The sequence below is a fragment of the Flavobacterium ichthyis genome, assembly GCF_009915155.1.
In the GTDB taxonomy this organism is placed as follows: domain Bacteria; phylum Bacteroidota; class Bacteroidia; order Flavobacteriales; family Flavobacteriaceae; genus Flavobacterium; species Flavobacterium ichthyis.
Genome location: NZ_JAABLM010000014.1, coordinates 1 through 81637, shown reverse-complemented (window position 1 = coordinate 81637; position 81637 = coordinate 1). Strand labels below are relative to the sequence as shown.

The following is an 81637-nucleotide window of genomic DNA, read 5'->3' as shown; positions in this document are numbered from 1 at the left end:
TCATGTTTATTTGGTTTTTAAATGTTCCGGTAACAAACGTGGTAGAATTTCAAATATAATAATTTTTGGATAATGTTAACAATTTCTGCGTAATATTTTAGTCTAGTCAAAGCCATAGCTTCCTTATGGATACTTTATGTTTTATCCCACTTTGTTAAAATCGTTAACATTTCACAAATCTCTTTATTTTTTCTCGTCAAAAGGAAATTAAAAAACCTAACAGGTTTTGGAAGCCTATTAGGAGAAAACCTAAAACTTTGAAACTTGAAACAAAATTTCACCATTTTAGGCATTTAAGAACATTGGTGTATTTCTCGCAAACGTTTGTAAAACTTTAAAAATCAAAAACTTGTGACTGCGTTAGCGATTGAAGCGGCATCCTTTTGTGAAGCGACAGCGGAACAAAAGATACAGCGAAAAGCGCGACCCAATTTTTGCAGGATTTTTCTGGTTTGCAGTTGGGTTGAAAATTGGGGAACGCCCAAAAAATTTATACTGCAAAAAATTCTTCGAGCTCACGTAAAGTTTCCTGGCTGGTTTGGATGTCTTTTACGACTTCGCCTTTGTGAAGCGCCACGATGCGGTTAGAAACTTCTACGGTATGCATGAGGTCGTGGCTGGAAACTAAGATGGTGATGTTAGGATCGTCTGCCAATTCTTTGATGATTTTTTTGAGGCGAAATTGTGTCGTGGGATCTAAATTAGCAAAGGGTTCGTCTAAAACAATTAATTCGGGATTGCCGATTAAGGTGGCGATGATGCCTACTTTTTTCTGGTTTCCTTTTGAGAAATCGCGAATGTATTTTTTGCTGTTGAGCACTTCGCTGTTAAAAAATTCGGTGTGTTTAGCCAAAAGCGCGTCAACATCGGCTTTGTTTTGCCCGCGCAAATCGCCAATGAAATAAAAATATTCTTCGGGCGTGAGGTAACCGATGAGGAAACTTTCGTCGAGAAATGCAGCGGTTAGAGGTTTCCATTCTTCAGTTAGGTTTACCTGGAAATTATGATTTTTGATGTAACCAGTTGTTGGCTGAATTAAATCGAGCAGCAGGCTGAAAAAAGTGGTTTTCCCGGCTCCGTTGTTTCCAACTAAGCCAAAACTTTCGCCTTTTTTGATTTCTAAGTTATTGATATTTAATACGGTAACACCGTTATATGTTTTTTTGAGTTGTGAAACTTGTATCATGGTGTGTTGATTTTGGTTTATGATTTTTGTTTGTAAGCTTCGAGGGTTGAATATTTTTCGTTTTTATAAATTTTTTCGATGGCATTGAAAGCGGCATTTTTAAAAGCCAATCCGCACAATCCTACTACGGCAATGATGGCAAGTGCCATATTTTGGTCGAGCAATTTACTTCCGATCCAATAAATCAGCATTGGGACTACTAATTGTGGAATAGAAATTAGAAGTGTTTTCACATTGTAGGCTTTTTTATCGCCAAAAGCACCTTTGGTAGAAGCTAAATCAATTGGCGTTTTGGTAAAAGCACCGCCCAAAAGCACCAGCAATGAATTGATTCCGATGTTGTAAATCGCACCAACCACAATCATCAAATAAATATGCAGACCAAAATATAAATAAAACGAAGCGATAATTGCCGTAACAATTGTAGCCAAAACCATCATGGACCATTTGGCTTCGAGGTATTGTTTATACGGAATATTTTGTGTCATCATCAACGGGTAATAAGCACTGTCCCAACTCGGAACAAATTGCCCAAAAGTGATTAAAAATCCACCCGAAACAAAAACGGCGGCAAACATTTTCATACCCGAATTATCGTAGGCTTCAAACGCTCCGGTGAAAAAAAGCAACCCGTAAAATAGGAACAAAACGCTCATGAAAATTGTGGTTTTGCTGCGTTTGTTGCGTTTAATCATCCGAATATCGTTTTTGATAAATGAACCGATGGCGCCAAAACGATCGAGCCAAGTGAAATTTTCGGTTTTGGCAATGTCGTGTTTGACCGAAAGTCCGGCATCGAGGAAAAGATTTTTCTTGAAATAATTAAAGGTGATTTTATACAGCAAAAGCAACACCAAAAATGGCAACAAAAACAAATAACTGCTGTTGTACATTTCCTGAAAAAACGGACCTGTGTAAACCGTAATGTCAAATAGATTGTAATATTGGGTTAAACCCAAAATAATGACAAGCCCAATGAACACCGAAAATAATTTGTCTTGATTGGTTAATAAAATATTCAGGAAATTATTGATGTAGAAAAAACAAATCAGGGCAATGTTATAAAAAATCACTTGCAACGGACTGTAACCTTTGACCATCAAGGTGATGGAAAACGGAATAAAAAAGAAGGCGTGAATCCAGTTAAAAAACGAAAACATAGTTTTTCCCAAGGAAAAATTAACAATCGTGGCATCTTTAATGGGTAAAACCAAAAGCGGCCGAATGTTGAGCACCGGAATTTTCTGTAGCAAAAGCCTGAAAATTAAATCTATAATGAAATAATAAATCAGGAATTTATTGACAATTAACAACGGATCCGGGAAATAATCTTTAAGCCCAAAATATGCCAAAACACCTAATGCTGCAAAAACGACACAGAAATAAATGACACCAAAAATCATCAATATTCGGAGCGCTAAATTTTTAGCAAAACTCGACGACCGCGAAAAAGCTTTCCATTCGAGCCATAAAAATTGTTTAATCATCTTTTTAGGGTTAGAGGTTAGTTAATTTTTTGTTTCAGGTGCAAAGTTTCAGGTTTCAGGTTTAAAAAATCTTTCAATCTTTCAATCTTCAACCTTTAAATCTTTTAGTCTTTTAATCATATATCTGATGTTATGAGTAATCAAAATACTACAAATGTTACAACTATTTAGCAATTTTATATTCAGGATAAGTTTCTTCGAGGTATTTTTCGGATAAATTTGGAATAACAAAAACCATTACATACCCTAATAAAAAGAACAAGGAAACCATCGTTACTCCTATCGAAATTCCTAAATTAGTTTGGAAAAAAGCCTCCGGAACGTGTAATAAAAGTTGCATCGGCAAAGTGAAAAAAAATAGCCAATCGCCATAATGAAACACAATTTCTTCGAAAAGCCATTTCTTGTCGCTTTTTTGGCTTGCGCCAAATTTTCTCTTGTTACTTTGAATTTTGACTATCATACAAACCGTCATCGCCAATGCCGAAGCAACTAAAATTTCCTGTACGAAACTAATTTGTTTGAACAAAAAAATCAGTCCGACGATTGTGGCCAACGTCAACATAATTTTCGGGAACGAAAAAAACTCTTTAAAATGTTGCCAGACAACTTGGTTATATTTTTTGGAAAGCGCACTTCTTCGCGATTCTACCACATCCATAAACCCAAAAATGCCAAATTTTTTAAATTCTTTTTGCAAGGCTTCTTCAAACGATAATTTTGGATTTTCTTTCCATTCTTCTTCAATGGCATTGGAAAGATGATCGACTAATTCGGTTTGTAAATCGTAGTGCTCTACAAAATGTTCGCGGGTGAAGCGGTAGAGGCTTTGAATTTGCTCGTCTGATAATTTCATGTTTACAAATTAATTACTCGGTTTTGGAACTGCTTGTGCTTAAAGAAACTATAAATTGCGATTGGAAAATAAGTAATAACCATTGCCTTAAAAATTACTATTGGCGTAATTCCTAAAACATGAAAATACATTATATCAAAACATAAAAACATTATTGCCATTTTATAGATTCGCTTAAACTCATAAGAAAAACTCGTTTGATAATTTATTCTAGAGATTGAATAACGAAGAACAGATAAAATTATAAGTAAAATTATACTTATTGCTAAGAGCAGGTTTCTTAAACTTTCTGATTTAAATTCATTCATGAAATGAAATTGTAATATTAAAAGTCCGATAATTATAGGAAGAGTTATACTGTTGTAAATCATATAACGCTTTTTAATTCCATCTAAAACAATAGAAGAAAAACTACGTTTATTGCTAATCCAAATACTACTTTTTAAAAGTAAACTTGGCTCCCATTTTTTTAATACTTTTGGCAAAGCATCTTCAAAACTGGTATTTTGTTTTTCACATAAATCTTCTGTTTGCGATGCTATATGATCTTTGATCTCTAGTTTAAAATCTAAAAAGTCGAGCTTTCGTTGTTCAAGATATCGATCTATTAAATCTAAATTTTCTGTTGTTGCCTTCATCTTAATAACTCAATTTAGGATTCACAATAGTTCGCATATTCTTGATAAATTCTTCCAATTCCGCCAATCGGTTTACGGTTTCTTTGTTTCCTTTTTCGGTAAGTTTATAATATTTTCGAAGGCGATTATCTACTTTTTCCACTTCAACTTCCAATATTCCATCTGCTTCCAATTTATGCAAAGCCGGATACAAAGCACCTTCGGTAATGTTCAATTCGCCTTTGGTAATTTCTTTTACCTTCTGGGTAATTTCATAACCATACATTCTGCCTTTTTCTTCTAAAAGCCTCATTATAATGGTGTTGAGACTTCCTTTATACAATTGTGAGTTTTTCATAATTTGAAATTTGAAATACAAATATACATAAGTTTCTTATACATCAAAATCTTATGTATCAATTTTATGCGTTATTTACCAAAATTGCTTTGTGGATTATGTATTTTTGCAGAAAATATTTTGCATGTCATCATTTTACAAATTAGCTATAAAAGAAGTTCGACGTGAAACCAAAGATGCCGTTTCAGTTTTGTTTAATGTTCCCGATGAGTTTCGGGATTTCTACAAATTCACAGCCGGACAATACATCAATTTAAAATTAACGCTCGACGGAAACGAAATTCGCCGTGCTTATTCCATTTGTTCTTCGCCCGAAAGTGGTGAGCTGAGAATTGCCATTAAAGCCGTATCAAACGGGGCTTTTTCTACTTTTTCTAACAAAAGTTTGAAAGCCGGCGATGTTCTCGAAGTGGGAACTCCCGAAGGAAAATTTATTTTTGAACCCGATGTAAACCGAACCAAAAATTACGCGGCTTTTGCAGCCGGAAGTGGGATAACTCCTGTGATGGCCATTTTAAAAACGGTTTTAGAAGCCGAGCCCAACAGTACTTTTGTGCTGGTTTACGGAAATAAATCGCCGGAAGAAACCATTTTCCACAACGAATTACACGATTTACAGCTAAAATATACCGGAAGATTTTTCTTATACTACGTATTCAGTCAGGTTCGTGCCGAAAATGCTTTATTTGGACGAATCGAAAAATCTGTGGTAAACTTTGTTTTTAAAAATAAACACGCCGGAACCGAATTTGACAAATTTTACCTTTGTGGTCCGGAAGACATGATTAACACTGTGAATCAGGTGCTTTTAGAAAATAACATCAAGGAAAAACATATTAAGTTTGAACTTTTTTCTACTTCGGCAAAAGAGAAAAAAATTGACGAAAATCTTGACGGACATACCAAAGTGACCGTGATGGTGGACGACGAAGAAACCACCTTTGACATGTCGCAAAAAATGACGCTTCTAGATGCCGCGCTAAAACAAGGCGTTGACGCTCCGTATTCTTGCCAAGGCGGAATTTGCAGCAGTTGTATTGCAAGAATCGTTTCGGGAACAGCAGAAATGAAGAAAAATTCCATTTTAACCGATAGAGAAATCGCCGAAGGTTTGACCCTAACTTGCCAAGCACATCCCACTTCTTCAGAAATTTACATCGATTATGATGATGTGTAGATAGTTATCTATTTGCTGTTTTTAAAATCTGAATTACCGCAAGATTACGAATTAAAAATTCAGTGGAACTTGTGGTAATTTTTTTAAATTTCCGTTATTTTCTCCACCACCTCTTCCACCTTTATACTTCTCATTGCATCCTCATAACCATCGATAATTTTGTTTCCATAAACTGAAGTAGGTAGTTTTGGAAATTTTTCTAAATCTGGAATTAAAGAATTTTTTAAAGGTTGATTGAATGGTGTGAAACCCGCAAATGGATGTGTCGCGCCCCAAAGTGTGATGACTTTTACCCCTAACATTGCAGCAATGTGGCCATTTCCGGAATCCATGGAAATCATGACATTGAGGTTTGAAATGAGTTGTAATTCTTGCTGAAATTTAATTTTTCCTGCCAAATTAATCACGTTTTCTTTTCCGGAAGCAAATTGGTTTAAGATTTCGATTTCTTTGTTTCCGCCTCCAAAAAGAAAAATTTTGTTCTGCTCATTTTCGGCTAAAGTATCAATGACTTTTTGCATTAAATCTTGTGGATAAACTTTAGATTCATATTGTGCAAATGGCGCAATGCCAATCCATTTTTTATCTTCTTTTTTTCCAGCAATAACAATAATTTCTTCTGACAAAATTGCTTTATCTGGGAATTCCGGATTTGATAAATTTATATTAAAACCTAACCGCTTAAAAGTTTCAACATGTCGCTCCACCATTGGTTTTACGGGTTTGAAAATTTTGTTTTCAGGTCGCGTCAAAGCTTTTTTTTCAGCACGACCTTTGTCAACCGCAGCTGTTTTTTTTCCGCTTAACACAAAAAGATTCCGAACCACTTTAGAACGCAAAACGTTGTGCAAATCTGCGAAAGCGTCGGGTTTTAATTTTTTTAAATCAGAAAAAAGCCGAAGTAATCCGAAAAATCCTTTGTGGCGTTTTTGAAGATCAACTGCAAAGAAATTTACATTCGGAATTCCGTTGAAAAATGGTTTAAAAAACGGTCGGGAAACTATGGTGATTTTTACAGAGGGAAATTGTTTTACAAAAGCCCGAATTACTGGAACAGTCATGGCTACATCGCCCATTGCGGAAAGTCGAAAAACGATTATGTGGTTTATTTTTTGAGACAAATTGAGATAGATTAAAATATAAAAACCTAACAAGTTTTGAAAACCTGTTAGGTTTATTAATTGATTTATCTAAATGCTTACTTCCTATTCTGATACAAAACCGGATTTAATTCCTCGTCATTATACATTTTCATTTGTTTGTAAACCTTCATGTATTTGTCTCCGTTTTCAATATCGGTCAATAAATCATCGATAGCACTGGTAAGATCTTTGCGTTGTTCGAGCAAAATATTAAGTTTCACTTGGCAATTGCTAATGTGTTCTTTGGAAGCGTCTTTTCGGGTAGCTTCTTCATTCATGTGGTAAATTTTTAGAGCCAAAATTGACAATCTGTCAAAAGCCCAAGCCGGACTTTCAGAATTGATTTTTGCATTGTCTTTCACTTTCACGTCGGCATATTTTTTTAAGAAAAAACTGTCAATAAATTCCACCATATCGGTTCGTTCTTGGTTAGAAGCGTCAATTTTTCTTTTCAATGTTAATGCCGCAACAGGATCGATATTCGGGTCACGAATAATATCTTCATAATGCCATTGAACGGTATCAATCCAGTTCTTTAGGTATAACAAATGTTCGAATTGATCCTTCGGATACGGATTTTCGATAGGTTGATCCACACTATCGTATTTGTGATAATCCAAAATGCTTTGCTCAAAAACAGAATAAGCCAGTTGTGAAAACATATTTCTTTTAAATTAGATTACAAATATAGTTTTTCTAACTTTATCGCCGAAATTTGATTTCAGATTTCAGATTTCAGATTTCAGATTTCAAAACCTTGAACCCAAAACCTATTACCTTACAACGTACAAATATGCAGATTCATTATTTATCGAACGAAAACAGTGTTCTTAATCACTTTTTAGGACAAATCAGAAACATTCATGTACAAAAAGACAGCATGCGTTTCCGCCGAAATATCGAACGAATTGGCGAGGTAATGGCTTACGAATTAAGTAAAAATTTGCATTATAAAAACATAGAAATCCAAACACCTCTTGGGATAAAAAAAACCACACAAATCGAAGATAATCTGGTTTTATGTTCGATTTTAAGAGCAGGTTTGCCGCTACATTTGGGTTTTTTAAATTATTTTGACGATGCCGAAAACGGTTTTGTTTCTGCCTATCGCCATCATTACAACAACGATGATGCTTTTGAAATTAAAGTAGAATATCAAGCCGTTCCCGAAATTGAAAATAAAAATCTGTTGTTAATCGATCCAATGTTAGCCACCGGACAATCAATGGTAGCGGTTTTCAATCAATTATTAAAAAAAGGAGCGCCAAAACAAATTCACATTGCCGTGGTAATTGCAGTTCCCGAAGGAATTGATTATCTCCAAAAAAATCTGCCGGACAACGTGCATCTTTGGGTGGCAACGCTTGACGAAAAACTTAATGAAAAAAATTATATTGTTCCTGGACTTGGAGATGCTGGCGATTTGGCATACGGCAATAAATTATAATTGAGAAAAAAAAGTGAGCAAACTACAGCCTACAATAAAATAGACAATGGTTTCCTTTAACCACGAAATTTGCATGGCTTCCACGTGATTCGTGGCTAAAATGGCCAATGGTGCAAAGGTGTAAATGAGCAAACTGTTACTTTTTTCAGCAGAAATTAAAAACACAATCACACCTAAAAAAAACATCACAATAATTTTTTTGTATGAAGATTGCATGTTTAGCGGTTTGTTGGTAACCGTTAGCGCTTGTGTGATGAAGAAGAAAAGTCCGCAAACCACGTAAAGTGACAAGGCAAAATTTTGAAAATTATTGGTAAAATAATTAAAGTTAAAATCAATTTTAGCACTGTCAATCACGGTTTCGATTAAACTTTGGTCAAAAATAAATGCATACAAAAGCCCAATTACGACCACGGCAAAAAACGCAATGAACGGCAAAACCCAATTTCGATAATCGCGGGAAACGTGAAAAATAATCGATACGAATACAATTAGAATAAAAAATATACTCCAAAAATGGAACAATGCCGCAATGAAAATCCACAACGAAGCATCGAATATTTTTTCTTTTGGCGTAAGCAAAGATTGTAAAGAAATTAACCTTCGCATGGCCAATAGGATGAAAAAATTAGACAAAATCAAGTCAGTATTGCCTAATGTAGTGGGAAAAAGTATTAAAAACGAAAAGAAAAATAAAAAAGCGTAACTGTTGTCTTTACTCAAATTATTTTTTTTGGTGATAAAATTGATGATGAACAACGAACCCGTCAAAAGCAGCAACAGTCCAGTTTTAACCAAGATATCATTGACAGAGACGAAACTTCCGGGTAACTTTTGAAGGTGCAAAAAATAGCAAATCACCAACAAAGCTGAAAGTAAAATGTAATTTACCGGACGTGATTTACCAAAAACGCTTGTTATCATAAGGATATTTTATATTTTTGCAAATGTAAGCATACAACTGGTTTTAATGGTTAACTTTTTGTAGCCGTGATAAATTTAAAACAAAGAAAAAAATATGAAATCATTTTTTGAAGGAATTGAATATTTGTTTGTAGAAATTCTTTTCGCACCACTCGATTGGTTAAGAAGACTTGAGTTAGAAAGCTGGTGGGCTGCCAATACATTGAACTGGATTTTCATGATTATTTGTGCAGTGGCAACGGTTTATTGGATCAAGCAATTGCGTTTGCACAAAGAAAATAACGACGAATATCAAGATACAACTGCACATTCTTTCTTGAAATAATTTTTTTTAGAAAGATTCCCATTTGCAAAAAATCCGGAACTGAAAAATTCAATTCCGGATTTTTTATGTTTTAAATTTGAAAAAAAATTATAGATCGAACCCAATGTCACGACGGAAATAAACGTCTTCAAATTTTATTTTTTCGATATTCGCATACGATTTTTTCAAAGCATCTTGAAAATTTTCGCCGTAAGAAGTAATGGCCAAAACTCTTCCGCCGTTAGTAACCACGCTGTTTTCCTGCATTTTCGTTCCGGCATGAAATACAATTGAATCTGCCACATTTTCCAATCCGGAAATGATTTTTCCTTTTTGGTAATCTTCTGGATAACCTCCGGAAACCATCATTACTGTTGTTGCTGAACGAGTGTCAATTTCAAGGTCAATTTCGTTTAATTTTTCATTGGCGACTGCCTCAAAAAGTGCTATTAAATCGCTCTTAATTCTTGGCATCACGACCTCAGTTTCCGGATCGCCCATTCTTACATTATATTCAATCACCATAGGTTGATTGCCCACTTTTATCAATCCGATAAAAATAAATCCTTTGTATAAAATATTGTCGCGTTGTAAACCTTCAACCGTAGGTTTTACAATTTCTTGCTCAATTTTTTGCATCAAATTTTCATCGGCAAACGGAACTGGAGAAATGGCTCCCATACCTCCAGTATTTAAACCAGTATTGTTTTCTCCAATTCTTTTATAATCTTTGGCTGTAGGTAAAATCTTATAATTTTTTCCATCGGTTAACACAAAAACGGAGAGTTCGATGCCGTCTAAAAATTCTTCAATTACCACTTTTGAACTTGCTTGACCAAATTTTTCATTGACCAACATATTTTGAAGTTCAGTTTTGGCTTCGATTAAATCGTTTAAAATCAAAACGCCTTTTCCAGCTGCCAAACCATCGGCTTTTAAAACATAAGGTGGAGATAATTGTTCTAAAAATAGAAAACCTTCTTCCAGATTTTCTTTGGTAAAACTGCCATAAGCTGCGGTTGGGATATTATTTTTTATCAAAAATTCTTTAGCAAATTCTTTACTTCCTTCCAATTTTGCGCCTTGTTTTGAAGGTCCAATTACCGGAACATTTTTCAATTGATCATCCGAAGCAAAAAAATCAAAAATGCCTTCAACCAGCGGATCTTCTGGACCCACGACCAGCATTTGGATGTTCTCTTGAATTACAAATTTTTTAACCTGCTCAAAATCAAGTGGATTCAAGTTTATATTTTGTGCTATTTTTTGTGTTCCGGCATTTCCAGGAGCCACGAAAAGTGAAGTACAGTTCGGACTTTGCAACATTTTCCACGCCAAAGCATGTTCGCGACCGCCAGAACCAAGCAATAATATTTTCATTTTGTTGTGTTGTTGTTTAATTCTGCCAAAATTAATTGCTTTTGAAGATAAAAAATAATTAATTTACCAAAAACTATCAACTTTTGCATGCCGTGAAATTATTTGATTTTTCGCTGAAGGTAAACGGCTTTCCAATTGATGAAGCCAAGGACGAATTTGGGAAAATTTTACAAATTCCGGAAACTGGTTTTTTTCAGCATTTGGAACAAAAAAAACAGGAAATTGTTGATTTTCATATCCATAACAACAATTTTTATAAGAATTTAATTGGAAATGATCAAAAGATTTCTTGGCAAGATTTACCGGTTTTAACCAAAAAAGAACTGCAAATTCCGCTTCGTCAAAGACTATCTAAAGGTTATAACGAGAAAAATATTTTTGTGAATAAAACTTCGGGTTCAAGTGGTGATCCGTTTATTTTTGCCAAAGACAAGTATTGTCATGCTTTGACTTGGGCTTCCAATATTTACCGATTTGGTTGGTACGGAATTGATTTTAATCATTCATTTCAGGCTCGTTTTTACGGCATTCCGCTGGATTTTATTGGAAACAAAAAAGAGCGTGTTAAAGATTTTTTGAGTCATCGGTATCGTTTTCCGATTTTTGATTTAAGCGATGAAATTTTGGAAGGTTTTTTACAAAAATTTAAAACCAAAAAATTCGATTACCTCAACGGCTACACCAGTTCTATCGTATTATTTGCTAAGTATTTACACCAAAAAAATATTGTTTTAAAAACAGTTTGTCCCACTTTAAAAGTTTGCATCGTTACTTCCGAAATGCTTTTTGAAAATGATAAAATTTTAATGGAAAAGCAATTTGGCATTCCAGTTGTCAATGAATATGGTGCTTCGGAATTGGATTTAATTGCCTTTGAATACCCTGATGGAGATTGGCAAATAAACGCCGAAACACTTTTTGTAGAAATTTTAGACGACAATAATATTCCGGTGAAAAATGGTATTGAAGGAAAAATTGTGATTACTTCGCTCTACAACAAAGCCCATCCTTTTATCCGATACGAAATTGGCGATCGTGGTATTTTAGACGAAAAAAGTACCCCGAAAAAGCCTATTTTGAAAAAATTATTGGGCAGAACTAATGATTTTGCGGTGCTTCCAAGTGGGAAAAAATCGCCGGGATTAACGTTTTATTATATTACAAAATCCATTATTGAAGACGACGGAAACGTAAAAGAATTTGTCATCAAGCAAACTGAAATCGACCGCTTTTTGGTAGAATATGTGAGTAAAATTTCGCTTACGCAAAATCAAGAAATGCAAATTATGAAAGCGGTGGACACCTATTTAGAACCAGGCTTAATATTTGACTTTGTCAGAAAAGACGTGCTTTCAAGAACCAACAGAGGAAAATTAAAACAGTTTGAATCTTTGCTAAAACCTTAATTTATGCGCGAAAATGTAATCCTTACAGAAGAAACGATTTCCGAAAAAATTTACTTTATCCGAAATCAAAAAGTGATATTAGACAGAGATTTAGCCTCACTTTACGGAATTGAAACGAGAGTTTTGAAACAAGCCGTTCGAAGAAATATCGAGCGTTTTCCGGAGGATTTTATGTTTGAAATTACCGAAACAGAAAATAACTTTTTAAGATCACAAATTGTGACCTTAAAGAAAGGAAGGGGTCAACATCAAAAATATTTACCAATGGCGTTTACCGAACATGGCGTGTTGATGTTATCGAGTGTTTTGAACAGCGATAAAGCCATTCAGACGAATATTTCAATCATGAGAATTTTTGCAAAAGTGCGGCAAATGTTGCTTGACACTACCGAAATTCGATTGGATATTGCTCAAATTCAAAAGAAATTAGAGAATCAAGACAAAAATATTGAGTTGGTTTTCAGTTATTTGGACGAACTTACTGAGAAAGACGAAAAAGTTAAACCCCGAAATAAAATTGGTTATAAAAAGTGATTTTTATTAAAAAAAAACTACGTTTTCTCAATGTATTTTGCCTTTAAGAAAAAATGCACAAACAAAAATCCCATCATACAAAAAACGCTTTCTACTGCAGATAATTTGTGGAAATGCCTGTAAACATTATAGTTGTGCTTAAGCAAATTAATTTTTGAGGATGAAACTGAACTTTTGCGTACGCGATAACTTGCCAAAACTTCGGGTACAGGTTGAGCAATTTTTATTTTTTTTAAAATGACGAGCCACATCATCCAGTCTTGTCTTTTTCTAAAACGACTGATGGCTATTTTACCAAAAAAATCTACGCTGTAAATTCCGGTAAGATTTCCTATATGATTGCGCCAAAAAAGTTGCCGAAATGTAAGTATTTGTGGTGCTTTGACAATTTTATTTAAGTTTGTGCCTTGGTCATTGATACAATTGTAAAAGGAAAACGTAAAAGGCAAATTGTTTTTTTGTAAAAAGTTAATTTGCTTCGACAATTTTTCGGGAAGCCATAAATCATCGGCATCGAGGAATGCGATAAAATTACCTTTGGCTAAATCTACCGCTTTTTGACGGGCAATTCCGGCTCCAGAGTTTTCTTTTAATTGAAAACATTTGATTCGAGAATCTTCGAGAAATTTACTGATTTCTGCCACCGTTTCGTCCGTTGAAAAATCATCTACAATGATCATTTCCCAGTTTTGATAGGTTTGATTTTGAACGGATTGAATGGTTTCGGCAATAAATTGTGCAGAATTGAAGGCTGGAGTAACAATGGAAACCAACGGCGTTTTCATGATTAATAGGCTTTTTCCTCGCCACGAAGTGCATTAAAAACCGTAAGAAAAACGATTTTTATGTCTAATAGGAGTGACCAGTTTTCGAGGTAAAAAATATCAAATTTTACGCGATAAATGATGTCTTTTTCAGTTTCTACTTCTCCACGAAAACCTTTGGTTTGGGCTAATCCAGTAATTCCAGGTTTTATGAAATGACGTACCATAAATTTGTCGATTCGACGGGCATACATTTCGGTATGGCTTACCATGTGAGGTCTTGGTCCTACAACTGACATATCACCTAAAAGCACATTAAAAAATTGCGGCAGTTCATCAATACTGGTTTTTCTGATGAATTTTCCTACTTTGGTGATTCTGGGATCATTTTTTGAAACCTGATGGAGATCGGCAATTTTGTTCAAATGCATGGATCTAAATTTAAAGCAGTAAAATTCTTGATAATTAAGACCGTTTCTTTTTTGTTTAAAAAATACTGGACCACGAGACTCGAGTTTAATGAGAATTGCCATAATTGGCGTAAGCCAAGATAAAAGTCCGAGGATTATGACCAGGGAAAATAATATATCGAACACGCGTTTTACAACCATATTAGCGGTTTGGTCCAGGGGAATATTTCTTAGGGAAATAATGGGAATATAATCATAATAATCAAAAGTGTAATTCCGAGCCATAATTTCTTTATCGTCCGGAATGAATTTCAAAATTTTAAGATTGTTATCGGTAAAATCCACAAAATTAGTCACTTCGGTATTAGAAACATTTGAAAGCGAGCAATAGATTTCATCAATTTTATTGTTTAATACGAAATTAAAACACTCTTCTATTTGCTCTTTTTTATTTTTTGTTAATGTAAATGTGTGTTCTAATTTATAGCCATAATCTGGATTTTCGTTAAAAAAATCTCGTAGTTGGTCCACTCTTTTTCCATGTCCAACGATGACTACTTTTCTAAAATTTCCACCAAAAACAACCCTGAATCTCCTTAATGCGAAATAGACGAAAAATTTAGCTAAAGCGATGATTATCAATGATAGTGTAACAAATTGAATCATCAATGATGGTTCGGAAAATTTCAGAAAAAATCCTATAAAAGCGAAGTTTACGAGCAGGAAAAAGAGATATTGCTTGATGATTAAGCCTAAAATATCAATGATTTTTGTATACCGATATACTTCGTAGAAACCAATGTTCCAAGAAATAACCAGCCAAGAAATGGTGATAAAAAGGTGGTATGTAAAAAAACTGAGCGATTCGGGCAATAGGAAATACGCCAAGATGTTGATGATGATCAAATCTAAGGTGTAAGAAAATGGCCTGATGTAGCCAGAGTATCGTCCGGTTTTTTTTCGCATTTAAAAAATAAATTTAGAAAAATCTTTGTGTTCTTCTTTCATCAATTCTTCGGACGACAATGATTTAAAATATTCGTACGTTATTTTCATTCCTTCACTGCGTGAAACTTTTGGTCCCCAACCGAGGATTTCTTTGGCTTTCGTAATGTCGGGTTGACGTTGTAAAGGATCATTTATAGGTAAAGGATGGTATACTACTTTTTGCTGGGTTCCAGTTAATTTAATGATTTCTTCGGCAAAATCTGAAATAGTGATTTCGTCTGGGTTTCCAATATTTACTGGCAACACGTATTCCGAATGTAAAAGCCTGAAAATTCCTTCCACTTGATCATCTACGTAACAAAAGGATCTTGTTTGCGAACCATCGCCAAAGATAGTTAAATCTTCGCCACGCAAAGCTTGCCCTATAAATGCTGGAATTACACGTCCGTCGTTGAGTCTCATTCTTGGACCGTAAGTGTTAAAAATTCTTACGATTCTTGTTTCTACTCCATGAAAAGTATGATAGGCCATGGTAATGGATTCTTGGAAACGTTTGGCTTCGTCATAAACACCTCTCGGACCGATGGTGTTTACGTTTCCGTAATATTCTTCGGTTTGTGGATGTATTAATGGATCCCCATAAACTTCAGATGTGGAAGCGATTAAAATTCTTGCATTTTTTACCCGAGCCAATCCTAATAAATTATGTGTTCCTAACGAACCAACTTTTAAGGTTTGGATAGGAATTTTTAAATAATCGATAGGGCTTGCTGGAGACGCAAAGTGTAAAATATAGTCGAGTTTACCCGGAATGTGGACAAATTTTGTAATGTCGTGGTGGTAAAATTCGAAATTTTCGAGTTTGAAAAGGTGTTCGATATTTTTTAAATCGCCAGTAATGAGATTGTCCATGCCTATTACATGGTAACCTTCGGCAATGAAACGATCGCAGAGGTGTGAACCAAGAAATCCGGCTGCTCCGGTGATGAGAATCTTTTTAGTCATGGGTTACTTTTGGTTGTATGGAATGATATGTATTTAGTAAACAGTAAAAAACAATAAAAAATGTTGCTCCTCTTTGCCTCCATAAGAATGACTCTGTTATAAAAAGCGTGAGCATTAAAATTGCAAATGCAATATGAATAAAATCTTTGGTTTTTACAGCATTTTTAATGTTAATAATCAAGATGAACATCAACAATATAAATCCTATAATGCCAAGTTCGGCAAAATTTTGAACATATTGATTGTGAAAATTAAACGAGCCATATCCGGGATAAAGGTTATATTGTTTTTCTTTAGCTTGAAGTTTTGTTTTTGAGGCGTTTAATCCAAATCCTTTCCAGAAGATAGGTTCTTCTTTTAAAAATTCCGTAAACATTCTAAACTGATAAACTCTGAAAGAAGTTCCTGGCAAGAAATCATTGTAGGTAAAATGCTCGTTGTTCCAGGCTTCATAGATACTAATGTTATTTACTCCAGTTGTATTAGTAGTGTTTACATTGTGGGAAAGACTTTTAGATGAGTTACTTCTAAATTCAATTAAAAACCGTTCTTTAATTTTTCCTATTGATAATATCGCTCCGAGAAGCAGCAAGATGATGGTTAAATTCCTCAATCTTAACTTATTGCCAATGTTGGAGAAGAAAAAAATATTTATGAGAAGTAAAATGATAAATACGATTATAATGTTCTTTGAGGAAAGTAGCATTATGAATACAAACATTAAGATGCTTGCGACTATATCTTTTTGGGTACGATTTTTTTTTGTAAAAAAATAGAAGAATGCGAGTGCTACAAAAACTGATACGTGTATGGCATTGAGTAATCGCGGTACTAAGCCGGTATCTGTTTCATTGTTAGGTCCGTGGTAAAAAAATACTGTGGTTTCGCCGGTAGTAAAATAACGTACGAATGCTCTAATTATATAATAGATTACAAAAAGTAAAATGGTATAACTGTAATATTTTACAATTGTATCTTTTTGATTGACTGTAAATCTAGGAATAATTGCAAAAGCAAGTGGTATTAAAACGAAAGCGATTTCTTTGGGAATTGCTTTAAGTGTTTCTTGAGTATCGATTGACCAAAAATAGGACAAACCCATCCAGATAAAAAGAAGCATTGGTAAAATTAATACCAATGAAAAATTAGGCTTTGTTTTGTTAACAAAAAGAAATGCTGATAAAAAAAAGAGTACTAAAAAAACATTGTTTAGCGCTAACGAAATAGGAATAGAAACCACCAATGCCAAGAACGGTAGAAACGATGCGTGTTTCTTTGAGTTATCCTTGAAATCATTTATGGGATTGGTAAAAAAATTGTAAATATTGCTCATTTATTTTTTGCCAGTTAAATTTTTTCTCGATTGCTTGGAAGTTGTTTTCTACGAGTTGCAAGTTATCAATTTTTTTAGTTTCGTTTAAGATTTTTTGAACCTCAAATTTATTAGAAAAATAAATACCGTTTTCTTGTAAAATCCCTTGGTTAAATTCATTTAAATGAGCTGCGATTAACGCTTTTGATGCCATTGCTTCTAACAATGAAGGGTTGGTCCCGCCCACGGTATGTCCGTGAAAATAAATATTTGAAAAATATCTTAAATTATTAAGGTCTTCAAGATTATAGATAGCGCCTAAAAATCTTATGTTAGTATATGTTTTAAATTTATTTTTTAAATAAATTCCGTGCTTTGTATTGTAATTTCCAATTACTAAAATGGGTGATTTATTGTCCGAAAGCACCACGCCATCTAATACCATTTCAAAATTATTTTCTGGTTCAAAACGCGCCATAATCATGTTAAACTGGTGAGCCTCTACCTGATATTTTTTTAGGATTTCAGGATTTGGGTTGTTAAAATTATCGGCTCCGTAAGCGATGTATTTACTGTCAACTTGGTATTTGCTTTTTAAATAATTCTGAATGCCAATGGAATCCGAGATTAAATAATGACTGCTTTTAACGGCTAATTTTTCGGCAAATTTTAGTAAATTTTGTATTAAAGGTGAATATTTGGTTCTTTTCCATTCTAAGCCATCCATGTTGGTAATGATGGTTGATTTTTTCTTTGGGAGTAACCAATGCCAAACCGAATTACTCGTGTAACCTAGTTGTAAGATAATATCAAAATTTCTTTTTCGAGAATCAAGAATACAATTGAGATCGTAAATAAATTGACCAGCGGTTCCTATTTTATGTTCCGGATCATATTTAAAAATAATCTTTACGCCTTTGTAAACCGGGTTTTGATAAGGGTGGTTGTGAGAGTTATAAACGTAGACATCATGTCCTTTTTCGGCTAAAAAAACAGCAAAAAAGTCTGCAAATTGCTCAAAGCCTCCATAATGGTTGGGGATGCCTCGTGTTCCTAAAATTGCTATTTTCATTAAACCTGTTTATCTTTGAGATGCCAAAAGTAACGATTTTTAAGAAAATATTAAGTAATGAGTTCTTAAGAATTTTGACAAATTTACCGTCTGTTTTTTTTTCAAATTTTAAAAATGAAAAACTATAGTTAGACTATTTATCGCTATTTTTGTTTTATAAAATTTTGAAAACATGATTAATTTTGATGCTCTAGAAAATAATCTGGATAATTTAAGAAACGAATATTTATCAGCACAACCGTTTCCGCATTTAATTATCGATAATTTTTGTGATTTAGAGAAGTTAGAAAGGGCTTATGAAAGCATTCCGGAACTTAACAATAAAAGCCGTGATTATGCTTTTGCCAATAATAAATTTGAAAAATCTAATTATAGAGAGCTTTCATCAGAACTTTTAGAATTATACAACGACCTTGCTTCTGAGAGATTCAACAAAATTCTTTGTCATATCACTGCAAAAAAAATTTTTGTAGATCCAAAAAATCACGGTGGAGGTCTTCATCAAGGGAAGAAAAACAGTTTTTTAGACATGCATTTGGATTTTAATTATCATCCCATTAATAAAAACTGGTATCGAGAACTTAACTTGCTTTTGTACCTAAACAAAGACTGGAAACCGGAATACAAAGGCGGTTTAATTGTAAAAGATTTGCGTACGAATGAGGAAAAGGAATTGGATGTACCGTTCAACCGACTTATTATTCAGCAATGTGCTCCTTACACACTTCATGGTTATAATATGACAAATTTCCCAGAAGGAAGATTTAGAACCTCAATCGCAACTTATGCTTATCAAGTTCACGAACATTTGATCGAAACGCCTCGTACAACGGATTGGTTCCCAAATAAAGATGCTTCATTTATGAAAAAATTATTGGCCAAAAATTATAACTTTTTGGTACAAACCAAAAACAAATTTTTTGGAAGCGGAACTGCTAAAAATCAATAATGTTTAGATGAAATACGTTCTTGTTATCAATCAATCAGCTGAATTGTATGGTGCTGACAAAGCTATTTTGGAGTTAATTGAAAATTTTCCAAATGGATATACGCCAATAGTGGTTTTGCACGAAGACGGCCCTTTAAAATTGGTTTTACAAGAAATGGGGATTGAGGTAATTCACTCTTCGGTAATAAAAATTAAACGTGGAATTTTTAATTTTTCGTATCTTTTACAGTTACCTTTTGAAATTATTGGTTCGTTATACCGCATCCGAAAATCTTTAAAAGGAAAAGAAATTGCGCTCGTGCATTCAAATGCGATTTCTGTATTTATAGGGGCTTTTTATTCTTTTGTGTTTCGAAAAAAACATCTTTGGCACGTACACGAGATTATCGAAAACCCAGAGATTGCAGCGAAAGCCTACCCAAAGATTGTTGCGTTTTTTTCCAATTTAATGGTTTTTAACTCTCAAGCGTCTTATAATCAATTTTATAAATACAACAAAAAAATAGCCAACCGTTCAGTTGTAATTCACAACGGTCAAAATAGGAATGTACCGCCAACAAATGAAGAAGTGTTAAGAGAAATTCGCTCAACATACTTCAAGGCTACCTCATCTCAAACAGTTATTGGATTAGTAGGAAGAATCAGTCGTTTAAAGGGACAACAAGTTTTGTTAGGTGCCTTTCAATTTCTGGTGAAAAAATATGACAACGTGAAACTCGTTTACATTGGTTCTGCTCCAAAGGGACAATCACATTATCTTACGGCTTTAGAAGAAAAAATTGTTGAAAATAATCTAGAAAACGATGTAGAAATCATTGATTTTCAGGAACAAATCTGGCCATTTTATGATGCATTAGACATTGTTGTAGTACCTTCTACCGAACCGGAATCATTCGGACTGGTTGCAACAGAGGCTATGCTTTCTAACAAACCTGTAGTGGCTTCGGATTTGGGTGGTTTAAAAGAAATTATTGTTCACGAAAAAACCGGATATTTATTTGAACCAGGGAACGTAAATGAATTGTTTTTGGCTTTGGAAAAATTAGTTCTGTCAGAAGATTTAAGGGTTAAGATGGGATTGAGTGGAAATTTAAGGGTAAGAAATAATTTTACCGCAAACGCTTATGCTACCAAGTTTAAAAACGCTTATGATGGATTAACTTCCACCAAATGAGCCTGATTTCTTTCTATTTTTAGCAACGCTTCACGATAACAAATTAGCAACCCAATTACAATAGATTTTGTGTCTAATTTTAGATATAATCCCATAAACACCCAATTGGATACTATGAGAAATAAACTGCTTCCGATTAAGAGTCGATTGATGTTTTCTATTTCTTGAAAGTTTGTTTTTTTCTGCTTTGCAACCAGATAAATTGAGAAAATTAAGAACAAAACTCCAATTAAACCTGATTTTAAAAAAACGGTAAAAAAACCATTGTGAAGTATCGGAATGTATTGTACAATACTCCCGTCTGTTGTATAAATTTCCTGTCCCAAATTTACCCTTGAGCCAAGTCCTTGTCCAAAAATAACAGCTCCTGCTCCATCTCTAAATACTTGCTTGGTGGTAATTATATTTTCATAGGAACGATAGTTATCATTAAAATCTTTCCAATCACTGCTGTTCACTCGCGTTTTAAATGCTTCTATTGGCGCATTTTTTATTTTATATAAAAATGCTTCCATTCCTTTACCGGTTCTGGAAGGATTGGTATTATAAATCACAGCGTAACCCATTAATACAAAAATAGTTGTCACCGCCATAAAACTCACTGATTTTTTGGTGATTTTAAAATAACCCTTCATTGCCATATACAAAATAATAAATTGTATGAAATTGGTACGAGAAAGGTATAAAAACGAAGAAAATGCCAGTAAAATCCCCATGATTATTAAATTTTTCTTGGAAATTGTGTGGGTAAATTTGTTCGCAAATACCACCAAAATCAGAGCATAAATTTCATAATCACTAAAGTAGCCTCCATATTCCCTTAATAAATTCACTGAAACACTTCTAAATTGAATAAAAGTATTAAGCACTAAGGCAATATGAATTGCTGCAATCAATGTTCCAGTACCAACTAAGGTTGAAAAAACATAATTTGGAAATTTTTTATAGAATTGATAACCCAGTAATAGACCAATTATAGGTTTGAGCAAATAGGACAAATCTCTAAAAAAATTATAACTGCCTTCATCTTGAAAAAAATACACCACAAAGGCAATCAGTAAGATTGCCACATAACAACTTGTTAACTTTATGATATCCACGGAATATCGATTAGCAACTGTGAGAAATAATGCTAAAAACCAAATTCCAAACGTAAGTTCGTAATTGTTTAAAAAAGGAATTGCCACACATAGGAAGAAAACAATTTGGTTGAAAGATTTAACTGTGATTGTTTTCATTCTTAATTTGATGCTTGTTGTTCAATACTGAGTGTGTAAAATATCCTACAATAAAAAAGATTTCAGCGATTATAAGTGACGAAATTATGCCATAAAGTTCGAACGATTTTATCGAAATTAAAATCAATGTGATATTGAGGATTGTCGCAAAAATAGCAATTTTTATATAATTCTTGTTGTTGTTTGTTGCAAACATTAACTGCTCTAAAGACAAAGTGATTGGAATAAGCAACGAGATGAAGAGCGACATCCGGAAAATAGGTTTTAAATTTTGCACCGAAATTTCAGATAGATTAAAAAACTGTAAAATTTCTGAAGCAAATATGAAAATGAAAAATAACAGGAATGAAATGACAGCAACGTTAGCAACTGCGTATTTTTTCCAAAAATTTAAGGCGTCTTTAATATTTATGGAAAATTTATAGCAGAGTTTCGGATAAAAAAACCTTAAAAACATTTGAGTGAAGGTTCTAAAAAGCGTTAGAACCTGTTCCATAATCTTATATTGTCCGGCGACATTAAATCCTAAAAAATACCCTGTTAACAATAGCGGCGAAAGTTGCCTTGCGGAGAGAAAAAGTTGGGAAATACAAAAAGAAAAATCGCTTCTTAAAATTAGTTTGATTCTGGTGGAATTTGGATAAGAAATTTGAAATTTATTTTTCCTACTTACCCAAACCAATCCAATCACGTTATAAACAAATGCACTTGCTCCTAAAAAAAAATTCACCAAAGTATAGTCGTCTTGTTCTGTTACCAAAACAAAAACTAAGAACATATAAGTTGTTTTGGATGCGATGTTGAGAATGCTAATCAGTAGAAAATTTTCTATTCCCTGGAGAAACCATACCGGATTAAATACTTGTGCAAATACAATTGTGATACTCAAAAAAAACAAAGTCGATTCTTGCCGAAGAAACGGAAAAAAAATGATAAGCGGCACAGATGTGACCACCACTACACAAAAAAGTAATAATTTGATAAAAATAGTTGTCCCTAATAACTCTTGAAGCTTGGCGGGCTCAAACCGATTTTCTGCTACTTGCTTAGTGCCTTTTATTTCAAATGCATAGTCAACAATTAAAATCAAGAACAACGACATCGCAAAGCCCAATCCAATTTTTCCAAAGCCCGATTCGCCACAAACCGATATAACAAGTGGCGCCACAATTAGCGGAATTAGTAAGTTAAAAGCCTGACCTACGCCATAGATAAAAAAATTTTGTTTGTTTTTATCTTTAGAAAGTAAATAAAGCTTGTTCATTATCATCCTTCAGAAATGTTATATCCAAAAATGAATTAACACTGGTTTTGGTGTTTCTTCATAAATTCCTTTGACATAATATTTATACTCAGGAACAAATCCTGTAATGATATCAATGATTTCTTTAGGATTATTTTGGGTATGATATGTTGTGATGGCTATTTTCGGCTTGTTTCGTTTAATTGTATTTTCGGCCCCACGCAACATCTCTTCTTCAAATCCTTCGATGTCAGCTTTTAAATAAGTAATTTTTTGATTATCAGAAAAAATACTATCAATCTTGTGGATTTCTACGGAGTTTGTTTGAGGAGTAGCTTCGTTAGAAATCATGCCTTCTAAAGAATTTTCATCAAACGAAATCACACCATCTTCATTTCCCACAGCATAGTTATAAATTGTGGTTTTTTTAGGATAATTTTGAAATGTTTTGGAAAGCGTTTTTACGAACGACGCACTTGGCTCAATCATAAAAATATGTTGGCATTTATCTATAACCGTTAACGGCATCAATCCTTCTGCGGTTCCAATGTCTAAAATAATTTCACCTTGGCTAACCTCTGTATGTTGTTTTTGATAAAAGTGCCAGTCGGTTTGGTCGAAAGTTTCCGCTACCACTTGGTCAAGCCTGTCAATGGAAAATATTCCCGGCCAAAATAATTTTCCAGAATGGTTTTTAAAGGTTATTTGATAATCTTCGTTGTCTTTTTCGATTGATTGGATAAATTTCGCCGCTATTTTGTTGACCCTCGGCTTTTTTAGAAACGTTATCATTTCTTTGAGAGAAACGTTATTTCTATTAATGAACAGCCAAAAAAATAATATTTTTATTCTTCGCATTGTATATATTTTTCACAATAGCATTTGCTTTTAATGCAAGTCCTAAAACTATTAAAAAACCATAAACTAACCTAAATTAGTTTATGGTTTTTTATAAGACTCGTAAAATGTTTTTTTACTTTGACAATTTTACCAATTGCTCGTTAAATACGCCATTTGAGAAAAACATCGGATCGTATGCGCCATTTTCTTGAACGATTGGCGTAATTAAACTTGTTGCTTTATCAAATTTTACAAACTTTTCGTCAGGAATAAAATAATTTGTAAAATCAGCACCCTTAACATCAAAAGTTTTGTCTTTAAAGGCAACTCGGAAATTGTTTACCAAGATCCCAGGTTGTGTTTTGTTTTGCCCAAAATCAAATCTAATTTGTGTAGGAAATACATCTTCCGGCAACGTAAAGATTACATCTTGAGCATTAGTACCTCCTTTAATTCCTGACCAAACAGAATTTACTTCTTCAAAAGGAGTTTCCGGGTTATTATCTTCTTTAAAAAAGATTTGAAAATCATCGTTTTGTTGCACTACGGCATTTAATGTAAAAGTGTAAACGTTCGGTTTTTCCGCTGTCTTTTCGGCAGCATCTTTACCTTCGTTCTTACATGATAAAATAGTCGTTACAAGCAGCAACGTTACTAAAACCTTGATTGATTTCATTTTTTGTTAAGATTTTTTTTGTTTTTTTTTTGGCCAAATTTATAAATTAAATTCTAATTGTCAATTCTTTTTAAACTAATAAAATATAATTTGACATTTCGGTCTAAATCACCTCTTGACAAATCATTATCGAAAGTGATTGAAATGGCTTTGGGTAACGTATCGAGTACCTCAAAAATATAAGATTTATACTTTTCAGAATTTTTTTCACTTAAAAAATCCTGACCTATAATTTTGTCGCCATATCTCACTACGATGTGGGCATTTTCACCATCGAGTGGGATTTCTGGCAAACTGTTTCCTTGCAAATCAAACTGATACTTTCCAGGTAACAATTTTATTTTTTTGGTCGAAGTAGTTTCGTTATTGAACATATATAAATTTCCTTGATCATCGAGAACTTTAGGATGTAAACTACCTAACTTTAGGTGTTCACCTGTTCCGGAAAGTGGGGCATTTTTAGGAATATAATGTCTGGCCCAACAATCGTGTTTTTCTATTTTTTGGTCTAAAATATAATTTTCATCTAAAAAGGCTTGGTCTTCAACTGAAACACTGTAAGGTCTTTGGTTGCCGTCAAAAAACCAAAATGCCTCTATTTCAACGGTATTGTTCCGCACCATATTAATGTAATCTTCTAATTTTCGCTCCGTTAATAATGTGTAACTTGGCGTATTTTTGAATAAAATATTGGAAGTGAAACCGTAGGTGGCATAGATTGGGTCGTTATCCACATTTTTTTTACTTATTTCTTTCGCTAAACTCTGCCATTCGGCCTTGTAAATTGTGGTGTAATATTCTCTTTCATAGATATAGAATAAGGAATAAACAACTAATGCGATTACCACAACGATTCGTAAAACTTTAGGTTTGAAAAGAGCAATGCAATACGAAAGCGTTAGGATAAACATTGCTAAACTTCCAATAAAATATCGGTTTAAGATTATCGAAATTCCAGCATAAGATTTCACAATTATAACGCCAATATTAAATACAATCCAAAAAGAAACTAAAGATAGCGCTATAATTTTTAATTTTTTAGTAGGCGTTTCTTTGTCTTTCTTAATTTTAAAAATTAATAGAATAATAAAAACAGGCACAGAAATAAGGAACAAATAAAACGAGATTTTAATACTTCCTAAAAGCTCGAAAAATGCTTGTTGTATCGTTGCCAAACTTGCTTCTGGAATCCAAAAAGATTTAATTTGGGAGACTTTTGCGATTATTTGATAAACGGGTATAAAAATTAATATAGAAATAATTCCGGCGAAGAGAAGTTGCCTGAAAATAATTTTTTTTTCTTTAGAAATAAGCAGAAAAACAAATAATGTACTGTAAATTACTGCAATATTTAAAGAACCCATTGGGTGTGCATTCGGGATCAATCCAGTGGCAATACCAACCCATATAGCATTTTTAAAACTTGGATTTTTTACATATTTCACCAGCCTAAACGAAGCCAATAATATCAAAAAAACCATAAACGCATACGGTCTTCCTTCTTGTGAGTGATAGATGTGAAAGAAATTTACGGTCATTAATACGGCCGCGATTTGTCCAGTTGTTTTATTTAAAAGTTCTTTAGCAAATAAATAAATCGTAAGCACAGACGCTACTCCAAAAACAGCGGAAAAAATTCTTGCCACTATAATTGAATGTCCAAAAAGGGAACTTAAAAACTTTAAACTTAGAAAATACAAATGAGGAAATCCTTCTCTGGTTAAAATCAATTCATGTGTTTGAGAAAAAGATAATTCAGGATCAGAAACCTGCAATGTACTTAACTCATCCAACCATGGCTCTTGTAGTCCGATGCTGAAAAAACGTAAAAATGCTGCAATCAATAAAACTGCGATAATAAAGAAATTTTTCTTTATAAAGTTTGCAATTACCATTTGTAGAAGTTGATATTAATTTATGTTAGGGTGTTGATTACATCCTTCGCATTTAGATCAAAATGCATTGGTAATCTTAGTAATCTATCGGAATACAAGTCACTCTGCCGTAAAATTCTCCCATCATGTTTTTCTAAATAAAACGGACTTTTGTGTAAACTCAAATAGTGAAAAACGGCCATGATGTTGTTGGCTTTTAACTTTTCAATGATTTGTGTTCTTTGTTCCAAATTTTGGCAAACCAAATAAAACATGTGTGCGTTATTGGTGGCATAATCCGGAATTTGGGGCAATTCAATTTCATTCTTTTTTGCCCAATCTTTTAATTGTAAATAATATTTTTCCCAATGTGATTTTCGCTTGGTTTGTATGGCTTCTAAATTTTCTAATTGTGCCCATAAAAACGCTGCAATAATTTCTGAAGGAAGGAATGAACTTCCAATATCAACCCAGCCGTATTTGTCCACTTCGCCTCTAAAAAACGACGACCTATTGGTTCCTTTTTCCCAAATTATTTCAGCTCTTTGGATAAATTGATCATCATTAATGGCTAACATTCCACCTTCTCCCGAAATAATATTTTTAGTTTCATGAAAAGAAAATGCAGCCAGATGTCCTATTGATCCCAATGCTCTTTTAACACCGTCTCTCCCGGTAAAATAGCTATCGATGGCTTGAGCAGCATCTTCTACTACAAACAAATTATATTTTTTGGCCAAATCCATAATCACGTCCATATTACAGGCAACTCCTGCATAATGAACCGGTACGATTGCTTTTGTTTTAGAAGTAATTAACGATTCAATTTTATTTTCATCAAGGTTAGGATGGTCTTCTCGTGAATCTGCAAAAATTATTTTAGCACCTCTTAACACAAACGCATTTGGAGTAGAAACAAATGTATAAGAAGGCATTATGACTTCGTCTCCAGGTTGAATGTTGATTAAAATTGCCGCCATTTCGAGCGCATCCGTACAAGAAGTTGTCAACAAAGATTTTTTAAACCCAAATTTCTCTTCAAAAAAAGTTTGACATAATTTAGTATACTTCCCGTTACCAGAAATTTTTCCGGATTTTACAGCGTCTTCAATATATAAGGTTTCTTTTCCCGAAAGATAAGGTTTATTAAATGGTATCATTTTCCAGTAATGTTTAATGCGAGTTTGGTTTTTTATCGAGTATCCTTGCTTGGTGTAAAAATGGCAAGCCTGATGATTTGACAATTGAGTTGGTATTATAAGTTGCTTGACATTCTTTTCAATAAGCATTTGTTCCAAATGTATTAATAATTTGGCGCCAATTTTATTTCCTTGAAATTCTGCATCCACGGCGATTAGTCCAACAGTTGCACTAGTTTCTTGGATTTTGTAGGTTACAAATCCTTTGGGTTTTTGGTCTTCAAAGAAAATTAAAATGCCGTCTGCAAATTTTTTATTGATAGAATTATCAATCCAAGCTTGGTATAATTTTGTAAAATGCTGCTTTGCAAATTTCGTATCTAACAAAAATCGGCTGTTTTTACCGCTTTCATAAGCCAATAAGTACAATTGCTCTTCGCTGACATTGACTTCTTCAAAACTAAAAATGGGTTCTTGAGAAGTAAATGCTGGTACCAAATTTTTAACGAATGTCACTTTAGTTTCGGAAAAGGTATTTTTAAAACCCGCTAATTCAATATTTACTTCTTCGTTAGAAATCAAATAAATTAAATCATAATCCGAAAAATCCGTCGATTCCAAAGGTTGCTCGTATTTTATTTCTCCCACTTTTAAATGAAAAAAGTCAGAGTCCCACTGAAGCGTTTTAATCATATAATTTCGTCGATTATGTACACAGGTCTATTTTTAGTTTGGTCAAATATTTTGCCAACATAAATTCCCGTAACTCCTATTGTGGTGATGATAATTCCTGATAGAAACCAAATGGAAACTATGATTGATGTAAATCCTAAAACCGCAATTTCGTTGTGTAAGGCTTGGTAAACGTAAAATATTCCCGTGCAAAACGACAAGAACGAAATAATCATTCCAAATTTTACAAATAATTTCAAAGGTTTATTTGAAAAAGAGATGATGGTGTTAAATGCCAAGCTCATTAATTTGGCAAAGCTGTAACTTGAGCTTCCTGATGCTCTTGCTGCGTGTTCTACGATAACGGAGGTAGATCTATATCCTACAAAGTCAGCAAACAGTGGGAAAAATTTTATGTAATCTTGTACTTTTAGTATTGAATCTATTACTTTTTTATGATAAATTCCAAAATTAGCAATCTCATTATCATACTTTGTATCGGTAAAAAACCCATACACTTTTGAAAAAATTTTAGAAGAAAGTTTTTTAAAGAAATTGTCTTCTCTGTTTTTTCTTCTGGCTTGGACTATTTCGTATCCTTCTTGGGCCTTTTGGTATAACTTAATAATTTCTTTAGGTTGGTCCTGTAAATCACAGTCCATCACTACTACCCATTCTCCTTTTGCTTGACTTAAACCAGCCATTATCGCTGGATGTTGTCCAAAATTTCTGCTTAATCTTACGCTTTTCACTTTATCATTACGCTGGGAAATGGCTTTCATTTTTTGCCAAGAATTATCAGCACTTCTATCGTCCACTAAAATGATTTCGTAGGTAACACTAAGCGTATTGAGTGTTTTTTCAATTTCAAAAACTAATTGATCTACAAAGTTTTCTGCTTTGTAAATGGGGCTAACGATTGATATTACGGGATAGATGTTCACTCTATTTATATCAAGATTAAAACCATTAATGTGATAAAGTAATTTGGCTAAATTTTTGGCTGTTTTTTATTGCTTAAATCAACAATTATTTTGGCTATTATAAAGCCAAATATAAAAATAAAAGGAAAGATAAATTTATTGCCGCTTTTCTTTTTAATATTTGATATAATACTTACATCCTTGACAATCTTTTGAAAATTAACCAATTCGATTCTTCTTGCTCCTTGCTCGTTTATTAAGTTATCTTTTGTCTTTAATATCTCGTTTAATTGTGTGTTTTCGTTGTAATACACTAAATTTCCGCCTTTCGATGATTTATTCGTTTCATCAGAAAAACTTTGCAATATAGAGTTGATTTGATTTAGAGTTTGCTCATTAAAAGCTATTTTCAACTTAACATTTTGAATAATATTTTCCTGAATCACCTTATAATATGCATTATCGTTAAAGCTATTCAGTAACGGATTTATGACAGCTTCATCGGTTGCCAATCCTTTTGTGGAAAAGGTAATTCTGTGATAGGCATAATTTTTACTGGTAACGTCGTCTTGTATCACTTTTTCAATACTTCCATCTTCCGACATTAATTTCAATAATTCAAAATTTTCCTCACTACCCTTCACAAAATTATAAGGATCCACAATGGGTTCAATTTTAAATTTTGCTAATCTTTTGGGATGTTTAAATCCTAAGCTTTTAAGAAACAAAGTGTCTCCATTATTAATTTTAGAGTTCAGCAGTTCTATTTTTCCATACAAATAATCAGTACTCCCAAAATTTGGCGTCACCACAATTTCATGCTTATACCCGTTATTCTTTTTATCCATATACCATCCAAGTCCTGCTCCTAAAATGAATAGGAGAATAAACACAACGATATATCGTTTTACGAAAAAAATAAACTTAATACTAAGTTGATAAATATTATTAAAAAAGCCACCTATTTTTTGGGATACTTGCGCTAAATCAATTTCTTGATCCGGAATGTTTTGGGGAGCGTTTGAACTCATGGAAATTTAAAATTATACGTTAAATATTTGTTCTAAAATTTTTATGGTAATTAAATAGGTAGGCTTCACACCTGTGGTTCCTAAACCTCCTGAAGCCAATGTACTTCCGGTTTCCAGCGGATTATCCGAAGCGTAATATGCATAACGAACTTTTACATCCGGATGAATACTTTTTCTAATTTTTGAAGCCGATTGAATGGCCTTTTGGTAATAAGCACCTTCCATTTCCAAGCCTATTACTGCCCAAGTCGATTCGTGGAAAAATTTCAACAAATCTTTATTTTGCAATGAAGTTCCTAAAACCGTAACCATTGGACCCGCATAAACCGGAATGTCATTTCCTTCAAACATTGGTGCCGTCAGCTCGTTCTTAAACGGATAATTATCTCCCGTTCCTTCATTGATATGTGCCGAAGGAATCATAATATCACCCTTTCCTCCTTCTAAAATTCCGGCTTTTCCCATAATGGAAACCGATTCTACATTCAGGAAATATTTTTGTTTTTCGTCTTTAAATGGTTTTAACAATTCGTCAATGGTTTCGTAAGCTTGCTCACCAAAGGCGTAATCCATAACAATAATTACTGGTTTTTTATTGCCCGGTTTTGCAGTTGGAAAAGCTGATTTTGCCCAATCAATTTTTTCAGTATCAAATATCTGAACATCTATATTAGTCCCTGAAGTATCCGGCAATGAAATCATGCCGCTTTTCAGCGCTACTTCTTCCACCTTGTTGCGCAATTCATTTGCTCCAGGTTTACTTAATTCTTCAAAAATAAAAAAATCACTCTTATCTTTAAATTTATTTTTTAAAACCGAAGTGGCAAAAATCGAATTCATCACACTATGCATGTTCGCACTGATAATATGAATCGGTCGTTCAATTAAATTATGGTCTTTCAGCACTTTTTTAATATCGTTTGCCCAAATTTCGCCATGAATGTGATGGCCTAATCTTTCGCGCAAAATAGGACTAAAAGTAATCGTTCTTTTGTTGTTAAAAATGACTTCTTCGATAGCCAATTTTCCTAACCAATATACCACATGTAAAAAACGATCCGGTTTTTCAGCGGTTCCAAAACTCGGATAAATATCTAAAATTTCTTCAAAAGAACGACCTAAAATATTGGAAGCATGAGAAATAGCAATTTCTTTCTCAATTTGCGTCAGTTTTTTATTTTGAACGACAATTTGTTCCAATTTTTCCCAGTCACGGGTAAACTCTTTAGTATTTTCATCAAGTAAAACGCTGTCTTTAATTTTATGTGATTCGATAAAAATAAAAGTCAAATGCGTCAAAATATCGTAAATGTCCGAACGTCCACGTGTGATTTCCACATTCATTTGTTCGGCATCAATGCGGTAACAATTTCTTCTTCTTTTTGGAGGAACAATCGCGGTAAAATGTGATTTTGAATATCCTTCATCTGAAGTTAAATTGATAAACCGACATTCTTCAATTCCCACAGGTAAACGTTCAATTACATATAAAAGTCCGTTTAATTCTACCTTATCTTCTGCAATCGAACCGTAAATTTCCGGACGAAGTTGCAAAAGCGATTCGCGCAAAGTATCACCCGAAACTCCCATTGGCTTATAAAAACCACGGTTAAAAAGGTGACGCATGGTAATGTATAATTTCTCAATTGCTGCAGAAGATTCTTGGGCTCGCGAACGCGATATATTTCTTATTTCTCTCATTCTTGTATTTTTTTCTAACCGCCAAAGGTAATGGTTTTTATTTTATCCTTAATATTATGAATAGTTTAAGGTTGCAAGTCGAAAGTTTAAGGTTTGATCTTTAAGATTGTTGTCGGAAGTCAATATGAAAAATTTAAATTAACTTCAACCCAACTTTAAACTTTAAACTTTAAACATTGAACTTTTGACCTAAACTAAATCCTCCAAATCAAGAATATCTCCCGTGCAATTCCAAAAACATTTTTCAGTCCCAATTTAGAACCCGAAACATCTTTCCAGTTTTGAATGGGAACTTCTATTGCGTGATGTAAAAGATTGTGTCTTTTTAAACGAATAAAAATTTCCACATCAAATAGCCACTTGGTTTTAAACGGTTTTTCGAAAGCAATTCGAGCTGTATTTTGGTTAAAAATTTTTGCCCCACATTGCGTATCGTAAATATCTAATTGGTGTTTAAAATTAATGATTGTTGTAATGATTCTCCCGAAAAAATGACGATATGATTTGCGTTCAATTCCAGAATTTAAAGTGAGAATTCGTGAGGCAAAAGCCAATTGAATTTCTGGTTTTTTTATTTGTTCCAAAAGCAATTCAAATTGCGTAATTGGTGTTGAAAAATCGGCATCAAAATAACCAATAAATCTGTATTGTTTTGCCAAAATTTGCTGAACCGCCTGAAAAACCGCATTGGCTTTGCCCCTATTTTTTTCTAAAGAAATCACAAAACAACGCTCCGGATTTTGGCTGGAAATGTTTTGCAAAATCGGCAAAGTTTGATCTGTACTTCCATCATTTACCAAAAAAATATCAACATCAGAAATTTTAAAAAATTCCGCAATTAAGCCAGAATTCAATCGGTTTTCTTCGTTGTAACACGGGATAATGATGGCCGTTTCTTGCATCAATTTGTTAATTTTAAAGTAACCGAAGGTTCTAAAACTGTTTTCGATTTGGCGTTCGGGTTCAATTCTTCGGGTGTTTGTTTGATCCATTTTCCGCCCGTGAAACTAAACAAAAAATCTTTTTCCACCGCATTGTACAAAACAAATGGTTGGTAATGAATTTTGGTTTTTTCGGTTCCTCGATTGGCATCTTTTATGACGGTTTCGAGTTTATTTTTTTCGATTAATAATTTTTCAAACATTACAAAAACGCCATTTTTCGGCATTTCAAGATGATAATCGGTTAAATCTGCTTCGGTACGATGAACACCTTTTTTGAGCGTGATGATGTAATTTTTGTCGAGCAATTCTTCACCCGGAAAACCATTTTCATCCACGGCAAAAAGTTGTAATCTCAGGGTGGCACCTTCAATTTTATTATCGGTAATAATGGTGGCGCTTTTAATCCAGCGGGTTTTGCTGTAATTTTCTTCGTAAGCAAAAAATTTCGCGTCGCGTTTCGGACCGTTATCATAGGTTTGCGCCAAAGCTTTTCGGTAGCCACCAATTTCCTGTTCGCGGCTATTTTTTCTATTGGTAATTAAAACTTCGCCAATATTAACGGCTTCGGCTTGCAACATCACGGTTTTGGCTTCGGCGGAAGGCACAATTTTCGTCTGAAAACCCAACGCCGAAAAAACCAGATTTTTATTTTCTTGAACCGAAATCATAAAAGTTCCGTTTTCTTCAGAATTGGTTCCGATGTTTTCGTCTTCGACATAAATGTTAACGTACGGAATCGGTTGGTTAAATTCGTCCACAACGGTTCCGCGAATTTGCGATTGGCAAAGAGAAAATTGCAATAAAAACAATATGATGGTGGTAGTTTTCATATTTATTATTTAGAAAAAATTTTATCGGCAATGCTTCTGTCGTTGCTCAAACGCGGCAGTTTATTTTGACCGCCCAATTTCCCGATGGATTTCATATAGTCCTGAAAACCATTTTGTTGCACTACGGAAATTTTTAATTTTTGCAAAACATTTCCTGCAATTAAATCGTCGTAATATACATTTTGTTTCCGCATGGCAAGGTCAATTTTTTCGGCGAAAGCCAAAATATTTTCAGGCTCGTGACCAAATTCAATAAACCATTCATGATATGGCAAACCTTCGGTTGGGTTGATTTGTGGCGCAACCGTAAATTCGTTTACCGTTACGTTCGAGTCTTGCATGGCTTCTTTTAAAGCTTCTTCAACTTCTTTACCAATCACGTGTTCGCCAAATGCAGAAATGTAATGTTTTATCCTTCCGGAAACAATAATTTCGTAAGGTTTTAAATTGGTAAACTGAATGGTATCGCCAATGTTATAGCCCCAAAGTCCGGCATTGGTAGAAATAATCAACACATAATTTACGCCAATTTCTACCTCACCAATAGTATATCTTTTTGCATTTTTATCAGAAAATTCTGATGCTTTGATAAATTCATAAAAAATTCCCGAATCCAAAAGCAGCAACATTCCTTTGTGGTTTGGATTTTCAAAATTTCGGGATTGATAGGCAAAAAATCCTTCGGATGCCGGAAAAAGTTCGATAGAATCTACTTTTCTTCCGATTAAATTTTCAAATTTATTTCGGTAAGGTTCATAATTTACACCACCATAAATGAACAAATTGAAGTTTTTGAATATTTCGCCGACAGGCTTCCCTCCTTTTTGCTTTAATTTTTCAAAATACATTTGCACCCACGATGGAATTCCGGAAATGATGCTCATGTTTTCGTTAAACGTTTCTTCCACAATGGCGTCAACCTTGGTTTCCCAATCTTCGATGCAGTTGGTTTGCCAAGACGGCATTCGGTTTTTTTGTAAATATTTGGGAACAAAATGCGCCACAATTCCTGAAAGTCGGCCAAATTTGATTCCGTTTTTTTCTTCCAAAACAGGACTTCCTTGCAAAAAAATCATTTTTCCGTCCACAAAATCCGCTTTTCCGGTTTGAAAAATGTAGGCCAAAATCGCATTTCGAGCGGCTTCGATGTGAAAAGGCATCGACTCTTTTGTTAGCGGAATATATTTGGCTCCAGAAGTGGTTCCGGAAGTTTTGGCAAAATAAAGCGGTTTTCCCGGCCACAAAATATCGGGTTCGCCAGCCACTACTTTTTCGACATAATTTTTCAAACCTTCGTAATCCCTTACCGGAACTTGGTTTGTAAAATCCTGATGGTTTTTTATTTGTGAAAAATGATGGTCTTTGCCAAACTGTGTATTTTGGGCATTTTTGATTAAATCTCGAAAAACTTTTTGCTGGGTTTCAACAGGATTATTGATCCATTTTTGGTTTTTATGGTGGATGATGCTGGCGAATTGCTTTGCAAAAAAACCTTTTAACGACATATTTGCTTTTATAAATTTACTTTAAAAATACAAAGATAACAATAGTTTTTGGCGATAATCACGATGGCTTTGACGGTTTTTATTAAATATTTAACGTAGTGAAACTGAAATATTTTGGCAAATAAAAAACCTATGACTGTTTTTCTGCGTATCTTTGCCATATAAATACATTTTTTATGACTGCATTACACATATTTTTAGGACAAATCGGTACGCCACAGATAATCTTAATAGTTGTAGTTCTATTGTTAATTTTTGGAGGAAAAAAAATTCCGGAATTGATGAAAGGATTAGGATCGGGGATGAAGGAGTTTAAAAATGCCGCAAAAGATGACCAACCCGCAAATCCTAAAAAAGAAGAAGAAAAAATTTAATAAGCTTAATTGCTTTTTATCTGAAAGCCTCGAAGATTTAAGAATCTTTGAGGCTTTTTTGTTGGGTGATTTTGAAAGTTTATAAAATCATCGTCAAATTAGGTGCTTTAATAAATTAAAAACCAAATCCGAATAATGTTCCTTCTTCAGTCTTATCATTGAGTTTCAAAACAATTTCATCTTCTTTAAAATATATAATATCATCATTTTCATCAATAGGTAAATCAGACTTTATAACAGATAAGATATATTGTATATTAAACTCAGTTATAAGCTTATTGATCAATTCTAGTAGCCTTATTTTTATTCCATTATCCTGAGTCGAAAGCACATCATCATGATAAATGAATCTAAAAAATGATTTATCGTTATAACTTGTTAATATTGCTAAATCAAAAGCTACACACAATATTTTTTTATAAGTGGTTCCTTCGTCTTTAGCTGTATTTTTATTAGCACTATCTACTACTTTTGGTGGAGGAAATTCAATATTGTTACTTGAATTCAAGTGCCATGATATATTAGCACTTTCGTCCATAATATATTTATAATATGTATGAAAATTTTTTCTAATCTCATCATATATAAGATTTTGTTCAGTGTGTCTAGCTAAAAACTTTAATCTTTCAATTGTGCCTTCTATTTCGCCTTTTTTAGTCTCAATTTCATCTTCTTTAGAATAAATCAAGTCAATATAACCGATTTTATAATTAACAGCGTTAAGCTCTTCTTCTTGCTTAGCTAAAGACTTTTGATAAGTCTTAAATTTTTTGAAAGTATCCGTGTCTTGTAAAATAGATAAAAGGTTTTCTTTTTTTGAGTTTAGCTCAATTAATTCAGAATTAATATTACTTAATTCCTTTTGTTTATTTCCAAGAATTTTTTTTATTAATTTATTTCTTTCAACTGTTATCTTGGAATTAAAATCTAGTAGCTCTTGATAATCTTTTTTTATCTGGTCAGGAAAGTATATCCCAGTTTCTTTAAAAATTTTATCTACCTTATTTATTTCAAAAGCAAAATCATTTTGTATTGATTTCTTTAATTTATCAATTTCATAATTTAAATTATATGATAAAGTATTGTATTCACTTATTGAATTTTCAATTTCTGATATTCCATTTTGGATTAGTTTTTTATCTTGCTCATAAAAATTAAAAGAATCTATTTTTCTTTCTATTTCCTTATTATTTTCTTCAATTGATCTTTTTTCTGCAATCAATGAATCTCTATCTTTCTTGTCAATTTTATATTCTCTTTTTAAAGTTCCTATAAAACCATTTAATTCTTCTATTTCATCATCATTTTCATATTTTTTTAAAAGCAAATCTCCATCAAAACCTAATAAATCAAATACAAATGGTTTCCAATATTTATGTTTCCCGTTCGAAAATTTTGATAGCTGAAATACGTCTTTATAATCGTCTGGTGGTGTTCTTAAACTATAACTTAAAACCTTTCTGTAATTATAGTTTTTATCAAAGAAAAAATCGTAATTTAAAAATTCTGCCAAAACTTCTTTAGCTTTATCTATTGCAATATTTTCATAATCAAATTTAAAAGGCGGAGAGAATTTTTCATCTCTAGTTTCAGAAAGGCTAAACGCAATTTTTGTGTGATTTTCAATACCTCTTTTTATTGTTAAAAATCTTCCGTCGTTAAGTTCTATTTCTAAATAAAAAATATACTCAATGAATATTGATTTATTTTCAGCATCAATAATCTTTAAAAGAAAGTCTTTTTTATCAATCTTTTTAAGCAATAAAAAATCAATCAGTTCTGCAACTTTAGTTTTACCTAAATCATGAGAATTTTTTTTATCCTTCAAGTCGGTTTGGACATCGGCATATATCACATTTAATCCATTCAAATTGAATAAAATGTTTTTAAAATTTTCTTTATTACTATATAATTTACTTAACTTCATTGAAGGTAAAGGTATCTGTTAATTCTTGGTAGGTAATCTTGTTTAACAAAAATAGAAAATTCAAAGCATAAGGATAATTTTCCTTGGCTTTTTCTCCTAATTGATTAATTACTTTATTTAATAACTTATCATAATCAATACTATTATGTGCTTTTAATAAATTTATAATATAAGCACTTATATTAATTACGGAATAGTCTGGATTTGTATGTCTATTTGGTTTTATCATTTTAGTCCAATTTCACAATTCATATACATATAATGAAGAAGAGTAAATATATGTCTTTTCCCTCCTTTTAAATCGATACTGCCATCAGCTAATTTTTGATAGATAAATACTAAAACATGATCAAACATATCGAAATCATCTCTTCTCAAAGTAATCAAAGCGCTTAATTCTGTTGTAATATCAAAATAATAATCTCTGAACTCTGAATTTTTATCATCTTCTAAAAAGCTTTGAATGTTGTTAAATTCTAATAATGATTTAGACAAGATCTCATTTTCGTAATAATCCTTACTCAGGGAATTCTTAGTGTTTTTTTTATCAATTTCTATTTTATCAAAATCATATTTTATAACCTCAACCTTTGATTTAATATCTATTGCAATTTCTGGCAATTGTCTTTTAAACTCTAAAATAATATCTTTTATTTCTTGATCCGAAAAATCAAATGGTATGTGATGTCTATCTAATTTAAAAAGTTTAATTATTGTTTTGTTACCATTTATGTATCTATTGTTTATTGTTTCTTTTCCTATTATTTCAACATTTTCAACACCTGTATCCTTTTTAATTTTAGATAAAAGTCTTTCACCTTTTACACCTGTATATTTTCTATTTGTGAAAATTAAATAATTATCTATCTCACCATTATCTTTTAACTTCTTTATTTTTGGAATTTCATCATTGACTAGTTTCTCAAATTCACGATCTGAACAGGAAGCTTGTGAATTACTTGTGAACTTAGCTTGTATTATAAACTTTCCTTCCCAACATTTAACGTCTGAAGGGAAATTCTTTGCCTTACCTGTAAACTTTCCATCTCTTCCTCCATCTTTTCCCTCCGAAAATTCAATAACGCCAGTACCTAATATTTGTTGACAAATGGTGTTGGTCAAACTTTCAAATTTTTTATCGTCATCGAGTAATTCTAATCTGTAATCCATTGAAATATTGAATTTTTACAAACTTACAAATATTTACAAAATCATCGTCAGCTGAATTCTTTTTCGGTCTTCATCCACCTCAACAACTTTCACCTGAACTTGCTGGTGCATTTTTACCACTTCGTTCACATCTGAAACGAAACCGGCTTTGAGTTGGGAAATGTGAACGAGTCCGCTTTCTTTAATTCCGATGTCCACAAAACAGCCAAAAGCCGTGATGCTATTGACAATTCCGGGCAAAAGCATTCCGGGTTTGAGGTCGGATATTTTTTTTACGGTTGGGTCAAATTCAAAAATTTTGGCGGCTTTTCGGGGATCTAATCCCGGTTTTTCGAGTTCTTTGACGATGTCTTTTAAAGCCAAAATTCCAACTTCGTCTGTAATATATTTTTCTAAAGAAATTAAGCTGATTTTGTCTTTATTGCCAATGAGTTCGCTCACAGAAATTTTTAAATCTTTTGCCATTTTTTCAACAATAGCATAGGCTTCGGGATGAACGGCTGAATTATCCAGCGGATTTTTTCCGTCTTTAATTCTAACGAAAGCTGCTGCTTGCTGAAATGCTTTTTCACCCAAACGAGGTACTTTTTTGAGCTGTTTTCTGTCGGTAAAAGCGCCATTTTCGCTTCTGAAAATCACAATGTTTTCCGCTATTTTTTCACCAATTCCAGACACGTAACTCAACAACGATTTACTTGCCGTATTCAAATTAATTCCTACGGAATTTACGCATTTTACCACTGTGTTGTCAAGCTCTTCTTTTAATTTTGTTTGGTCCACATCATGCTGGTATTGCCCTACTCCAATGGATTTCGGGTCAATTTTTACCAATTCTGCTAACGGATCCGACAATCTTCTGCCGATAGAAACCGCACCACGAACGGTTACATCATAATTAGGAAATTCCTCTCGTGCAATTTTACTCGCAGAATACACCGAAGCTCCCGCTTCTGAAACCACAAAAACCTGAATAGGCTTGTCAAACGCAATTTTTTTAATGAAAAATTCAGTTTCTCGCGACGCAGTTCCATTTCCAATAGATATTGCTTCAATATTATAAGCATTTACCATCGACCGGATTTTTTTCATTGCCATCGTCGTTTCTCCCGAATTACCTCGGGATTGTGGCGCATGCGGAAAAATAGTTTCGTTGTAGAGCAAATCGCCTTTTTCGTCAAGGCAAACCACTTTGCAACCGCTTCTGAACCCGGGATCAATCGCCAAAATTCTTTTTTCTCCCAAAGGCGAAGCAAGCAACAATTGGCGTAAATTTTCCGAAAAAATATCAATCGCTTTGATATCGGCTTTTTGCTTGGCTTCTTGCAACGTCTCGTTAGAAATGGCGGGTTCTAACAAGCGTTTGTAACTTTCTTTTATTGCTAATTTTACTTGTTCGGCGTTTTTATTTTTTAAAACAATTTCTTCAATAATTTGCAAAGCATCTTCTTTTTCAACGGAAATATTGAGTTTGACAAAACCCTCGCTTTCCGCCCGAAGCATGGCTAATAATCGATGTGAAGGCGCTTTTTGAAGGTTTTCGCTCCAATCGAAATATTGCTGGAATTTCTTAGCATTTTCGTCATCGGCTTTTGCTTTGACTACTTTCGTTTCCGCTAAAGCATAACGCTGAAAATGACGCCGAAGCGATTTTCTCACTACTAAATTTTCGTTGATCCATTCGGCAATAATATCTCTTGCACCTTGCAAAGCTTCGTCTTCATTGAGGATATTTTTGTTGAGATATTTTGAAGCGATAAAATCTAAATCATCATTATTTTGTGCCATGATGATTTTTGCTAACGGCTCTAAACCATTTTCACGTGCCACATCGGCTTTTGTTTTTTTCTTTTTTTTGAAAGGAAGATATAAATCCTCAATCTCCTGAATATCAAATGATTTTTGGATTTTTTGCGCCAACTCTGGAGACAATTTTCCTTGTTCGTCAATACTTTTCAACACCGATTCTTTCCTTTTTATAATTTCATCAAATTGCTTCGAAAGTTTGGCAATTTGCTCAATAACAACCTCATCAAGATTTCCGGTTTTGTCTTTTCGGTAACGGGAAATAAACGGAATAGTGTTGTCTTCCGCCAAAAGATCCAGCGTGTTTTGAATGTTTTTTTCGGGTGCGGAAACTTGTTTAGAGATGTATTGAAGTTGGGTCATTTTTGTATAAAAAATATTTCTGCTAAAATAATATCTTTGGAGCTAAATCTTCGCCAAATGAACATTTTATTATATTTATTTATTGCTGTAAATTTCATCGCTTTTGGCATAATTGGCTACGATAAATGGCTTGCCAGAAACAATAAAAGAAGAATTCCCGAAAAAATATTATTAGGATTGGTGTTAATTGGCGGAACGATTGGTTCAGGTTTTGGGATGCTGATTTTCAGGCATAAAACTTCGAAAAGAAGTTATCTTTTGAAGTTTTTTTTGATTGTAGTTTTGCAGGTTTCAGTGTTATATGCTTGCGTAAATTATAGCTCAAACTTGCGTGAAGTTTTTTGTAATCCTGAGGCTTGTGAACAAAAAGCTTTCAAGAATCCCAGAAAATAAAAACCGCAAATCCACTAAAAAATCTGTGAATCTGCGGTTTAAAAACTTTAAATTACTTACTGACAAGCAATTTTATTGACGCGGTTTAAATGTCTTCCTCCTTCAAAATCAGTATTTAAAAAAGTTTCTACCATTTCAACCGCTTGATTAATAGAAGTATATCTCGCTGGAATGCTGATGATATTGGCATCATTATGTTGTCTTGCTAAAGCTGCAATTTCTTTTGTCCAGCAAAGTGCGGCACGGATGCCGCCGTGTTTATTCACCGTCATGTTGATTCCGTTACCACTTCCGCAAATTACAATCCCAAAATCAGCTTTTTTGTTTTCAACATCCGTGGCAACCGGATGTCCAAAATCGGGATAATCCACACTTTCATCTGTATCGGTTCCGTAGTTTTTTACTTCGTAACCTTTTTTTTGTAACATTTCAACAATTGCCTTTTTGTATTCTGGACCTGCGTGGTCGTTTCCAATGGAAATTTTCATATAAAATATTTAGTTGTGTGACCACAAAAATACATTATTTACATTTGATTTTGGATTTAAAAAACAATAGTTTCATTACCAAGGACTTAGTTTACAATAATTTTACAAAAATCGCTTAAAACCTTAATTTTCAGCACCTAAAATCCTAAAAAATTAATGATGTTGATGAATATTTACAATGTATTGATTGTGAATTAATTATAAGTTAACATTAATTGTTGATAAATTCGGATAGAAAAAGAGAACTTTTTTTTGGTTTTTTAAAAGAATCACCTAAACAAAAACCGAGATTAAACTACCAAAAGAAGTTTGTGGAATTTTTAGAAAAGTTATCAGCGGTTTAAACTATTTTATTAACACAAATTAACAAGTATATTTATTAAAAAGTATTCCTAAAAAATGGTTTTTAACGATTGTTAATAAGCTGAGAAAAACATTTCAAAATTAAATATTTACCTATTTTTAACCCTGTTAATAAGTTTGTAAAACTAAGTTTTTCGAGAAAATCAGCAACTCACAAAATAATTTATTCCCGTTTTCAACAAGCTATAATAACCATTAAAAATTAAATTTAAATTTCTTTTTTCTTTTTTATTATTTTAATGAATGTTGAAAACCTTTTGCTAAAAACGTCAAACGATTTTCAAATGATGGTTGCCGTTGTCAAATTCGTCCAGGATAATTTGCGCTGCAGCCACGTCATCTTGATGCACTTTGAGCTTGATGCCGCCCAAAGCCAAAGAATACATTGGCGTGATATTGGTCATCTGCTCGTTTTCGAAGAAAAAATTAATTTGTTCTTGCTCGAGCCAATGCCGTAGAACAGTAATTTCATGCGGATAATTAAAAATCGCTATGGTTATAAAATTTTTCATTTTTGGAATGATTGATTTTCATAAAGATACGGAGATTTTCAATTTTAAAAAATAGAGGATAACGTTATATTTTATTTAAAAAATTTAACATTTAGGAAAATTGTGGATGTTAATTTGTAATTTTCAGCATAATTTAGAAAGATATATGAGTAAGAAGTTACGTAAGCCGGCAAAACACGAAAAAGATTTTACCGGAAAAATTTTAAAAATACTATCGCAAGATGCCAATAAATCCTTCAACCATAAGCAAATAGCTGCTAAATTGGAAGTGGACGATACTAAAAGCCGAAACGATATTATCAGAGATTTAAAAATTTTGGCTTCGCAAAAAAAGATTGTTGAAATCGATCGAGGTAAATTTTTGGTAGTCGCCACGAGCCAAGATTATTACGAAGGAACGATTGACATGACCAGCCGAAAAACTGCCTATTTTGTTTCGGATGAATTTGAAGACGATGTTTTTATTCCCACCAATAATTTAAACAAAGCTTTAGATGGCGACAAAGTAAAAGTATACGTTTACAACCGAAGACGTGGCAAAAAACCTGAAGCTGAAGTAGTTGAAGTCATCGAAAGAAATAAAACGGAGTTTGTTGGCGTGATTGACATTCAAAAGAATTTTGCTTTTGTGACCACGGCAAATCCAAAAATGTACACCGATATTTTTATTCCAAAAGATAAAATTGGCGAAGCCCAAAACGGTGATGTGGTCTTGGTAAACATTGAAGATTGGCCAAAAAAAGCCGACAGTCCTTTCGGTAGCGTAATCAAAGTTTTAGGAAAACCTGGCGAACACAATACTGAAATCCACGCTATTTTAGCCGAATATGGTTTACCGTACGATTTTCCACCGGAAGTAGAAGCCTTTGCACAAAAAATTGATACGTCCATTCAAGAAAGCGAAATTAAAAACCGTCGTGACATGCGCGATGTTTTGACATTTACCATAGATCCAAAAGATGCCAAAGATTTTGACGATGCTTTGTCTTTTCAAAAACTCGAAAACGGAAATTACGAAATTGGCGTTCACATTGCCGATGTTTCCTACTATCTTGAGGAAGGAACTATTTTAGATGATGAAGCTTATTCACGAGCAACTTCGGTTTATTTAGTGGATAGAGTAGTGCCAATGTTACCAGAAGTGTTGTCAAATTTCGCTTGTTCGCTTCGTCCGCATGAAGAAAAATATACGTTTTCGGCGATTTTTGAATTAAATGACAATGCTCAAATCATTAACCAATGGTTTGGCAGAACCGTGATTTATTCAGATCAAAGATTTGCATACGAAGAAGCACAACACATTATAGAAACTAAAGGTGATGTAATTCCGGCGGAAATTTCGCTTACCGGAAAAGAATATCAAGTTCCGGCAGAAATTCAAAATGCAACGCTTAAAATGGATGATTTAGCTAAAATTCTTCGCAAAAGAAGAATGAAAGAAGGGGCGATTTCGTTTGACAAAGTAGAAGTAAAATTTAATTTGAATGAAAACGCAGAACCAATTGGCGTTTATTTCAAAGTGTCAAAAGATGCCAATCATTTGATTGAAGAATTTATGCTTTTAGCCAATAGAAAAGTGGCAGAATTCATCGGAAAGCAAAAACCTAAAAAGACTTTTGTGTATAGAATCCACGATGAACCGGATGAAACAAAACTCTTTAATCTTCAAACAGTTATCTCAAAATTTGGTTATAAAATTAATTTTAAATCCAAAAAAGATATTTCAAAATCTTTGAATAATTTGTTAGAAGAAGTCCAGGGAAAAAAGGAACAAAATATGGTCGATACTTTAACAATACGTTCCATGAGTAAGGCAAAATATTCTACCGAAAATATAGGTCATTACGGCCTGGCTTTCGATTATTATTCACATTTTACTTCACCTATTCGCCGTTATCCCGATGTTATGGCTCATCGATTGTTACAGCATTATCTTGATGGTGGAAAAACAGTTAGTGAAGAAGATTACGAAGAAAAATGCAACCATTCTTCTAATATGGAAGTTTTGGCAACTAATGCCGAACGTGACAGCATTAAATACATGCAAGTTAAATACATGCAAGATCATAAAGATGAAGAATTTTTAGGTGTAATTTCAGGAGTAACAGAATGGGGAATTTACGTAGAAATTGTTTCTAATAAATGTGAAGGAATGTGTAGAATTCGCGAAATTAAAGACGATTATTATACTTTTGATGAAAAACAATATGCTTTGGTTGGCGAAGTTTCTAAAAATTTATTGCAATTAGGCGATGAAGTTTACGTTAAGGTAAAAAGTGCCGATTTGGTTAAAAAACAATTGGATTTTACATTTTTACGCAAAAATGAAGATTAAATTAAAATTGAAAAAGAAATGAAAAAGTTAGTATTAGGATTATTTTTAATCGTGGCACAATCCGCAATTTCACAGGATAAAATTACTAAAAGTTTAGGCGAATTTACACAAGTAAAAGTTTTCGATCAGATTTCTTTACGAATGATTGCAGCTGGCGAAAATAAAATGGAAATTTCTGGTTCTCGCAAAGATGATGTAGAAATTGTCAATAAAAACGGTGAACTGAAAGTGAGAATGAAATTAGGAAAACTCCTGCAAGGTGAAGATATTGAAGTCGCTTTATATTACACTGGAAATATTGATAATGTGGAAGCTAGTGAAGGCTCATATTTATCTTCAGACCAACCTTTTAAAGCGATTGCTTTTAGTGTAAATGCCAAAGAAGGATCTGAAATAAAAATTGCTGTAGAAACTAAAAAGTTATCCGTTAGAGCTACTTCCGGAGGAATTGTACGCATTGAAGGTTCGGCTACAAACCAAGACGTGGTAATTAGTTCTGGAGGAATTGTTCGTGCCAAAGATTTACAAACTACGCAAACAACAGTTGCCGTAAATGCTGGTGGTGAAGCCGATGTTAACGCAAGCGAATTAGTAGAAGCTAAAACACGTGCCGGAGGAAATATTACGATCTATGGGAACCCAAGCCAGGTGAATAAAAAGAACGTAATTGGCGGTTCGATTGATATAGTAAAATAATAATGAAGCAAAATCCTTTGTAAAATTTACGTTATATTTGCAATAATCTAATTTTAAGCGGGTATTTTTATATTCCAATTAAAAAACTCCAAACCAAGTATTTCAATGCTTCAAGACATTTTAACCGGGATTCCGTTAGGTATATTTCTGTGCTTTATGATTGGCCCGGTTTTTTTTGTTTTACTCGAAACTGCCGCTGTCAAAGGAATTCGAGCCGCATTAATGTTTGATGCAGGTGTCATTATTGCAGATATTTTATTTATTTGCATCGCTTATTTCAGTAGTTATCGGTTAATCAACAGTATAAAAGATGAGCCTGCATTGTTTATTTTTGGAGGATTGATTATGGTTACATACGGAGTTATTTCTTTTTTAAAACTCCGAAAGGAATCGAAAAAACAAGTCATCGATTCCGAAGTTGAAATGATTAAAAAAAATTACGCCAGTCTTTTTGTAAAAGGATTTTTATTGAATTTTATTAACGTTGGCGTACTCGGTTTTTGGCTTTTAGTTATCATTACTTTCGGACCGCAATTAAATCTCAACACTTCTAGATTAATTGTTTTTTTCAGTTCAGTAATTGGAACTTATTTATTAGTTGATTTGGTTAAAATGTTTTTAGCCAAGCGATTAAAAAATAAAATGACACCTGGTAACATTTTGAAAATCAAAAAAATAACCAGTATTTTATTAGTTATTTTCGGCTTGTCGATTATGTCGCAAGGATGGTTTCCAAGCGATCAAAAACTGGTAAAATCGGCTTTAGAGAAAATAGAAAAGAAGAATTAATATAAAATTATTTTTTTCTTGCGTTACTGCAAATAATTTGTAAATTTGCCAACCTAATGAAATGGCGTCGTGGCCGAGTGGCTAGGCTGGGCTCTGCAAAAGCTCCTACAGCGGTTCGAATCCGCTCGATGCCTCAGAGAAACCTTCAGTATGTACTGAAGGTTTTTTTTTAAAATTTTTAGAAAATTTAGAGTAAGAAAATGCTCGATACCTCAGAAGATTTCGTATTTGCTGAGGGGTTTTTTTTAAAAATTTTTAGAAAATTTAGAGTAATAAAATGCTCGATACCTCAGAAGATTTCGTATTTGCTGAAAGTTTTTTTTGTAAAATTTTTCGAAAATTTGGAGTAAGAAAATGCTCGATACCTCAGAAGATTTCGTATTTGCTGAAGGTTTTTTTAAAAAATTTTTAGAAAATTTAGAGTAAGAAAATGCTCGATACCTCAGAAGATTTCGTATTTGCTGAAGGTTTTTTTTTAAAATTTTTTAGAAAATTTAGAGTAATAAAATGCTCGATACCTCAGAAGATTTCGTATTTGCTGAAAATTAGTACTTGAAATTTTTGAAAATTAGTACTTTTAAAATCTTATTTGTTGAATTATGAAATTAAACAAATTTAGAAGTCTTAAATGCTACATCTTAAGTCTAACTTCTATACTCCTCAATTGTAACCGTAACTGCTTCAACATCACCACCAATTGGCGGATTTATTTTGGAAACCGAAACTATAATTGTGGAAACAGCAGCAATTTCCACAAAAATTCTTTTTACAATTCTATGAGCTACGTGTTCTAAAAGTTGCGAGCGAATAGCCATTTCTTCCACCACAATTTTGTTGAGTAAAACATAATCCACAGTATCTGAAAGCTGGTCGGTTTCCATCGATTTTCGCATGTCGGTTTTGATTTCCAAATCTACAGAATAGTCCGAACCTATTTTACTTTCTTCAACCAAACAACCATGAAAAGAGTAGGTACGAATATTTTTTAATTTAATTATTCCCATAACAGTCTAAAGTTTGAAGTTCAAAGTTACAAGGTTCGTCGCTTTTTTAGTCAACTTTAAACTTTAAACTTTAAACATTTTTTATATTTGTCCAAATTAAAAAAATAATGGCATCAGAAGAAAAATCATTGAATTTTATTGAGCAAATCATTGAAGACGATTTAAAAAACGGGGTTTCTCAACAAGAATTACGCTTTCGTTTTCCGCCAGAACCTAATGGATATTTACACATTGGTCACGCCAGTTCTATAGCGTTAAATTTTGGTTTGGGAATTGATTATAATGCTCCAGTTAACCTTCGTTTTGACGATACAAATCCCGAAAAAGAAGAACAGGAATTTGTAGATGCCATAAAACGTGATGTAAAATGGTTGGGCTACAATTGGGCAAACGAATGTTACGCTTCTGATTATTTTCAGCAGTTGTATGATTGGGCTGTAGAATTGATTAAAAAAGGAAAAGCTTATGTTGATAGTCAAACTTCTGAAGAAATGGCTACGCAAAAAGGTTCGCCTACTGTTCCAGGAGTCGATTCGCCTTACAGAAATCGCTCGGTTGAAGAAAATTTAGATTTGTTTGAAAGAATGAAAAACGGAGAATTTCCGGAAGGAACACATATTCTTCGAGCTAAAATTGACATGAAACACACCAACATGCTGATGCGTGATCCCATCATGTACCGCATCATGCATAAACATCACCACAGAACCGGAAATGATTGGAAAATTTATCCAATGTATGATTGGGCTCATGGTGAAAGTGATTATTTAGAAAATATTTCGCACTCTTTTTGTACGCTCGAATTTTTGCCACATAGAGAATTATATGATTGGTTTTTGGACCAAATTTATGACGATAAAAAAATCCGACCGAAACAACGTGAGTTTGCCAGAAGAAATCTTTCGCATACAGTTGTGAGTAAAAGAAAATTACAACAATTGGTAAAAGAAAAATATGTAAATGGTTGGGATGATCCCAGAATGTCCACCATTTCTGGCTTGAGAAGACGTGGTTATACGGCTGCTTCCTTGAGAAATTTTGCCAAAACCATCGGGATTGCCAAACGCGATAATTTGATTGATGTTTCGGTTTTAGAATTTTGCATTCGCGAAGATTTGAACAAAATTGCGCCACGAGTCATGGCGGTTATTGATCCAGTAAAGTTGGTTATTACCAATTATCCAGAAGGAAAAGAAGAGTGGCTTGACGCCGAAAATAATCCGGAAGATGAAAATGCTGGTTTTAGAAAAGTACCTTTTTCGAGAGAAATTTTTATAGAAAAAGAAGACTTTATGGAAGAAGCTACGGGAAAATTTTTCCGATTGACTTTAGGAAAAGAAGTTCGCCTTAAAAATGCTTATATCATTAAAGGTGAAAGTGTTGTAAAAGATGCCAACGGAAATATTACCGAAATTCATGCAACCTATGATGAAGAAAGTTTAAGCGGAAGTGGGACAGAAGCCAGTCAAAGAAAAGTAGCGGGAACCTTACATTGGGTTTCTGTAAAACATGCGGTTGAAGCCGAAATTCGTTTGTATGACCGTTTGTTTACCGATGAATCTCCGGATACACACAAAGGAAAAGATTTCTTAGAATTTGTAAATCCAGAATCTTTGAAAATCACCAAAGGATTTGTAGAACCAAGTTTGAAAGATGCCAACGTTGAAGATAAATTTCAGTTTCAACGAGTAGGATATTTTACGGTTGATAAAGATGCTACCGCTGAAAAATTGGTTTTCAACAGAACGGTTACTTTAAAAGATTCTTGGGAGGAAAAAGGCAAAAAAGAAGAAAATATTGTAAACAATTCTTTGAAGGATTTGAACAAATATTTCAAGGTTGATAATGATGCAGAACGAGATGCGATTGAAACCAAAATAGGAGAGGAGTTGGCTAAAATTACCAGTTATAGTTTGTTGCAAAATAGTTTCAAGAAAAACGTAAACAACAACAAAGCGTCACTTTTCTTTGCCAATTTATTGTTGAAATATTCTAACCTCAAACCAGCAGAAATTGAACCCGAAGTATTACAAAAATTATATTCGTTTTCACTAAAAAGCGAATCGCCTTTTGTGAGAATGGAGGTAATCAAAAATTTACAAAAAGATGAAGTTTTTTTTTCAGATTTTAAAGACCAATTGAAAGAGATGAAATCTTCAGAAAAAAATGAAGCGGTTTTAAAATTGTTGAATAATTTTTAAAAAATCGGATGGTAGTAAAAACTATCAATAAATCTTATAAGAAGCTCCTAATTTTTGGGAGCTTTTTTATTATTTAAAATTTCTATTGTGAAATGAATTTCTATTTGTTTAAATGATTAAAATCGGCTTTCATAAATGGTTTTTAAAGCGATAATTTTGATTCGTGATGTGTTTGGATGTTGTGAATATTTTTAGTGGAAATAAAGCAGTTTATTTAATTTTAGCACTAAAAATTAGCCTGAAGTTTAAAAGAAACCTCCAAGATTGTTTTTTCTCCTTTTTTTTCGGAAGTTTATAGTGGGGAAAGCAGGAATAAAGTTTAAAAAAGTAATGCCGTTGGGTTTCTTTAAAAACAACAGAGAAATACTTTAACTGCTTATTAACACGTAAATGTTAAATTTTGATGTATCTTTAATTTATTAACCTAAAAAAAAGAAAAAGTTATGTCTAAATCAAACACGCTTATCGGGATTGTTGCAGGTGCTGCGATTGGAGCAGCAATTGGGGTTTTATTTGCGCCAGATAAAGGCGACAAGACCAGAAAAAAAATTAAAGATGGTTTCGATTCTCAAAAGGACGACCTGAAAAATAAATTTAATTCGTTACAAGATCAGGTGAAAAATAAATTTAGCCGTGCGAAAGTAGATCTTGAAACTGGTTTTGATGAATTGGTTGCTAATGCTCAAGACAAAAAAGAAGATGTGATTGCAGCTTTGGAAAAAAAGTTGACCGACTTGAAAGCGCAAGCTGAATCTGCTAAAAAATAAAAAAATCTTGATTTATGGCTTTTGAAAAAATTAGAGAAAACACTGATGAACTGCAAGATCGTGTAAAAGAACTTTTTGATGCTAATGTGGCGTATTACAAACTTTTCGGCTTTAAAATTGCCATGAAAGGTTTAGAAGCTACGGTAAAATATGCTCTTTTTGCCATTGCAGTTTTGTTCACTGTCTTGTTTTTTTCGATTGCCTTAGCGCTTACAATTGGGAATGCAATGGATAGTTTTGCCCTTGGATTTTTAATTGTAGGCGTTATTTATTTAATTTTTGGATTTTTGGCGCTAAAATTTTCGAGTCAGCTTTTTCAAGGTTCGATTATGAAAAAGTTTTCGAGAAAAGTGTTGAACAAATTTTAATGACATGGAAGTTAAAAAAATTTACACCTCATTTGAAGAAATTAATCGCGACCTGGAAATTTTGAAGGTTGAGAAAGAATTAGCGCACGAAAAACTGAAATTAAGTTTTGAAGACACCAAAGACAGTATTACTGCCAAAAATATCTTAGGAACTGTTCCCGGAACTGCTGTGAATGTTTTAGGAGCGCTTTCTGGACCGATAAAAAATTTGGGAGTAACTTATTTATTTAAAAAGATTTTTAAGCTTTAAACGCTTGATTTTTGATAAAAAAGAAAAGAGGCCGATTGGCCTCTTTTTATTTGGTGAAAGTTAATTTGTAATTAATAATGAAGGTTGGTCGATTCTTCTCAAGCGGTGTCCATTTAGAAAATGGTTTTGGCTTAATGTAAGTAGCGGCATTTTTTACAGATGAAGATAAAACTTTTACTTCGTTTTTAGAATTTCCTACAAGCTCAAATCCTATTAGATAATTTTTACCTTGTTCAAATTCTGTGAAAGAATCAACATCAAGGATTACTTCTTCCGAAATTTCTTCGCTTAGTCTATATTCCTTTATAGGCATTAAAGTTGATTGTTCCAAAATTACTAACCTAATTTTCGAATCGACCGAAGACTGTGGTTTATCAAATTTAAAAGTAACCGATTTAAGTTTGTTGTAGCTTGTTTTTTTTTTGTGCAAATAACCAGAAACTAAAGCACCACCGTTACTGATAAAAGAAGAATAGTACTTTTTCTTTCCAGAAATTTCGAACGAAATATCTTCATTACTTTCAATTACAATCTCATCTAAGTATATAGGTTTTGATTGTAAAATAACTTGCCCATTTGCTAGATGTAAATCTTCAAAAGTTAATTTCTTTTCTTCAAAAGAAGGTAATGATAATTTTAAAGAATCGTTTAAATTACTTGCTTCTATTGAAACTTTTCCGGTTGAATCTGAATAAGCAAACTTTTGATTTTGAAGGTTTAGCAATAATACGCTTTCTAAGGGATTTTTTGATGAGTCTGTAACAAATATCGTACATTTCTCCTGACCATAACTGGAGAGAAATAAAAATGCGATTACATAATTATAAATTTTTTGCATCTTCTAAAAAAAATATAGTGCCACGTCTGGCACTATCTTGTTAATTACTCAGGACAAGAAGTTTTTGTCAATTCTCTAGTACTTCCTACATTAATCCAAAAAACGTACTGAGTCGTAATTGTGTAAGTGCATGTACATCCACTTCCACAATCTACATCAATTGTTTCAACTTTTTCACCTGTAAAAGGTTTTCTGGAATTTGAATCGCTAAACGACATCAGAGTTAACGACATTGTAGCGATAGATAAAATCGCTCCGGCTTTTAAAATTTTTGATTTTCATTTTTTTAAAATTAATTAGTTAAACAACAATATCGATAATGTTTGTTATATAATTATAAAAAAAATAATAACAAAATTTTATTTAGTAGAATCGTAATCGTCTGGATTATCGCTTTCCGGCAATTGTGGCGGTTTCGGATAATTGCGTTTTTCGTTTCCTTTATTTTCTCGAGATGCTTTTTTCATGGCTTCACCAACTTGGTTACTTGCCGTGAAAGATGCCACCATATTGTTCAGCATATCGCTTCCGGCTTGTGGAGAATTTGGTAATAAAATTAAATTAGAATTGGCATCAGCTCCAATGGCTTGCAACGTATCATAATGTTGCGTTACCACAATCAGGGCAGAAGCTTCTTGAGAATTTATCCCAACTTTGTTCAAAACGTCCACACTTTCTACCAATCCACGAGCGATTTCTCTTCGTTGATCTGCAATACCTTGTCCTTGCAATCTTTTACTTTCGGCTTCGGCTTTTGCTTTGGCAACGATACGAATTCTTCCAGCTTCTGCTTCATATTCTGCAGCCGATTTTTCTCTATCAGCAGCATTGATGCGGTTCATAGCGTTTTTTACCTGAATATCCGGATCAATATCGGTAATTAACGTATTGATGATATCGTAACCATAAGTCGTCATAGCTTCGTTCAATTCGCGTTTTACGGCAATGGCAATATCGTCTTTTCTTTCAAAAACATCATCTAATTTTAGTTTTGGAACTTCGGCACGAACCACATCAAATACGTACGAAGTAATCTGATCGTGAGGATATTCGAGTTTGTAAAATGCTTCATATACTTTGTCTTGAATCACTTTAAATTGTACTGAAACTTTCATTTTCACGAAAACATTTTCTTTGGTTTTAGTTTCGATGATGACATCTAACTGTTGGATTTTTAGGTTGATTTTTCCCGCAATTTTATCTACAATCGGAATTTTGAGTTGTAATCCCGAATGCCGAATGCTTTGAAATCTACCGAATCTTTCGATGATTGCCGCTGTTTGCTGCTTCACTGTAAAAAACGAAGACAGAAAAATAAAAAAGGCGAAGAATAAAAAAATATACATGCCAATGTTTTCCATGATAAAGGTTTTTAATGTTTGTGAGGAAATATAATTATTTTTTTACAAATAAAAAAGCCTCTCGTTTTTTCGAAAGGCTTTCAGGTTTATTTAAAATTTTCAATTGCTTTGTTGATTCTCGTAATAGTTTCCTCTTTCCCAATCATCGCAATAATGTCAAACAAATGTGGTCCTTTTAACGAACCTACCAAACTCAATCGCAACGGTTGCATAATTTTCCCCATGCCAATTTCGTTTTCAGTCATCCAACATTTTACCGTGTTTTCAATATTTTCTGAAGAAAAATCCAAAATATTTTCTAGGACAACAGTCAATTGCTGCATTAAATCTTCGGTTTCTGGCTTGAAATTTTTTGAAGCTTTTTCGTCGTAAGCAATTGGTGCTTCAAAGAAAAACGCCGACAAATCCCATAATTCAGAAGCAAATGTCGCACGCTCTTTTACTAAACGAACCACTTCGGTTACGAAATCAATTGGTTTATTGATGCCTTTTTGTAATAATTCATGCGAAAAATCTTTGGCTAAAACAGCATTATCTGCTCTTTGAAAATATTGGTGGTTGAACCATTTATTTTTTTCCGGATCAAATTTGGCTCCAGCTTTGTTCACGCGTGACAAATCGAAAACATTCACCAATTCGTCTAAAGTAAATAATTCCTGATCCGTTCCGGAACTCCAACCCAAAAGCGCTAAAAAGTTAATTACAGCTTCCGGTAAAAATCCTTTTTCTCGATAACCCGAAGAAGTTTCACCAGAAACTGGATCTTTCCATTCCAGAGGAAAAACCGGGAAACCCAATTTGTCGCCATCGCGTTTCGATAATTTTCCGTTTCCAACCGGTTTTAATATTAATGGCAAATGCGCAAATTTTGGTGCTTCCCAACCAAAAGCACGATACAATAAAACGTGAAGTGGGAGAGAAGGCAACCATTCTTCGCCACGAATTACGTGAGAAGTTTCCATTAAATGATCGTCCACAATATTCGCCAAATGATACGTTGGCATGCCATCACTTTTGAACAAAACTTTATCGTCTAATAAATTTGTATCAAATTTTACATCACCACGAATCATGTCATTTAGTTCCAAAATTTCTCCCACCGGAGTTTTAAAACGAATGACATAATCTGCTCCAGCCGAAATTCTTTTCGCTACTTCAACTGCATCAACTGTCAAGGAATTGTCTAAGTGCTCGCGATTACTGTGGTTGTAGATGAAAGTTTTTCCGTTAGCTTCGTCAATTTTTCTAAGCTCGTCTAATTTTTCTGCCGAATCAAAAGCATAATAAGCCCAACCGCTTTTAATCAATTGATCCGCGTATTCTTTGTATAAATGCTTTCGTTCACTTTGGCGATAAGGACCAAATTTTTCGTTTTTTCCAACCGTTTCATCAGGAGCAATACCTAACCATTCCAGCGATTCCATTATGTATTTTTCAGCTCCAGGAACAAAACGGTTTTGATCAGTATCTTCCACACGAAGGTAAAAAGTCCCGCCATTTTTTTTGGCAAACAGATAATTAAAAAGGGCAGTTCTCACACCACCAATATGCAAAGGTCCCGTTGGACTTGGCGCAAAACGAACACGAACAGGTTTAGACATTTTTTTAAAATTTTTTGCAAAGATAAGATTTAGTTGGGAGTTTGCAGTAGTGAGTTTTTAGGAGATTAGGTTTATCGTTTACAGTTTTAAGAAAGCAACTTTCAAACGAAAATCTAAAAATCCAAAAATCCAAAAATCTAAAAATCTAAAATCTAAAATCTAAAATCTAAAATCTAAAATCTAAAATCATAAATCATAAATCATAAATCATAAATCATAAATCATAAATCATAAATCACTACATTTATCGGTTATAAACTAACGATATAGAATTTTGGAAAATAAATCGCTGATATACGACAAATTAGAAGCTTTCATCAAAAAGTTTTATACCAATGAACTCCTCAAAGGATTAATATTTTTTGTGGGCTTAGGATTGCTGTACTTACTCTTTACGCTTTTTGTGGAATATTTTTTGTGGCTGAAACCCACTGGTAGAACCATTTTATTCTGGCTTTTCGTTGGAGTAGAAGTCTTGTTATTATTCCGATTTATTTTGTTTCCAATTTTTAAATTATTCAAATTACAGAAAGGAATCGATTATAATGACGCTTCGCAAATCATCGGAAACCATTTTCCGGAAGTTGATGACAAGCTGAAGAATTTTCTGCAATTAGCCAATTCGGAACAAAAATCTAATTCAGAATTATTATTGGCTTCAATCGAACAAAAAGCAAAAAATCTCAACCCCATTCCATTTGGCAATGCCATTAATTTTAAAGGAAATGTAAAATATTTGCCTTGGGCTGCCATTCCGGTTTTATTGATTTTATTTTTCTTGATTTCCGGAAATAGCGATGTGATTACCCAAAGTTTCACGCGTGTTGTCAACTATAACGAGCGTTACACGCCTCCGGCTCCATTTGTTTTTATGGTGGAAAATAAATCTTTGCAAACTCAACAAGGCAATGATTTTATTTTGAAAATAAAAACCGTGGGAAAAGTCGTTCCAGAAAATGCGATGATTTATCTCGATGGCGAAAGTTATTTTATGGAAATGATTGAACCTGGAATTTTCGAATATAAATTTTCGCAAATAACTGAAAGCAAAAATTTCCACATAGAAGCCAATCAAATTACTTCGCAAAATTACCAATTGAATGTGGTGGCAGTTCCTACAATTTCTAATCTCAAAATGATTTTACAATTTCCTTCCTATTTGCAAAGAAAATCAGAAACAGTTGAAGGTTCAGGAAATGCTGTCGTTCCGGAAGGTACAAATGTCATTTGGCAGGTTTCGGCTTTGGCCACCAATAAAGTGGAATGGTCTGATGGTACGCACTTTTCGACTTTTGGTCAAAAAGAGGCGACTTTTCAAATTTCAAAAAAAATCAATCAAAATACAGATTATCAGATTCTTACCTCAAATAAAAACATCAAACACCACGAAAAACTAAACTATCAAATCACAACTGTTAAAGATCAATTCCCAACAATTTCCGCTAATCACGCTCCAGATAGTTTAAAGTTGGAACAAAACGTAATTGTCGGGCAAGTTTCGGACGATTATGGTTTAAGTAAATTACAAGTTGTTTATTATCCTAAAGGTCAGGAAAAACAGGCAAAACGCGCCAATCTTCAAGTTAAAAATGCCAACTTCGATCAATTTGTGTTTCGTTTCCCAGGAAATTTACAATTAACCGAAGGAGTTTCTTATGATTATTATTTTGAAATTTTTGATAATGATGTATTGCACCAATTCAAATCTACAAAATCATCAGTGTTTTCTGATAGAATTAGTACGGTAGAAGAAAAACAACAACAGAATTTGGAACAGCAAAATGACAATATCAATTCACTTGAAAAATCCATCAAAGACCAAGACAAACAATTATCTGAGTTAGAGAAGTTGCAAAAGTTAGGAAAAGAAACGCAATCGCTCGAACACAAAGATTTGCAAAAAATAAATGATTTTATCCAACGCCAGAAACAACAAGAGCAAATGATGAAAGAATTTTCTAAAAAGCTCGAAAACAATTTGGAAAAATTTAAAGCTGACGAAAAAGACCCACAAAAAGAAGAACTTCAAAAACGTTTAGAAAACGCTGAAAAGGAGGCTGAGAAAAACGAAAAACTTTTAGACGAACTCAAAAAGTTGTCAGAGAAACTGAAAGAGGAAGAATTGTTTGATAAAATGGATAAATTTAAACAAGCCGGAAAAAACCAAGCCAAAAATCTGGAACAACTGGTGGAGTTGACCAAGCGTTTTTACGTTCAGAAAAAAGCGGAACAATTGGCGGAAAAATTAGAAAAGCTTGCTGAGAAACAGGAGAAGTTATCGCAAAACGACCAGCAAAATTCTGCCGAAAAACAAGACCAAATCCAAAAAGAGTTTGACCAAATTCAAAAGGAATTAAAAGATTTACAAAAAGAAAACCAGGATTTAAAGAAGCCAATGGAACTTCCTGAAGATGAAAAAACAGAGCAAAGTATTGAGCAAGATATGCAAAACGCTTCTGATGAACTCAAAAAAGACAACAAACCTAAAGCGAAACCAAAGCAAAAGAGTGCGGCTCAAAAAATGAAACAAATGAGTGGCAATATGAAAGACATGATGATGGGAGGCGAAAAGGAACAACTGGAAGAAGACGTGAAAATGTTGCGTCAAATCCTCGATAATTTACTGGCTTACTCTTTTGCTCAAGAAGATGTTATGAAAGAATTTAAAACTCAAAAACGTGGTTCGCTTTCGTTTAATAAACACTTAAAAGTTCAACAAGATTTAAAGCAACAATTCAAGCATGTGGACGATAGTTTATTTGCCATGTCGCTTCGTAATCCAAAAATTGCCGAAGAGGTAACAAAGGAAATTGGAAATGTACATTACAGCATTGATAAAGCTCTTGAAACGCTTGTAGAAGCCCAAATTTCTAAAGGAGTTTCGCACCAGCAATACGCGGTTTCTTCCGCAAATAAATTAGCTGATTTTTTAAGCAACGCTTTAAATAATATGCAAATGCAAATGTCAGGAATGGGAATGGGCAAGCCAAAACCTGGGCAAGGTGAAGGCATGCAATTGCCAGACATTATCCAAAAACAACAAGGACTTGGTGAAAAAATGAAAGAGGGTATGGAAGAAGGTGATGGAGAAGATGGAAAAAATGAAGGAGAAGGTAAAGAAGGCGAACAACCCGGAAAAGGCAAAGATGGCAAGTCCGGCAAAAACGGTACACAAGGAAATGATGGTGAAGGAAACGCTGAAAAAATCCTAGAAATATATAAAGAACAGCAACGCCTCCGCGAAGCACTCCAAAATGAATTGGAGAAAAATGGAATGGGAAACAGTGGTCAAAATACTTTGAACCAAATGAAACAAATCGAAAAAGATTTACTTAACAAAGGTTTTACAAACCAAACCCTGCAAAAAATGCTTAACCTCAAACACGAACTGCTCAAGCTCGAAAAAGCCATTCAGCAACAGGGTGAAGACACCAAACGCCAATCCCAAACCAATAAAAAAGATTACGGTTCGCAACCCGGTGAAATTCCACTCGCTTTACGCCAATATTTAAATAGTATTGAAATATTAAACAGGCAATCACTACCTTTGCGGCCAAATTACAACCAAAAGGTTCAAGAATATTTTAAAAACAATGATTAGCTTTAACTACGAAACCGATTTTGAAATCGCAAATAAAGCCGATTTTACCAACTGGATTTCGCGTGTCATTGCCTCAGAAAATAAAACCGAAGGCGAGATAAATTATATTTTTTGCAATGACGATTATCTACACCAAATCAATCTGGAGTATCTCAATCACGATACGCTAACCGACATCATCAGTTTCGACTATTCCGTAGGAAACGAGATCCACGGTGATATTTACATTTCGGTAGAACGCGTTGCTGACAATGCCCAAGATTTCGAGGTATCGTTCGATGAAGAACTCCGTCGCGTCATCATTCACGGTGTTTTACACTATTGCGGTTACAAAGACAAGTCGCCCGAACAAGAGATTTTGATGCGCCAAAAAGAAGACGAAAAAATAAAAATGTTCCACGTGGAACAATAATTATTTTTTAGAGCGAATGGCTTGGTTTTTGTTTGCCATCGTAATTCCCGCTTTCCGAAATATCTTTTTTAGCCTTCGCTATCGCTTCACTTTAAAAAAGGATATTTTCTCCAATCGGGGCTATGAGAAAAACAGGGTTGCATTTCAGTAATCTTTAGGATAAAAAACACACACTGTTCCACGTGGAACAAATATAATTAACAAGAGAAAAATGTTTCAAGATAAATATGATGTAATAGTAGTTGGTGCCGGACACGCAGGTTCAGAAGCCGCGGCTGCTGCCGCAAATCTCGGTTCCAAAACTTTGTTGGTTACCATGAGTTTGCAAAACATTGCGCAAATGTCATGTAATCCTGCAATGGGAGGAATCGCCAAAGGGCAAATCGTACGCGAAATTGATGCGCTAGGAGGTTACTCTGGAATTGTGTCAGATAAAACTGCTATACAGTTCAAAATGCTCAACAAATCTAAAGGTCCTGCTATGTGGTCGCCAAGAGTCCAAAGCGACAGAATGCGTTTCGCCGAAGAGTGGCGTTTGATGTTGGAGCAAACCCCAAACCTCGATTTTTACCAAGAAATGGTTTGCGGTCTATTGATCGAAAACCATAAAGTTACCGGAATCGTCACTTCGTTAGGAGTGGAAATTAAAGCCAAATCGGTGGTATTAACTAATGGAACTTTTTTGAATGGATTAATCCATATTGGCGAAAAACAATTTGGTGGAGGTAGAGCAGGAGAAGGAGCCGCTTACGGCATCACAGAAGATTTAGTTCGCGCTGGATTTACTGCCGGAAGAATGAAAACCGGAACACCGCCGCGTGTTGACGGCCGTTCGTTAAATTACGCAAAAATGACAGAACAACCAGGCGACGAAAAACCGGGAAAATTTTCTTATTCTAACATTACAAAACCTTTGGCTGTTCAAAAAGCATGTCACATGACTTATACATCACCATTAGTCCACGAGGTTTTACGCGAAGGTTTTGATCGTTCACCAATGTTTAATGGCAGAATTCAAAGTTTAGGACCAAGATATTGTCCGTCTATTGAAGATAAAATCAATCGCTTTGCTGATAAAGAACGTCATCAATTATTTGTTGAACCGGAAGGTTGGAACACGGTTGAGGTTTATGTCAACGGATTTTCTACTTCCTTGCCAGAGGAAGTTCAGTTTAAAGCGTTACGTTCCGTTGAAGGGTTCGAAAACGTGAAATTTTTCCGTCCAGGTTACGCCATCGAATATGATTATTTTCCACCAACACAATTGAAACATACCTTAGAAACTAAATTGGTAGAAAACCTGTATTTCGCTGGGCAAATCAATGGTACAACAGGTTATGAAGAAGCCGCTTCTCAAGGTTTAATGGCGGGAATCAATGCACACTTAAAAGTACATGAAAAAGAACCATTAATTTTAAAACGTGACGAAGCTTATATTGGCGTTTTAATCGACGATCTAATCACAAAAGGAACCGAAGAACCTTACAGAATGTTTACGTCACGAGCGGAATATAGAACCCTTTTACGACAAGATAACGCCGATTTCCGATTAACGCCAAAAGCCCATGAAATTGGCTTGGCTAGCGACGATCGTTTGCGTCAAATGGAAATAAAACAAAAGCAATCGAGCGATTTGGTTGATTTCTTCAAAGAAACATCTGTAACTGTTGATGAAACGAATCCTATTCTCGAAGCAAATGGATCTGCAAAGATTTCTCAACCTGACAAGATGTTTAAAATATTTTCTCGTCCACAAATCAATTTAGTGGATATTCTAAAGTTCGAAAAAGTGGCAAACTATGTCTCAGAAAGAGATTTAGACGAAGAAATTTTAGAACAAGCTGAAATTCAAGTAAAATACTCGGGATATATTGAAAAAGAAAAAAATAATGCCAATAAATTAACCCGTCTGGAAGAGGTTCGAATCCCAGAAAATTTCGATTATGATAAAATAAAGTCGCTTTCATTTGAAGCCAGAGAAAAATTTAAAAAAATCCGACCCGTTACTTTATCACAAGCTTCCAGAATTAGCGGTGTTTCACCAAGCGATATTTCTGTACTATTAATTCATATGGGAAGATAATGTTTCACGTGGAACGAAAATATAAATCCCTTTATTCATCGGTATTGCCAATGATTTTTACGATATTTTTTTTATGTACTTCTTGTAGTATTGGCAAAATCGGATATCAGATTGATGATTATTATATCGCTGAAAATGGTAAAGAAATTTTGGGAACTAAACCACTTAATGCATTTATATTCGAAAATAACTTGCGAAATGTACCCTTTCAGCAATTTGTAGCGGTAAAATATAATTTGAATAACTTTCTTGCAAATGAAATTTGGATAACTATTAACGAAACCCGCTTTAAACTCATTATTTACGAACATAATGAATTTGAAAAATACTTTGGTTATAATAATTTTGCTGCCATAAATAAAGAAACAATCGCAAATGTTGTAGGAAATCAGTCAGTATTTTTAGCAGTTTCATTGGTTAGCGATCAAAACGAAGATGCCTTAAATCCTAATTCATTATACTATCAAATTTCCACCCAATATCTAAAGAATTTAAAAGACGAATACTTAAATTTTTAAATGAAAGATTTTTTAAAAGTTATCGACCATTCCGTTTCCAAAGAAACATTTCATTTGGTACTTCATCCAGAGTTAGATGTATTGCAGACGATTCCAGTTCCAAACGCTTCAGATTTACCTAAATATTACGAAAGTGACGATTATATTTCTCATACGGATAATAAGCGTTCCTTATTTGAAAAAATGTATCATTTTGTAAAAAATATCGCTTTAAACGAAAAAATTTCCCTTATAAATGCTGAAAGTGACAAAGGAATTTTGCTCGATTTGGGTGCCGGAACGGGTGATTTTTTATTAGCTGCAAAAAATAACGACTGGCAAACCATCGGGGTAGAACCTAATGAAAAAGCCCGCAATATCGCCATTCAAAAAGGTTTAGAAATTTTCTCCGAAACTAAGAACTTAGAAGAAAATTCTTTTGATGTGATTACCATGTGGCATGTTTTAGAACATGTTCCAGATTACAATTTGCAAATTGAAGAACTCAAAAGATTATTAAAACCAGAAGGTGTGCTAATTGTAGCAGTTCCCAATTTTAATTCTTATGATGCACAGTATTACAAAGAATTTTGGGCAGCCTATGATGTGCCAAGACACCTTTGGCATTTTTCAAAAACGGCAATCAAACAAATATTTGCTCAGCATGAAATGAAAGTCACGGATATTTTACCTATGAAATTTGATGCATTTTATGTGAGTTTACTTTCCGAAAAATACAAAACCGGGAAAATGAATTTTCTTAAAGCATTTCACATCGGATTAAAATCAAACCGAATGGCGAGTCGCACTTTTGAATACTCCTCGCTAATTTATGTCATCAAAAACAACAAAAACGTAAAATAAAGCCCAATTTTCAATTTAAACGAGCTCAATCAGGTAAAACCATTTCTTTTCGAAATAAATCCAATAGCGCTAATGTTATAAAGTTAATTTCAATCAATATAATTTATCACAAAAATTAAACGTATAAATAAATTTAATAATTAAGGATTCAACGATAATTTTGTACAAATCAAGTTTCTGATTATTTTTTTTTACTTTTGAACCCACAAAAAATTTAAACAATGAAAAAAACAATTGTTGCATTTGCAATAGCCTTCAGTTTGTTTTCGTGCAACAAAGAAGAGCAAGTCAAAACCGCTACCGAAAAAACCGCTTACGTAAATACGGTAGAATTAATGGAAAAATATACGGAATCTAAAGATCTTCAGGCCAAATACAAGCAAAAAGGCGAAACAATGGGAAGAGAATTAGACCAGCAAGTAAAACGTTTCCAAGAAGAAGCACAAAATTTTCAAAGAAATGCACAAGCTAACGGACCAGAATGGGCTCAAAGAAAAGGCGCAGAACTACAAAAACGTGAGCAAGAATTGACTTATGCACAACAATCCATGATGCGTCAACTGCAAGATGAAAGCGGTGTTGAAATGGATTCAATGAAAAGCCGTATGAAAAAATTCATCCAAGATTATGGTAAGAAAAACGGTTACACTTACATTTATGGAACCGGAGAAGCATCAACCATTTTATATGGAAAAGACGGTTTAGACATCACCGATAAAATCTTAAAAGAGCTGAACGATAAATACAAAGCGCCAGCAAAAGAAGAAGAAAAAGCACCGGCTACTACCGAAGCCGAAAAAAAATAAAACATGAACCTCTGTAATTCCAGAGGTTTTTTTTTGCAAGCTCATCACAAAAATTGTATTTTTCCGCTTACGCAAAATATACGCAGATGCAGTTTTCAGAAGCCGGAAATTTCACCCTGAAATTTATCAACCAAACCAACAAAAACATTTTTCTAACCGGAAAAGCCGGAACCGGAAAAACCACTTTGTTGCACGAAATTATTAAAGTTACCCACAAAAATACTGCTGTCGTTGCTCCAACTGGAATTGCGGCTTTAAATGCTGGAGGCGTGACCATTCACTCGATGTTTCAGTTGCCGCTAAGTGCTTTTATTCCGGAAAACAATGCAGATTTTTTTGCCCAAAATAATTTAAAATTCGAAACCAAAAACAGCCTAAGTCGCCACTTTAAAATGAGTGCTATGCGAAAAGCGGTATTCAGAAATTTAGAATTATTAATCATTGACGAAGTCAGCATGTTACGTCCCGATTTGCTTGACGCTATGGATTTTATGCTGAAAAAAGTAAGAAAAAACCAACAAGCATTTGGTGGCGTTCAAATGCTTTTTATTGGCGATTTATTGCAATTGCCGCCCGTCATCAAACACGAAGAATGGAATATTTTGCGAAATTATTACACGGGAAAATTTTTCTTTCACGCCCGAATTTTGCAGCAAAATCCGCCGTTGTACGTAGAACTATCGAAAATTTACCGCCAAACCGACGATATTTTCATCGGCATTCTCAACAATCTGCGGAATAATTTGGTGGAAACCAAAGATGTCAACGTTTTAAATCAATTGGTGAATCCAAATTTTAATTTAAAACAAAATCCGGGTTTCATCACGCTTACCACCCATAATCACAAAGCCGACACAATTAATTACCAAGCACTTGCCGAAATTGCAAGTCCACAGTTTAAATTTACACCGCAAATCGTTGGCGATTTTCCAGAGAAAATTTTTCCGGTGGAAGAAAGTCTTTTGTTGAAAAAAGGCGCACAAGTCATGTTTATCAAAAACGATATTTCAGGCGAAAAAAATTTCTTCAACGGAAAAATGGGCGTTATATTTTCAGTTTCACAAGATGAAATTTTAGTCAATTTCCCGGAAGAAAAAAAAACTATTGAAGTTTCACGCTACGAATGGCGCAACATTCGTTATACAGTTAACCCTCACACTAAAGAAATTGATGAGGAGCTTTTAGGTACTTTTCAGCATTACCCCATCAAACTGGCGTGGGCAATTACGGTTCACAAAAGTCAAGGCCTCACGTTTGATAAAGCCGCGATTGATGTATCGGACGTTTTTTTGCCCGGACAAGCCTATGTTGCGTTGTCTCGACTTCGTTCGTTAAACGGGCTCGTTTTGCTTTCTCCGCTTAACATGAACGGAATTTCTAATGATGCCGAAGTGATGGATTATGCCAAAAATAAAGCTTGCGAAAGCCAATTGGCAGATTCCCTTCAAATCGAAACGAAAATTTATTTTAGGGAATATCTCAAGGAAAGTTTTAATTGGAAAAATCTCGCGCAAGAATGGCGGAATCACCGTTTTAGTTATAGCGAAACTTCGGAGAAATCCGGGAAAAATCAGTTTCAAAAATGGGCTCAGGAATCTTCGGCTTTGTTCGATGAAATGTCCATTCACGCCGAAAAATTCATCAAGCAACTCGATTATTTATTTTTGCCGGAAAACTTCGACCTTAACAATATTTCAGAAAGATTTTATGCTGCGCAAAATTATTTTTTTCCGAAAAAAGATAAATTAGTTGAAGGCTTGCTGTACAAGCTTTTACAAGTTGGGCAAATCAAAAAAGCAAAAGCCATTTATGAAGAATTTGCATTACTCGAAGAATTGCAAACCAAAGCCGTACTTCGATTATTTAAGGCAGAAAAATTGGTAGAATTAATGCTAAATAATAAAGAAATTAATAAGGAAAATTTAATTTCGGCGAAAGTTTTAAAGTATAGAAATAACAAAATTGAAGAAGTAAAAACGATTTTCAAAGCTGAAAACCAACATCTTATTGAAGAAGATTTTGCGGTTTCTCGTTATTCTAAAAAAGAAAAAAAACCGAAAAAAGAGAAAAAATCTACCTACGAAGAAACGTTTGAATTATGGCAAGCCAAAAATTCGTTGGAAGAAATTGCGGCATTGCGAAAATTAACCAACCAAACAATCGCAAGTCATATTTCGAAATTAATTCAAAGCAAAAAAATTGCCCTAACAGAAATTCTTCCGGATGACAAAATTGTGGAGCTTGCTAAAGCTTTTGAAGGTTATGACGAACTTTCGCTCACGCCTTTAAAAGAAAAATACGGAGAAACTTTTTCGTGGGACGAACTCCGATTTTATAAAGCTTCGCTGTAAATTATTGCATTAAAAAAACGCCCAAAACCGCCGGAATAAAGTAAATGGCAATGGTTCTGGCGCCATCATAATCTTTGGCAATTCTTTGTCCGAAAAGCAATAAAAGCAACGCCACACAAGCAACTACCGAACCGTAATAACCGTAAAAAGTATTGCCTTTAGTAAGCATTTCAATAATTCCCGCCACCGAAAAAACGCCGGCAACAATTTCTAAAACCAAAACAATTAGTAAGGCAAATGGTACTTGGCTGCGCAAAAAAGTTTTTTCAAAATGACCTTTCAACCAAGAAACATTTCCGTTCCAGTCGATGACTTTATCGTAACCGGATTGTAAAAAAGTGATGGCCAAAAACGCGAGAATTAGGAGGGAAGCTGTGTTTTCCATAATTTTATTTTTTATGAATTAATCGTGTCAATTTTATAGAAAGATCGGTTAAAATCAGTTTGGCATTTCCGTTTCTTTCGATGTGGTAAATGGCCTCAGAAATTTCGTGGTAAATATCGCCAATATTTGCTCCGTTTACAAAAGGAGAGAAATTTTCGAGTTTAAATTTTTCAATTTTGGGTTCCATATACACCAGCGAAGTTGCCTGATAATTGAGCAATAACGCTTGGCGAAACATTTCCATGCAGTAATTTAAGAATTTTTTTTGAGGCTCACGACCTAATCCAGCAATGGTTTCGCTCCAGGAAATTAAATCGTGAATGGCGGCTGCATTTCCTTTGGCTTTAAAAGCCGCACGAACCCAAAGTACAAACCATTTTTCAAACGGTTCATCTTCGTTTGCATCCGACAATAATTTTAAAGCTTTATTGAAATTGCCTTGCGATTGATGCGCTACCTTTTGCGCTTCTCTCGGTTCCAAATTTTTAGTTTCGATAAGTTTTTTGGCAATTTCATTTTCGGGAACACCAATAAAATGAAGCACTTGACAACGCGACCGAATGGTTTGGATTAAATCTTCTTCATCTTCGGCAATTAAAATAAAAAGCGTTTTTTCCGGCGGTTCTTCCAGAATTTTCAGCAATTTGTTCGATGCCGCGATGTTCATTTTTTCGGCCATCCACACAATCATCACTTTGTAACCGCCTTCGTAACTTTTTAGCGAAAGCGCTTTCAATGTTTCTTGCGCATCATCAACTCTAATTTCGCCCTGTTTATTTTTTGCGTCTAATTTTTGGTACCAATCAAACAAACCAGCATACGGATTGGTCAAAATAAATTCGCGCCAATCTTTGATGAAATCAATGCTTTTCGGGTGTTTTTTTACTTCTTCTGTTGTAACAGTTGGATAAATAAAATGTAAATCCGGATGAGAAAGATGGGCAAATTTTAGATTACAAGCTTCGTTGCCAGAATTATTTTCGCTGTTATTATTTTTACACAAAACATATTGCGAATAAGCCAACGCCATTGCCAAAGTACCTGAACCTTCGGGTCCTACAAAAAGTTGTGCATGCGGAATTCTTCCGGAATCAGCACTTTTGGTTAAGTGACTTTTGATGTGTTCTTGGCCAAGTATTTCTGAAAAAAGCATAGAGCAAATATAAGAGAATTAAAATTTCAGAAAAATTAGTAATCTCACTTTCGTAAAATTGTGACAATTTTTCTCAATAACGCAATCGATTTCCCGAGAATAAATTTGTTGAAAAATAAAATTCTGCATTATGCTTTGCCCGAAACCCCTATATTTGTAATTCACATTTTACAAAAATTTAAACTCAAATATTTCATGAAAACGCTAAACGATTTCGATTTTAAAGATAAAAAAGCCATTATTCGTGTTGACTTTAATGTGCCGTTGGACGATAATTTTAAAATTACTGATGATACCCGAATTGAAGCGGCAAAACCAACAATTGATAAAATTTTGAACGACGGAGGAAGTGTGATCTTGATGTCGCATTTGGGACGACCAAAAGGAAAAGAAGACAAATATTCTCTTAAACATATTGTAGAAAAAACGTCGGAAATTTTAGGAAAAGAAGTACAATTCGTGGACGATAGCGTTGGCGAAAAAGTAGAAAAAGCCGCTTCTGATTTAAAACCGGGCGAAATTTTATTGCTCGAAAATCTTCGTTTTTATAAGGAAGAAGAAGCAGGTGATGAAGAATTTGCCAAAAAACTTTCGAAATTAGGCGATATTTATGTGAACGACGCTTTTGGAACGGCTCACAGAGCTCATGCTTCAACTACAATTATTGCTCAGTTTTTTGACGGGAAAAAATGTTTCGGAAGTCTTTTGGCAAAAGAAATTGAGAGTTTAAACAAAGTTTTAAAAGACTCTGAAAAACCGGTTACTGCGATTTTAGGAGGTTCGAAAGTTTCGACAAAAATCACGGTTATTGAAAATATTTTGGATAAAATTGACCATTTAATTGTGGGTGGCGGAATGACTTACACCTTCATTAAAGCGCAAGGCGGCAAAATTGGCGGCTCGATTTGTGAGGATGACAAGCAAGATTTGGCTTTAGAAATTTTGGCGAAAGCCAAAGAAAAAAATGTAAAAGTTCACCTTCCGGTAGATGTAATCGCGGCTGACGATTTTAATAACGATGCCAAAACCAAAGTGGTAAAAGTGAACGAAATTCCTGACGGTTGGCAAGGTTTAGACGCGGGTCCGGAATCTTTAGAAAATTTCAAAAATGTAATTTTAGAGTCGAAAACGGTTTTGTGGAATGGTCCCGTTGGGGTTTTTGAAATGGAAAATTTTGCCAAAGGAACGATTAGTTTAGGAGAATCTATTGCCGAAGCAACGCAAAAAGGAGCCTTTTCATTAGTTGGTGGAGGAGATTCTGTTGCGGCAGTGAAACAATTTGGATTAGAGCCAAAAATGAGCTACGTTTCTACTGGTGGTGGGGCAATGCTCGAAATGTTAGAAGGAAAAACCTTACCGGGAATTGCTGCTATTGAAAGTTAAAAAAATAAAAAAATACAATAAATCGTTTTTAAATAAGTTATAAAAAGTTAAGTTTGCAAAACTGTATAATTATTTGAAATATAAGAAGTTATAAATTTCCCTTATGAGTAAAACGAAAACAGCCTTACTTTTAGTACCTTTTTTCTCCTTAAATATTTTCGCTCAAGAAAATGTTTCTACGGAAAATATCCCGCAAGAAATAGCCCCTAAAATGTCCGTTTTGGATTCCATCAAAAGCACTTTCGTGGAACATCCGATGGCATCTTGTGTAGATCAAGCTTGGATAAACGAATTGACTAATCAAGATCTTTTTTCGGCAATGGAAAATGATATTGCTAACCTCAATCCGGACGAAAAAGTAGATTACGATCTTTCTACCGATTTGTTAAAACAAAGATTGAAAGAAATGGACGCTCGTTCGCCATTCAACATCGAATACAACCAAGGACTAGAAAATATCATCAAATCTTTCCTGAAAAACCGCAAAAAATCTTACGAAAGATTGATGGCCATTTCAGAATATTATTTCCCGATGTTTGAAGCTGCTTTGGCAAAATACGATGTTCCTTTAGAAATTAAATATTTAGCAGTAGTAGAATCAGCTTTAAATCCTCACGCACGTTCAAGAGTTGGTGCAACAGGTTTGTGGCAATTTATGTACGCTACCGGAAAACAATATAAGTTAGACGTTTCTTCTTACATCGATGAAAGAAGCGATCCACTTAAAGCTACCGAAGCCGCTTGCCAATATTTGTCGAATATGTACAAAATTTTTGGCGATTGGGATTTGGTTTTGGCCTCTTACAATGCGGGTCCTGGAAACGTTTCAAAAGCCATCCGTCGTTCAGGCGGAAAACAAAATTATTGGAACATCCGCAAACACCTTCCGAAGGAAACACAAGGATATGTTCCGGCATTTTTGGCTACCATGTATATTTACGAATACCACAAAGAACACGGAATTGAACCGAAAAAAGCAGCCATCAGCTACTTTGCAACGGACACCGTGATGGTAAAAAACGAAATGACTTTCAAGCAAATTTCTGATTTGTTAGACATTCCGGAATCTCAAATTAAATTGCTCAATCCGGCTTATAAATTAGATGTGGTTCCCGTAATTAAAGGACAAAATAGCTATTTAAGATTACCACTTGAACAAATCGCTACTTTTACTTCAAACGAAGATAAAATTTACGCTTACGCAAAAATTGAAGACGATAAAAAAGAGAAGCCTTATTTTGTAAAAAGTAATACAGCTGTCGCTTCCGCTAAAGCAGAAAAAGACCAAGATACAACAGATGACGACGATTCGGAAACTTATGCCTCTTCTAAATTAGTTACCAAAACCAAATACCACACGGTAAAACGAGGTGATAATTTAGGCGAAATTGCCAATCGTTACGGGGTTTCTATTTCCGAACTAAAAAAATGGAACCGCATGCGAACCAACACCGTTATGTTAGGTTCAAAACTTAAAATTGTTTCTACCGAAAGAGTGGCGACAACCGTTAAAAAACCAGTTGTAAAAACTGCAAAAGTTAAAGATACCGTTGAAACCCGTTTGGCTTCGGTAGAAAAGAAAAACGACAAAGAAACCGAAGTAACTTCAACTGATGAAGAAATTGCGGAAGAATTAAAATTTCACACCGTTGAAAAAGGCGATAATTTAGCGGCAATTGCCAAAAAATATAATGTTACCGTTGAGCAGCTTAAAGAATGGAACAACCTCGAAGATTCAAAAGTCCTGTTAGGAAGCCGAATTAAGTTGATGATGGAAGAAAATAATCAGGAAATTGCAAGTGTTGATGCTAAACCTGAAAAACAAATTGCCACGGCTAAAAATCCGGTAAAAGAACACCAATATTTGGTTAAAAAAGGAGATTCACTTTTTAGTATTTCCAAAAAGTATCCGGGTGTTACGGTAGAAAATATCAAAAAATGGAACGGCATCAGCAATGAAAATATAAAGCCGGGAATGAAATTAAAAATCCAGGGTTAACCTGGATTTTTTTGCCTATTTTTGAAGTATGAAAAAGTTGTGGACCGCTTTATTTATACTTTCTGTTTTTGCATGCCAAAAAAAGCAAGACGAGTTTGCCACCCGAAAATCTGTGGGGAATACCAATTCAATTTCGGTTTTTATAGACGATAATTTGTGGATTGGCGAAATTGGCGACAGCATACGCAAAAAATTTGCCGCTCCAGTTGATGGTTTGCCACAAGAAGAACCACTTTTTACACTTAATCAATACACACCACAAGCTTTTGACGGCAAATTACTCAAAAGCAGAAACGTGATTTTCATAAAAAAAGAAACTAAAAATTTTTTCGAAGTAGCCCAAAATCAATATGCGATTCCGCAAAATGTAATTAAAATTTCGGCAAATTCTACCGCAGGAATATTGCACCATTTGTCGCAAAATAGTGATGCCATGGTCAAACTTTTTCAAGCCACGGAAACAACACAATTTCAGAAAAACATTTCCACAGATGCGATTAATGTCGATAAGATTCGGAAAAAATTTAAACTTTCGGTTAATGTTCCTAAAGAATTCAAATTAGTTTTGGAGAAAGACAATTTTTTTTGGTTTAAAAAAGAAATTCAATCCGGAAACCAAAGTTTGCTTTTGTATGAAATTCCCATTTCTGCAATTGATGCAGATGATGCCGTGGCCGATATTGTAAAAATCCGCGATTCAGTGGGTGCTTTGTACATTCATGGTACAATGGAACATTCGAAAATGGCAACGGAAGATTCTTATATGCCTTACCTTTTTGCTACTGAAGTTGACCATAAAAAAACCTATCAAACCAAAGGAAATTGGGAACTCAAAAATGACTTTATGTCCGGCCCATTTGTCAATTATTGCATCATAGATTTGAAAAATAATCGGATTTTAGTGATAGAGGGATTTTCGTATGCACCATCCACACCAAAACGAGACCTGATGTTTGAATTAGATGCGATTATTAAAACTATTCAATTTTAAAAATTAAAAAAAATGCTCAACTGGAAAATAAAGCGATTTAACGAACTTTCTCTTTTGGAATTACAAAGTATATACCAACTCAGGAGTGAAGTGTTTGTGGTGGAGCAAAATTGCGTTTATCAAGATGTTGATGGCAAAGATCCGAAAGCCATTCACGTTTTTGCCACTTTTGAAGGCGAAGTTGTGGCGTATTGCCGCATTTTTAAGCCCAGAGATTATTTTGACCAAGCGTCGATTGGAAGGGTAGTGGTGAAAGAAATTTTTCGCAGCAAAAAATGGGGACACGACCTGATGAAACAAGCCATTTCTGCCGTCTTGGAATATTTTGGCGAAAGCCAAATCACGATTTCTGCGCAATTGTATTTGAAAAAATTTTACGAATCACACGGATTTGTTCAAGTTAGTGAAGAATATTTGGAAGATGATATTCCGCATATTCGGATGGAGAAAAATTAGATTTTTAGACTTTCGTAATCACCAGTTCCACTCTACGGTCTAAATCAGCGCCTTGACCTAAAGGTTGCGTATTTCCGTAACCTTTAAACGACATTCTTTTTTTATCTATTTTTTTGATAATCAAATATTTATAAACGGCTTCGGCTCTGTTTTGAGACAATTTTCTTTTTTTGGTGTCTTTGTCAATCGCATCCTTGTGAAATTTTGGTGTACAACACACATGACCTTGAATTTCAAAATGTAAATTCCGGTATTTTTGCAATTGTCTGGCGATGTAATCGAGTTCTTTTCTGCTTTTTAGCGTCAATTTGCTGCTGCCTTTTTCAAACAATATTTTTTCGAGGTAAACCCTATCGCCAACTACGTGATTGCTAACAATTTTATTCCGAATTCCGGGGACATTTAAGGTTTCTACAGGAATTTCTTTGAAATTTAAAACCACGTCAACCCGTCGGTTTTTAGAGCGAACTTCCGAAACATTGTCGATGTCATCTTCAATCAAAACACGACCTCTACCTTCAATCGTTACGATAATTTTGCTTTTAATTCCGGCTTCAAGCAGTTGTTCTTTGATGGTATTGGCGCGATTATTAGACAATTTAAAATTATATTCGTCTTTACCACGATCATCGCAATAACCATAAATGCTAATCGATTCTATTCGCGATGAATCCACACTTTGCACGAAAGTCAACGTTTCCTGAGATTGTTCTTGGGTAATGTCAAATTTTGCCGTTTCGAAATAAACAGAATGCACGACTTCTTCCTGAGCAAAAGCCGAAACGAAAAATAAAAGGGGGATAATCCTGTGGAGGAATTTCATTATTTCATCAAAATTTTATTGTATTCAGATGCATTGTTAAGCAAGGCTGTTGCTTTTTTAATTTCAGAATTATTTTTGGTGTAATATTGGTACAAACCTTCTTTATATTGGTAACGGCGGATAATTTCGTCTAAAATTAAATCTTTCACTTCCTGCTGATTTTTGTTGAGTTGGGTTTCGTCACTTCTTTGTAAAGCGGTCAACAACTGCTGAAATTCGGCACTAATTTCTTCGTCAATTTTTTCCTTTTTAGCAGCGTCTAAAGTTTTTTGTAAAGCCAATTCGGTTTCGGTATCAAAAGCATATTTTCCGTCTTTTAGGAACTTTTTAAATTCGGCAAAGTCAGCATCAGAAATGGTAGGAATTTTGTCACCAAGATTTGGATTTTTATAATAATAAAAAGTGGCATAATCAAAGATTCCATCGTTTTTAATCAAGGCTTCGGAAATTCTGCTGAGTTTGGTTTCCGCTAATTCCACATCTGGTTGGATTCCGCCACCATCATAAACCGTTCTTCCTTTTTTGGTTTTAAAAGCATTATAATTTTCCGCTTTTGTGCGAATTGCCTTCCCATCTTGATCTTTATGAGCATAATCTAACGCCTGAATACATCTGCCGGAAGGCGTGTAATAACGAGAAATTGTCACTTTTACCTGAGTTCCGTAAGTTAAATCAATAGGTCTTTGAACCAAACCTTTACCAAAACTTCTGGCGCCAACGACAACCGCACGATCTAAATCTTGCAAAGCTCCCGCCACAATTTCTGAAGCCGAAGCACTTCTGCCATCGACCAAAATAGCCAAAGGAATTTCGGTGTCAACCGGAGGTTTTGATGTTCGGTAAGTATTGTTATGCTTTTCAATGTGGGATTTTGTGGTGACAATGGTTTCGCCACTTGGCACAAATAGATTGCAGATATTTACCGCTTCGTGTAGCAAACCGCCTGGATTTCCCCGTAAATCCAGAATCATTTTTTTGGCACCTTCGGATTTTAATTGTTCTAAAGCGGCTTTGGTTTCTGCGGAAGCTTTGGCATTAAATTGCGAAAGTACGATGTAACCTGTTTCTGCATCGATTTTGCTAAAAAACGGAACCGCTTTTACATCTACTTCGTCTAAAACCAAAACTGTGGTCATGGGTTTTCCTTGACGTAAATATTTAATGTTGATTTTGGTATTTCTTGCGCCACGCATTAGCTGCGAAGCATCGTCTTTAAAATCGGTGAGGTTTATATCGCCAATTTGGATGATTTCATCTCCGGCACGAAGTCCGGCTTTGTCAGCGGGAAAATTTTTATAGGGTTCTTTAACAATTAATTTTCCTTCTTTCCTCGAGACGATTGCGCCAATTCCGGTGTATTCTCCAGTGTTGTTAATTTTAAATTTCACCACATCGGCTTCATTGAAATAAACGGTGTAAGGATCGAGTTCCATCAACATATTTTTGATGGCTTTGTCCATGAGTTCGCCAGGATTGGTTTCGTCCACATAATTCATGTTGACGGTTTTAAACATGGTGGTAAAAATTTCTATTTGCTTGGCAATTTCAAAAAAATCATTGCGAAAACTCGTACCAAGGTAGAAAAGTCCGCCGGCGATTACTGGGATGATATATCTTTTTTTAAACATAAAATTATTTTTGATGACGGAAATGTAAAACGCTAAAATAATAAATCTATTAGCAAGAACGCATTAAAGTGACTGATTATGATTTTGTTGCTGTAAAAATTTTTCAAAAAGCTGAATCGTTTTCTGATTAATTTCTTCAAAAGTCAAGCGGTCTTTGGATTGATAAAGTATCATCATCGCAAAAGATCTTTCGGTGTTTTCAAGTAAATGCTTATTTAACCTATAAGTTTCGCGCAAGACACGCTTGAAATAATTGCGGTCAACAGCTTTTTTAAAATATTTTTTTGAAACCGAAACGCCTGTTTTCAACTTCGAATTATCTTCAAAATTTGTGGGCAAAAAAACCAGCCGCAACGGATATTTCGAAACCGATTTTCCCTCTCGAAACAATTGGTCAATCAGCGTTTTTCCCTTTAATTTTTCTTGTTTGGGGTAAGTTGGCATCGGTTACTGCGGATAAATATTGTACACAATTTTTAAATCAGGGTAACTGATGTAAAACTGAATCCGGTTGCCTTGCGTTTTCCTGGTGATAATTTCAATGACACATTTATCGCCAGAATTATCGGTACAATTAAAAGTCAAAATTTTATTCATGTCATCCTCTTCGGCTTGACCATAAACGTCAATATAATACAGTTGCGTTTGCTGAGAATTGACCACAATTCGGTTTTTTTCGCCGTCCAAAGTAATGATTAAATTAGTGTCTTTAAAGTCAGCCCAATTGCCCCATTTGCCTTTGGCCGATTTTTCCATCACGCTGTAACTCGAAGTTTTGAAGCGGTATTTTTGTGCAAAAGCGTGATTGCCAAACGAAATAAAAGCCAACAAGAATATAAATTTCAATAGTTTCATTTTCCAAAAAAAATAAGACGGTAAAGTTACAAATATTTAGGTTGAAACATTTTCTAAAACTGTGCCACAAACTAAAATTGCCAGTTTTCTACAAAAAAAATCGCCACAATTACTGCATTTTCCACACAAAACCACATTTCGATTCATATTAAAAATACGTTGAAAAGAACTATTTTTCACCAAAATACAAATCGTAAGTAACTGATAATCAGTAATTATAAAAATTTCGCTTACGCAAAAGCGACTCGTGCTAACACCATGACTTAAGTGCTTGGCATTACTATTGAATTTAAACCTTACAGAATCAGAAACCTAAAAAAATAATATTATGAAAAAGTTTATTTTAAGCGTTGTTATGCTTACCGGCGTGGCAACTTTTGCGCAAGAAACACCAAAAAAAGAAAAAACTAAAGTAGCACAAACAACCGCTACCGCAGAAAATCAACCAGAAAAAAAATCGGCAGAAATTACAAAAGCACAACCTGCTACAACCGAAACTAAAGCAGCGACAACTGCCAAGCCAGCTACAGAAGCACAACCTGCATCGCAAGCACAACCGGCAGCACAGCCTAAAAAACAATAAAAACCTACACAATAAACCTTACCAACTCAACCATTAAAATGGCCTTCTCGAATTTTTCGGGAAGGTTTTTTTTATTTTTTAGTTTTTTCCAAAACCAATTCTGGTTCGTCTGTGGTGATAAAATCTACATTTTTTGCCAGCATTTCCTCCACGTCTTTCTCTGAATTTACGGTCCAGCAATTCACAGAAAGTTTTAATTTTTTAGCACGGGAAATGTAATCGGGATTTTTTTGATACACGCTAAAATGATAATCCATTTGTTTAAAACCCGCTGTTTTCAATTCTTCCGGTGTTTTGTTTCCGGTTAAATATCCTATGGAAGTTTTCGTGATTTTGGAAAGATAAACTCCAGTTTCAAAATCAAAAAGAATAAAATCCACGTGTTTTTTTGCTTTTAATTTTTTAACCAAATTAACTGCCGCATTCGCTGTTTCTTTAGTTCTTTCAAGTCCAAGAGGTGAAGTTTTAATCTCCAGTATCAACCGAAGGTTTTTGTGTTTCAAGCCTTCTTTGAGGTAATCTTCAGCGGTTGGAATTTTTTCACCGTTGGTTAATTTTTTGGTCAACAATTCAGCATACGTTGAGGTGGCAATTTTCATTCCCTGAAAATCATCATCATGGTTAACGACCAAAATATTGTCTTTGGTAAGATGCACATCAAATTCTGTGGCAAAACATTTTAAGCGAGCGGCTTCTTGTAGTGCTGCAATTGAATTTTGTGGGTTTTCACTCATTTTCCAAGCACCACGATGCGCAATTGTTTTTTGTGAAATCGATGGCGTAGAAAATAAAACAGCAAAAAATAAGATAAGATTTTTCATATATAGATTTGAGATTTCAAAGCTAATCAATTGCTGATAAATTTATTTGTTTTGAATCAATTTCCTTGCTATTTCAATTAATTCCGATTCGTTTTGATCTACAAAAGCCAATCCAGCTTGAATAAGTTCCTGGATATTTTTGGCTGAGACATCGTCCATTTCGGAGGAGGCGCTTTTGAGATTTGGCATTAATCTGTAATAATTTTTTGCGGTGGCTTTACCTGCTTTTTTGTACATTTTTTGCAGTTGATAATCGGTTGTTTCGGCATTTGCGGAAAGCAAAATATCAATCAACGGTTGGATCCATTTTACTTTTCCGGCATTTTCAAACTGACGGAAAGTGTACGCTTTTTTGACTTCGCCCGTTCCTACGGAAACAATCATCATGTCTTTAATGTCGGGAAAATCAGGTTTTTCGGGATCATTCAAAATGGTGGAAAACGGAATTTTTCCTGCTTCCGCGAAAGCGCACAAAGCCGGACTATTCGCATAAACACCACCATCAATCAAGGTGAATTCTTGCCCATAAACCGATTTTATTTTGGCAGGTTCAAAATAGGTTGGTGCTGCAGATGTTGCACGGCAAATGTCTTTGGCATAAAAATTTTCGAGGTTAGAATGCGCTTCGTGACTGGTAAAAAACTTGGCTTTGCGGTGGAAAATATCATAACTGGTGATGAGCGAGGGTTTAATGAAATCTTTAATTTGAAGGTTGCCAAATACTTCATTAAGTTGTCTTTCAAGCGATTTTTCAGAAATTTTTTCGTTGAAAAGTCCAAACGGATTGGTAAGGTGTTCCCAAAAATTAACATCGAATATGGTTTCTCCTTTTTCCGAATATAAATCCAAAGCGGCTTCTACCGAAAATTTAGCGGTTTTATTTTCATTTGGAACAAGCAACACTGCCGCAAGAATGCCACCTGTGCTGGTTCCGGCGATGAGGTCGAAATAGTCCCCGATTTTAGCGTTAGGATTGTCGAGCTTTTGCAGTTGTTCTTCAATAAATTTTAAAATCACACAACTGATGATGCCGCGGATTCCGCCACCATCCAAACTTAAAATTCTAATTTTTTTTTCCATGTTTTCAAAAATTTATAGTTGGCGTAAAACAGTTTTGATCACCGTATCGATGATGCTTCTTTTGATGTTGTTAAGTCGAATTTTAGACAACCCGGCGTTTTGTAGCGTTTTGAGTGCCAGCAAATCCTGCTGACTTTTCATGAGCCAAGAAAATTCGTCAGCCGTTAATGATCCAGAAGCCAAAAGCAAGCTCCAACGTTCTAATTTTTCGCGTGAAGTGGACAAAAATTGTGCAATGTCTTTTTCAAACTGCGGTTTAAATTCTTGGAATTTTTCGCCTAAAAGTTGCGCTAAATTTTGCTTCAACTCTTGCAATAATTTTTCGATATCCATGGCTAAAAGTTTGAAAGTAAGTTCATTAAATTGTCTTTAGAAGTCTGGTCTTTTTTGATTTCGTATTGAATCAATAAATCGATTGCTTCGGTAATTTGTTTTTTGGCTTCGGAAACAAAAGCAGGCGAGAGGTTGTTGTTTTCTTTCCACTTTTTGAAAAAACCACCTAATAGATTTTTTTCTGAATCAGATAAAATGTTCCACATGGCAAAGGTAATTTCGTTGTTTGGTTTGTTTTTTTCGTATTCTTTTAGCTTTTCGATGTTGAGCAATAACGCATTAATTTCGGGCTTGTTTTGCGCAAAAGGCGTGATTGCTTTGTCCATCAGCCGCGATGTTTCTACTTTGAGTTCGGTTGTTCGTTGGTAGGAATATTGGTCGAAAACTGCTGTTCGGGTTGCTTCGCATGAAATTAATGTTAATGCAAATACTACAATTGCGAAGGTTTTATTTCTGATTGATTTCATTTGTTTCATGATTTAGAATAACGTATCCGTTTTTGTCTTTTGGAAGTTTAGAAAGTTTTTGCCAGCTGTTGTAGTGCCGTTTTTCAAAGTGCGGCATGTCTTTGAAGGTTTTCCAGTTTCCACCCCATTCCCAACCGTGTTTGGCAAAAATTTTCACACATTCGTACCAATCCGCCACTTGGTCATTGTCCCAATCTTTCTTGGTGTCCCATGACGCTACTTTTCCGTCGATAATTAAGCAAATATCAACCGCAAGACCGTAATTGTGAATGGACTGACCACCTTTTGCGTTGGTAATTTTTTTGCCAGGAAGCGTTCTGCCTTGGTTATATAGAAGATTTTGTTCTTCTATGGTTCGTAGTCCTTGTGTGATGCGAACCTTTGCTCGACCCGTGAGTTCGCGGTCGCATTCTTCGATGATAATTGTTACTTCAGCCCTTACGGATGGATGAAGTTTGTCAATTCTTTGATTTGTATATTTGTCCATTAAATTAATTTTTGAAATTAAACGTATGCAAATATAAGAAATAAATCTACCAAAACAATTCACACGAAGATTATTTTCGTCTTTTTTGATTTGTTTGAGTTTCAAAGTGAATTTAATGAATATTTTTGAATATTGTTAAAAAATTTAACAAAGTGGGCTTCGACATAAAGTATCCATAAGGAAGCTATGGCTTTGACTAGGAGCAGAAAGGTGGGAAAGTTTTATATTGGTTATGAAAATCCTTAAAAAATTTTCGCTTCCTTTTACACCCATTATATTTGATTTGTTCTCTTTTTAGAAACCAAATAATTCAATATTTTTTTAATTCTTTTGAAACTACATTAATCGCTTAGGAATTTGTATGGTAGTGGGAAAGGAAAATTTTTGCATTTTCCCAATTCAAATTTAAAATTTTTCCCCAACAATTGTTTATGTCAAAAGTTCGTTTACTGTATTTTCCAACAACCATTTTTATAGGAAGTCTCATCGCTCCTTCAAGCACTTCATCCGCTTTTCCTTTCTTAAACCATTCTTGAATGATTTCCCAAAGTTCATCTAAAAAAAATTTTAGGTTTTTAGATTTTTCTCTTATGTAGGAGAAAAAGCTAAGCAGTGTTTCGATTATGAAAAAAAGCTACCCGAAAGTAGCTTTTATTTATCAGTTTATTTTAATTGTTATCTTCTACAAATTTTTTAAAATCTTGCAGAAGTTTTATTATTTCTTCAACAGGAACAATGTAGAGTGGATTTTCAGAATCATCACCAAATTGGTCATAAATATAAACACCTTCTTCTATTTCTTGCTCTTTGTCTTCTAAACCAGCAATAGCCAAAAACCCCGATTCATTAGCAATGATATGCTCTTCTTTTTCGCCTTTTTGAACGGCTATTAATGCGTCTATATTCATCTGAATATTTTGGGGAGATTGATCGAAGTTGCCAAGAATTACTCGACCAATGAAGATGAAAGGTTCATCTACAAGAATTAAGTAATCTAATTCTCCTTTAATGTCTTTTCTTTTTATAATTTTATAATTTAACATAATTTCTAAGTCTTATAGTTTAGTGAAAACTGTTTTTATTTCTCCGTTTTTAAGAATCATTACTAATTTTTGCCTAGTAGTTGTTAAACCTTCATATATTCCATCTACAGGATTTGTTTCAATTTTATTCTTCCAAGCAAAAGCAATTTCTTCCATAATTCTATCTTTTGTCCAGCTGCTCGGAAAGAAAGAACTGTAGCCACCGTTATCCATTTTATCAATCCACTGTCCGTTCTTGTACTTTAGTTGGGGCTTGGCTTTGAAAAACGTATCAGGACCATGATGAAGTTTAGGCGGAATTTCTGTATCTTCAATTATACGAATTAGTTTTTTGTTCACACCAAACATACTGTGCATTCCTTTGGCAGAGAAAAACTTCCTTCTTCCTCTTCTTGTAATTCCAAAATCGCCTTCAAAGAGATGCTGTATTATTTCATCTATATTAGCTTTAGAAATTGTCCTAACAAAATCATCGTAAGCCAATTTTCTTAATCCCTCAACTTCGTCGATTTTCCCTTTCTTAAACCACCCTTGAATTATCTCCCAAAGGTCATCTAAAAAAGTTTCTAAGTTTTTAGATTTTTCTCTGATGTAGGAGAAAAAGCCAAGCAGGGTTTCAATTGATGACTAATAAAAAAAAGCTACTCGAAAGTAGCTTTTATATCATTAACTGTTTTTTTCTACAAATTTTTTGAAGTCTTGGAGAAACTGTATGATTTCTTTGTGTGCTAATCTCAAGGTAATTTCATCTGGATTATGTTGTCCTGCTCTTTGCGCCATTACATCTATGAGTAAAACTCCGTTTTCATTTGCATAAAGATTAACATCCTCATTACCCCAAAGATATTCTTCTCCTTTGGGTTTAGTTTTGCTTTGTTCTAAACCGTCTATGATTTTTCGGATTTTTTGTGGAGTCCAACCCCAACTCCCGATATTATTAAGAGCAGTATGTTCTGATTCTACTCCAAATATTATAGTATCATCCCAATCATATTTTTTAAAAACATATTTCATATTGTTTATTTTAAGTGGTTATAGTTTTGGATATGCATTCATTATTTTTCCAGTATCATCAACTTCTATTAAGATATCAAATTTACCATCAGAATCTTTGAATTTATATTGTTTAAATTGCTTATTTACTGAATCCGGATTTAATCCTTCTCCCTTAGCTACCGTATTTTCATATACATACGCTATTTCTTCCTGTATTCTTTTAACATCCCAATTTTTAGGGAACATGGAAGATTCTGCCATTTTTGGAAAAGCCTTTCCTCCCGAAGATTTTATGGTAACTTTTGCTTTAAAGGGAGTGTCATCTGCCAACTGAGCCAAGGAATAAATTCCGTCAGGATGTGTTACCTCCTCTACATCAAGAAATTTATTGATAAAATGTCCGCCTTGTCCCTTATCTCCAAGATAAACCCAATCTTCTAACTTCAGCCATTGTTTATTGAATACTTTTTGTGTTATCAATTCTACATCTCCACTTAAATGATTTACAAAATTTTCATCAAATTTATGTAGCCATTTCCGTAAAGCAAATTTCCGTAAATCTTCCCCGGTTTGTAATAGTTCATCCGCTTTCCCTTTCTTAAACCACCCTTGAATTATCTCCCAAAGTTCTTCTAAAAATGTTTTTAGGTTTTTAGATTTTTCTCTGATGTAGGAGAAAAAACTTCTAAAAGATTTTCAAAGGCTATAACTGCGTCGTTTTTAATAAAAAAAAGCTACTCGAAATGAACATGCCCCAAAAAGTTAGACACTATTTGGGGCATTTTTTATGGAAAGAAAAGTTAAGTATGATTACGCATTTAAATTAGAATGTGTTAAGTTAGTTTTAGAGAAACATTATTCTGTTTTGT

Annotated in this window: 80 protein-coding genes and 1 tRNA gene; 29 read left to right on the top strand and 52 right to left on the bottom strand. The window is 34.0% G+C overall.

Annotated elements, in window-relative coordinates; translation table 11 throughout:
- Positions 1-490 precede the first annotated feature (490 nt).
- From GV828_RS11410 to GV828_RS11390, 5 genes are all read right to left on the bottom strand, one after another.
- A complete protein-coding gene (locus tag GV828_RS11410; RefSeq protein ID WP_166537627.1) occupies positions 491-1186 on the bottom strand; it encodes an ABC transporter ATP-binding protein in 696 nt (231 codons plus the stop codon).
- Between the two features lie 17 nt (positions 1187-1203).
- Entirely contained in the window at positions 1204-2673 is a 1470-nt protein-coding gene (locus GV828_RS11405) for a DUF5687 family protein (protein WP_166537626.1), read from the bottom strand.
- A 163-nt stretch (positions 2674-2836) separates the two neighbouring features.
- Positions 2837-3529 (bottom strand): hypothetical protein, encoded by a 693-nt coding sequence (locus tag GV828_RS11400; RefSeq protein ID WP_166537625.1) that lies wholly within the window; start codon positions 3527-3529, stop codon positions 2837-2839.
- A gap of 2 nt (positions 3530-3531) precedes the next feature.
- Positions 3532-4167, bottom strand: a complete 636-nt coding sequence (locus tag GV828_RS11395) for a hypothetical protein (RefSeq protein ID WP_166537624.1) — start codon at positions 4165-4167, stop codon at positions 3532-3534.
- Position 4168: 1 nt separating this feature from the next.
- Positions 4169-4504, bottom strand: a complete 336-nt coding sequence (locus GV828_RS11390) for a PadR family transcriptional regulator (protein WP_166537623.1) — start codon at positions 4502-4504, stop codon at positions 4169-4171.
- A 124-nt stretch (positions 4505-4628) separates the two neighbouring features.
- On the opposite strand from GV828_RS11390, the gene GV828_RS11385 reads away from it, so the two are divergent.
- Positions 4629-5681, top strand: a complete 1053-nt coding sequence (locus tag GV828_RS11385; RefSeq protein WP_166537622.1) for a ferredoxin--NADP reductase — start codon at positions 4629-4631, stop codon at positions 5679-5681.
- An 83-nt stretch (positions 5682-5764) separates the two neighbouring features.
- Here GV828_RS11385 and GV828_RS11380 read toward each other — a convergent pair whose 3' ends face one another.
- Positions 5765-6757, bottom strand: coding sequence for a glycosyltransferase family 9 protein (locus GV828_RS11380; protein ID WP_166537632.1), 993 nt, complete (start codon positions 6755-6757; stop codon positions 5765-5767).
- A gap of 122 nt (positions 6758-6879) precedes the next feature.
- Positions 6880-7485, bottom strand: coding sequence for a DUF4254 domain-containing protein (locus GV828_RS11375; protein ID WP_166537621.1), 606 nt, complete (start codon positions 7483-7485; stop codon positions 6880-6882).
- A 131-nt stretch (positions 7486-7616) separates the two neighbouring features.
- Between GV828_RS11375 and upp the strand changes: the two genes are divergently transcribed.
- On the top strand, positions 7617-8270 hold the full coding sequence (upp, locus tag GV828_RS11370) for a uracil phosphoribosyltransferase (protein WP_166537620.1): 654 nt from the start codon (positions 7617-7619) through the stop codon (positions 8268-8270).
- On the opposite strand, the gene GV828_RS11365 is transcribed toward upp, so the two are convergent.
- On the bottom strand, positions 8265-9194 hold the full coding sequence (locus GV828_RS11365) for a DUF6427 family protein (protein ID WP_166537619.1): 930 nt from the start codon (positions 9192-9194) through the stop codon (positions 8265-8267). The two genes, upp and GV828_RS11365, sit on opposite strands and share 6 nt — an antisense overlap.
- Positions 9195-9288: 94 nt before the next feature.
- Between GV828_RS11365 and GV828_RS11360 the strand changes: the two genes are divergently transcribed.
- A complete protein-coding gene (locus GV828_RS11360) occupies positions 9289-9519 on the top strand; it encodes a DUF6341 family protein (protein ID WP_166537618.1) in 231 nt (76 codons plus the stop codon).
- A gap of 87 nt (positions 9520-9606) precedes the next feature.
- On the opposite strand, the gene purD is transcribed toward GV828_RS11360, so the two are convergent.
- Complete coding sequence (gene purD / locus GV828_RS11355; protein WP_166537617.1) at positions 9607-10878, bottom strand: phosphoribosylamine--glycine ligase; 1272 nt, start codon at positions 10876-10878, stop codon at positions 9607-9609.
- 92 nt (positions 10879-10970) lie between these two features.
- Between purD and GV828_RS11350 the strand changes: the two genes are divergently transcribed.
- Both GV828_RS11350 and GV828_RS11345 read left to right on the top strand, forming a co-directional pair.
- A complete protein-coding gene (locus GV828_RS11350; protein ID WP_166537616.1) occupies positions 10971-12284 on the top strand; it encodes a phenylacetate--CoA ligase family protein in 1314 nt (437 codons plus the stop codon).
- Between the two features lie 3 nt (positions 12285-12287).
- Positions 12288-12818 (top strand): ORF6N domain-containing protein, encoded by a 531-nt coding sequence (locus GV828_RS11345; RefSeq protein WP_166537615.1) that lies wholly within the window; start codon positions 12288-12290, stop codon positions 12816-12818.
- A gap of 17 nt (positions 12819-12835) precedes the next feature.
- Here the strand turns inward: GV828_RS11345 and GV828_RS11340 are convergent, their stop codons facing one another.
- Genes GV828_RS11340 through GV828_RS11320 form a run of 5 tightly spaced genes read right to left on the bottom strand, consistent with a single transcriptional unit; the run spans position 12836 to position 18329 of the window.
- Complete coding sequence (locus tag GV828_RS11340; protein ID WP_166537614.1) at positions 12836-13603, bottom strand: glycosyltransferase family 2 protein; 768 nt, start codon at positions 13601-13603, stop codon at positions 12836-12838.
- A gap of 2 nt (positions 13604-13605) precedes the next feature.
- On the bottom strand, positions 13606-14958 hold the full coding sequence (locus tag GV828_RS11335; RefSeq protein WP_166537613.1) for an undecaprenyl-phosphate glucose phosphotransferase: 1353 nt from the start codon (positions 14956-14958) through the stop codon (positions 13606-13608).
- The gene (locus tag GV828_RS11330) at positions 14959-15945 is read right to left on the bottom strand and encodes a UDP-glucuronic acid decarboxylase family protein (RefSeq protein WP_166537612.1); all 987 of its coding nucleotides are present in this window, start codon (positions 15943-15945) and stop codon (positions 14959-14961) included. It abuts the gene before it with no gap.
- Entirely contained in the window at positions 15938-17278 is a 1341-nt protein-coding gene (locus GV828_RS11325) for an O-antigen ligase family protein (protein WP_166537611.1), read from the bottom strand. Before GV828_RS11325 ends, GV828_RS11330 begins: the two co-directional genes overlap by 8 nt.
- Positions 17238-18329: a DUF1972 domain-containing protein gene (locus GV828_RS11320; RefSeq protein WP_166537610.1), complete on the bottom strand. Its 1092-nt coding sequence runs from the start codon at positions 18327-18329 to the stop codon at positions 17238-17240. Before GV828_RS11320 ends, GV828_RS11325 begins: the two co-directional genes overlap by 41 nt.
- Before the next feature lie 172 nt (positions 18330-18501).
- Here GV828_RS11320 and GV828_RS11315 point away from each other — a divergent pair, with 172 nt between their 5' ends.
- Positions 18502-19278, top strand: coding sequence for a 2OG-Fe(II) oxygenase (locus GV828_RS11315; RefSeq protein WP_166537609.1), 777 nt, complete (start codon positions 18502-18504; stop codon positions 19276-19278).
- A 7-nt stretch (positions 19279-19285) separates the two neighbouring features.
- Entirely contained in the window at positions 19286-20452 is a 1167-nt protein-coding gene (locus tag GV828_RS11310) for a glycosyltransferase family 4 protein (protein WP_166537608.1), read from the top strand.
- Here the strand turns inward: GV828_RS11310 and GV828_RS11305 are convergent.
- From GV828_RS11305 to GV828_RS11250, 12 genes are all read right to left on the bottom strand, one after another.
- The gene (locus GV828_RS11305) at positions 20425-21690 is read right to left on the bottom strand and encodes a hypothetical protein (protein WP_166537607.1); all 1266 of its coding nucleotides are present in this window, start codon (positions 21688-21690) and stop codon (positions 20425-20427) included. The two genes, GV828_RS11310 and GV828_RS11305, sit on opposite strands and share 28 nt — an antisense overlap.
- A complete protein-coding gene (locus GV828_RS11300; RefSeq protein WP_166537606.1) occupies positions 21671-22954 on the bottom strand; it encodes a lipopolysaccharide biosynthesis protein in 1284 nt (427 codons plus the stop codon). Before GV828_RS11300 ends, GV828_RS11305 begins: the two co-directional genes overlap by 20 nt.
- Positions 22955-22972: 18 nt before the next feature.
- Positions 22973-23725, bottom strand: coding sequence for an FkbM family methyltransferase (locus tag GV828_RS11295; RefSeq protein WP_166537605.1), 753 nt, complete (start codon positions 23723-23725; stop codon positions 22973-22975).
- A gap of 181 nt (positions 23726-23906) precedes the next feature.
- Complete coding sequence (locus GV828_RS11290) at positions 23907-24449, bottom strand: hypothetical protein (protein WP_166537604.1); 543 nt, start codon at positions 24447-24449, stop codon at positions 23907-23909.
- 53 nt (positions 24450-24502) lie between these two features.
- Positions 24503-26344, bottom strand: coding sequence for a glycosyltransferase family 39 protein (locus GV828_RS11285; RefSeq protein WP_166537603.1), 1842 nt, complete (start codon positions 26342-26344; stop codon positions 24503-24505).
- A 20-nt stretch (positions 26345-26364) separates the two neighbouring features.
- On the bottom strand, positions 26365-28155 hold the full coding sequence (gene rffA / locus GV828_RS13250) for a dTDP-4-amino-4,6-dideoxygalactose transaminase (RefSeq protein WP_208103189.1): 1791 nt from the start codon (positions 28153-28155) through the stop codon (positions 26365-26367).
- Positions 28152-29078, bottom strand: coding sequence for a glycosyltransferase family 2 protein (locus GV828_RS11275; RefSeq protein ID WP_317163829.1), 927 nt, complete (start codon positions 29076-29078; stop codon positions 28152-28154). The genes rffA and GV828_RS11275 overlap by 4 nt, the downstream gene beginning before the upstream one ends.
- Before the next feature lie 47 nt (positions 29079-29125).
- Positions 29126-30088 (bottom strand): hypothetical protein, encoded by a 963-nt coding sequence (locus GV828_RS11270; RefSeq protein WP_166537602.1) that lies wholly within the window; start codon positions 30086-30088, stop codon positions 29126-29128.
- Between the two features lie 12 nt (positions 30089-30100).
- The gene (locus tag GV828_RS11265) at positions 30101-31789 is read right to left on the bottom strand and encodes a DUF6909 family protein (protein ID WP_166537601.1); all 1689 of its coding nucleotides are present in this window, start codon (positions 31787-31789) and stop codon (positions 30101-30103) included.
- 194 nt (positions 31790-31983) lie between these two features.
- Positions 31984-32691, bottom strand: coding sequence for a glycosyltransferase (locus GV828_RS11260; RefSeq protein WP_166537600.1), 708 nt, complete (start codon positions 32689-32691; stop codon positions 31984-31986).
- Positions 32691-33563 (bottom strand): carboxypeptidase-like regulatory domain-containing protein, encoded by an 873-nt coding sequence (locus GV828_RS11255; protein WP_166537599.1) that lies wholly within the window; start codon positions 33561-33563, stop codon positions 32691-32693. Before GV828_RS11255 ends, GV828_RS11260 begins: the two co-directional genes overlap by 1 nt.
- Before the next feature lie 5 nt (positions 33564-33568).
- Positions 33569-35068, bottom strand: coding sequence for a GH3 family domain-containing protein (locus tag GV828_RS11250; protein WP_166537598.1), 1500 nt, complete (start codon positions 35066-35068; stop codon positions 33569-33571).
- Between the two features lie 176 nt (positions 35069-35244).
- Between GV828_RS11250 and tatA the strand changes: the two genes are divergently transcribed.
- Positions 35245-35442, top strand: coding sequence for a twin-arginine translocase TatA/TatE family subunit (gene tatA, locus GV828_RS11245; RefSeq protein ID WP_166537597.1), 198 nt, complete (start codon positions 35245-35247; stop codon positions 35440-35442).
- A 115-nt stretch (positions 35443-35557) separates the two neighbouring features.
- Here tatA and GV828_RS11240 read toward each other — a convergent pair whose 3' ends face one another.
- Genes GV828_RS11240 through GV828_RS11225 form a run of 4 tightly spaced genes read right to left on the bottom strand, consistent with a single transcriptional unit; the run spans position 35558 to position 40705 of the window.
- Positions 35558-37369: a DUF2326 domain-containing protein gene (locus tag GV828_RS11240; RefSeq protein WP_166537596.1), complete on the bottom strand. Its 1812-nt coding sequence runs from the start codon at positions 37367-37369 to the stop codon at positions 35558-35560.
- A complete protein-coding gene (locus tag GV828_RS11235) occupies positions 37356-37598 on the bottom strand; it encodes an ABC-three component system middle component 8 (protein ID WP_166537595.1) in 243 nt (80 codons plus the stop codon). The genes GV828_RS11240 and GV828_RS11235 overlap by 14 nt, the downstream gene beginning before the upstream one ends.
- Entirely contained in the window at positions 37595-38539 is a 945-nt protein-coding gene (locus GV828_RS11230) for an ABC-three component system protein (protein ID WP_166537594.1), read from the bottom strand. The genes GV828_RS11235 and GV828_RS11230 overlap by 4 nt, the downstream gene beginning before the upstream one ends.
- A 33-nt stretch (positions 38540-38572) precedes the next feature.
- Positions 38573-40705: a Tex family protein gene (locus GV828_RS11225; protein ID WP_166537593.1), complete on the bottom strand. Its 2133-nt coding sequence runs from the start codon at positions 40703-40705 to the stop codon at positions 38573-38575.
- A 57-nt stretch (positions 40706-40762) separates the two neighbouring features.
- Between GV828_RS11225 and GV828_RS11220 the strand changes: the two genes are divergently transcribed.
- Entirely contained in the window at positions 40763-41098 is a 336-nt protein-coding gene (locus GV828_RS11220) for a DUF1294 domain-containing protein (protein ID WP_166537592.1), read from the top strand.
- A gap of 56 nt (positions 41099-41154) precedes the next feature.
- Here GV828_RS11220 and rpiB read toward each other — a convergent pair whose 3' ends face one another.
- Together rpiB and GV828_RS11210 are read right to left on the bottom strand one after the other, a co-directional pair.
- Entirely contained in the window at positions 41155-41586 is a 432-nt protein-coding gene (gene rpiB / locus GV828_RS11215) for a ribose 5-phosphate isomerase B (protein WP_166537591.1), read from the bottom strand.
- Between the two features lie 632 nt (positions 41587-42218).
- A complete protein-coding gene (locus tag GV828_RS11210) occupies positions 42219-42461 on the bottom strand; it encodes a putative signal transducing protein (RefSeq protein WP_166537590.1) in 243 nt (80 codons plus the stop codon).
- Between the two features lie 145 nt (positions 42462-42606).
- Here GV828_RS11210 and rnr point away from each other — a divergent pair, with 145 nt between their 5' ends.
- The 4 genes from rnr to GV828_RS11190 all read left to right on the top strand — a co-directional run bounded on the left by rnr (position 42607) and on the right by GV828_RS11190 (position 46415).
- Entirely contained in the window at positions 42607-44796 is a 2190-nt protein-coding gene (gene rnr, locus GV828_RS11205) for a ribonuclease R (RefSeq protein WP_166537589.1), read from the top strand.
- Between the two features lie 18 nt (positions 44797-44814).
- A complete protein-coding gene (locus GV828_RS11200) occupies positions 44815-45492 on the top strand; it encodes a head GIN domain-containing protein (RefSeq protein WP_166537588.1) in 678 nt (225 codons plus the stop codon).
- 105 nt (positions 45493-45597) lie between these two features.
- On the top strand, positions 45598-46281 hold the full coding sequence (locus tag GV828_RS11195; RefSeq protein WP_166537587.1) for a LysE family translocator: 684 nt from the start codon (positions 45598-45600) through the stop codon (positions 46279-46281).
- Between the two features lie 63 nt (positions 46282-46344).
- Positions 46345-46415, top strand: a tRNA-Cys gene (locus GV828_RS11190).
- Between the two features lie 510 nt (positions 46416-46925).
- Here GV828_RS11190 and folB read toward each other — a convergent pair.
- On the bottom strand, positions 46926-47285 hold the full coding sequence (gene folB / locus GV828_RS11185) for a dihydroneopterin aldolase (RefSeq protein ID WP_166537586.1): 360 nt from the start codon (positions 47283-47285) through the stop codon (positions 46926-46928).
- A 107-nt stretch (positions 47286-47392) separates the two neighbouring features.
- Here folB and GV828_RS11180 point away from each other — a divergent pair, with 107 nt between their 5' ends.
- From GV828_RS11180 to GV828_RS11165, 4 genes are all read left to right on the top strand, one after another.
- The gene (locus tag GV828_RS11180) at positions 47393-49486 is read left to right on the top strand and encodes a glutamine--tRNA ligase/YqeY domain fusion protein (RefSeq protein WP_166537585.1); all 2094 of its coding nucleotides are present in this window, start codon (positions 47393-47395) and stop codon (positions 49484-49486) included.
- Between the two features lie 443 nt (positions 49487-49929).
- Positions 49930-50253: a YtxH domain-containing protein gene (locus GV828_RS11175; protein ID WP_166537584.1), complete on the top strand. Its 324-nt coding sequence runs from the start codon at positions 49930-49932 to the stop codon at positions 50251-50253.
- 14 nt (positions 50254-50267) lie between these two features.
- Positions 50268-50621 carry a competence protein gene (locus tag GV828_RS11170; RefSeq protein ID WP_166537583.1) on the top strand — a complete coding sequence of 118 codons (354 nt, stop codon included), beginning with the start codon at positions 50268-50270 and terminating at the stop codon, positions 50619-50621.
- Between the two features lie 4 nt (positions 50622-50625).
- A complete protein-coding gene (locus tag GV828_RS11165) occupies positions 50626-50871 on the top strand; it encodes a DUF6327 family protein (RefSeq protein ID WP_166537582.1) in 246 nt (81 codons plus the stop codon).
- A gap of 46 nt (positions 50872-50917) precedes the next feature.
- Here GV828_RS11165 and GV828_RS11160 read toward each other — a convergent pair whose 3' ends face one another.
- The 4 genes from GV828_RS11160 to gltX form a co-directional block, all read right to left on the bottom strand.
- The gene (locus GV828_RS11160; protein WP_166537581.1) at positions 50918-51709 is read right to left on the bottom strand and encodes a hypothetical protein; all 792 of its coding nucleotides are present in this window, start codon (positions 51707-51709) and stop codon (positions 50918-50920) included.
- 44 nt (positions 51710-51753) lie between these two features.
- Positions 51754-51942 (bottom strand): hypothetical protein, encoded by a 189-nt coding sequence (locus GV828_RS11155; RefSeq protein WP_166537580.1) that lies wholly within the window; start codon positions 51940-51942, stop codon positions 51754-51756.
- A gap of 126 nt (positions 51943-52068) precedes the next feature.
- Complete coding sequence (locus tag GV828_RS11150; protein WP_235935457.1) at positions 52069-53070, bottom strand: SPFH domain-containing protein; 1002 nt, start codon at positions 53068-53070, stop codon at positions 52069-52071.
- An 86-nt stretch (positions 53071-53156) separates the two neighbouring features.
- A complete protein-coding gene (gene gltX / locus GV828_RS11145) occupies positions 53157-54671 on the bottom strand; it encodes a glutamate--tRNA ligase (protein ID WP_166537579.1) in 1515 nt (504 codons plus the stop codon).
- A 274-nt stretch (positions 54672-54945) separates the two neighbouring features.
- Between gltX and GV828_RS11140 the strand changes: the two genes are divergently transcribed.
- The 7 genes from GV828_RS11140 (at position 54946) to GV828_RS11110 (ending at position 65285) form a co-directional block, all read left to right on the top strand.
- Complete coding sequence (locus GV828_RS11140) at positions 54946-58272, top strand: DUF4175 family protein (RefSeq protein WP_166537578.1); 3327 nt, start codon at positions 54946-54948, stop codon at positions 58270-58272.
- On the top strand, positions 58265-58684 hold the full coding sequence (gene ybeY / locus GV828_RS11135) for an rRNA maturation RNase YbeY (RefSeq protein WP_166537577.1): 420 nt from the start codon (positions 58265-58267) through the stop codon (positions 58682-58684). Before GV828_RS11140 ends, ybeY begins: the two co-directional genes overlap by 8 nt.
- A 211-nt stretch (positions 58685-58895) precedes the next feature.
- Positions 58896-60767 carry a tRNA uridine-5-carboxymethylaminomethyl(34) synthesis enzyme MnmG gene (gene mnmG / locus GV828_RS11130; protein ID WP_166537576.1) on the top strand — a complete coding sequence of 624 codons (1872 nt, stop codon included), beginning with the start codon at positions 58896-58898 and terminating at the stop codon, positions 60765-60767.
- Between the two features lie 50 nt (positions 60768-60817).
- Complete coding sequence (locus tag GV828_RS11125; protein ID WP_208103187.1) at positions 60818-61285, top strand: hypothetical protein; 468 nt, start codon at positions 60818-60820, stop codon at positions 61283-61285.
- Positions 61286-62128 carry a class I SAM-dependent methyltransferase gene (locus tag GV828_RS11120; protein ID WP_166537574.1) on the top strand — a complete coding sequence of 281 codons (843 nt, stop codon included), beginning with the start codon at positions 61286-61288 and terminating at the stop codon, positions 62126-62128.
- A gap of 221 nt (positions 62129-62349) precedes the next feature.
- The gene (locus GV828_RS11115; protein WP_166537573.1) at positions 62350-62934 is read left to right on the top strand and encodes an OmpH family outer membrane protein; all 585 of its coding nucleotides are present in this window, start codon (positions 62350-62352) and stop codon (positions 62932-62934) included.
- Positions 62935-63020: 86 nt separating this feature from the next.
- Positions 63021-65285 carry a helix-turn-helix domain-containing protein gene (locus tag GV828_RS11110; RefSeq protein WP_166537572.1) on the top strand — a complete coding sequence of 755 codons (2265 nt, stop codon included), beginning with the start codon at positions 63021-63023 and terminating at the stop codon, positions 65283-65285.
- Between the two features lies 1 nt (position 65286).
- On the opposite strand, the gene GV828_RS11105 is transcribed toward GV828_RS11110, so the two are convergent.
- Both GV828_RS11105 and GV828_RS11100 read right to left on the bottom strand, forming a co-directional pair.
- A complete protein-coding gene (locus tag GV828_RS11105) occupies positions 65287-65670 on the bottom strand; it encodes a DoxX family protein (protein ID WP_166537571.1) in 384 nt (127 codons plus the stop codon).
- Positions 65671-65674: 4 nt separating this feature from the next.
- Positions 65675-66823, bottom strand: a complete 1149-nt coding sequence (locus GV828_RS11100; protein WP_166537570.1) for a DNA polymerase III subunit — start codon at positions 66821-66823, stop codon at positions 65675-65677.
- Positions 66824-67018: 195 nt separating this feature from the next.
- Here GV828_RS11100 and GV828_RS11095 point away from each other — a divergent pair, with 195 nt between their 5' ends.
- The 4 genes from GV828_RS11095 (at position 67019) to GV828_RS11080 (ending at position 71652) form a co-directional block, all read left to right on the top strand.
- Positions 67019-68206, top strand: coding sequence for a phosphoglycerate kinase (locus GV828_RS11095; RefSeq protein WP_166537569.1), 1188 nt, complete (start codon positions 67019-67021; stop codon positions 68204-68206).
- A 103-nt stretch (positions 68207-68309) separates the two neighbouring features.
- Positions 68310-70205, top strand: a complete 1896-nt coding sequence (locus GV828_RS11090) for a LysM peptidoglycan-binding domain-containing protein (protein WP_166537568.1) — start codon at positions 68310-68312, stop codon at positions 70203-70205.
- Between the two features lie 28 nt (positions 70206-70233).
- Positions 70234-71196 (top strand): DUF4837 family protein, encoded by a 963-nt coding sequence (locus GV828_RS11085; RefSeq protein ID WP_166537567.1) that lies wholly within the window; start codon positions 70234-70236, stop codon positions 71194-71196.
- Positions 71197-71208: 12 nt separating this feature from the next.
- Positions 71209-71652 carry a GNAT family N-acetyltransferase gene (locus tag GV828_RS11080; RefSeq protein WP_166537566.1) on the top strand — a complete coding sequence of 148 codons (444 nt, stop codon included), beginning with the start codon at positions 71209-71211 and terminating at the stop codon, positions 71650-71652.
- A 4-nt stretch (positions 71653-71656) separates the two neighbouring features.
- Here the strand turns inward: GV828_RS11080 and GV828_RS11075 are convergent, their stop codons facing one another.
- From GV828_RS11075 to GV828_RS11060, 4 genes are all read right to left on the bottom strand, one after another.
- The gene (locus tag GV828_RS11075) at positions 71657-72475 is read right to left on the bottom strand and encodes an OmpA family protein (protein ID WP_166537565.1); all 819 of its coding nucleotides are present in this window, start codon (positions 72473-72475) and stop codon (positions 71657-71659) included.
- The gene (locus GV828_RS11070) at positions 72475-74103 is read right to left on the bottom strand and encodes a S41 family peptidase (RefSeq protein WP_166537564.1); all 1629 of its coding nucleotides are present in this window, start codon (positions 74101-74103) and stop codon (positions 72475-72477) included. Before GV828_RS11070 ends, GV828_RS11075 begins: the two co-directional genes overlap by 1 nt.
- 63 nt (positions 74104-74166) lie before the next feature.
- On the bottom strand, positions 74167-74547 hold the full coding sequence (gene rnpA, locus GV828_RS11065; protein ID WP_166537563.1) for a ribonuclease P protein component: 381 nt from the start codon (positions 74545-74547) through the stop codon (positions 74167-74169).
- Between the two features lie 3 nt (positions 74548-74550).
- Positions 74551-74949, bottom strand: a complete 399-nt coding sequence (locus GV828_RS11060) for a hypothetical protein (protein WP_235935456.1) — start codon at positions 74947-74949, stop codon at positions 74551-74553.
- Between the two features lie 337 nt (positions 74950-75286).
- On the opposite strand from GV828_RS11060, the gene GV828_RS11055 reads away from it, so the two are divergent.
- Complete coding sequence (locus GV828_RS11055; protein ID WP_166537561.1) at positions 75287-75541, top strand: hypothetical protein; 255 nt, start codon at positions 75287-75289, stop codon at positions 75539-75541.
- 71 nt (positions 75542-75612) lie between these two features.
- Here GV828_RS11055 and GV828_RS11050 read toward each other — a convergent pair whose 3' ends face one another.
- The 9 genes from GV828_RS11050 to GV828_RS11010 form a co-directional block, all read right to left on the bottom strand.
- On the bottom strand, positions 75613-76362 hold the full coding sequence (locus tag GV828_RS11050) for a glycerophosphodiester phosphodiesterase (protein ID WP_166537560.1): 750 nt from the start codon (positions 76360-76362) through the stop codon (positions 75613-75615).
- Positions 76363-76404: 42 nt separating this feature from the next.
- A complete protein-coding gene (locus GV828_RS11045) occupies positions 76405-77442 on the bottom strand; it encodes a patatin-like phospholipase family protein (protein ID WP_166537559.1) in 1038 nt (345 codons plus the stop codon).
- Between the two features lie 12 nt (positions 77443-77454).
- Positions 77455-77775, bottom strand: a complete 321-nt coding sequence (locus GV828_RS11040; protein WP_166537558.1) for a hypothetical protein — start codon at positions 77773-77775, stop codon at positions 77455-77457.
- A gap of 2 nt (positions 77776-77777) precedes the next feature.
- Positions 77778-78242, bottom strand: coding sequence for a hypothetical protein (locus GV828_RS11035; RefSeq protein WP_166537557.1), 465 nt, complete (start codon positions 78240-78242; stop codon positions 77778-77780).
- Complete coding sequence (locus GV828_RS11030; protein ID WP_166537556.1) at positions 78223-78729, bottom strand: M15 family metallopeptidase; 507 nt, start codon at positions 78727-78729, stop codon at positions 78223-78225. The genes GV828_RS11035 and GV828_RS11030 overlap by 20 nt, the downstream gene beginning before the upstream one ends.
- 668 nt (positions 78730-79397) lie before the next feature.
- On the bottom strand, positions 79398-79637 hold the full coding sequence (locus GV828_RS13135) for a hypothetical protein (protein WP_208103186.1): 240 nt from the start codon (positions 79635-79637) through the stop codon (positions 79398-79400).
- A gap of 147 nt (positions 79638-79784) precedes the next feature.
- On the bottom strand, positions 79785-80255 hold the full coding sequence (locus GV828_RS11020; RefSeq protein ID WP_166537554.1) for an EndoU domain-containing protein: 471 nt from the start codon (positions 80253-80255) through the stop codon (positions 79785-79787).
- A 183-nt stretch (positions 80256-80438) separates the two neighbouring features.
- Positions 80439-80786, bottom strand: a complete 348-nt coding sequence (locus tag GV828_RS11015; RefSeq protein WP_166537553.1) for a hypothetical protein — start codon at positions 80784-80786, stop codon at positions 80439-80441.
- 18 nt (positions 80787-80804) lie between these two features.
- Positions 80805-81248, bottom strand: a complete 444-nt coding sequence (locus tag GV828_RS11010) for an EndoU domain-containing protein (RefSeq protein ID WP_235935455.1) — start codon at positions 81246-81248, stop codon at positions 80805-80807.
- Positions 81249-81637 lie beyond the last annotated feature (389 nt).

Excerpts from the sequence above, each read along its gene's own strand:
- GV828_RS11410 (WP_166537627.1), bottom strand. The coding sequence starts at position 1,186 with ATGATACAAGTTTCACAACTCAAAAAAACATATAACGGTGTTACCGTA.
- GV828_RS11405 (WP_166537626.1), bottom strand. The coding sequence starts at position 2,673 with ATGATTAAACAATTTTTATGGCTCGAATGGAAAGCTTTTTCGCGGTCG.
- GV828_RS11400 (WP_166537625.1), bottom strand. The coding sequence starts at position 3,529 with ATGAAATTATCAGACGAGCAAATTCAAAGCCTCTACCGCTTCACCCGC.
- GV828_RS11395 (WP_166537624.1), bottom strand. The coding sequence starts at position 4,167 with ATGAAGGCAACAACAGAAAATTTAGATTTAATAGATCGATATCTTGAA.
- GV828_RS11390 (WP_166537623.1), bottom strand. The coding sequence starts at position 4,504 with ATGAAAAACTCACAATTGTATAAAGGAAGTCTCAACACCATTATAATG.
- GV828_RS11385 (WP_166537622.1), top strand. The coding sequence starts at position 4,629 with ATGTCATCATTTTACAAATTAGCTATAAAAGAAGTTCGACGTGAAACC.
- GV828_RS11380 (WP_166537632.1), bottom strand. The coding sequence starts at position 6,757 with ATGGGCGATGTAGCCATGACTGTTCCAGTAATTCGGGCTTTTGTAAAA.
- GV828_RS11375 (WP_166537621.1), bottom strand. The coding sequence starts at position 7,485 with ATGTTTTCACAACTGGCTTATTCTGTTTTTGAGCAAAGCATTTTGGAT.
- upp (WP_166537620.1), top strand. The coding sequence starts at position 7,617 with ATGCAGATTCATTATTTATCGAACGAAAACAGTGTTCTTAATCACTTT.
- GV828_RS11365 (WP_166537619.1), bottom strand. The coding sequence starts at position 9,194 with ATGATAACAAGCGTTTTTGGTAAATCACGTCCGGTAAATTACATTTTA.
- GV828_RS11360 (WP_166537618.1), top strand. The coding sequence starts at position 9,289 with ATGAAATCATTTTTTGAAGGAATTGAATATTTGTTTGTAGAAATTCTT.
- purD (WP_166537617.1), bottom strand. The coding sequence starts at position 10,878 with ATGAAAATATTATTGCTTGGTTCTGGCGGTCGCGAACATGCTTTGGCG.
- GV828_RS11345 (WP_166537615.1), top strand. The coding sequence starts at position 12,288 with ATGCGCGAAAATGTAATCCTTACAGAAGAAACGATTTCCGAAAAAATT.
- GV828_RS11340 (WP_166537614.1), bottom strand. The coding sequence starts at position 13,603 with ATGAAAACGCCGTTGGTTTCCATTGTTACTCCAGCCTTCAATTCTGCA.
- GV828_RS11335 (WP_166537613.1), bottom strand. The coding sequence starts at position 14,958 with ATGCGAAAAAAAACCGGACGATACTCTGGCTACATCAGGCCATTTTCT.
- GV828_RS11330 (WP_166537612.1), bottom strand. The coding sequence starts at position 15,945 with ATGACTAAAAAGATTCTCATCACCGGAGCAGCCGGATTTCTTGGTTCA.
- GV828_RS11325 (WP_166537611.1), bottom strand. The coding sequence starts at position 17,278 with ATGAGCAATATTTACAATTTTTTTACCAATCCCATAAATGATTTCAAG.
- GV828_RS11320 (WP_166537610.1), bottom strand. The coding sequence starts at position 18,329 with ATGAAAATAGCAATTTTAGGAACACGAGGCATCCCCAACCATTATGGA.
- GV828_RS11315 (WP_166537609.1), top strand. The coding sequence starts at position 18,502 with ATGATTAATTTTGATGCTCTAGAAAATAATCTGGATAATTTAAGAAAC.
- GV828_RS11310 (WP_166537608.1), top strand. The coding sequence starts at position 19,286 with ATGAAATACGTTCTTGTTATCAATCAATCAGCTGAATTGTATGGTGCT.
- GV828_RS11305 (WP_166537607.1), bottom strand. The coding sequence starts at position 21,690 with ATGAAAACAATCACAGTTAAATCTTTCAACCAAATTGTTTTCTTCCTA.
- GV828_RS11300 (WP_166537606.1), bottom strand. The coding sequence starts at position 22,954 with ATGAACAAGCTTTATTTACTTTCTAAAGATAAAAACAAACAAAATTTT.
- GV828_RS11295 (WP_166537605.1), bottom strand. The coding sequence starts at position 23,725 with ATGATAACGTTTCTAAAAAAGCCGAGGGTCAACAAAATAGCGGCGAAA.
- GV828_RS11290 (WP_166537604.1), bottom strand. The coding sequence starts at position 24,449 with ATGAAATCAATCAAGGTTTTAGTAACGTTGCTGCTTGTAACGACTATT.
- GV828_RS11285 (WP_166537603.1), bottom strand. The coding sequence starts at position 26,344 with ATGGTAATTGCAAACTTTATAAAGAAAAATTTCTTTATTATCGCAGTT.
- rffA (WP_208103189.1), bottom strand. The coding sequence starts at position 28,155 with ATGATTAAAACGCTTCAGTGGGACTCTGACTTTTTTCATTTAAAAGTG.
- GV828_RS11270 (WP_166537602.1), bottom strand. The coding sequence starts at position 30,088 with ATGAGTTCAAACGCTCCCCAAAACATTCCGGATCAAGAAATTGATTTA.
- GV828_RS11265 (WP_166537601.1), bottom strand. The coding sequence starts at position 31,789 with ATGAGAGAAATAAGAAATATATCGCGTTCGCGAGCCCAAGAATCTTCT.
- GV828_RS11260 (WP_166537600.1), bottom strand. The coding sequence starts at position 32,691 with ATGCAAGAAACGGCCATCATTATCCCGTGTTACAACGAAGAAAACCGA.
- GV828_RS11255 (WP_166537599.1), bottom strand. The coding sequence starts at position 33,563 with ATGAAAACTACCACCATCATATTGTTTTTATTGCAATTTTCTCTTTGC.
- GV828_RS11250 (WP_166537598.1), bottom strand. The coding sequence starts at position 35,068 with ATGTCGTTAAAAGGTTTTTTTGCAAAGCAATTCGCCAGCATCATCCAC.
- tatA (WP_166537597.1), top strand. The coding sequence starts at position 35,245 with ATGACTGCATTACACATATTTTTAGGACAAATCGGTACGCCACAGATA.
- GV828_RS11240 (WP_166537596.1), bottom strand. The coding sequence starts at position 37,369 with ATGAAGTTAAGTAAATTATATAGTAATAAAGAAAATTTTAAAAACATT.
- GV828_RS11235 (WP_166537595.1), bottom strand. The coding sequence starts at position 37,598 with ATGATAAAACCAAATAGACATACAAATCCAGACTATTCCGTAATTAAT.
- GV828_RS11230 (WP_166537594.1), bottom strand. The coding sequence starts at position 38,539 with ATGGATTACAGATTAGAATTACTCGATGACGATAAAAAATTTGAAAGT.
- GV828_RS11225 (WP_166537593.1), bottom strand. The coding sequence starts at position 40,705 with ATGACCCAACTTCAATACATCTCTAAACAAGTTTCCGCACCCGAAAAA.
- GV828_RS11220 (WP_166537592.1), top strand. The coding sequence starts at position 40,763 with ATGAACATTTTATTATATTTATTTATTGCTGTAAATTTCATCGCTTTT.
- rpiB (WP_166537591.1), bottom strand. The coding sequence starts at position 41,586 with ATGAAAATTTCCATTGGAAACGACCACGCAGGTCCAGAATACAAAAAG.
- GV828_RS11210 (WP_166537590.1), bottom strand. The coding sequence starts at position 42,461 with ATGAAAAATTTTATAACCATAGCGATTTTTAATTATCCGCATGAAATT.
- rnr (WP_166537589.1), top strand. The coding sequence starts at position 42,607 with ATGAGTAAGAAGTTACGTAAGCCGGCAAAACACGAAAAAGATTTTACC.
- GV828_RS11200 (WP_166537588.1), top strand. The coding sequence starts at position 44,815 with ATGAAAAAGTTAGTATTAGGATTATTTTTAATCGTGGCACAATCCGCA.
- GV828_RS11195 (WP_166537587.1), top strand. The coding sequence starts at position 45,598 with ATGCTTCAAGACATTTTAACCGGGATTCCGTTAGGTATATTTCTGTGC.
- folB (WP_166537586.1), bottom strand. The coding sequence starts at position 47,285 with ATGGGAATAATTAAATTAAAAAATATTCGTACCTACTCTTTTCATGGT.
- GV828_RS11180 (WP_166537585.1), top strand. The coding sequence starts at position 47,393 with ATGGCATCAGAAGAAAAATCATTGAATTTTATTGAGCAAATCATTGAA.
- GV828_RS11175 (WP_166537584.1), top strand. The coding sequence starts at position 49,930 with ATGTCTAAATCAAACACGCTTATCGGGATTGTTGCAGGTGCTGCGATT.
- GV828_RS11170 (WP_166537583.1), top strand. The coding sequence starts at position 50,268 with ATGGCTTTTGAAAAAATTAGAGAAAACACTGATGAACTGCAAGATCGT.
- GV828_RS11165 (WP_166537582.1), top strand. The coding sequence starts at position 50,626 with ATGGAAGTTAAAAAAATTTACACCTCATTTGAAGAAATTAATCGCGAC.
- GV828_RS11160 (WP_166537581.1), bottom strand. The coding sequence starts at position 51,709 with ATGCAAAAAATTTATAATTATGTAATCGCATTTTTATTTCTCTCCAGT.
- GV828_RS11155 (WP_166537580.1), bottom strand. The coding sequence starts at position 51,942 with ATGTCGTTAACTCTGATGTCGTTTAGCGATTCAAATTCCAGAAAACCT.
- GV828_RS11150 (WP_235935457.1), bottom strand. The coding sequence starts at position 53,070 with ATGGAAAACATTGGCATGTATATTTTTTTATTCTTCGCCTTTTTTATT.
- gltX (WP_166537579.1), bottom strand. The coding sequence starts at position 54,671 with ATGTCTAAACCTGTTCGTGTTCGTTTTGCGCCAAGTCCAACGGGACCT.
- ybeY (WP_166537577.1), top strand. The coding sequence starts at position 58,265 with ATGATTAGCTTTAACTACGAAACCGATTTTGAAATCGCAAATAAAGCC.
- mnmG (WP_166537576.1), top strand. The coding sequence starts at position 58,896 with ATGTTTCAAGATAAATATGATGTAATAGTAGTTGGTGCCGGACACGCA.
- GV828_RS11125 (WP_208103187.1), top strand. The coding sequence starts at position 60,818 with ATGATTTTTACGATATTTTTTTTATGTACTTCTTGTAGTATTGGCAAA.
- GV828_RS11120 (WP_166537574.1), top strand. The coding sequence starts at position 61,286 with ATGAAAGATTTTTTAAAAGTTATCGACCATTCCGTTTCCAAAGAAACA.
- GV828_RS11115 (WP_166537573.1), top strand. The coding sequence starts at position 62,350 with ATGAAAAAAACAATTGTTGCATTTGCAATAGCCTTCAGTTTGTTTTCG.
- GV828_RS11110 (WP_166537572.1), top strand. The coding sequence starts at position 63,021 with ATGCAGTTTTCAGAAGCCGGAAATTTCACCCTGAAATTTATCAACCAA.
- GV828_RS11105 (WP_166537571.1), bottom strand. The coding sequence starts at position 65,670 with ATGGAAAACACAGCTTCCCTCCTAATTCTCGCGTTTTTGGCCATCACT.
- GV828_RS11100 (WP_166537570.1), bottom strand. The coding sequence starts at position 66,823 with ATGCTTTTTTCAGAAATACTTGGCCAAGAACACATCAAAAGTCACTTA.
- GV828_RS11095 (WP_166537569.1), top strand. The coding sequence starts at position 67,019 with ATGAAAACGCTAAACGATTTCGATTTTAAAGATAAAAAAGCCATTATT.
- GV828_RS11090 (WP_166537568.1), top strand. The coding sequence starts at position 68,310 with ATGAGTAAAACGAAAACAGCCTTACTTTTAGTACCTTTTTTCTCCTTA.
- GV828_RS11085 (WP_166537567.1), top strand. The coding sequence starts at position 70,234 with ATGAAAAAGTTGTGGACCGCTTTATTTATACTTTCTGTTTTTGCATGC.
- GV828_RS11080 (WP_166537566.1), top strand. The coding sequence starts at position 71,209 with ATGCTCAACTGGAAAATAAAGCGATTTAACGAACTTTCTCTTTTGGAA.
- GV828_RS11075 (WP_166537565.1), bottom strand. The coding sequence starts at position 72,475 with ATGAAATTCCTCCACAGGATTATCCCCCTTTTATTTTTCGTTTCGGCT.
- GV828_RS11070 (WP_166537564.1), bottom strand. The coding sequence starts at position 74,103 with ATGTTTAAAAAAAGATATATCATCCCAGTAATCGCCGGCGGACTTTTC.
- rnpA (WP_166537563.1), bottom strand. The coding sequence starts at position 74,547 with ATGCCAACTTACCCCAAACAAGAAAAATTAAAGGGAAAAACGCTGATT.
- GV828_RS11055 (WP_166537561.1), top strand. The coding sequence starts at position 75,287 with ATGAAAAAGTTTATTTTAAGCGTTGTTATGCTTACCGGCGTGGCAACT.
- GV828_RS11050 (WP_166537560.1), bottom strand. The coding sequence starts at position 76,362 with ATGAAAAATCTTATCTTATTTTTTGCTGTTTTATTTTCTACGCCATCG.
- GV828_RS11045 (WP_166537559.1), bottom strand. The coding sequence starts at position 77,442 with ATGGAAAAAAAAATTAGAATTTTAAGTTTGGATGGTGGCGGAATCCGC.
- GV828_RS11040 (WP_166537558.1), bottom strand. The coding sequence starts at position 77,775 with ATGGATATCGAAAAATTATTGCAAGAGTTGAAGCAAAATTTAGCGCAA.
- GV828_RS11035 (WP_166537557.1), bottom strand. The coding sequence starts at position 78,242 with ATGAAATCAATCAGAAATAAAACCTTCGCAATTGTAGTATTTGCATTA.
- GV828_RS11030 (WP_166537556.1), bottom strand. The coding sequence starts at position 78,729 with ATGGACAAATATACAAATCAAAGAATTGACAAACTTCATCCATCCGTA.
- GV828_RS13135 (WP_208103186.1), bottom strand. The coding sequence starts at position 79,637 with ATGAATATAGACGCATTAATAGCCGTTCAAAAAGGCGAAAAAGAAGAG.
- GV828_RS11015 (WP_166537553.1), bottom strand. The coding sequence starts at position 80,786 with ATGAAATATGTTTTTAAAAAATATGATTGGGATGATACTATAATATTT.